The 115,343-nt window shown below is 45.2% G+C and carries 109 protein-coding genes and 1 CRISPR repeat array (1 of these 110 running past the window's edge); of the genes, 49 read left to right on the forward strand and 60 right to left on the reverse strand.

Annotated elements, in window-relative coordinates; all coding sequences use genetic code 11:
* Positions 1-44 precede the first annotated feature (44 nt).
* A CRISPR array of direct repeats spans positions 45-3,078; the repeat unit is 37 nt; unit sequence CTCGCCAAACACCAATCCCGACAACCGGGACTGAAAC.
* A gap of 24 nt (positions 3,079-3,102) precedes the next feature.
* Both DXZ20_RS10345 and DXZ20_RS10350 read left to right on the forward strand, forming a co-directional pair.
* Positions 3,103-3,441, forward strand: coding sequence for a hypothetical protein (locus tag DXZ20_RS10345; protein WP_163698001.1), 339 nt, complete (start codon positions 3,103-3,105; stop codon positions 3,439-3,441).
* Between the two features lie 57 nt (positions 3,442-3,498).
* The gene (locus DXZ20_RS10350; RefSeq protein ID WP_163698003.1) at positions 3,499-4,290 is read left to right on the forward strand and encodes a magnetosome magnetite crystal formation protein family; all 792 of its coding nucleotides are present in this window, start codon (positions 3,499-3,501) and stop codon (positions 4,288-4,290) included.
* Between the two features lie 494 nt (positions 4,291-4,784).
* Here DXZ20_RS10350 and DXZ20_RS10355 read toward each other — a convergent pair whose 3' ends face one another.
* From DXZ20_RS10355 to DXZ20_RS10380, 6 genes are all read right to left on the reverse strand, one after another.
* Positions 4,785-5,561 carry a hypothetical protein gene (locus DXZ20_RS10355; protein WP_163698005.1) on the reverse strand — a complete coding sequence of 259 codons (777 nt, stop codon included), beginning with the start codon at positions 5,559-5,561 and terminating at the stop codon, positions 4,785-4,787.
* A 589-nt stretch (positions 5,562-6,150) separates the two neighbouring features.
* Positions 6,151-6,705 carry a hypothetical protein gene (locus DXZ20_RS10360; RefSeq protein ID WP_163670092.1) on the reverse strand — a complete coding sequence of 185 codons (555 nt, stop codon included), beginning with the start codon at positions 6,703-6,705 and terminating at the stop codon, positions 6,151-6,153.
* A 7-nt stretch (positions 6,706-6,712) separates the two neighbouring features.
* Positions 6,713-7,099 (reverse strand): RidA family protein, encoded by a 387-nt coding sequence (locus DXZ20_RS10365; protein WP_163698007.1) that lies wholly within the window; start codon positions 7,097-7,099, stop codon positions 6,713-6,715.
* A gap of 77 nt (positions 7,100-7,176) precedes the next feature.
* Positions 7,177-7,785, reverse strand: coding sequence for a cupin domain-containing protein (locus DXZ20_RS10370; protein ID WP_163698009.1), 609 nt, complete (start codon positions 7,783-7,785; stop codon positions 7,177-7,179).
* A 198-nt stretch (positions 7,786-7,983) separates the two neighbouring features.
* A complete protein-coding gene (locus DXZ20_RS10375) occupies positions 7,984-8,592 on the reverse strand; it encodes a cupin domain-containing protein (RefSeq protein ID WP_163698011.1) in 609 nt (202 codons plus the stop codon).
* Between the two features lie 104 nt (positions 8,593-8,696).
* Positions 8,697-9,254: a sigma-70 family RNA polymerase sigma factor gene (locus tag DXZ20_RS10380; protein ID WP_163670084.1), complete on the reverse strand. Its 558-nt coding sequence runs from the start codon at positions 9,252-9,254 to the stop codon at positions 8,697-8,699.
* A 294-nt stretch (positions 9,255-9,548) separates the two neighbouring features.
* Between DXZ20_RS10380 and DXZ20_RS10385 the strand changes: the two genes are divergently transcribed.
* The 3 genes from DXZ20_RS10385 (at position 9,549) to DXZ20_RS10395 (ending at position 13,484) form a co-directional block, all read left to right on the forward strand.
* Positions 9,549-10,799, forward strand: a complete 1,251-nt coding sequence (locus DXZ20_RS10385; RefSeq protein ID WP_163698013.1) for a DUF4331 domain-containing protein — start codon at positions 9,549-9,551, stop codon at positions 10,797-10,799.
* Between the two features lie 118 nt (positions 10,800-10,917).
* Positions 10,918-12,270, forward strand: a complete 1,353-nt coding sequence (locus DXZ20_RS10390) for a tetratricopeptide repeat protein (RefSeq protein WP_163698015.1) — start codon at positions 10,918-10,920, stop codon at positions 12,268-12,270.
* Positions 12,271-12,395: 125 nt separating this feature from the next.
* Positions 12,396-13,484, forward strand: a complete 1,089-nt coding sequence (locus DXZ20_RS10395) for a HupE/UreJ family protein (protein WP_163698017.1) — start codon at positions 12,396-12,398, stop codon at positions 13,482-13,484.
* A 152-nt stretch (positions 13,485-13,636) separates the two neighbouring features.
* On the opposite strand, the gene DXZ20_RS10400 is transcribed toward DXZ20_RS10395, so the two are convergent.
* From DXZ20_RS10400 to phnM, 5 genes are all read right to left on the reverse strand, one after another.
* A complete protein-coding gene (locus DXZ20_RS10400; RefSeq protein ID WP_163698018.1) occupies positions 13,637-14,032 on the reverse strand; it encodes a RidA family protein in 396 nt (131 codons plus the stop codon).
* Positions 14,033-14,049: 17 nt separating this feature from the next.
* Positions 14,050-14,817: a pyridoxine 5'-phosphate synthase gene (locus DXZ20_RS10405; protein ID WP_163698020.1), complete on the reverse strand. Its 768-nt coding sequence runs from the start codon at positions 14,815-14,817 to the stop codon at positions 14,050-14,052.
* A gap of 100 nt (positions 14,818-14,917) precedes the next feature.
* On the reverse strand, positions 14,918-15,745 hold the full coding sequence (locus tag DXZ20_RS10410; protein WP_163698022.1) for a phosphodiesterase: 828 nt from the start codon (positions 15,743-15,745) through the stop codon (positions 14,918-14,920).
* Entirely contained in the window at positions 15,742-16,302 is a 561-nt protein-coding gene (locus tag DXZ20_RS10415) for a phosphonate degradation HD-domain oxygenase (RefSeq protein WP_163698024.1), read from the reverse strand. Before DXZ20_RS10415 ends, DXZ20_RS10410 begins: the two co-directional genes overlap by 4 nt.
* Before the next feature lie 222 nt (positions 16,303-16,524).
* The gene (gene phnM, locus DXZ20_RS10420; protein WP_163698026.1) at positions 16,525-17,661 is read right to left on the reverse strand and encodes a phosphonate metabolism protein PhnM; all 1,137 of its coding nucleotides are present in this window, start codon (positions 17,659-17,661) and stop codon (positions 16,525-16,527) included.
* A 136-nt stretch (positions 17,662-17,797) separates the two neighbouring features.
* On the opposite strand from phnM, the gene DXZ20_RS10425 reads away from it, so the two are divergent.
* On the forward strand, positions 17,798-18,424 hold the full coding sequence (locus tag DXZ20_RS10425) for a hypothetical protein (RefSeq protein ID WP_163698028.1): 627 nt from the start codon (positions 17,798-17,800) through the stop codon (positions 18,422-18,424).
* Here DXZ20_RS10425 and phnL read toward each other — a convergent pair.
* The 7 genes from phnL to phnG all read right to left on the reverse strand — a co-directional run bounded on the left by phnL (position 18,421) and on the right by phnG (position 23,653).
* Positions 18,421-19,146: a phosphonate C-P lyase system protein PhnL gene (gene phnL, locus DXZ20_RS10430; protein WP_163698030.1), complete on the reverse strand. Its 726-nt coding sequence runs from the start codon at positions 19,144-19,146 to the stop codon at positions 18,421-18,423. The two genes, DXZ20_RS10425 and phnL, sit on opposite strands and share 4 nt — an antisense overlap.
* A 31-nt stretch (positions 19,147-19,177) precedes the next feature.
* The gene (phnK, locus tag DXZ20_RS10435) at positions 19,178-19,948 is read right to left on the reverse strand and encodes a phosphonate C-P lyase system protein PhnK (RefSeq protein WP_163703460.1); all 771 of its coding nucleotides are present in this window, start codon (positions 19,946-19,948) and stop codon (positions 19,178-19,180) included.
* A 12-nt stretch (positions 19,949-19,960) separates the two neighbouring features.
* Positions 19,961-20,872, reverse strand: coding sequence for an alpha-D-ribose 1-methylphosphonate 5-phosphate C-P-lyase PhnJ (locus DXZ20_RS10440; RefSeq protein WP_163698032.1), 912 nt, complete (start codon positions 20,870-20,872; stop codon positions 19,961-19,963).
* Between the two features lie 88 nt (positions 20,873-20,960).
* Positions 20,961-22,136, reverse strand: a complete 1,176-nt coding sequence (locus tag DXZ20_RS10445; protein ID WP_163698033.1) for a carbon-phosphorus lyase complex subunit — start codon at positions 22,134-22,136, stop codon at positions 20,961-20,963.
* Positions 22,137-22,158: 22 nt separating this feature from the next.
* Positions 22,159-22,605: a GNAT family N-acetyltransferase gene (locus tag DXZ20_RS10450; RefSeq protein WP_163698035.1), complete on the reverse strand. Its 447-nt coding sequence runs from the start codon at positions 22,603-22,605 to the stop codon at positions 22,159-22,161.
* The gene (phnH, locus tag DXZ20_RS10455) at positions 22,602-23,201 is read right to left on the reverse strand and encodes a phosphonate C-P lyase system protein PhnH (RefSeq protein WP_348918560.1); all 600 of its coding nucleotides are present in this window, start codon (positions 23,199-23,201) and stop codon (positions 22,602-22,604) included. The genes DXZ20_RS10450 and phnH overlap by 4 nt, the downstream gene beginning before the upstream one ends.
* A complete protein-coding gene (phnG, locus tag DXZ20_RS10460; RefSeq protein WP_163698036.1) occupies positions 23,201-23,653 on the reverse strand; it encodes a phosphonate C-P lyase system protein PhnG in 453 nt (150 codons plus the stop codon). The genes phnH and phnG overlap by 1 nt, the downstream gene beginning before the upstream one ends.
* 307 nt (positions 23,654-23,960) lie before the next feature.
* On the opposite strand from phnG, the gene DXZ20_RS10465 reads away from it, so the two are divergent.
* From DXZ20_RS10465 to DXZ20_RS10475, 3 genes are all read left to right on the forward strand, one after another.
* Positions 23,961-24,473, forward strand: a complete 513-nt coding sequence (locus DXZ20_RS10465) for a fasciclin domain-containing protein (RefSeq protein ID WP_163670056.1) — start codon at positions 23,961-23,963, stop codon at positions 24,471-24,473.
* A 277-nt stretch (positions 24,474-24,750) separates the two neighbouring features.
* Positions 24,751-26,364: a mechanosensitive ion channel family protein gene (locus DXZ20_RS10470; RefSeq protein ID WP_163698038.1), complete on the forward strand. Its 1,614-nt coding sequence runs from the start codon at positions 24,751-24,753 to the stop codon at positions 26,362-26,364.
* A 380-nt stretch (positions 26,365-26,744) separates the two neighbouring features.
* Positions 26,745-27,092: a DUF805 domain-containing protein gene (locus DXZ20_RS10475; protein ID WP_163670052.1), complete on the forward strand. Its 348-nt coding sequence runs from the start codon at positions 26,745-26,747 to the stop codon at positions 27,090-27,092.
* Between the two features lie 317 nt (positions 27,093-27,409).
* Here the strand turns inward: DXZ20_RS10475 and DXZ20_RS10480 are convergent, their stop codons facing one another.
* Positions 27,410-27,658 carry a hypothetical protein gene (locus DXZ20_RS10480; RefSeq protein WP_163698040.1) on the reverse strand — a complete coding sequence of 83 codons (249 nt, stop codon included), beginning with the start codon at positions 27,656-27,658 and terminating at the stop codon, positions 27,410-27,412.
* 358 nt (positions 27,659-28,016) lie between these two features.
* Between DXZ20_RS10480 and DXZ20_RS10485 the strand changes: the two genes are divergently transcribed.
* Together DXZ20_RS10485 and DXZ20_RS10490 are read left to right on the forward strand one after the other, a co-directional pair.
* On the forward strand, positions 28,017-29,348 hold the full coding sequence (locus DXZ20_RS10485) for an oligosaccharide flippase family protein (RefSeq protein ID WP_163698042.1): 1,332 nt from the start codon (positions 28,017-28,019) through the stop codon (positions 29,346-29,348).
* Positions 29,349-29,529: 181 nt separating this feature from the next.
* Complete coding sequence (locus DXZ20_RS10490; protein WP_163698045.1) at positions 29,530-30,369, forward strand: ADP-ribosylglycohydrolase family protein; 840 nt, start codon at positions 29,530-29,532, stop codon at positions 30,367-30,369.
* 13 nt (positions 30,370-30,382) lie between these two features.
* Here the strand turns inward: DXZ20_RS10490 and DXZ20_RS10495 are convergent, their stop codons facing one another.
* From DXZ20_RS10495 to DXZ20_RS10510, 4 genes are all read right to left on the reverse strand, one after another.
* Complete coding sequence (locus DXZ20_RS10495; RefSeq protein ID WP_163670045.1) at positions 30,383-31,006, reverse strand: MarR family winged helix-turn-helix transcriptional regulator; 624 nt, start codon at positions 31,004-31,006, stop codon at positions 30,383-30,385.
* The gene (locus tag DXZ20_RS10500; RefSeq protein ID WP_163698047.1) at positions 31,006-31,647 is read right to left on the reverse strand and encodes a hypothetical protein; all 642 of its coding nucleotides are present in this window, start codon (positions 31,645-31,647) and stop codon (positions 31,006-31,008) included. Before DXZ20_RS10500 ends, DXZ20_RS10495 begins: the two co-directional genes overlap by 1 nt.
* A 73-nt stretch (positions 31,648-31,720) precedes the next feature.
* Positions 31,721-32,461: a hypothetical protein gene (locus tag DXZ20_RS10505; protein WP_163670041.1), complete on the reverse strand. Its 741-nt coding sequence runs from the start codon at positions 32,459-32,461 to the stop codon at positions 31,721-31,723.
* A 189-nt stretch (positions 32,462-32,650) separates the two neighbouring features.
* A complete protein-coding gene (locus tag DXZ20_RS10510; RefSeq protein ID WP_250565711.1) occupies positions 32,651-33,283 on the reverse strand; it encodes a tetratricopeptide repeat protein in 633 nt (210 codons plus the stop codon).
* A gap of 379 nt (positions 33,284-33,662) precedes the next feature.
* Between DXZ20_RS10510 and DXZ20_RS10515 the strand changes: the two genes are divergently transcribed.
* From DXZ20_RS10515 to DXZ20_RS10530, 4 genes are read left to right on the forward strand one after another with little or no spacing between them, the layout of a single operon-like run.
* Positions 33,663-34,010: a hypothetical protein gene (locus DXZ20_RS10515; RefSeq protein ID WP_163698051.1), complete on the forward strand. Its 348-nt coding sequence runs from the start codon at positions 33,663-33,665 to the stop codon at positions 34,008-34,010.
* A 28-nt stretch (positions 34,011-34,038) separates the two neighbouring features.
* A complete protein-coding gene (locus DXZ20_RS10520; RefSeq protein ID WP_163698053.1) occupies positions 34,039-35,334 on the forward strand; it encodes a dipeptidase in 1,296 nt (431 codons plus the stop codon).
* Positions 35,334-35,960 carry a DUF6714 family protein gene (locus DXZ20_RS10525; RefSeq protein ID WP_163698055.1) on the forward strand — a complete coding sequence of 209 codons (627 nt, stop codon included), beginning with the start codon at positions 35,334-35,336 and terminating at the stop codon, positions 35,958-35,960. The genes DXZ20_RS10520 and DXZ20_RS10525 overlap by 1 nt, the downstream gene beginning before the upstream one ends.
* A 31-nt stretch (positions 35,961-35,991) precedes the next feature.
* Positions 35,992-36,537: an RDD family protein gene (locus tag DXZ20_RS10530; RefSeq protein WP_163670030.1), complete on the forward strand. Its 546-nt coding sequence runs from the start codon at positions 35,992-35,994 to the stop codon at positions 36,535-36,537.
* 36 nt (positions 36,538-36,573) lie between these two features.
* Here the strand turns inward: DXZ20_RS10530 and DXZ20_RS10535 are convergent, their stop codons facing one another.
* The 3 genes from DXZ20_RS10535 to DXZ20_RS10545 all read right to left on the reverse strand — a co-directional run bounded on the left by DXZ20_RS10535 (position 36,574) and on the right by DXZ20_RS10545 (position 38,864).
* Positions 36,574-36,906, reverse strand: a complete 333-nt coding sequence (locus DXZ20_RS10535; protein ID WP_163698057.1) for a pentapeptide repeat-containing protein — start codon at positions 36,904-36,906, stop codon at positions 36,574-36,576.
* Positions 36,907-37,136: 230 nt separating this feature from the next.
* Positions 37,137-37,787, reverse strand: a complete 651-nt coding sequence (locus DXZ20_RS10540) for a DUF3226 domain-containing protein (RefSeq protein ID WP_163698060.1) — start codon at positions 37,785-37,787, stop codon at positions 37,137-37,139.
* Between the two features lie 3 nt (positions 37,788-37,790).
* Positions 37,791-38,864 (reverse strand): AAA family ATPase, encoded by a 1,074-nt coding sequence (locus tag DXZ20_RS10545; protein WP_163670026.1) that lies wholly within the window; start codon positions 38,862-38,864, stop codon positions 37,791-37,793.
* 258 nt (positions 38,865-39,122) lie between these two features.
* Here DXZ20_RS10545 and bchE point away from each other — a divergent pair, with 258 nt between their 5' ends.
* A complete protein-coding gene (gene bchE / locus DXZ20_RS10550; RefSeq protein WP_163698062.1) occupies positions 39,123-40,673 on the forward strand; it encodes a magnesium-protoporphyrin IX monomethyl ester anaerobic oxidative cyclase in 1,551 nt (516 codons plus the stop codon).
* A gap of 476 nt (positions 40,674-41,149) precedes the next feature.
* The gene (locus DXZ20_RS10555; RefSeq protein WP_163698064.1) at positions 41,150-42,367 is read left to right on the forward strand and encodes a winged helix-turn-helix domain-containing protein; all 1,218 of its coding nucleotides are present in this window, start codon (positions 41,150-41,152) and stop codon (positions 42,365-42,367) included.
* 1 nt (position 42,368) lies between these two features.
* Here DXZ20_RS10555 and mug read toward each other — a convergent pair whose 3' ends face one another.
* A complete protein-coding gene (mug, locus tag DXZ20_RS10560; RefSeq protein ID WP_163670017.1) occupies positions 42,369-42,923 on the reverse strand; it encodes a G/U mismatch-specific DNA glycosylase in 555 nt (184 codons plus the stop codon).
* 79 nt (positions 42,924-43,002) lie between these two features.
* Positions 43,003-43,563 carry a TetR/AcrR family transcriptional regulator gene (locus DXZ20_RS10565; protein WP_163698066.1) on the reverse strand — a complete coding sequence of 187 codons (561 nt, stop codon included), beginning with the start codon at positions 43,561-43,563 and terminating at the stop codon, positions 43,003-43,005.
* Positions 43,564-43,636: 73 nt separating this feature from the next.
* On the opposite strand from DXZ20_RS10565, the gene DXZ20_RS10570 reads away from it, so the two are divergent.
* The gene (locus DXZ20_RS10570; RefSeq protein WP_163698068.1) at positions 43,637-44,068 is read left to right on the forward strand and encodes an ester cyclase; all 432 of its coding nucleotides are present in this window, start codon (positions 43,637-43,639) and stop codon (positions 44,066-44,068) included.
* Positions 44,069-44,165: 97 nt separating this feature from the next.
* On the opposite strand, the gene DXZ20_RS10575 is transcribed toward DXZ20_RS10570, so the two are convergent.
* On the reverse strand, positions 44,166-44,381 hold the full coding sequence (locus DXZ20_RS10575; RefSeq protein WP_250565712.1) for a hypothetical protein: 216 nt from the start codon (positions 44,379-44,381) through the stop codon (positions 44,166-44,168).
* 159 nt (positions 44,382-44,540) lie between these two features.
* On the opposite strand from DXZ20_RS10575, the gene phnF reads away from it, so the two are divergent.
* From phnF to DXZ20_RS10600, 5 genes are all read left to right on the forward strand, one after another.
* On the forward strand, positions 44,541-45,263 hold the full coding sequence (gene phnF, locus DXZ20_RS10580) for a phosphonate metabolism transcriptional regulator PhnF (RefSeq protein ID WP_348918262.1): 723 nt from the start codon (positions 44,541-44,543) through the stop codon (positions 45,261-45,263).
* Between the two features lie 411 nt (positions 45,264-45,674).
* Positions 45,675-46,478: a phosphonate ABC transporter ATP-binding protein gene (gene phnC, locus DXZ20_RS10585; RefSeq protein WP_250565168.1), complete on the forward strand. Its 804-nt coding sequence runs from the start codon at positions 45,675-45,677 to the stop codon at positions 46,476-46,478.
* A gap of 71 nt (positions 46,479-46,549) precedes the next feature.
* Complete coding sequence (gene phnD, locus DXZ20_RS10590) at positions 46,550-47,617, forward strand: phosphonate ABC transporter substrate-binding protein (protein WP_163670010.1); 1,068 nt, start codon at positions 46,550-46,552, stop codon at positions 47,615-47,617.
* A 161-nt stretch (positions 47,618-47,778) separates the two neighbouring features.
* Positions 47,779-48,618, forward strand: coding sequence for a phosphonate ABC transporter, permease protein PhnE (gene phnE / locus DXZ20_RS10595; RefSeq protein ID WP_250565713.1), 840 nt, complete (start codon positions 47,779-47,781; stop codon positions 48,616-48,618).
* Between the two features lie 22 nt (positions 48,619-48,640).
* The gene (locus DXZ20_RS10600; protein ID WP_163670008.1) at positions 48,641-48,997 is read left to right on the forward strand and encodes a sulfite exporter TauE/SafE family protein; all 357 of its coding nucleotides are present in this window, start codon (positions 48,641-48,643) and stop codon (positions 48,995-48,997) included.
* Between the two features lie 341 nt (positions 48,998-49,338).
* Here DXZ20_RS10600 and DXZ20_RS10605 read toward each other — a convergent pair whose 3' ends face one another.
* The gene (locus DXZ20_RS10605; RefSeq protein ID WP_250565714.1) at positions 49,339-49,851 is read right to left on the reverse strand and encodes a PTPA-CTERM sorting domain-containing protein; all 513 of its coding nucleotides are present in this window, start codon (positions 49,849-49,851) and stop codon (positions 49,339-49,341) included.
* A 931-nt stretch (positions 49,852-50,782) separates the two neighbouring features.
* Positions 50,783-51,958, reverse strand: a complete 1,176-nt coding sequence (locus DXZ20_RS10610) for a GumC domain-containing protein (RefSeq protein WP_163698074.1) — start codon at positions 51,956-51,958, stop codon at positions 50,783-50,785.
* 509 nt (positions 51,959-52,467) lie between these two features.
* Here DXZ20_RS10610 and DXZ20_RS10615 point away from each other — a divergent pair.
* The 10 genes from DXZ20_RS10615 to DXZ20_RS10660 all read left to right on the forward strand — a co-directional run bounded on the left by DXZ20_RS10615 (position 52,468) and on the right by DXZ20_RS10660 (position 63,036).
* Entirely contained in the window at positions 52,468-53,124 is a 657-nt protein-coding gene (locus tag DXZ20_RS10615) for a sugar transferase (RefSeq protein WP_163698076.1), read from the forward strand.
* A 165-nt stretch (positions 53,125-53,289) separates the two neighbouring features.
* The gene (locus tag DXZ20_RS10620; protein WP_163670000.1) at positions 53,290-53,598 is read left to right on the forward strand and encodes a PqqD family peptide modification chaperone; all 309 of its coding nucleotides are present in this window, start codon (positions 53,290-53,292) and stop codon (positions 53,596-53,598) included.
* Positions 53,582-54,025, forward strand: a complete 444-nt coding sequence (locus tag DXZ20_RS10625) for a lasso peptide biosynthesis B2 protein (protein ID WP_163669998.1) — start codon at positions 53,582-53,584, stop codon at positions 54,023-54,025. Before DXZ20_RS10620 ends, DXZ20_RS10625 begins: the two co-directional genes overlap by 17 nt.
* On the forward strand, positions 54,022-56,040 hold the full coding sequence (locus DXZ20_RS10630) for a lasso peptide isopeptide bond-forming cyclase (RefSeq protein ID WP_163698077.1): 2,019 nt from the start codon (positions 54,022-54,024) through the stop codon (positions 56,038-56,040). Before DXZ20_RS10625 ends, DXZ20_RS10630 begins: the two co-directional genes overlap by 4 nt.
* 124 nt (positions 56,041-56,164) lie before the next feature.
* On the forward strand, positions 56,165-56,359 hold the full coding sequence (locus DXZ20_RS10635) for a hypothetical protein (RefSeq protein ID WP_163698079.1): 195 nt from the start codon (positions 56,165-56,167) through the stop codon (positions 56,357-56,359).
* A 430-nt stretch (positions 56,360-56,789) separates the two neighbouring features.
* On the forward strand, positions 56,790-57,668 hold the full coding sequence (locus tag DXZ20_RS10640; RefSeq protein ID WP_163669991.1) for a hypothetical protein: 879 nt from the start codon (positions 56,790-56,792) through the stop codon (positions 57,666-57,668).
* 20 nt (positions 57,669-57,688) lie between these two features.
* Entirely contained in the window at positions 57,689-59,506 is a 1,818-nt protein-coding gene (locus DXZ20_RS10645; protein ID WP_431732037.1) for an ABC transporter ATP-binding protein, read from the forward strand.
* A 44-nt stretch (positions 59,507-59,550) separates the two neighbouring features.
* Positions 59,551-60,759, forward strand: coding sequence for a nucleotidyltransferase family protein (locus DXZ20_RS10650; RefSeq protein WP_163669989.1), 1,209 nt, complete (start codon positions 59,551-59,553; stop codon positions 60,757-60,759).
* Positions 60,760-61,105: 346 nt separating this feature from the next.
* Positions 61,106-61,732 carry an HpsJ-like protein, cyanoexosortase C-associated gene (gene hpsJ-C, locus DXZ20_RS10655; protein ID WP_006518636.1) on the forward strand — a complete coding sequence of 209 codons (627 nt, stop codon included), beginning with the start codon at positions 61,106-61,108 and terminating at the stop codon, positions 61,730-61,732.
* Positions 61,733-62,358: 626 nt separating this feature from the next.
* Positions 62,359-63,036, forward strand: a complete 678-nt coding sequence (locus DXZ20_RS10660) for a PTPA-CTERM sorting domain-containing protein (RefSeq protein ID WP_163698081.1) — start codon at positions 62,359-62,361, stop codon at positions 63,034-63,036.
* 275 nt (positions 63,037-63,311) lie between these two features.
* On the opposite strand, the gene crtC is transcribed toward DXZ20_RS10660, so the two are convergent.
* The 24 genes from crtC to DXZ20_RS10780 form a co-directional block, all read right to left on the reverse strand.
* Positions 63,312-64,241: a cyanoexosortase C gene (gene crtC / locus DXZ20_RS10665; protein ID WP_163698083.1), complete on the reverse strand. Its 930-nt coding sequence runs from the start codon at positions 64,239-64,241 to the stop codon at positions 63,312-63,314.
* Between the two features lie 84 nt (positions 64,242-64,325).
* Positions 64,326-65,486, reverse strand: a complete 1,161-nt coding sequence (locus DXZ20_RS10670; RefSeq protein ID WP_250565715.1) for a hypothetical protein — start codon at positions 65,484-65,486, stop codon at positions 64,326-64,328.
* A 179-nt stretch (positions 65,487-65,665) separates the two neighbouring features.
* Positions 65,666-66,868, reverse strand: coding sequence for a glycosyltransferase family 4 protein (locus DXZ20_RS10675; RefSeq protein ID WP_163698087.1), 1,203 nt, complete (start codon positions 66,866-66,868; stop codon positions 65,666-65,668).
* Positions 66,869-66,964: 96 nt separating this feature from the next.
* Positions 66,965-68,203 (reverse strand): glycosyltransferase family 4 protein, encoded by a 1,239-nt coding sequence (locus DXZ20_RS10680; RefSeq protein ID WP_163698089.1) that lies wholly within the window; start codon positions 68,201-68,203, stop codon positions 66,965-66,967.
* A 41-nt stretch (positions 68,204-68,244) separates the two neighbouring features.
* Positions 68,245-68,877, reverse strand: a complete 633-nt coding sequence (locus DXZ20_RS10685; RefSeq protein WP_163698091.1) for a class I SAM-dependent methyltransferase — start codon at positions 68,875-68,877, stop codon at positions 68,245-68,247.
* Between the two features lie 53 nt (positions 68,878-68,930).
* The gene (locus tag DXZ20_RS10690; protein ID WP_163698094.1) at positions 68,931-69,812 is read right to left on the reverse strand and encodes a sulfotransferase domain-containing protein; all 882 of its coding nucleotides are present in this window, start codon (positions 69,810-69,812) and stop codon (positions 68,931-68,933) included.
* Between the two features lie 17 nt (positions 69,813-69,829).
* Complete coding sequence (locus DXZ20_RS10695) at positions 69,830-70,972, reverse strand: glycosyltransferase family 4 protein (RefSeq protein ID WP_163698096.1); 1,143 nt, start codon at positions 70,970-70,972, stop codon at positions 69,830-69,832.
* A 57-nt stretch (positions 70,973-71,029) separates the two neighbouring features.
* Positions 71,030-72,265 carry a glycosyltransferase family 4 protein gene (locus DXZ20_RS10700; protein ID WP_163698097.1) on the reverse strand — a complete coding sequence of 412 codons (1,236 nt, stop codon included), beginning with the start codon at positions 72,263-72,265 and terminating at the stop codon, positions 71,030-71,032.
* Between the two features lie 393 nt (positions 72,266-72,658).
* A complete protein-coding gene (locus tag DXZ20_RS10705; protein WP_163698100.1) occupies positions 72,659-73,696 on the reverse strand; it encodes a glycosyltransferase family 2 protein in 1,038 nt (345 codons plus the stop codon).
* 37 nt (positions 73,697-73,733) lie between these two features.
* A complete protein-coding gene (locus DXZ20_RS10710) occupies positions 73,734-74,627 on the reverse strand; it encodes a sulfotransferase family protein (RefSeq protein WP_163698101.1) in 894 nt (297 codons plus the stop codon).
* Between the two features lie 49 nt (positions 74,628-74,676).
* Entirely contained in the window at positions 74,677-75,639 is a 963-nt protein-coding gene (locus tag DXZ20_RS10715) for a glycosyltransferase family 2 protein (protein ID WP_163698103.1), read from the reverse strand.
* 78 nt (positions 75,640-75,717) lie between these two features.
* On the reverse strand, positions 75,718-76,635 hold the full coding sequence (locus tag DXZ20_RS10720) for a glycosyltransferase family 2 protein (protein ID WP_163698105.1): 918 nt from the start codon (positions 76,633-76,635) through the stop codon (positions 75,718-75,720).
* A 94-nt stretch (positions 76,636-76,729) separates the two neighbouring features.
* Complete coding sequence (locus DXZ20_RS10725) at positions 76,730-77,608, reverse strand: sulfotransferase family protein (RefSeq protein WP_163698107.1); 879 nt, start codon at positions 77,606-77,608, stop codon at positions 76,730-76,732.
* A 63-nt stretch (positions 77,609-77,671) separates the two neighbouring features.
* A complete protein-coding gene (locus DXZ20_RS10730; RefSeq protein WP_163698109.1) occupies positions 77,672-78,829 on the reverse strand; it encodes a glycosyltransferase family 4 protein in 1,158 nt (385 codons plus the stop codon).
* Between the two features lie 93 nt (positions 78,830-78,922).
* Positions 78,923-79,708 carry a sulfotransferase family 2 domain-containing protein gene (locus tag DXZ20_RS10735; RefSeq protein WP_163669965.1) on the reverse strand — a complete coding sequence of 262 codons (786 nt, stop codon included), beginning with the start codon at positions 79,706-79,708 and terminating at the stop codon, positions 78,923-78,925.
* A gap of 68 nt (positions 79,709-79,776) precedes the next feature.
* Positions 79,777-80,955 carry a glycosyltransferase family 4 protein gene (locus tag DXZ20_RS10740; protein ID WP_163698111.1) on the reverse strand — a complete coding sequence of 393 codons (1,179 nt, stop codon included), beginning with the start codon at positions 80,953-80,955 and terminating at the stop codon, positions 79,777-79,779.
* Positions 80,952-81,896 carry a sulfotransferase family protein gene (locus DXZ20_RS10745; protein ID WP_163698113.1) on the reverse strand — a complete coding sequence of 315 codons (945 nt, stop codon included), beginning with the start codon at positions 81,894-81,896 and terminating at the stop codon, positions 80,952-80,954. Before DXZ20_RS10745 ends, DXZ20_RS10740 begins: the two co-directional genes overlap by 4 nt.
* Before the next feature lie 4 nt (positions 81,897-81,900).
* Positions 81,901-82,869, reverse strand: a complete 969-nt coding sequence (locus DXZ20_RS10750) for a sulfotransferase family protein (RefSeq protein ID WP_163698115.1) — start codon at positions 82,867-82,869, stop codon at positions 81,901-81,903.
* A gap of 173 nt (positions 82,870-83,042) precedes the next feature.
* Positions 83,043-83,933 (reverse strand): sulfotransferase, encoded by an 891-nt coding sequence (locus DXZ20_RS10755; protein WP_163698117.1) that lies wholly within the window; start codon positions 83,931-83,933, stop codon positions 83,043-83,045.
* A gap of 318 nt (positions 83,934-84,251) precedes the next feature.
* A complete protein-coding gene (locus DXZ20_RS10760) occupies positions 84,252-85,190 on the reverse strand; it encodes a glycosyltransferase family 92 protein (protein ID WP_163698118.1) in 939 nt (312 codons plus the stop codon).
* Between the two features lie 174 nt (positions 85,191-85,364).
* Positions 85,365-86,324: a glycosyltransferase family A protein gene (locus tag DXZ20_RS10765; RefSeq protein WP_163669951.1), complete on the reverse strand. Its 960-nt coding sequence runs from the start codon at positions 86,322-86,324 to the stop codon at positions 85,365-85,367.
* Between the two features lie 38 nt (positions 86,325-86,362).
* Complete coding sequence (locus tag DXZ20_RS10770; RefSeq protein WP_163669949.1) at positions 86,363-87,244, reverse strand: sulfotransferase family protein; 882 nt, start codon at positions 87,242-87,244, stop codon at positions 86,363-86,365.
* Between the two features lie 42 nt (positions 87,245-87,286).
* The gene (hepA, locus tag DXZ20_RS10775) at positions 87,287-89,137 is read right to left on the reverse strand and encodes a heterocyst formation ABC transporter subunit HepA (protein WP_163669947.1); all 1,851 of its coding nucleotides are present in this window, start codon (positions 89,135-89,137) and stop codon (positions 87,287-87,289) included.
* 326 nt (positions 89,138-89,463) lie between these two features.
* Positions 89,464-90,333: a WecB/TagA/CpsF family glycosyltransferase gene (locus DXZ20_RS10780; RefSeq protein WP_163698120.1), complete on the reverse strand. Its 870-nt coding sequence runs from the start codon at positions 90,331-90,333 to the stop codon at positions 89,464-89,466.
* Between the two features lie 1,168 nt (positions 90,334-91,501).
* Between DXZ20_RS10780 and DXZ20_RS10785 the strand changes: the two genes are divergently transcribed.
* Together DXZ20_RS10785 and DXZ20_RS10790 are read left to right on the forward strand one after the other, a co-directional pair.
* The gene (locus tag DXZ20_RS10785; protein WP_250565164.1) at positions 91,502-92,929 is read left to right on the forward strand and encodes a polysaccharide biosynthesis/export family protein; all 1,428 of its coding nucleotides are present in this window, start codon (positions 91,502-91,504) and stop codon (positions 92,927-92,929) included.
* A gap of 76 nt (positions 92,930-93,005) precedes the next feature.
* A complete protein-coding gene (locus tag DXZ20_RS10790; RefSeq protein WP_163669942.1) occupies positions 93,006-95,168 on the forward strand; it encodes a GumC family protein in 2,163 nt (720 codons plus the stop codon).
* Between the two features lie 223 nt (positions 95,169-95,391).
* Here DXZ20_RS10790 and DXZ20_RS10795 read toward each other — a convergent pair whose 3' ends face one another.
* On the reverse strand, positions 95,392-96,171 hold the full coding sequence (locus tag DXZ20_RS10795) for a photosystem II electron transport protein, Sll1252 family (protein WP_163698122.1): 780 nt from the start codon (positions 96,169-96,171) through the stop codon (positions 95,392-95,394).
* Between the two features lie 829 nt (positions 96,172-97,000).
* On the opposite strand from DXZ20_RS10795, the gene DXZ20_RS10800 reads away from it, so the two are divergent.
* On the forward strand, positions 97,001-98,140 hold the full coding sequence (locus DXZ20_RS10800; RefSeq protein WP_163669939.1) for a CAP domain-containing protein: 1,140 nt from the start codon (positions 97,001-97,003) through the stop codon (positions 98,138-98,140).
* Between the two features lie 172 nt (positions 98,141-98,312).
* On the opposite strand, the gene DXZ20_RS10805 is transcribed toward DXZ20_RS10800, so the two are convergent.
* Positions 98,313-98,936 carry a helix-turn-helix transcriptional regulator gene (locus DXZ20_RS10805; RefSeq protein ID WP_163669937.1) on the reverse strand — a complete coding sequence of 208 codons (624 nt, stop codon included), beginning with the start codon at positions 98,934-98,936 and terminating at the stop codon, positions 98,313-98,315.
* Between the two features lie 307 nt (positions 98,937-99,243).
* Between DXZ20_RS10805 and DXZ20_RS10810 the strand changes: the two genes are divergently transcribed.
* From DXZ20_RS10810 to purU, 11 genes are all read left to right on the forward strand, one after another.
* Complete coding sequence (locus tag DXZ20_RS10810) at positions 99,244-99,726, forward strand: urease accessory protein UreE (protein WP_348918567.1); 483 nt, start codon at positions 99,244-99,246, stop codon at positions 99,724-99,726.
* On the forward strand, positions 99,710-100,390 hold the full coding sequence (locus tag DXZ20_RS10815; RefSeq protein ID WP_163698126.1) for an urease accessory protein UreF: 681 nt from the start codon (positions 99,710-99,712) through the stop codon (positions 100,388-100,390). The genes DXZ20_RS10810 and DXZ20_RS10815 overlap by 17 nt, the downstream gene beginning before the upstream one ends.
* A gap of 92 nt (positions 100,391-100,482) precedes the next feature.
* Positions 100,483-101,109, forward strand: coding sequence for an urease accessory protein UreG (gene ureG / locus DXZ20_RS10820; RefSeq protein WP_163698128.1), 627 nt, complete (start codon positions 100,483-100,485; stop codon positions 101,107-101,109).
* 349 nt (positions 101,110-101,458) lie between these two features.
* Complete coding sequence (gene urtA / locus DXZ20_RS10825) at positions 101,459-102,772, forward strand: urea ABC transporter substrate-binding protein (protein ID WP_163669929.1); 1,314 nt, start codon at positions 101,459-101,461, stop codon at positions 102,770-102,772.
* A 96-nt stretch (positions 102,773-102,868) separates the two neighbouring features.
* Positions 102,869-104,035 (forward strand): ABC transporter permease subunit, encoded by a 1,167-nt coding sequence (locus DXZ20_RS10830; protein WP_163698130.1) that lies wholly within the window; start codon positions 102,869-102,871, stop codon positions 104,033-104,035.
* A 2-nt stretch (positions 104,036-104,037) separates the two neighbouring features.
* Entirely contained in the window at positions 104,038-105,189 is a 1,152-nt protein-coding gene (urtC, locus tag DXZ20_RS10835) for an urea ABC transporter permease subunit UrtC (RefSeq protein WP_163698132.1), read from the forward strand.
* A gap of 135 nt (positions 105,190-105,324) precedes the next feature.
* Positions 105,325-106,455 (forward strand): urea ABC transporter ATP-binding protein UrtD, encoded by a 1,131-nt coding sequence (gene urtD, locus DXZ20_RS10840; RefSeq protein ID WP_163669923.1) that lies wholly within the window; start codon positions 105,325-105,327, stop codon positions 106,453-106,455.
* 78 nt (positions 106,456-106,533) lie between these two features.
* Positions 106,534-107,289: an urea ABC transporter ATP-binding subunit UrtE gene (urtE, locus tag DXZ20_RS10845; protein WP_006518599.1), complete on the forward strand. Its 756-nt coding sequence runs from the start codon at positions 106,534-106,536 to the stop codon at positions 107,287-107,289.
* Between the two features lie 389 nt (positions 107,290-107,678).
* Positions 107,679-108,605: a sulfotransferase family protein gene (locus DXZ20_RS10850; protein WP_163669921.1), complete on the forward strand. Its 927-nt coding sequence runs from the start codon at positions 107,679-107,681 to the stop codon at positions 108,603-108,605.
* Between the two features lie 185 nt (positions 108,606-108,790).
* Entirely contained in the window at positions 108,791-109,213 is a 423-nt protein-coding gene (gene mscL, locus DXZ20_RS10855) for a large conductance mechanosensitive channel protein MscL (RefSeq protein WP_163698134.1), read from the forward strand.
* Positions 109,214-109,405: 192 nt separating this feature from the next.
* On the forward strand, positions 109,406-110,260 hold the full coding sequence (gene purU, locus DXZ20_RS10860) for a formyltetrahydrofolate deformylase (protein WP_163698136.1): 855 nt from the start codon (positions 109,406-109,408) through the stop codon (positions 110,258-110,260).
* A gap of 45 nt (positions 110,261-110,305) precedes the next feature.
* On the opposite strand, the gene DXZ20_RS10865 is transcribed toward purU, so the two are convergent.
* Positions 110,306-111,244 (reverse strand): protein kinase domain-containing protein, encoded by a 939-nt coding sequence (locus DXZ20_RS10865; protein WP_163698138.1) that lies wholly within the window; start codon positions 111,242-111,244, stop codon positions 110,306-110,308.
* A 79-nt stretch (positions 111,245-111,323) separates the two neighbouring features.
* On the opposite strand from DXZ20_RS10865, the gene DXZ20_RS10870 reads away from it, so the two are divergent.
* Positions 111,324-112,364 (forward strand): IS5 family transposase, encoded by a 1,041-nt coding sequence (locus DXZ20_RS10870; protein ID WP_163696094.1) that lies wholly within the window; start codon positions 111,324-111,326, stop codon positions 112,362-112,364.
* Positions 112,365-112,720: 356 nt separating this feature from the next.
* Here the strand turns inward: DXZ20_RS10870 and DXZ20_RS10875 are convergent, their stop codons facing one another.
* The gene (locus DXZ20_RS10875; protein ID WP_163698140.1) at positions 112,721-113,113 is read right to left on the reverse strand and encodes a PCC domain-containing protein; all 393 of its coding nucleotides are present in this window, start codon (positions 113,111-113,113) and stop codon (positions 112,721-112,723) included.
* A gap of 67 nt (positions 113,114-113,180) precedes the next feature.
* A complete protein-coding gene (locus DXZ20_RS10880; protein ID WP_163698142.1) occupies positions 113,181-114,293 on the reverse strand; it encodes a precorrin-8X methylmutase in 1,113 nt (370 codons plus the stop codon).
* Between the two features lie 83 nt (positions 114,294-114,376).
* Here DXZ20_RS10880 and DXZ20_RS10885 point away from each other — a divergent pair, with 83 nt between their 5' ends.
* A protein-coding gene (locus tag DXZ20_RS10885; RefSeq protein ID WP_163703463.1) for a heavy metal translocating P-type ATPase crosses the window boundary here: on the forward strand, positions 114,377-115,343 show its beginning. Its footprint extends 974 nt past the window's final position; only the first 967 of its 1,941 coding nucleotides appear in the window; its start codon is at positions 114,377-114,379; its stop codon lies off the right edge, out of view.

Raw genomic sequence — 115,343 nt, forward strand, 5'->3', positions numbered from 1 at the left:
CTGAAACAGATGGTTGTCCATTCTTACGGGTGGATGTCTCAGCCCTCGCCAAACACCAATCCCGACAACCGGGACTGAAACAAGGTAATCAGGTTTCAGTGCTTGAGGTCACCACATCTCGCCAAACACCAATCCCGACAACCGGGACTGAAACGATCAAGCGGGCATTCGTCAGTGACATCGATCCGAAGCTCGCCAAACACCAATCCCGACAACCGGGACTGAAACGATGTTGAGCCCTCCAAAGACCTAACCCAGATCCTCGCTCGCCAAACACCAATCCCGACAACCGGGACTGAAACTGGAAATTTCGCCATTGAGTGTAGCCCAATGGCTCCTCGCCAAACACCAATCCCGACAACCGGGACTGAAACATAATTATCCCCTCCAAAAAGCAAATATCGTTTTAGCTCGCCAAACACCAATCCCGACAACCGGGACTGAAACGCACATTCAACCCAAATGTATCTCCAGAGTTTCAGGCCAACTCGCCAAACACCAATCCCGACAACCGGGACTGAAACATGTCTACCTCGTACCCATCGAATCGAATTGTTTTTGCTCGCCAAACACCAATCCCGACAACCGGGACTGAAACGCAAGCCTGCATCGACTTTGTTAGTGCTTCTGTTTCTCGCCAAACACCAATCCCGACAACCGGGACTGAAACTCATATTGTGCAAGAATTTCTAATGTTTCCCTCTTCGACTCGCCAAACACCAATCCCGACAACCGGGACTGAAACAACTAAGGATTCACGATGGGAATGGAAAGCCCTCTCTCGCCAAACACCAATCCCGACAACCGGGACTGAAACCTATTTGATTCTCCATAATTACTCGTCCGTTATTTCCTCGCCAAACACCAATCCCGACAACCGGGACTGAAACGTGTCAACCCTAAAAAATGAAATATGAGTGAATTAATCTCGCCAAACACCAATCCCGACAACCGGGACTGAAACGACACTAAACAGGATTCCTGCAAATAAATACCCTACTCGCCAAACACCAATCCCGACAACCGGGACTGAAACACACGTCCTAATCACAAAACACTGAAACCGAATAACTCGCCAAACACCAATCCCGACAACCGGGACTGAAACGCTTCAACCCGTGAGTCATTTGCGTCCCACACTGCTCTCGCCAAACACCAATCCCGACAACCGGGACTGAAACGTGACTCCTTGAACAAGAAAGAAGCCATAGACCTTCTCGCCAAACACCAATCCCGACAACCGGGACTGAAACATACGTTGCGCTGACTGGACGGCAGTTTTCTCAGCTCGCCAAACACCAATCCCGACAACCGGGACTGAAACCAGCCGATGGAGATAGAATTCATACCTTGGGTGACGGCTTGCTCGCCAAACACTAATCCCGACAACCGGGACTGAAACATCAATAACAATTGCCGTTTGCGTCTGCATAAGACTCGCCAAACACTAATCCCGACAACCGGGACTGAAACCGAAACGCCCACGACAGTGCCAAAATGTCGCTCGCCTCGCCAAACACTAATCCCGACAACCGGGACTGAAACATCAGAAAACTGCGTAGTGTAGTCGAAGTCATAAAGCTCGCCAAACACTAATCCCGACAACCGGGACTGAAACTCGTCGCTTTCGCTATATTGAGGACGACCGTGCTGCTGGCTCGCCAAACACTAATCCCGACAACCGGGACTGAAACTCTTCTCTTGTTTATGCTCTCTATGCTCTTTGATGCTCGCCAAACACTAATCCCGACAACCAGGACTGAAACAGATATCTATATTTAATTCATCTTCATCTGTCCAATCCTCGCCAAACACTAATCCCGACAACCGGGACTGAAACGAGAAGAGATGATATCTTTGAACACGCTCTTAAAAGCTCGCCAAACACTAATCCCGACAACCGGGACTGAAACTTAAAGGGGGGATTATTGCAGAATTAGCAATACAAACTCGCCAAACACTAATCCCGACAACCGGGACTGAAACTTGATGTTGATTTAGATTTCTGTCAAGGCTTCTTAGACTCGCCAAACACTAATCCCGACAACCGGGACTGAAACAAGCAGAAACCCTTCTAAAATTTGAATCGCTTTAGCCTCGCCAAACACTAATCCCGACAACCGGGACTGAAACTGCGAACAGGGGTTACGACAAGAAGCCCTAAATAGCTCGCCAAACACTAATCCCGACAACCGGGACTGAAACAATCAATGCCCGCTTCTTTTAGCTGAGTATTTCGATACTCGCCAAACACTAATCCCGACAACCGGGACTGAAACTTCAAAAAGTAAAACAAAGGGCTCAGAAAGTTGGGCTCGCCAAACACTAATCCCGACAACCGGGACTGAAACATCAATACGTTATCGTCAATTTTAACCATATTAAACCTCGCCAAACACTAATCCCGACAACCGGGACTGAAACACGAGGAAGGGCACACATTAAAAAATCCCTTCATCGGCTCGTCAAACACTAATCCCGACAACCGGGACTGAAACCTGCGCTCTCTCTGGGATAGGGATCATTTTGAGCGACTCGCCAAACACTAATCCCGACAACCGGGACTGAAACCAGGGTTTACTTATGTCAGTCGTGTTGACTTGGCGCTCGCCAAACACTAATCCCGACAACCGGGACTGAAACTTTTCGTTAACAGCCGCCTCTGGAAAAGTACTTCCTCGCCAAACACTAATCCCGACAACCGGGACTGAAACGACAATGTTACTACACATTGCTGAGTGAAGTTTACAACTCGCCAAACACTAATCCCGACAACCGGGACTGAAACTGCTGCTTATTCAGAGATTAAGTCAGGGTTTTTCCCCTCGCCAAACACCAATCCCGACAACCGGGACTGAAACATTTTTCTTTAGGAGGGGTTAATTGCCTTCGTGTGCTCGCCAAACACCAATCCCGACAACCAGGACTGAAACACCCCACCATTGAAGCGTGGGAGATCGATCAAGAACTCGCCAAACACCAATCCCGACAACCGGGACTGAAACTACTCAACAGAGCCAGTTCCGGTATAGTCGATCTTCCTCGCCAAACACCAATCCCGACAACCGGGACTGAAACACTAACTAATGGTCTATTCGTACGTTGGGCAGACAACTTTTGTACGTTTTCCCATTAACGTATCAAGATTTTTTTACGGCTGATGAGTTAGTCAGAAATAACAGATATCAGGAAGTTTATGAACATATAGATAAAGCCCGTTGGAAGTTTGTTATAGGATTAATATCTGAATGCCTTTCCTATGGATATATATGGGGCTTTTTGTGTGGCTTTAAGTTTAAAATTGTTTCGACTATGTCAGATGAACCAGTTTTACTAAAATTTTTAGAGAAAACGGCCTTAACCGATGCTGCCCGTGATGGCTTTATAGATATTGCCCGCCCCCTCATTTTTGGATGGATATTAAGTTTTATCCAAAATTGATGTATTTCATGCTGTAGACGTCGAAGTATAAATGAATACCATGGGCTTACCATCGTTATGAGTCAGGCAAAAACAACTCCTTCAGTAGAAATTTTTCTCCACCTTTCCCTTCTGTTGAGTTGGGTTGTTCCTATACCCTTTATCGATATCTTGGTGCCAATTATTATTTGGCAAGCCACTAAAAAACAGTCCCCTCAAATTGAGCCCCATGCGCGTAATGCCATTAATTGGCTGATTTCATCGACAGTTTATAGCGTTGTTTTACTGGTTACGTTAGTCGGGACAATTTTACTGCCGGTGTTATGGGGGTTGCGCTTTGTATTTCCGATTATTGCAGCTATTCAAGCTAGTAAGGGAAAGACGTGGAAATACCCTCTTGCTATTGATTTTCTAGGAAGTAAACCTGAAAAACAACTCCAAAGGGCAGCTATTGGTTTTTTGTCATTGGTGGTTATACCTGTAGCAGCCTTACTGGGTTCTATTGTTTGGCAAAATAATCGTGTCAGTTGGCTGGATAGCCTATCACCTACTACGGGGACTGTCTCACAGGTCAATGAGAAGACAGATGAGTATGGTGATACTCTTTACCGGCCTGTGGTTGAATTTGAGGGACCTAATGGCGATTTGTATGATGTTTCTCCACTGGGGTGGACAGGTTCCCCCACTTACAAGAAAGGAGAGTCTGTCGGAGTGCTGTATACGCCCACTGAACCACAGAGGGCCATTATTGACAGCTGGTCTGAAAAATGGTCTATGGTCACAGTAGCCTTGGTACTGAGTGCTATTGTGTTTGGGTTTTCGCTGATTCCCAGTATATTTTGTTTGATTGTGCAGCGTTTTTCCCCGTGAGGACTGTCTGCTCAAGCAACGATAGGACTCTACATTTAACCCACCAAGGAGCTGTTAAGAAACAAGTTCATGATTTGAATGCAGTAACGTTTATCCTGACCTCACCGTAACTCCCACCAAACCTGAATCTTTGCAATGAGCGACATCCTACTTTCGGGGGGTGTGTGGGAGTCGAGGCCCCCACGAACAGGAGGGTTTCAGGGAGGAAAGCCCTGAGCAATCCCTATCGCGATTACCCTATGCTCAACCGATGTATCTTGGGAGGTTGGTAACTCGCAAAACCCGCTGCGTGGGGTCCCGCCGAGTTCCCCACACCCCCATGGCTAGGGCGGACCGCCGCCCTAGAACCCTCGGAAAAATATCAATGATATCCCTAGCAGCCTATTTGGGCAGTTGGCAAAGTGGTTTAGAATTTTGCGCGCTGCGACAAAATTCTAAAAGGAGAGGTTATCCCATTTCCTGTTAGGCAAAATAGCCATGGTCAACCCATGAGCTTAATTTTTAACAAGCCCCAAGTTAAATCGCTGTAGTTTGGCATCTAGCATTTTAGGTAGGGTCTTTTGTAATGCGGATTTGCTGGTAAATTCCAGCTTATGCTGAGCGGCAATATCAAACGGAAACTGACCTGGTAAGTCTCCCCGCTCCATTTGAGCCACAATCAATTGCTCAGGTCGCTTATTGCATAGGGCATACCCCAGCTCTACGCAAACTGCTGGATTGGGCACTAGTAAGGGCAAATCGCTATCGACTTCAAAAATTGGTGTGGCATCGGCAATAAACAGCAGGCTTCGGCGAATGTGGCGCATCAGGTTGCTGTTTAGTCGTACAGGGCCATTGCTGAGCCGGTGGGATTCGACTAGCTTGATGGGTAGCCGAGAGCGACGGTTAAACTTTTCGACGTAGGGTTCAAGGGCTGCCTGTAGCAAATCGCTGGATTCTGGATATTCCTCCTGGTAGCAGAGGAAAATAGTGGGATCAAGGTTGGCGAGGGAGTCGGCCTTGGCAAAGTAGATTTCGTGGCTGATCAGGTCGATATTTGCGATCGCATAGGTCCCGCTGCCTTCAATGTAAAACTCCACCGCATCCCCTTCCAGGTAACGCTGGAACCACTCTGCGTCGCGCACATCGGCAATATCATCCAAAAAATCAGCCCGCAGCGCTGACTTCAGCAGACTATTCTTTGCCAGCCGCAGATCGTGGGGTCGCCTTTCTAAATCCCGAATTGGCTCATAATCCTGGAGATACCAAGCCTTAAGCGCAATTATCGCCATACTGCCTCAAACAGATTGATTTGCTGTGGTCTAGGGTATCCCAACTCTAAACCATCAAAACATTGCTATGGCCATCAGAATTTGAAAAACCATGTATTAAATCATTTTAGATCATTCGTACTATTTTTTCTGGCAGTCTGTCAAATCTTTGCCAAATACATAACCCATGTTTTACTCGGCCTCTGATGACTGCGCTATCGCCTGCTGCGTCAGCATCTCTAGACACTCCATCGAACTGTTCAGACAAGGAAGTGCCAGCGCTGGCGCGGACCATGGGAGTAATTTCAACTCTTGATTCATTTTTGCCCTGCGCTGAGTAAGTTGCTAATACAGACTAAGCACTTTGTACGGTGAAACTTATGACAAATTGCTAGTATTTCACGTCTAGTGTTAAAAGCGTAGCGCTTGTCCGTAAGGTGGAGTAGACATAACGGTTCAGGGAAAAAACCGCTATCGTTATAGACAAACTGAACCCTCGTGCGATTCGATTCAGATAGCATGGGGGTTGTTTTTTGGCCATCGATGTTCGGCTTCGCCATGGTAGGGGCACACCCTTCGGATGTTGGCTGATGTTCCATAGAATAGGCCATCAGTCATCAGGCTCTAGATCACGAGCAATTTGCCAAACGCGACAGTTGCGACAATGGGGATCATCTGAAAATGACAAACGAAGCTGAGCAGCGACAGCATTTGCATGGTCCAGGTTTGACAGCAGTCCAAATTGATTAACATCTGAGGGGATAAAACCAGCGTCTTGATCTGAAAATTGCCCGCAGTTGGTCAAAACGCTATTACCCTCCGCATCATCGACAATGTCAAAACCACAGAATTCAAATTTGGGGGGTATTGCGTGGATGTGGGTTGGCTGCTCAAGGATAGCTAGTAGCTGATCTTGCCCTATACGCCAGCGAATGCGTTGGCGGAGGTAAGCGAGATTGGTGAACCAGGTAATGCGACAATCTGCTTGGACATTGTAAGACCAGTCTTCATCCATAAGATCATCGATCAGATCAGGGCAGAGAATATAGTCAAGGGTGACAACTTCAGTGATGTGGGTGAAGCCAGAAAACTTAATGTAGCTATGCCAGTCTTGAGTTTGGGATGGGATAAAGCGTTGGCGGGCGGTGAACATCCATTGAGTCATCTCTCTTTCACGTAACGACGCAATCTACTTCGATTTCCACCAACCAATCTTCTTTAATAAACCGTGATACTTCTACAAAAGTACAAGCAGGACAAATCTCAGAAAAGAATTCTCCATGGGCCTTAGCGGCTTCCTCCCATCTGGAAATATCTGTGAGCATCACCCTTGTCCGAATAACATCACTTAATTTGCCACCAGCATCTTGAATTGCTTTATGGATAATACTTAAACAGCAATATGTTTGACCATATACATCCCCAAGACAAGCTGTGGAACCGTCATCCCCAATGGGTGCCGTTCCTGCGATTGAGATGAGGTTAGCAATCCGTACTGCCCTTGAAAACCCTATTGGTTTTTCCATTGGAGAACCAGAGGAAACGTTTTTTCTTGCCATAGAAATCAATTTAGAGTGTGTAGCGTTGCTCAGCACTACCCAAATAGAATTTAGGCCCTGAGAAACATGGAGAGCCTTTAAACATCTAAAATGTCATCGTCCATCGACGACACGCATAATAACAGACAACCTGTTAGCGATTTCGGCTGATGGCTAGTCTTACCAGGGGCAGAAACTTGTTCACCTGGATGGTATACCTGACCATCTACTACAAAGTCTCCATCCAGTACCAGTACGGTCTCTCCACTGGCATGATAATGATTCGGAAACAGACCAGCGCCAATCTTTCTTGCAAAAAAGGCTGCTTCACGGGAGGTTTCTTCTGTTTGCCAGGGGGCCACTTCCACACCTGACTTACCAGGTAACAGAGACCAGCTTAACTCAGCTGCCTTTTGTTTTAGCTGATTAATGGGCACATCCAACAGCTGCAGCAATTCTGAGCTCGCTCCCACAGACTGAGTAGCGATCCGTTGCCATAGGCGCTCCTTTAGAGCCGCTGCCATTGGCATCGGCTTGGCCACATAGGCCAATGTAGCCGCTGTCTCTTCAAACTCACGAACTGCCTGCTCTAACTCTGTACTGTCTAACAAATCCTGCTCAAACTGGGCACGCTCGTCTGCCTCTAGCGCATCAAGGGCATAGAGGGCGGCTGCATCGGCATTTGAGTAGGACTCAGGAGGGTTCATGGCTTCATGTTAGCTCGGTTAATTAAGAACTAGTGTGGTGACACGAATGCTAACAGCGCTCTGCTGTCGCTTCAAAGCTTAAGACTACGTACAATGAAAAACGAACTGGGCAGGGTTGAGAGCTTGCATATAGGCTGACGGGCGCATAGCCGTTCGCCCCTACGGAATTGGGTTGATCATCTTAAAAAATCTTTATTCTTAAGATTCCAAAATGTCATCGTCCATGGAAGACACACAGAATAATAGGCAACCGTTCAACGTTTTTGGCTGATGGCTTGTATTACCAGGAGACGATACACATTCCCCTGACCGATATACCTGGTGGTCAACAACAAAATCTCCGTCCAACACCAGCACCGTTTCGCCACTAGCATGGGCATGGTTAGGAAATAACCCGCCTGTGGCTTTGCGTACAAAAAAGGCAACCTCGCGATCGCAATCATCAACTCGCCACATGGCAATTTCTGCCCCCGAGTTACCAGGCATCAACGCCCAGTCTAACTCAGCCGCCTGGTGCTTCAGCTCAGCAATCGGCAAATCTAGCAGCTCCACTAAATCTGAACTCGGCCCGATAGACTGCTGAGCGATCCGTTGAAATAAGCGATCTTTTAAATCTGCTGCCATCGGCACAGGTGAGGCACCATAGGCCAAATTAGCCGCCACCTCTTCACACCCACGCACCTCCTGCTCCAGCTCTACGCTATCCAATAGCGCCTGCTCAAACTGCCTACGCTCATCTGCCTCTAGCGCATCAAGGGCATAGAGGGCAGCTGCATCGGCATTTTGATAGCGCTCAGGAGATGTCATGTTCTTATACTAACTCGGCTACTAACTCGGCATTTGAAACCTATAGGATTAGAGGATAGCTATATAGGTATACGCTAGCCATCCCGGCTTGGATCTCATATTTTTTAACCTGTTCCCAAAGCCTGTTTTAGTTTGCGCAATCCCAACCGAATCCGCGTTTTGACCGTGCCTAAGGCCAGACCAGTTTGTTTGGCAATTTCCGACTGACTATAGCCCTGGTAATAGGCCAACTCAATCACTAGGCGCTGTTCGTCTGGCAGCTCACCCAAGGCCTGCATCACAACTGTCCGCCGCTCAGCAATCATCAGAGCTTCATCAGGCCTATCAGAAGCACTCGTCTCGACCGTCTTCGTAGCCGCTTCGACAACCTTAGTCTGCCGTTGCCGCTGCCGTAATCGATCCAACGACCGACTGCGGGTCATTAAAAATAACCAAGAATCCACACGGCTGCGACTGGAATCATATCGGGCAGCCGTTCGCCAAGCCTTGGCAAAGACATCCAGGACAACTTCCTCCGCTTCTTCCACAGAGCCAAGTATTTTGAAGGCCAATGAATACATGACTCGGGCGTAGCGATCATAAAGCTGACTGAGCGCCGCCTGGTCTCCTTGCACCATGCGACTAATCAGTTCGGTTTCATCCTTAGATTGCAGTTTTGCCATTTATTTCAACTTTTTTTTGAAACCGAGAGATCCAATCCGCCAAGCCTGGCGTATACCTTTTCAGATTGCACAAAATCATTGCTTACAAATAGGGCAGAAAACCTCTGCTCCGACAATATTGACGTTTTTTATATGTTGTCATGGCCCATGCTCCCTAGCAACCGGGTCTGCTTTGAAATGCGTGCAATTTGCCCACGTCCAGAATTGTAAGTTTTCAGTAGAGAAAACACCAGCTTTGGCCGTGGTTTAACGAAAACCCCATTCTATTCATTTCCCAAGAGGAGAAATTGAACCATGCTGAAGTCTTTACACAACACTCTAGGCCAACTGTCTAAGCGCCAAACCTGGCTAAAACTCAGCGGAGTGTTCCTAGCCACCACCCTCACCTTAGGGGGAGCTGCAACATTAATTAACGCGTCGGACCACGATGATGGAGAAGTAGATGTTAAAGGTCGTAACCTCAACATTACTGACGTTTATGCATTTAGAGAGAAAGATCAAAATCCCAATGCGTCTGAAGATGACCTCATCCTCATGATGAATACCAATCCTCGCTCCCTAGCGCGACAACAATATTATTTCAGCACCAATGCTCGCTATGAATTTCATATTGACTCTGTCGCCAATAAAGATGCCAAGGTTGCTGGTCAGCCGGATCTAACGCTGCGCTTCGAGTTTGGCCCTCCCAATGAAAACCAAGAACAGGAGGTTACGGTCACGACCATCAGAGACGGTAAAACCAGAGTTCGGAAAGCTGTCACAACATCTTTGTTCGATTCCTCACCCAATATTAACAATGTTAAATTAGGTGGCGAGCGTCTGACTGTCTTTGCCGGATTACGAGAAGATCCCTTCTTCTTTGATGTAGAGCAGTTCTTCCGTGTCCGTGCTGGAGCGGCTGGCATTGGTCCTGCTGTTGGTTTCCGCAGTGCCAATGAAGCGGTTGACTTTGCTGCTGGATACAATGTCAATACTATCGCTGTGCGTATCCCGAAAAAGGTCTTAAGAGGCTCCACAAGTGCCGATGTTTTTGATGTCTGGACGACGATTTCCACCCCTGATGCCAGTGGCAACTATGTCCAAGTTGAACGCCTGGCCCGCCCTGGTATTAACGAAGGGTTAGTGATTACCAACGATTTCCTAAATGCTCTAAATAGTGTTGGCCCTGACTTCGAAGCCGCCGCATTAGCAGGGGAACAACCCGCCGCCGATATTGCTGGCCCCATTGTGGGTGAAGCTAAGAAAACCTTGCTGGCCCTAGGCAATAGTGAAGAACGTGCTAATGCGTTATTGGGAGCCTTCTTACCCGACGTTATGCGCATCGACACCAGCGGTCCCAGTGGCTATGCCAATGATCTAAATGCCGCAGGCAGCCCTGTGCGCGGGCGCATGTTAGAGGATGATGTCATTGATATCACGCTGAGTGTTCTATCTAATGGAGCAATCACGACCGACAATGTTTCCTATGAAGGCACTCCTGGAAATCCGGCCCAGGGACATCAGCCATTAGAGCATACGTTTCCTTACTTGGCATTGCCTAATTAGCCTGCACCCAACGTCCCTCTTGCTAGCAAAGATAGCAAGCAGGACATCAAAGAGGATTAATCATGTCCTAATTCAGAAGGGCGCATGGCCATGCGCCCCTACGCAACAACATAAACCCATGTTATTACCTCTCAATCTTCGTTTCACCCAGCGTCGTCGACAGCTGCTGTGGGGCATTGGCATCCTCCTGATTGCCACTACCGTCCATCAACTCAAACCTCTCCTCAACACCAGCCCCTACGATTACTCTTTCTCGCCTCCAGACCAAACCGACATCACTGGCCAACTCGAACAGGAGATTGCCTTCTATAAAAATCGCATCCGCCAAACTCCAGAAGACGGTCTTAGTCAAGCGGCCCTCGCTAGCACTTACTTAAAACTGGCCCGTGCCACTGGTGATGCCAACTGGTATCTTCTTGCTGACCAAGCGGCTCAACAATCTCTACAAAAGCTGACGTTTAACAACGAAGGGGCTCAAATTGTTCAAGCCAAAGTCGCTGAAGCTCAGCACGACTTCGACCGCGCTATTCTTATAGCGAACCAGGTGCTTGCCACCCAAGCCTATTCTGAACCAGCTCAGTCTATCTTGATCACAGCATACTTAGGCAAGGGCAATCTCACTAAAGCCAGGACCATCGCAGACAATCTGGTGCAGCAAATACCCACCCTAGGCTCCCTCACGCTGCGGGGCCTGGTGCATAGTGCCCAAGGCGAGGATGCATTGGCGATTAAAGACTTTGAAGCCGCCCTCAACGCGGAAGAACCGCAGGAATCAGGGAGTTCTGCCTGGACTCGTACTTTGATGGGGCGTTTTTACGCTAGCCGAGGAGATTATCAAACTGCTCAACAACTCTACCAAGACGCCCTAGACATTTTGCCTCGATACCCTTTAGCCCTAGTCCATATGGCTAAGCTCAAAACTCGCCAAGGGCATTACCGAGCTGCGACAAAGCTCTACTCTCAGGTGTTTACTTCCCAAGACTATCCCCATGTGTGGGACCATGTTGCACTTCAAGGCATGGCTCAAGTTGCGAGCCTCCAGGGTAATCGAGCAAAAGCTCAACAGTTGTGGCAACAAGCCGAAGAACAGTTTAGACAACATGAAGACTTAGAGACCTTTGGGCATCGTCGTGCCTTAGCACAGCTGTTATTGGACCGAGGTGATGTGGCCGATCTATCGGAAGCTTTGGCACTGATGGACGCTGATGTAAAAATACGTCAGGATGCAGACACCTTAGATACTTACGCCCGAGTGCTCATGCAGTTGGGGCGTTGGCAGGATGCTCAACGAGCGTTGCAAAGAACCCTTGAGCAGGGCACGCGCAATGCGGTGATTTCTTATCGGGCTGGGTTGGTTGAGCAACAGTTGGGCAATGGGTCTAAGGCGAATCAATATTTTGAGACTGCCCAGATGGTAGATCCCAGCTTTGGTGAACGGGATCAGCAGATTTGGGGGCTGGTTGCTGATTAGTGTTTGCGGTTAACCCACCCCGCTTTTCAGGCACCCCGCCCAAGAGGGGACTGCATTAGCCCTCCCCATAGTTTTTTATGCCTTTTTTATGCCTTTTTTATGCCTTAAATTATTAGGAGGTTCAAATGAAACGGTTTGTTCGCTTTTTACGGGTCGGTATTGTGGGTTTGTTGGCTAGTGTATGGCTGGGGAATGTTGCGATCGCACCCGCCCAAGCCCACTGGGACGACCTCACCGTAGCCGACATCATTGTCACCGACACCAACGCCCAAATCACGTTGACAATGCCTACAGCATTGCTCAGTTTTGCTGATGACGACGGCAATCAAACGCTGTCATCATCAGAAATTGAACAGCATCGTACCCAGCTAGAACAACAATTAGGCAATGGCATTACTTTAAAAAATCAAACAGATGAATCAGGACAATTCACCCTCGCCTCAACAACAGCTCAGCAGCCTGAAGACAAAATCACCTATAGCACCTTTTTATTAAGCTATGAATGGCCAACAACCCTTCAAAAACTCACCATTCAATATAATTTATTTCCCCCTGAACATGAACAGGCTCTAGCCACCATTACTCAAGGTAACCGTACCCGCAATATCGTATTCACCCCTGAAAACAACACAGTAGAACTAGCAGACACAATCCCCTGGCAACAACAGTTTCTGAGTTTTCTCCAGCTGGGCGTTAAACACATTTTTACCGGCTACGACCACATCCTATTTTTAATTGCTCTACTTTTACCAGGAGGTCGCCTATCTCAACTCCTAACAATCGTTACCGCCTTCACCATTGCCCATTCTCTTACCCTTACCTTAGCCGCTTTCGATATTGTCACTTTGCCCACAGCCTTTGTCGAGAGTGCGATCGCTCTATCCATCGTTTACATAGCGATAGAAAATCTGTGGCATAAACCTATGAACCATCGACCCTGGTTTACCTTCGGCTTTGGGCTGATCCATGGCCTCGGCTTCGCCAATATTCTGAGAGACCTCACCCAAAGTCAGGGCAACCTGATCTTATCCCTAGCCAGCTTTAACCTAGGCGTAGAGATAGGTCAGATTGCCATTGTTGTCCTGGCATTCTACGGATTGCGATTTTTACAACAACGTCGAGGAGCCATCTTCCTAAACTACGCTGCTTCAGTACTGATGATTCTCATGGGCAGCATCTGGTTTGCAGAGAGAGTCTTAGCTGCTTGGGTTTAAGCAATAAAGCACTGATGCACTCCTAGTGGTCTGTCAAGAATCAGATTTTGGGTAAGACTGTTAAAGTGTAACGAGTCTAAAGTGGTGAAGAGCCACTCCTTACCCTTCACCCTTTACTCGTTAACCAACCCGAATTTTTAGCGCAAAATAATTCAAAACACCAGAGCCTCTACCTCAATTTCAATCAGCATATCAGGATCAATCAGCGCACTAACCTCCACCATCGCCGTCGTAGGGGGATAAGCCCCCATAAACTCTTGATGGGCCTGACCATATTCTTGCCAGCGGCTAATATCTGTTACATACATGCGGGTCCGCACAATATTCGATAAATCCGCACCCATAGCCCGGAGCGTCTTTTGAATTATCTGAAAACACCGTTTTGCCTGGGCATAACCATCTCCTGGAGCAACGGTATTCCCCTGATCATCCACCGGAGCAGTCCCCGACATAAAAATTTGGTTGCCCGCTCGAATCGCTCGACAGTACCCTACCCTTGGCTCCCAAGGAGTGCCAGTAAAATGACGAACAATAGATGGGTCATCCATGACTATCTTTATATGTATTACTGATTTGCCGCTGCAATGACATCCAAATAAGCCTTGACCGCATTCTCCAGACCCATCATTAACGCATCCGCTGTGAGAGCATGGCCAATGGACACCTCTAAGATATTGGGAATCTGCAAAAACTGAGGCAAGTTTTCGAGGTTTAAATCATGACCTGCATTCACCCCTAGGCTACATTCCTGGGCCACTTTTGCCGCCACCGCATAGCTGGTATGCAGTGTTTCTAACTCCTCCTCAGTTCCTTCGCGGGATGCCGTAGCATAGGGTTCGGTGTAGAGTTCAATACGAGTCTCTGTCGGCCCCTGCATCGAACCTAATGTGGGGATCAGCCGAATTTGCTCTGGGTCAGGATCCATAAACAAGCTAACCCGCGCCCCTAGCCCTTGAATTTCCTTAATAATCGGGATCAAAGTCTCACCGTGCTTGGCAATATCCCAGCCATGGTCGGAGGTAAACTGATTAGGATCGTCAGGAACTAACGTCACCTGATGGGGTTTTACATCCCGCACAATGTCCATGAACCTAGCTTCTAAAGGATTCCCTTCAATATTAAATTCGATCGTCGGATGTGCCTTGAGCATCTCCGCCAAGTCATAAACATCGTGACGCCGGATATGACGCTCATCTGGGCGAGGATGCACCGTGAGGCCATAGGCTCCAGCTTGAATGCAGGTTTCCCCCGCCTTAACAACACTTGGTATACCCATGGTGCGGGAATTCCGGACAAGGGCAATCTTGTTGAGATTAACACTGAGGGCAGTCATAAATCTTGCTCTGATGCTAGCTACCAGGCCTATGGTGTGGGCTATAGATTGTACAACATACAGACTGACTGATTGTGAATTGCCTAGGGTTGATCCATCGTTATAAAGCTGCCACAACCACCTTTTTCCCGTCAGAAAACCGATAGGGACCATCAAACTCGCCAACATACATGGTATGGGAAACTAACGTCTCCTTTGTCCATACATGGAGCTGATAGGCGGGTGGTTCCATCACAAATTGGCTAGAGCCGTCAGGGTCAAAATCGATAGCACTTTGATGGACTAAGCTAGGCTGGCTGCTGGCCACCGTCCCGGCCCATGGGCAGTAGATAGTGCGGTGTAAATGGCCACAGCTAATGCGTTTTACTTGAGGGTGTTGGCGAATTAATTCTGCCAGCGCCCCACGGCCTTGAAACCGTTTGCGATCCATCCAGGGAATGCCAGTGGCAAATGGAGGATGGTGCATAAACATGAGGGTTGGTGTTTCAGGTGCTGCTGACAGTTGTTGCCCTAGCCATGCCAAACGCTCGGCATCGACACAGCCCCCACCTTTTCCTGGGATAATGCTGTCGAGCATGATCAGGCGCATGGGATAGTTATCGACAGCATAACTAAGGTGAGAACTCGCCTTTGGCAGATAGGTGTGGGTATTAAATACCTGTCGTAGATGATCGCGATGATCGTGATTGCCTGGCATTAAATACACGGGACACTGCAATGGTGCGAGCATGGCTTTTAGCAGCTCATATTCTTCCACAGTGCCGTCTTGAATCAGATCGCCTGATGCCACCACCACATCTGGTTGAGGATGAAGCCTGCTCAATCGGGCAATGGCCTCGGCAACTAAGGAATTAGTGTCTACGATGCCATAGGCGAGTTTGCCCGGCCTCTGTACATGGAGGTCGCTGATTTGGGCGATGAGGATCATACGACGGGTCCCCGACACGCAGTGGTTAGAATAGGTTGAAAATGATCTAAGTCAGGGGTTTTTAGGTTTTTAATCTTAGCTAAATCATCCCAACGACGCAGTTTGACAGCATTTTCTGCATTCGGCTGGTCAATAAAAGCTTGTGCCATCGACTGTGAGAAAATACCTCCCTGAAGCTTCAAACTTAGCTTAGAGGCAGGCGAGAGTGCTTCCCAATAGTTCTCATCTATCGCACAAAGATAGCGTTTGGCGGCTACGTGCAAACGAATGGGTGTGGTAACAGTTTCTGGAAATAGGGGTTCTAATACGGGAATTGCACGATATTCATGGCAATCATCAACGCCCCGCACTGCTGGGTTGTTGCCAAGATGATGGACCAGATGTCCCAGGTCATGGAGTAAGCAAGCGGCGATCAGCTCTGGTGATTCACCATTCTCTTCGGCGAGGGTGGCGCATTGGAGGGCATGTTCTAACTGACTGACGGCTTCACCACCATATTGGGCTTGGCCACGTTGGCGATAAAGATCGAGAATTGGGTCTAGAGTTGTTATGTGCATTGCAAGAAAAGGGATAACCCATTGTCGGGACATTCCATGGAACATCCCGACAATGGGTGAACGCGGTTGTTTAACAGGATAAAATCGTCATAGTTTTGTTATAATCTAACAATCTTGTTGATAGGTATAAAGACCTTCAATCAAGTGTCTCAATGACTTAACCAGGAAAAGGAGAGAGAAAAAATCAGGTTTCAGTGAGGAAACTCTCCCATCCCCTTGCCTCTAAGCAATGCGATATCCCTGACGGACAGCGGATGTTAGTCGGGGAATCACACCATCATGGTGCAAGGTAATCATGTCAGCCCGTTTGCCGACCTCTAGACTGCCGCGATCGCAATCCAACCCAATCGCCTTAGCTGGATTTACGGTAAACAGACGCATTGCTTGATGCAGCGGCACTTGAGCCTTCTCCACAATCAGGAACATCGCTTGAACTAAACTTTGGGGCACATAGTCTGACGAGATAATATCGGCTAAGTCTCGCTCGATTAAATCCATGGCGGACACATTGCCTGAATGGGAGCCGCCCAAGATTAAATTAGGGGCTCCCATCAGCACCTGTAGACCATGGGTGTGAGCTGCTTTCGCCGCATCCAATGTGGTGGGAAATTCGGCAATGGCAGCCCCGTCTTCAATGGCTTCTTGGACATGCTCCGGGGTGGCATCATCGTGACTGGCCAGACAAATGTCGCGTTGCTGGGCCAGTTCCACCAGTCTGCGACGGTTATCGACGGCATGGCACTGTTGGGCTTCGATGCGATCGCGAATAAAGCCATCCATTTCCTCAGCCGTTACCCCATGTTTGCCCTGGTAATACTCTTTGTACTTATCAAGTTTTACAAACTGTCGCTGTCCGGGGGTGTGGTCCATTAGGGACATCAGTGACAGCAGCGGGTGATCGGCATAGGTTTCCACCAGATCGTATACCTGGTTATATCCCAGCTCACAGCGTAGGTGTAGTCGATGGTCCACCGAGAAGCGCCCGTCGCTTTGTCCCTGATGAATCGTATTGATCATGGGGCCAAACTGGGTCATGCGCAGAGAGCCAGGGGTAAGATCGCCAATAGATATGGCGTCACACACGGTTGTAATACCGGCCCCCGCTAAATCTCGATCATGGTGTACGGCAGCCACATCCAGAGGCCAGCTCACCTTGGGGCGAGGTGACATGCAGCGCTCCAGGTTATCCGTGTGGAGTTCGATCAGCCCTGGCAGTAGATAGTCGCCGTTGCCATTCTGCCCTTGATCCACAGTACCTGGCTGAATGTCTGCAATTAGACCGTCCTTGACGACAAGGGTGCCCAGTAGCTCCTGGCCTGGAAGCTGCAAGCGATAATTGGTGTAGATGGTTTCAATCATGGGGCGTATGGTCTGGATTTATTTGGGTAAACGGGCTTCTCTACCAATTAGATACCACTAGAAAATGTCTAGACATCTCTAACTGATATCTAACCAAGGTTAAGTTAACGTTATCTTTAGGGTTAGGAGACAAAAAATGGCTCAGATCATTGAACTTCCAGAGTCCTGTTATTTTTCTGACTATTTCAAGCTGAATTATTATCTGGAAGATATCGTGACCCACTTTGGGTATAGCTTAGAGCTGACGTCGCTGGTTTTGCCTCAGTCAGAAAAACCAGTAGACACTATCGATCGACTTAGGCAGCGTTTGGAGGAGAGTTTGCCGTTCGTCACATTAGATAGTGAATCGGCGCGCCGAGAATTTTTGATTGCGCCTCTGGTTTTAGAGTTAGTGCATTTAATCCATGTCAAGGTTAAGGTTAGCTATTCTCTTAAGGCGACGGATCAGTTGAAGGGCCTTTTAGATTATTATCTTCAGTCTGGCCATAGTTTGCTGATTATCGAGGCCACAGATGAAAATCTGGAACGCGGATTTAAACAGCTGGCGGCTGAACTCATTGCATTGGATAAAGTCACGGACTCATCGTCGGGGAATCTCCTTTATGGTGCAGTTTCGATTGGGCGTATCTGGCAGTTTGCTGTGCTTGATCGACAGCAAAGAAAAATTTCTCAAGATTTAGAGCTATATCGAGTACCCGCTGATGTAGACCCTCTAATGAGTATCTTGGTGGCTATTTTGACTGACCAAGCAAGCGAGGGTTAGCCAAAGAGGAGGGTGCGATCGCAAACCCTTTCCCTGACTTCGTCATCATGGAAAATTCCTACCATGGCACAGCCCTGGGCTTTACGTTCTTCGATTAACCGCATCACGACGTCTCGATTGGCCGCATCTAGCGCTGATGTGGGTTCATCTAAAAGCAAAATAGGGTAGTCCATGGAGAACGCACGAGCGATATTGACCCGCTGTTTTTCACCCCCAGAAAAGGTGGTAGGTGACAGTTCCCATAGTCGCTCTGGCAAGTTTAGCCGAGAAAATAAGTCTCGTACCTTATCTTTAGCCTTATCTGTATCTAAACCTAGTTCCATCAAGGGTTCTGCAGCAACTTCTAACGCTGGTACCCGAGGAATCACCCGCAGAAACTGGCTGACATAGCCGAGGGTATATTGGCGGACTTCAATTAATTTATGGGCTTCGAGTTGGGGCAGATCAACCCACTCCCCCTGGTGTTTGACCCAGATAGAGCCGCTATCCACACGGTAGTTGGCGTATAGAGAGCGCATAAAGGTGGATTTCCCTGAACCTGAGGCTCCCTGGAGGGCAACACATTCACCGGGGTTAACGGTGAGGGAAACCCCTTCGAGCACGGGAAGATTGACACTGCCCTGGTGATGAAGCACAAAGCTTTTATGGAGCCGGTCTGCTTGCAGCAGGGCTGTTGTATTGGTTGGGGCGGTTGCTGGAGATGGGAGTTGTAAGGTGTTCATGGGGGGACAATTGTGTTGTAGTGAGTCTTCATTAAGGCACTAACGTGGCATTCACAAGCTGTTGCGTATAAGGATGGTGGGGATCATCCAACACCTGGTCGGTGAGTCCGGCTTCGACAACCTGACCGTGCTGCATCACCATCAGTCGATGGGCCAGCAGTCGCACGACGCCGATATCGTGGGTGACCAGGATGACGCTGAGGTTAAGGGTGCGTACCAGCGATCGCATCAGGTCTAACAGTCTGGCCTGGACAGAGACATCGAGACCGCCTGTGGGTTCATCCATCAGCACAATGCGGGGGCGTGTCACCAGAATGCGGGCCAACTGCAGACGCTGTTGCATGCCGCCGGAAAAAGTACGGGGAAAGTTATCAAGACGGGCAGCCGGAATTTCAACTTCACTTAACCATTGGAGGGCTTCGGTACGAATATTGCCATAGTGCCGCTGGCCAACATCGAGCAGTCGTTCGCCAATATTGGCCCCAGCGGTCACGTTCATGCGCAACCCGTCACGGGGATTCTGGCGGACAAAGCCCCACTCGGTTTTCATCAACCGACGACGACGGGGTTCAGGTAGCGTACGCAGGTCGATAAAGTTGTTGTCTCGGTCACAATAGGACATCTCTCCTGTTTCAAAGGGGATACGACCGGCAATGCTATCCAGCAGGGTACTTTTGCCGGAGCCAGACTCGCCGATGATGCCCAGAACCTGACCTGGGTAAAGGTTGAAGGAGATGCGATCGCAGGCACACAGATCGCCATAATACTTACTTAAATTATTAACCGTCAGTAGCGGCTGCATCATGTCTTTCTCCTATTGCCCTAGTTTTTGTGCACTACCCGATTGCGATCGCTGACGCTGCTCGCAATAGTCCGTATCTGAACAAATCCACATGCGTCCCCCCTGGTCATCAATGACCACCTCATCCAGATAGCTGTCGGTGGCCCCACAAAACTCACAGGGCTGCTCCCAGTTCTCCACCGAAAACGGATGATCTTCAAAATCCAGGCTTTTCACTTGGGTGTAGGGCGGTATGGCGTAAATTCGTTTCTCTCGTCCTGCCCCAAATAGTTGCAACGCCGGGTTCATATCCATTTTCGGATTATCAAACCGGGGAATTGGACTGGGGTTCATCAGATGCCGCCCATTTACCATGACCGGATAGTCATAGGCCAAAGAAATCCGCCCAAACTTGGTAATGTCCTCATAGAGTTTGACGTACATGGGGCCATATTCTTCTAACGCATGCATTTTGTTGGCTTCAGTCCGAGACGGCTCAATAAAGTACAGCGGCTCAGGCATGGGCACCTGATACACAAACACCTGCCCTTCTTTGAGAGGTGTTTCAGGAATCCGGTGACGGGTCTGAATCAGGGTCGCTTCCTCTGTGCGTTCGGTCGTCGCCACACCACACACCTTCTTAAAAAAACGTCGGATATTCACGGCATTAGTGGTGTCGTCAGCCCCTTGGTCAATCACCTTCAAGGTATCTTCTTTACCAATCACCGAGGCCGTCACCTGAATGCCACCAGTGCCCCAGCCATAGGACATTGGCATTTCCCGCGAGCTAAAGGGAATCTGATGTCCAGGAATCGCAACGGCCTTAAGAATGGCCCGACGGATAGATTGTTTAGTTTGTTCATCCAGATAAGCAAAGTTAAACCCTGGTTCAGGGTTAGAAGGAGCAGGGGAGACAGGGAGAGCAGGAGAGGGCAGGGAAGTCATGGTTTAGCAAAGAGAAAAGGGATATGTGCCGTAGGGGCTGGTCTTGTACCTGCCCTGGAAAGAAAGATGGTAGGGTTTAGCCCTTTAATCATGCTGTTGTTGCCTCCTGGGAAACAAGTGGATGACTCTCAGCCTGAGTCGACGGTGGGTTTGTTACCGCCTGGGTCCGTTCATAATCACGGCGTAGCTTACGAATCAGATTTAGTTCCGCCTGAAAATCGATGTAATGGGGCAGCTTAAGGTGCTGCACAAAGCCCTGAGCTTCAATATTGTCAGAATGAAAGAGAACAAACTCTTCATCCTGGGCTGGACCATCTAGAGATTCTCCTAAATCCTGAGCCTGAAGCGCTCGATCCACAAGGGCCATGGCCATGGTCTTGCGTTCGTTGTAGCCAAACGTAAGGCCGTACCCTTGGGTAAACTGTGGCGGAATTTCTTTACTGCCCTTAAACTGATTCACCATTTGCACTTCGGTGACTGTTATATCGGCAATGGCAATTTCAAATCCTAGTTCCTCAGGACATATGATCATTTCCACCTCACCCATGCGAATCTCACCAGCAAAGGGATGATTTTTGCCATACCCCCGCTGGGTGGAATAGGCCATAGACAACAAAAAGCCTTCATCACCACGGGCTAAGTTCTGTAAACGAGCATCGCGATGGGTGGGTGTGGTGAGTGATTGTCGCGTAATGTCAAACGGTGCAGTGTCTTGCTGTTGATCATACCCATGCCCCACCGTTCCATTGCCAGGAGGTATCACCAATCCCTCCTGCTCCAACGTATGAGCCACCCGAGGCGTCGTTTCATTGACATCAACCTGTTCACTGGTGGGTGCAGAAAATGCATTATCCTCAGCCGCCAGCTTAAAGTCCAACAGTCGATGAATGTAGTCAAATGTGGGGCCTAGCTTCTGCCCACCCGGGGCCTCCTTAAAGATGGCCGAAATGCGCCGCTGAATTGCCATGGCACTCGTATCCAGCGGTTCACTATAATACAGTCGAGGCAAGGTTGTTCGATATGCCCGCAGCAAAAAAGCCGCTTCGACCAAATCTCCCCAAGCTTGTTTTATGGCCAATGCTGCCAGGTCCGGATCATACAAACTGCCTTCGGCCATTACTCGGTTTACCGCCAGCTGCATCTGTTGCTTGATCTGCTCCACGGAAAGCTCCGGCACAGTCTCATCGCCTCGCCGCTTTGCCTTGAGTAAGGCTTCGGCATTGCGAATGGCTTGTTCTCCACCTTTGACCGCAACATAGGGCATGGATTTTCTCCTGAAGATTTCGTTAACTAAGTTCGACTCGGTAACTGTATCCGTGTTGGGTGAATCCTAAGGATTCGTAGAAGGCGTGGGCAGCTGTTCTGCGAAGGTTAGTGGAAATGGTGAGTTTGTAGCATCCGGCAGAACGACACTGTGCGATCGCAACGTTCATCATTCGCCGACCAATCCCCTGGCCTTGCAAATCAGGAGCCACCCCCACAGCTTCGACAATGCCAGATGGGCTGCCATGGTGAACCAGATTATCCATAATCAGCAAGGCAAACGTGCCAACAACTTTCTCGGAGAAACAGGCAACCCACAGCGTGTAATTTGGATACTGTTGAACCCGTGAAAACCATTTCTCGGTATCAGCTAAGGTCAAAACAGCGTCATGCTCCAGCCCCGAATGATTATAGATATCCACAACTTGAGGTAAATCTTCGCGGCTGCCAGGACGAATTGTTAGCGTCATACGCCCCCTTGAGATTCTATGATGGGTTGAGCTGTGCGAGGCAGCCCCAGCACTCGATCGTCGACAAAACACCAGCAGTCTAAACCCAAGGGATAATCTGCCGTCATCATTTGCCACTGTTGCCAAAAATCAGAATTCAGAGGCAGACTCACCGCAATTTCATCCAAAATCCCTGGCCCTTTGAGTTTCATGGGTAATCCCCCCGTTAACTCAGGCAGTTGGATCAATAACGAAGTAGACGCTTCTGGATATTCAGCATTGCCCCAGGAGAATTCAGCCAGCTTAGGGGCGGTGGCGATTTCCTTAATCAAGGCAAAATCAGCAGCCTGGGGATTGTCGGTAAAGCGACAGCCCGTATGAAACACTAGCCACTGACGCACATCTTCAGTAAATCCTGACTGTAACCACACTACAGTTTCTAAATCGAACAGGGTGAGGCAGGCAGCGGCGCAACTTAGCTCAAGACCATTAGGTGTGGTCAGGGAAACAGTTGTTTGCAGAATACCGGGTCTTGCCAAGGCATCTAACAACGCTCGGAAGGTTTTCTGGGCGTCGTAAACTGTATCTGTAAATCCGGTTAGCTGAGTAATCATCATTAGCTTTCCCCCCGCAGCATTGTGAAAAAGTTGACACGGGTGGATTCAACTTCAGCCGCTTCCCGCTCTCGTTTTTCCTGGGCTGCCGCTTGCAAAGGGATAATCACCTGGGCCTGCACCCGATCATGCCAACCAGGGTGCTGTAGCAGCCCATCACACACAGCTGCTAGCTCTGCATGGCGTTTGGAACGACCCGCTACATACCCAAAGCCAGTCAGCTCATCCAGCTGTACTACACAACGAGTCAGCGTCATTTCACCCAGGTTAAAGGGTTGCCCAGTCCCCTCGGCTCGACCTCGCACCATGGTCAAACCAACTTCGGGCGATCGCAAAAATCCATACCCAGGCACATCGTCAAGTGTCGCAACGCACTCTTCTAAAAGCATCAAGGGCGCTTTAGCTAGGACTGACATCCAGACGGCTCTAGATGGTTGTAGCGCTGTCTTTACCATAACTTAACCAATTGTTAACTGATCGTTAAATTCATGTAGACGTCTAGACAAATTATTGATCCTTTAGGCTGAAGATGCAACTGATTTATGGTGGTGTGTCGGGATGACATAGAGCTATGGCACTCAAAAAGTTCAGTGATGAAGTAAGGGGCTTAAATTTGCCTATTTCCCTTATAGCGATTTCATTGGCGTTTGAACCTGGTTTCTCATGAAATGGAGACCTAGTTTTTGATTTATAAATAAAAGTGATCCAATTTTGGTTAGGTGTCGTACCTCTAATGAACACCTGTTAGGAAGGTATTAATTCATGAAGAAGGTAATGGTACTCACCAGCCTATTGGCTGCTACATTTGCGATGTCTCCAGTGCAGGCTAAAGAGACAGCCTCTGCTCAGTCCAAAGATGGACACACTGGAAACACTATTGTTAGTATTGCATCCACCAATGATTCCTTTGATGTTTTGACTGCGTTGCTAAAACACGCCAAGCTAGTAGGTGTGCTCAATGGTGAAACAGAGTTTACAGTGTTTGCCCCTACTGATGATGCGTTTGGCCGTTTGCCTGAAGGCACAATTGAGAGTCTCTATCAACCCGAAAACAGAGAGCTATTGGCAACCATTTTGACGTACCATGTGGTGCCCGGCAGTGTGCGGTCTACCGATCTGGCATCGGGTAGCGTTGATTCTGTTGCTGGAATTCCTTTAGATATCTCTGTGGGTTCTGGAGTGACCGTAAATGACTCTAACGTGGTTTCAGCTGACATTGAAGCCAGCAATGGCATTATTCACGTTGTTGATGCGGTAATTTTGCCTCCTCAGTAACCATAGTCTTTTCTAGAATCTGTTACGTAGGGGCGCATTGCAATGCGCCCCTACGCAGGATATGGTGCATTGGCCTATAGCATTTGCCTGTATCTGAAGGGCGCACGACAGTGCGCCCCTACCAGCCATTCTGAATTCTCAATTAAATAGCAGCCCCTAATTGCCACTTAATCAGCAAGTTTTGTATGGTGCGTATAGCAATGCCCTAAGATGTCTAGAACATGGGGCAAACGCCCTATCTGTACGTTTACTTGCCTGTTTGAGAGGCCGCTAAATTATGGCTGCGTTAGTGCTATTTTCCATTGAGCTAGCCTTAATTATTATTCTTTGTGGTTTTTTATATATTTCTTTTAATTGGGGTTCTCGTTGGGTTTTACAAGCATCTCCACTACAGATGGATGATGCAGGCTTGCAAACGCTACGACAAAACGTATTTGGCATCGTTCTGATTTCAGGCTGCTTGCTCGTTCTATTAGTAGCAGGATTCAACGGGTGGATACTACTACAGGGTGAAAAGCCAGATACGTATACCCTGTCTTTGATTCAAAACACACCTCAGGAAGTTTGGCTGGGCATAGCAGCAGGTGTTGCCAAAAGTATATGTTTGCTGGTCCTGGTCGGTATTTTGCAGCGTCCCCTCAAGCACAGGTTAGCTCAGATTAGTCGCCACGTTAAGCAGATAGAGCAAATCACGGCGAATGATGAGAGTATTGAACATTTGTTTAAGGCCTTAAGTACCGTATTACGCGTGGGCATGTGGCTTTTGGCCTTGATATGGTGTGCTCGTTTTTTGCATCTACCCGAAGAGATATCTCCTTATCTCTATGCAACCTGGCGAATCTATTTGATTATTTCCATTGGCGTTATCGTTTTTAGATCCGTAAGTGTTGTTGTTGATAGCTTGGATGCTTTGAGTAAAAAGTATTCTAGCCCTAGTAATCTGTTGCGGTTTTACGATCGTTTACAACATCTTGTTCCTTTTTTAAAGCGCTGTTTGGAATATGTTGTCTGGCTCTATGTAGGTATATTAGTAGTCAGGCAAATTGACTTAATTGCTAACTTAGCAGGCTATGGCGCAATGGCTGTGAAGGTCATTGTCTTAGTTTTTTTAGGGCGATTAGCTGCCAATATCGCACAATTACTTGTCTCAGAATTATTGCTGTCCACTGAGGAAACATCGACTGCAATTTATCAGCGACGGGTGACCATCACCCCACTCATTGTAAGTTCACTTAGATATATTATTTACTTTGGCACGGCTTTATTTTTGTTAAAAGCTCTCAATATTGATCCAGGGCCAATCTTAGCAGGTGCCGGGATTGTGGGTCTAACCGTTGGTTTAGGGGCGCAAAACCTGGTGAAGGATGTGGTCAGCGGTTTCTTTATCCTGTTTGAAGACTATTACTTAGTGGGTGATTTTATTAAAACTGCCGAAGCCCAGGGGATTGTTCAATCGATTGAGCTACGAACGACACGCATTCTGCATCCCGATGGCCAGGTTCAGATTCTGAGAAATGGCGATATTGGATCGATTATTAATTACTCTAAACATCCGATTAATGCAGCGGTAGAGGTGTCTATCACCTACGAGGTAGATCCGGAAAAGGCCTTTGAAATTATTGAGCGTGTGGGAATAGAATTGTGTCAGGACGAGGACGATGTCCTAGAGCCAACTCATATTGAAGGCGTAGAAACATTCTCGGAAGAGATTTGTTTAATTTATACCCAAACTAAAGTTAAGCCTGGTAAACATTTGAAGATTCAACGTGTGCTACGTCAGCGTTGTCTGGTTGCACTCTTGAAAGAGAATATTGAGGTAGGCTCGATGGATACAAAATTGGTTCTCAAGAGTGGTTTTGAGAAGTTTGGTGTGCAGAATGAAGCAGTATAAGGGCTTGGTAGACGTTCCATGGAACGTCTGTGCATGATTCTGAATGGAAGTGGAGAAATGCCCTAGACTTTCGATAGAAAATACCGAGCTTTTTCTCTTTGAGACCAGGTAAAGAACGAATTTGTTCTAGTAGCGCGTTGAGGAAAGCTATTGTTTCTGCAGATGTGTGTTTCATGGTGGCCTATTCCTAAGCTACGGTTTTGTAGATTGAGGATAAACGTTAATCAGATGCGAAATAAATCCTAACTAGTATCGTTGAGCCATAAATCAAGAATTATGTTACTGGTTAGTGGCTGGGTACGCTCTAGGGCAAAATTAGACCAAATTAAGGGTCTAACCAAGGTCTGAGACACTGAAAGATACGTAGAGAGTAAACATTTATGGAATGGTATATCAAGGTTTTAAAGAACTATGCAGTATTTGAAGGACGTGCGCGCCGAAAAGAATACTGGATGTTTGTTCTATTCAATTTTCTCGCTGCCTTATGTTTAGGCTTCATAGAAGGCTTTCTGGGAGCATTCAGTAATACGGATCAAAGTATCCTCAGCTTTATTTATAATTTAGCTGTTCTGATTCCATCTATTGCTGTCGGTATTCGTCGTATGCACGATGTTGACCGCAGTGGGTGGTGGATTCTGTGTCCAATTGTAAATTTGGTCTTTGCTGTAACGGATGGGACCGCAGGGTCTAACAAGTTTGGGCCGGATCCTAAAGCAAATGAGCGTTAAAGGTTGAAAGAGCGCTGATGGGGCATAGGTGCCTTTAGATTAGTAACCCCATGCCCCCTTCCCTGTCCCTTAGCAGCGGGTATTTTATCAGCCACTAGATTACGTACAGAAACAATCGGTGTGGTTATACTGTTTCCTCCAACACTTTCTCTTTAGTTTCTTGGGTTGTTACCAAATGACATGCCGTTGGATGGACTCCGTCTACCCTGGTCATTACCGCAAAAGCATTTCTTGCAGTTGCCAAGCTTCTGCTACTCAAGCTTGTGAGTTGCTGATTGTCAGCAGGAATATAGGTTTTAGAGGTTCACTCTTGTTTATCAGCAATAGAAATGACTTCTATCCAATAGCACTTCACCGTGGTCAGGGACCCAAGCAGCCCAAGTGTCGTCTGATGCCTGGCAGAGTAACTTAGCCTTGTCATAAGCAAAATAGCTAGGTGGTTGCAGCAGCTTAACCCAGGTATCGCGGGTGTAATTAAGCTGACAAACAGAATACCAGCTTGGCGCAGGTTCTACTTCTGGTTCGGGTACCAATGGGCATGTGGGAGCGCTAGCTTGAAGGAGCATACTCATTCTTCACTTCGCAGTTATTTATGTATTCAATTTTACAAAATAGAGGTTATAAAGGTTACTCTATGGCAATAAGTTAATAAAACCTGACAATCAAAGATATTTTGCGATTGCTGATTTAGGAGATGAGCCGGTCTAGAGCCATTGTTATCTGACCGCCTCTCCCAGCTAAAATCATCCTGCCAGTTTGGCCTTAGTTCCAATCGCTTTTGGCAACAGGATCTTCCGTTTTCTGTTGCTCCCAGTCAGGTGCATGTCTGTTTGTTTTATAGAGGTTAGTTTGGTGTGCTCAATGACGGTAGCTTCAGTCCCATGGGCGCAGGTGACGAGACTTCTCTGACTATCATGGTGCCTAGTGACTAACCAGGGAGGCAGCTTGCAGGAACCAAATGTATTCGCCAAACTAGTGCGAGGGGCAGGGGCCGCATTGACAGTGCAGATAATCAGTGCGGGGGTTTTATATAGCTCTCAAGTGTTGCTGGCGCGTTGGATGGGCACAGCCGCCTATGGGATTTATGACTATGCTACAGCCATTGGCATTTTCTGGGCCTTTATTGCTGGATTTGGCTTGCCAACGGCGGTTCTGCGGTTTATTTCAGCCTACAATGCCCAGGAAGATTGGTCCCATTTAAAGGGAATCATCTGGGGCAGCTGGCTACAGACATTGTTGATTGGTATTCTCACCTCGCTGTGTGGCACTGGCATTTTGTTGTGGCTCAATGCTCATCGTGATTTAGGTGCTTATACCATGCCTGTTGTTATTGGGATTTGGACAATTCCGACCGTTGCCCTGGTGAGTCTCCAAAAAGAGATTATTCGTGGGTTTCAAAGAATTGTATTGTCCTATGCACCATCACTGGTTATGCAGCCGCTGTTGCTGATGATCATGGCGGCTATTTGGCAAAGGTTGTATGGGCTGACCAGCACAGTTGCGATCGCACTCTCCTTGCTTTCTGCATTATTAACCCTGGGGTTGCAATGGTTGTTATTTCAACAAAGTGTAGATACCAAAATCCGTCATGCCCAACCCGCCTATGAGATTTCCCGATGGTGGAAAGCGGCTGTACCCTTAATGTTGTTTGGTGGTTCATTCATGGTGCTCAGCCAAACAGACACATTAATGATCGGTGTGTTTTTAGATGCCAAACAGGTGGGCATTTATGGCGCAGCTCTCAAAACCGCATTATGGGTGCCGTTTATTTTGGCCTCTGTAAATGCGATCGCAGCACCATTGATTGCCTCCCTCTATGCCCAGGGCGATCACGAGAGACTGCAACAATTAGTCTCTACTGTGGCCCGATGGATGTTTTATCCAGCCTTCATCACATCGATTGGGCTCATCAGTTTTGCAGGACCTGTACTACAGTTATTTGGCCCCGAATTTGTGGCTGCCAAGGGTGCATTAACCATTTTGGTCCTAGGCCAGTTAGTCAATGTAGGAGCTGGTTCAGTGGGCTATATCCTAACAATGACCGGCTATCAAAGCCAGTCCGCCGTTGTTATGGCAATCAGTGCCCTGGTTAATGTCATTCTGAATTTAGTTGGCATTCATATTTTCGGAATTGTTGGAGCCGCCATGGCCACCGCCTTTTCCATGGCTATGTGGAATGTTTGGCTATATTGTTTAGTGGTGCGGCATGTAGGGGTGCGACCATCAATTTTAGATGCACTGCGCGCACTGCGCTGAGAGAGTTGTCCACAGGCTTCGGGGACTGCACAAAAATAAAGACCCAGGTTGGGGTTGTCGATGGGTGGATGAGTGATGGGCTAATGGGGTGATTATTTAAGCGCAAGCGCCTTACCTAGGCAGTCGCAATACACGTTTGCTATGGTTGAGTTTCATCGTTACTGAGGCTTACACATAGCCAATGTTGGTAGAACTTGCGATTGGTGATGCCTATGGTGCTGGGTTTGAATATTCCCCCAGCAGTATGATCCGTGAACAGAATGATCTCAGTGGGTATGTGCAACATCCACGACATCAGATTCAGCCAGGTTACTATACCGACGATGCCCAGATGAGTATTGCAATTGCCGAAGCCATTGTGTCGGGTGAACCCTGGACTCGTGAGAATCTAGCCCATTATTTTGTCTCAGCCTTTAAGCGTGATCCTCGTGAAGGCTATGCCCGTGGCTTTTATGGATTTTTGCAAGCAATCAACGGTGGGGATGAATTCCTTGCCAAAATTAGGCCCCATAGTGACAAAAGTGGAGCCGCCATGCGAGCCGTTCCCATTGGCATTTTCCCAACTGTTAAAACTGTGATTGAACGCTGCAAACTACAGGCAACCCTAACCCACGACACACCAGATGGCATCAACGCTGCAGTTGCGGCCAGTCTAATGTCCCATTACTTTATCTACCAGCTTGGCCCCAAGTCAGAATTGCCACAGTTTATTCATAAACGTGTACCTGGACCATGGATAACACCCTGGCAAGGCAAGGTTGGCTCCAAAGGTATGATGAGTGTTCATGCGGCCCTAACGGCTGTCATGGCCCACGATTCCCTCAGCGAAATTCTCAAAACTTGTATTGCATTTACAGGTGATGTAGACACAGTTGCCACCATTGCCCTTGGTGCAGCCTCTTGCTGCCAAGAAGTAGAACAAAATATTCCACCTGTTTTAATCGAGACCCTTGAAAATGGCGATTACGGCCTTGATTATCTTCGTCATCTTGATGGTCAGCTATTCCAAGCCGTTACATGAAATATTTCCATGGTCAAACAATAGCCGCCTCTTTCTCCTGATGCTCAGGACAATCCAAACGCAAATCGCGATCACCAAACGGCGCATCCACTAACATACAGTGATGAGGACGATCAGCATCCTCATATACATTGGCCCTAAAATATTCACAAGTCACACACATCCGTGACGGAGGAATCTTTCCCTGTGACTGCAGCTTCTGAATCATTTTAGTTAAGCCTCTAAAGAAAATCGTTTGCTCTTCTTCAGAGAGTTCTGTGACTGCACTTAATAAGAAATCTGGCCAGCTAGCAGCTTTTTCCGCTTGTTTTTGACCTTTAGGCGTCAGCCGAATGGCGATGGCTCGACGATCATCCGTTGCCTTTTCCCGAGACACCAACCCCTTTTTTACCAAGGATGAGACCGCATCACTTGCCGTCGCTGCACTGGTAGCCAATCCTTTAGCAATGGTAGAAAGGCGAATTCCCCTTTTTGGGCTAGATTGGAGCAATGCCAAAATCTGCCCTTGGGTGGGAGTTAACCCTTGAGCTTCCGCTCCTTGCCAGGACTGACTACGCAGGGCTATACCAATTTTGGAAAGCCCTGTGATAACCCGTTGGCCAATGGGTTCATTAATGGTGTCAAATGGATTATCCATTAAGTGTACGGTGGTATGATCGCGACAGGCTCTAACACATGGTTAATGATTTTACTCACCTCTGTTTCGGCTTTATGTCCAAACCATTGTGCCAGGATAGTGAAGTCTCCATCAAATAGAATCCAAGATGGAGTCCCTTGAAGCTGATTGACATGAAAGGTATATGCGGCAGGTGATAGTCTCTGTAGAACTTGCTTTATCCTAGCGCGGGCACGGGCTTGGGTTGTTTCATCCATATGGGGGAATGAGGGTGTGAGATGACATACGTGCTCGACATCGTTGTCATCAAAAAGCTCAGCCGCGTCGCCTACCTGGTCAAAGGCTACGGGAAAGGTAATGGGGACGGTGTAGGATCGCTGACCATGGTGTTGAAAGTATAGTCTAGTGGCCCCAATAACTTCACCTGTTTCCAGCAGACATTGGGTGTAGTCGGCGGTGTTTAGATCAAAGTCCTCGAATGCGGTTGAAAGTCCTAAAACATTGAGACGATTACCATAGGTATGATGTAGGTGTTCTGCCAGGGGTAGGGCATGGATAAAACAGCCAGGGCAATTGACCTGAAAGACTAACAAAAGATTTAAATCCTTGATCTGAAAATCGCCCTGTAGAACTTGGTCAATGGTCATTTTAAATTTAGCCACAAGAGTCACCTCCTTTGATTTATCGCAAAAGATCTACACTGTGGGTGCAGTGTTAATGCACCCCACAACAGTCTCAACGGGCCTGAACCACATAGGGCAAACTCAAATCCCCTGAAACCACACTATAAACCTCGTAAACTCCAAGCAGAGGGCGGTTGGCGTCGGATGTGTTGACCTCCATGTAGGCAGCAACACCGTCAAAGTTAAACTCCGTGACATGGTTTATCCGTTGTGCAGGCACCAATACTCGCAATGTGCTCTGATCGGTTATGACCGAGAACCCAGGAGAATCCATATACATGGGCATACCTGGATTAGTTGGCGGTAATACAACACTCTCATCCTCTTGGGCAAATTCCAGTACGGACAAACCGCCAGATACACGGTCATCAGGTGTTAGCACAACCCAGTGGCTATGCCAGATAACTCCGTCATTCGCGAAATTACGATCATTGTTTTCATCCCATAGAGGTGTGTCATCAAAATCAGGATGTGAGGTAACGGCCAGGGCAACAATACCGTCAGTGGCATTGAAACCCACATCGTCAGGGGCCAATGTCGTTGGAAAAACATAGCCCAAGACAGGAGCACCATCTAACTGACCAGCGGCTTGAGGCAATGTAGCTCCTACCATGCCATTCACCTGTTGCTCGAACACCAACAGGTCCAGATCGTCCAGATATTGCACCTGTGCCAATTGAATCTCCAAAGCTGGGTTTTTGTCAGTTGCCTGAACTGCTCGAACGGGCTGGGATACCCCTGTAAAGATAATCAAACTGACAGCTAAAACAAGCAACCCAATAAAACGTCGCATAAACGACCTCCTTTATTTATTTAGGATTCCTAATAATTAGAACTCCTAAATAGTATCTAGCTTAAAAGATGGCGTCAAGGGGGAAGGTTGCGATCGCCCATGCAAATCAGGTTTTGAAATCTTCTAATGCCCGTGTGGAACTGATCCTCTAGAAAGAGAAAAGTCTAGATGAAATATTGTTACTAAAAATCAGGATGCCCGTCGGATCGCTTCAGTTTTCTGGATTTGTTCTGGACTGAAGCCAGCCTGTCGTAAATGATCTAAAAACCACGACTCACGATATTGAGAGTCTAAAGCAACCGCCTGCTGATAGGTTTGTTGGGCTGCTTCAGTTGCTTGGCTGTCCCATTGAGCTAGGGCTAAAGCTACCCAAGGATGGGGGTTGCCCGGTTCTAAAACCGTTGCCTGTTCTGCATGGTCAATGGCTTGGTCATACTCCTGTAGGCGATGATAAGCCAGGCTTAAGTTGTAGTATCCAATTTCGTTGTCAGGCTTCAGTGCGATCGCTTGGGTATGGGTTTCTACGGCAGCATCTAATTGACCATCCACCAAGTACACAATGCCCAATGCATTTAAAGCAGGCACGTGGTTATCATCTTGGTCCAATGCACGTTGCAAAACATCGATGGCATTTTCCGCCTGTCCATCTAAATGCAGGGTCCACCCCAATATCACCTGGCCCGAAAGATTCTGTGGGTCTAACGTCACAGCCTCCTGCAGGGCTGCGATTGCTTCTTTGTAGCGCCCCTGACCGCGATACTCCAGCCCCATCTGACGATTCTGGGCCGCCTTAGCTTTCTCTTCAGCAGATGGTTCAGTCATGGGAGTCTCGTTTATTTCCTGAGGAGTAGAGGCTACAGAAGTAGTGTCCGCTGAGTCTGATGTGTTAGTCGACTGAGATGGAGCGGTTGAGGTAGCCGTGCGACAGCCCGCTAAACTAAATGTCAGCAACGTAGTCAAAAGGAAACTACTAACTTTTTGAAGACTAATTTGCACTACAGTTATGCCAAGACTCTGGGTCTCATTTTAGCGGTTATTCACCGCGGTTATTCGCCTAAGGCGAGCAATGCTGATTCTGTCCTCTATAGGCAAGCAATTATCAAATGCTATGGGGAATATCACTATCCGACAAGGCCCTATGCGTTGGCTCATTGTCTTGCTGCTAGGTTTCGTATGTTGGCTTTTACCCACAACCTTGCCTATGCTGCCCGGCTCAAGTGGTGTTGCCCTGGCCGTGACAATTTCATCTGAAACTGCTTTGGCCCGGTTATTTACGTCTTCAGAAATTCAGGCTAGCTGGTTTGCTAATAGCTTTTTGTCGCAGATTTCTCTGACCCAAATTGAACAGGTTGTGCAGGGTATTACCGCTACCCTGGGGCAGTATCAGAGTGTTGAGGCCAGGGGGAACCAGTATCTTCTGACGTTTTTGCAGGATGCGGATGGCCACCATTACTGTATTGCCGCCACCTGGAACAATCCTGATGGCATTGCCGAGCTCAAGTTTTCCGGTCTTTATCGCGGTGCTCTCTCATTGATAAAGTCAGACTAAAATACTGGTAGCGCTATCTACCACCGTCATGACATCTGATTTTCTCAAGCGAGTGCTCCCCTTTATCCTTGCGGTAATGGCGGCCTTGGGATGGAAGACTGTTTATGCTAGCAACCTATCCCCCATCGATGTCTCATCTAATCTGGTCAGTACTCGCTCCAAGATTATTCATCAGACGGTATTAACCATCGACAGCCATATTGATTGGCCCATTCGGCAGTCGGTGAATCCCGAATTTGACCCAGGTATGGGCCATGGGACGGGAGCCCCTGGTAGTGGACAGTGGGATTTGGTGCGGATGGCGAGGGGCGGACTTGACGGGGCGTTTATCTCCATCTTTACCCCCCAGCGAGAGCTGACAGCCCAGGGATATGCCCAGGCAGCAACCTTGGCGAATCAGATGATTGCTTGGACCTATCAACTGACGGTCGATTACCCAGATCGGGTTGCGATCGCGCTTACCCCAGACGATGCCTATCGGCTAGAACGGGAGGGAAAACGGGCAATTTTTCTAGGTATGGAAAACGGCTATCCCTTAGGCACCGATATTGAGGCAGTCAACGCTTTTTACAATCGCGGAATTCGCTACATTACGTTAACCCACTCTAAAAATAATCAGCTGGGGGATTCTTCCACAGATGATCAGCAAGATTGGCAAGGGTTAAGCCCATTTGGCGAAGCTGTGGTGCATGAGATGAATCGCTTGGGCATGATGATCGATATTTCCCATGTGCATGACGATACCTTTTGGGATGTCATGCGTCTCACCCAAGCACCCCTCATTGCTTCCCATTCCAGTGCCCGTGCCCTGCGAGATGTCCCCCGCAATATGGATGACACCATGTTGCGGGCGATTAAGGAAAATGGTGGTGTAGTACAGCTATGTTTGCTAGGAGATTATATTAAAGAGATTGACCAAGATCCAAGACGAGAATCTGCATTAGAAGCATTGTCAGATCAACAGGCCGCCTGGCTGCGAGGAGATCTGAGCGACGCAGAGGTGGCTGATTTACTGAATCAGTATCGGGCCATCAGCGCCCAATATCCTGAAATTAAACCGACCCTGGCGGATGCCATAGACCATCTTGACCACATGGTAGCTGTGATGGGTATTGACCATGTGGGCATTGGCTCTGATTTTGATGGCGGTGGTGGCTTAGTTGATATTGCAGATGTCTCTCAGATGCCTAATATTACCCAAGAGTTATTGTCTCGGGGGTATACGCCTGATGATATTCGCAAGATCTGGGGTGGTAATTTGATGCGAGTATTTGATGCTGCGATCGCAGTAGCTGAACAGATGCAAGCAGAGGCTGAAGGCTGATGGGTATTTCCTTTTCTAACCCAGATGAGAAAATAGCGTATGAAAACAAGAAGCTTGCCCTAATTAAAGAAATTAACGAGGCATTTGATGGTGTTGCCCGTGAAGATGGCGTCACGCTCCATGAGGCGATGGTGATCGATGATTACGGTAGCCCGGCAGAGCGAGCTGAGGCTAGAGCACAGGATACTGAAGACCAGTGGCAAGACGTTCCAGAAGATGATATTCGATTTTCTGATGCGGTTCTGAGTTTTCTAGACTCGAAGGGTTTTCACTATTACCTGCCGGCCTACATGGTTTGGTATCTCCGCAACATTGATAATGAAGATCCTGCATACTGGTCAAATACATTTGACTCGGTAATCTTTCATTTGACCTATCAAATAGATGTAGAAAACTATGTCGCTTCAAAATTTCAATTGTTTACCCCTGCTCAACTGAGGGTTACGGGATATTTTCTTCAATTTAACGTAGAACGAGAAGAGACAATTGAGAAGCAGAATTTGCAGGAATCTTTGTCCAAGGGTGGCTTATCACCAGAAGAGATTAACTCTATTTTGCTTGATCATACATTTCACAATCATGAAGACAGGCAGGCGTTAGAGACGTACTGGCGACAATTTATATAGATGAGTCACTAGTTAAGGGAGGCGACACACCATGACAACCCATAACCACGATACTTCCCTTGGCATGGGTGTTTATTTCGCCCCGGATGATTATGTTGGTATGATGCGTCGCATTGCCATTTTGCTTATCGACTTGGCAGTGCTGATCATCGTATATGTGTTATTTGCCATTTTTTTGATACCAATCGTTGGTAACCGCAACGGGTCAATGGGGTTGCTCTATTTTGGTATAGTGTGGGCTTACTTAACGACTCTCAAATCATCACGCATTCGCACGGTGGGTTATCGGCTGATGGGTGCCCGGATCATTAATCTGCGTGGTGGACGCCCCTCCATGTTTCGCATGACCTTTCGTTTATTATTATGGGCATTTGGCCCGTTTAATCTGTTGTTTGATTTGTTATGGTCCAGCGTTGATGACGATCGCCAATCCTTACGTGATCGAATTGCCGGCACCTGTGTTGTTAATGCTCAAGCAGAACCCATCGGTACAGCTGAAATTCAACTCAAGTATTACTATGCATTTGGTCTGGCGTTAATGTATTCGCGAGTGATGCGTCCGCAGGATCCAGAATGATAGATGATCTGGGGCTCAAAGCTTTGGTCTTTCGCATTATGGCTGACTGCAATAGCCTTTGACTGCATCCATCAAGACAGCCCCACAAAAATTTGTACCTTTAGTGGTCACATTGTAGAGACGGGCATGGCGCAAATTTGCCCCTTGTAAATTTGCGTGGTTAAGATTGACGGAATCCAGCTGTGCCCATCTGAGATCCGCATTACTCAAATCCGCACCAGTCAAATCCGCATGCTGAATGCGTACTCCTTTTAACCGACAGCCGGAACAATTTTTAGTCGCCCTTAAGGCAACGACTCTCAGGGGTGTTTCAGCCTGAAGTACTAGAAGGATAATGGCTGTAGTGAGTAAAACTCGGAACAGCTTCATAGCTTCCTCTACAAATTGGAGACAGTGTAATCCTTACATTAGACGAGCTTCAAGGGGTAGGTCCCAAAATTTAACACTTTTACGGATAATATATGTATATGTATTCTTTTTTAGCCGCTTGCACCAGTTTTTACTGTGTTCAAAGGTTAACTATACTGAATTTTTCAGTCGCGACACACACAGATATTACCTTTTATTGAAAATGCTTTAATGTTCTGCAATAAAAACCCTTAAATCAAGCCATACAAAGTTTTGAACCAGGTTACAAACCTCTGGGCATTAGGATGATTGGGATGCAAAATGCGTTCCATAATTGCTTGATGTAGCTGTCTCCCTGGAGGATCCTGCCAAGCTAACCAGGTGTAGATATTAGCTTTATCGAGATGAGGATCTGTAAATACAGCACCTTTACCTTTAGCCTCGTTGGTTACTACCTGGGCAAACTGCCAGAGTGTTTCACTGTCTGTTGGAATCATATAAGTTAAGAAGGTTTCCAACATGCCGCGCATCCTGTTATCAGGCATTATCCAAATTCCAAACTTAATTCCACTAGAAGTAGTGTGGAGTAATCCATCTTCAGGTAAGACGTCTGGAATATCAGGAATACTGGTTAAGCTTGCATTTCTAATACTTTGCCAACGTCCTATAGGATTATCATCAGCATCAATCATAATGCCGAGCGCCGAAAGCCCAGAGGCTTGTAGCTCTGTCGAGATTAAGTCTGGATCGACTAAATTTTGATAACCGTCATAATCACGAATAAAAACAACCGGTCTTGTCCGAGTTCCCCAATTCACACCATTGGCTTCGATTAGTTCTGGGATTACGAAACGATCTTGTTTTCCCTCGACAAGAAGAACGTTGGGGTAAATGTCAGCCATGCCCTATCGCACCTCAATTCCACGTTCAGCAGCGATTACAACTTGTCGTTCCGTAAATACAATACTCTTTGGCTTATCTTTCTCAATCCTCTGAATTGTAATTCCCTCTTCAATCACGTTTTCGGAATTTGCCATTGCAGCAAGACTCGTCCAACAATCACTATTGTGAGTTGTGGCAAAAACTTGCACATTAAGCCTTTTAGCTGTTTTCCATATTAATTTCCACATATCAGACATTGCACTAAAGTGGAATCCAGTATCAATTTCATCGACTAATAAAACACCATTCCTTGCATTAACAATAGCTAACGTAAGGCCAAGCATTCGCCATATTCCATCCCCCATACTACCAATCGGTATGCGTTGGTCTTCATTAGTGAGCCTGACAACAAACCCACTACGTGAATCACCAGGATATCTATACTTTTCAGAACCAACTGAAGCAATACGATTAATACTTGGCTCAATTATCTGGAGTACTTCTGTAACAAGCTCCTCCTCTGGAGTCAAAACAACCTGATCAAATAACTCAACCATTTTCTCACTGGTCAAGGAGGAAGACGTTATAAATTGGGTTCTTGATCCTAATTTCTTTAAATCTTTGCGAACACGTCTTATGTAATCTAACGGCAAACCTTCTCTAGAGGATAAGGGCAGTTTAATGCTCTCATTTTCCTGTCCCAACCACTCAATAACTAATACAAGCTCTCGTAGATCTTCAAATAGACTCATTTGGCCTGAATTTTCTACAGATACCGTGACGCCTTCTTCATTGCTATGAGTATTGCTGAGTATTGAAAACTTGCTGCCTACATCAATTTCATGATTATGGAAAAGGTGACGAACATCTAGCTCACGATTACCGCCCCGTTCATCACTAAAAATATATTCACCACGACCGATCATTACTTCTCGCAATGATTCAAGATTAGATTGAGAATAAAGAAGCTGCACAGCCTCTAAGATAGAAGTTTTACCGCTATTATTAGTGCCAACGAGCAAGTTTAATTTGCCAAGCTGCTGAAGCTCAAATCTTCGAAAACAACGAAAATTTTCAATTCTCAGTGACCTCAGCATGTTTGACAGTTTGTTGAAGTTATGGTATACACCTTCATTATAAGGGACAACGTAGCTTCACAGTAGCGAATCTGAATAATGTCATAATGCTTTTGCACATCAAGAAGGCTAACACTAGGTTGGTGCGGCGGTGCAAGGGTTACTGATTTCGAGGCTAGGGTACTGACCGCCGCATAACTCTGCCGTTAGCTGCATCTGCTGCACTTTGCCGCCCGACCAATCGCTATGCTTTCGGGGTAGCCACAGTGCAGAGAGTTTATGCGTATTCTCATCGTGAATCCACCGCACCCCGCCATTGGCAGTCGTATTCCACGGGAGCAACTGCCCCCTCTGGGACTATTGTGTGTCGGTGGAGCATTATTGGACGCTGGTCATGACGTTACGTTGCTTGACGCTGAACTTGGCCCACTTTCTAATGATGAAATTGTTCAGCAAGTTGTTACTCACAGTCCACAGGTACTGCTTATTGGTCACTCAGGCTCAACCTCAGCCCACCCAATTGTTGTTGATCTTACTCTTCGCTTTCGGCAAGAGTTGCCCTCCCTCACGATTGTTTACGGTGGAGTCTTTCCCACATATCACTTCCACGACATACTCACCCAAGAATCTCAGATTGACGTGATTGTTCGAGGTGAGGGTGAAGCCACTGTTCCTAAGCTGATGGCGGCTATTGAAGAGGCGAATGATCTTGCTAACGTAGAAGGTATTGCCTTCCGTCGTAATAATCAGATCATTGAAACACTCCCTGCTCTTATGATCCAAGATCTTGATGCCTATCGCATCGGCTGGGAATTAGTCGACCTGAAGAACTATAGCTACTATGGCGGTAAGCAAGCTGTCGTTATACAGTTTTCCCGAGGCTGCCCACACCTATGTAACTACTGTGGACAGCGAGGCTTCTGGGCTCGTTGGCGACATCGTAACCCAAAGAAATTTGCAAAGGAAATTGCCTGGCTTCATCGAACCCATGGCGTAGAACTATTTAACTTGGCCGACGAAAACCCAACAGTAAACAAAGCCATCTGGCGTGAACTGTGTGAAGCTATTATTGCTGAAAATCTACAGATCAGTATTATCGGTTCAACCCGTGCAGACGATATTGTACGAGATGCGGATATCCTGCATTTGTACCGTCAGGCAGGCGTTGAGCGATTTCTCCTGGGTATGGAAAATACCGATGAAGTCACACTCAAGGCAATTCGTAAAGGCAGTAAAACTAGCACTGATCGTGAAGCCATTCGTCTCCTTCGACAGCATGGCATTCTTTCTCTAGCTACATGGGTGACTGATTTTGAGGAGGTTACTGACTATGACTTTATTCGTTCGCTCAAACAGCTACTCTGGTACGATCCTGACCAACTTATGTCGTTATATGTTACACCCCATCGCTGGACTGGATATTATCGAATAGCTTCTGAGAGGCGAATTATCCAACCCGATCAACGTAAGTGGGACTATAAACATCAGGTATTAGAAACTCGCTACATGCCTCCCTGGCGTATCTTTCTGTGGGTGAAATTTATTGAAATAGTTCTGCAGGCTCGCCCTAAGGCGTTATGGAGATCATTTCTGCAGCCAGATCGAGCTGCACGGCATGGCATGAATTGGTTTACCCGCATGGGGCGACGGGTTATAGTCCATGAATTTTGGAACTTTCTATTTCACGACTCTCGCATAATAAATGGACCAACATTAAGAGAATTTTGGGGTGTGCCGCAAGACCATCAAGAAATTCCACTACGCATGTCCTATCAGCCAATGAAGCATACAATGCCTATTGAGCAAGCAAGCTCTAAGGTCCGTTCTTGAACACAACTCAACTAGTCTATTGATGAACCTTTTGGGCTGAGTGCAGTGCAGGTATCCCAAATTGCAACAAGTCCCCAAACGTTGTCGCTCATAGCATCCAGTTGAGTTTTAATAACGACTGGTCAAATCTCATCAGTTCCAACAAATCTCGGCGGTCGCTTGTCGCAATATCCCGATCGCCCGTAGCGTTAACGACAAGTGCACTCGGTGGGGGGCGGGGTCTGCCACCTAGCTAAGGTTATGTTTTGTCAACGGTTGGTCATTGGCCAAGGCCCCATTCAATATCGGTGGATCGCTCAGGGTGAATAGCGTTGAGGGATCGGTAGAAGTCGGAAGTTCCAGCTGAAATCATGGCAGCCCCCGCCAGAGGTTTTGCCCCCGAACATGGCGTTGATGCTGTCTGAGCGAAAATATCGGCTAAGCTTGAAAGGTGCTTCACAGCCGCACAACTCTGCCGTTATGCGGCAAGTATGGCCATGATTGAAATTAAACATCCACAAGAGCAGGCGCGTTTACGCCGCCTTGCCCTGGCTGCACAAGGTTTGCTGCAAGCTCAACCCTATGGACGTGGTTTGGCAGGGGCACGTAAAGCCATTAACCACCTCGGTTATGTACAGATCGACACCATATCGGTGGTAGAACGAGCACACCATCATGTTTTCCACTCTAGGGTGCCTGAGTTTAAGCCCTCCATGACCAATCAACTGTTGCTCAATGGAGACATTTTTGAATATTGGGCACATGCAGCAGCTTTTCTCCCCATCGCCGATTTTCGCTTCTCCTTACCCTACAAACACGCCATAAAAAGCGGCCAAACCCATTGGTATAGAAACCGTGATACAAAGCTCATGGGTGAACTGTTGGCCCGCATACGTTCAGATGGCCCGCTACGCTCCCGAGATATAGAAACTAACACCCAAAAACGTGCAGGTTGGTGGGACTGGAAGCCTGCTAAAAAAGCACTCGAACAGTTGTATATGGAAGGCGACCTCATGGTCAGCGATCGCAAAGGTTTCCAGAAAACCTATGACCTGACCGAGCGGGTGCTGCCATCTCACGTAAATTCACAAATGCCCAGCATGGAAGAATTTGCGACGCATATTGTCGATCAACAGTTGCGCTGCCATGGGTTGGTTTCACTCAAAGGACTGACCTATCAGCGCCGCAATGCTGACCTACGCAAGGCTGTAAAAGCTTTGGTAAACACAAGGTTGGCAGAGCACACGTTAGAACAAGTACAAGTGAGCAGTGGCGAAGTATTTTTATTAGAAACAGGTGCCTTCGAACGCTCTCTTCCCCGATTGAACAACCGCATGTTGATTCTCTCGCCATTTGACAATAGTGTCATTCAGCGAGAACGGCTCAAAGCACTGTTTCAATATGATTACCGGTTAGAATGTTATGTCCCCGCAGCCAAACGTCAGTATGGTTACTTTTGCCTGCCACTCCTTTACCGCGATGAATTTATTGGACGGATGGATTGTAAAGCCCATCGAAAAAACAGCCATTTAGAAATCAAATTACTCCATTTGGAACAACATAATTTTGATGAAGATTTAGTCATTGCTGCATTTGTAGACGCCATCATACAATTCTGTCATTTTCAACAATGTGACTCCGTGGCTTTGACTAAAGCCCACCCAAAACATCTCACTCAATCCATAACAACGGCGCTAGACGGGGTCATCCCCTAAATCAGCCATCGCTAAATTGTTTCATTTCAGCATATACCCGTGCCAGGTCATTAACCTGATAATGGGCGTTGAGACCACTCGGATTAGGCAACACCCACAGGATAGCGCCATGTAACCCATGGGCCTGCCGCCCAATGACAGCCTTAGGCTGATGAAACGCCGTGCGATAGGCTGTGATACCCAGAATAGCCAACACCTTGGGCTGATAGTGTCTGATCTTTTGCTCAAGGGTTTGCCGCCCTGCCAATAACTCTTCTTTGGAGAGTTCGTCAGCCCTAGCTGTAGCGCGTTCACCAATGTTCGTCATACCCAGTCCCAGGGATAGCAGCTCTCGATCCTCTGACGGATGAAACAGTCGAGGGGTGAACCCTGCAGCATGGAGTGTTTTCCAAAGGCGATTACCTGGACGGGCAAAATGATACCCCACTGCAGCACTGTAAATGCTGGGATTAATTCCACAAAAGAGCACATTTAGATTGGGAGCAATGATATCGGGAACAGTTTTACCGTAGGCCGCCTGAATTTCAGCTTTTGTGGGTTTTGGGAAAGAAGGCATGGAAGTAATAGTGAGTCGAACTGCCGCTACTAATAGCGTATGAGGGTAGGGTGCCGATGAACTAACGCACGAGTAATACTCATGCTTTTTTTGTAAGAATGGCATGCTGAAGTCGTATTTCAGCTAATCGTTCAGCGTGATCGCTGCGAGCCCCGATTGTAAATTCGCCCACTAGCGCGTAATAAACCATGCGAGCACGTACCATGGCCTCAAACGGTTCAAATCCAACTTCTAAAAATAAGTCTTTTGTATACTCCAAGCGTTGTTGATCCACTTCGACAAGAACGGTAGTAATTTTGGAATCACCCGTTGCCCAAGCCCGAATAGCATTCTCTACTCGACCATCATCCTGAACAGCTAACTCAAATAGGTAAAGCAGTTTTGTTGTTGCATCGCCCCCAATCGTTTCAACCTGTTCAATGATGCGACTGGTTTGACCATTGACCCATTCCTGCAAGATAGCTTCTAAAAACACGTCTCGATTTTTGAAGTGCCAGTAAAAGCTCCCTTTTGTTACCCCCATGCACTTGGCAAGGGGTTCAACGCGGACTGTCTCCACTCCGCTTTCTGCAAGTGTCTGGAGGCCTTGATTGATCCAATCTTGGCGAGTCAACTTGGACGATTTATTTTCCTTTTCCATACGGTAGCGTATTGACGTTTTTTAGATACGACATTAATCTATATCCATACGTTGCCGTATGGAAGTAATGAGCATGACTACTTTAATTGAAAAAAATAAAGCGATCGCACTCCGCTTTGCCCAAGATGGATGGGGTATCCAATCTGATTGGCGTGGGGTATGGGATGAGTTAATGAGTGCAGATGTTGTCTATCACTTCAATAGTGCAGCGGAGCCAATTGTCGGGTTGGACGCCAATAAGGCATTTAACGAGATCCTTTTTCAAGGGTTCCCCGACATCTATCAACGTATGGGGGATATAGTCGCTGAAAATGACAAGGTTGTATACCGCACAACCATTCAGGGAACCCATACAGGCAACTTTTTAGGCATGCCCCCAACAGGTAAGTCTGTCAAAGTGAATGATTTCACTTTGCTTCAGATTGCAGATGGCAAAATTGTAGAGTGGTGGTACGAGTGCAATTTGTTAGAAGTTATGCAGCAGCTTGGTTTGGTTTCAGCTTAAGTCTAATTGGATGATGGCAAGCTGTTGCGGACCTGAACGTAACCCATATCATTGATTTGATTATCGCCAAATGAAAAACACTTTTTGGGTGGGACAGTCAGACCACCTCATTGGCCGTAATACTGCTGATGGATACAGGCATCCCAGTCAATAACACCTCACAGAGTAACCGAGATACCGTTGGCAACTCCGCTTTCAACTTATGGAGACTGGCCTGTCTGGCTTCCAGCAAGTGAGCCAGATATCCCATGGAGGTCTGGCTCACACCAAAGCGCAAACCGTCTAGAATAACGAGAATAAAGGGCATTCCCATGTCAGGCTCAACAACAAAGCAGTCCGCTGTAGAACTTGACGTACTTTTCTTAAGGCAACCCTTAAGGTAGTGTGCAAAACATAACTCCCTGTTAACCCTAATACAGCTAAAAATTAGATAGGTTAAAAGCGGGTTAAACTGTGGGTAACGACAAAAGGAATGATGCGCCAAGACGCCTTGCCTCTTTATCTTCAAATTGCTGACGAACTACGCCGTAACATCGAAGAATCGGTGTTTAATGTCGGCGATCAACTACCCACAGAACTAGAACTTAGTAAGCGGTTCGGAGTCCATCGCCACACCCTACGCCGCGCCGTAGAAGTCCTCCGTCAAGAAGGATTAGTCGATGTAGAACGTGGTCGCGGCACATTTGTAGTAGCGCCCATTGCTCTACCCATTGGCAAGCGCGTTCGCTTTAACGAGGCCCTCAAGGCTCAAGCGTTAACACCCTCCTGGCAGGTGCTTAGAATCGTTGACATGAAAGCTGATCCAAAATTAGCGAAGCATCTTGAACTGGAGCTGGGAGCCTCAGTGATCTTATACGAGCGTCTCGGTCTGATTGACAATCTACCGATCAACATCAGCAGCAGTTATTTTCCTGGCGAACGATTTCCAGAGCTAGCTACCTACTGCGAAAACTATCGTTCTATTTCCCAGATGCTGCTTAAAGAATATAACTGTGACCACCTGCGTCGGTCCACACGCATCTCTGCGCGGGTGGCTCGCCCTCGGGATGCAAGACTTCTTAAAATGCCTGCCAATAGCCCTATTTTGTTATCAGAATCCATTAACGCTGATCAAGCTGGCGGTACCGTCATTGAGTATGGTGTGACCCGCTTCCGAGGAGATCGCATGGAACTGGTCATGGAACACGACGTGTAAAAACGCAGCGGACACATGCCAGAGATTAAGAACCTCAGCCAACATCAACCCCTTACAAAAAAAGGGATTACAGAGGATTACTAACAGCTTCTGTGCCCTTAACCCTTAACCTGACTTTATCTAAATTTTAACTTACCTTGGTTTATCTCTTAAGCTGCTAGCGATGACAATGACATTGAACATTGCTAGTTATAGATGTCTATACATGTCAATGTCTATGAATTTGGCATTGATAGGTTTGGCTTAGTGGTTTAGTGGAATGAATGCCTTTGGGTCTAAGGATTTCCAAGGCTGTGTCAAACCCTTGTTAAAAGTGGCTTAGGGCGTTTTCCTAAATGGGTATCATCTGACAAATAAATAATTTAATTCGGCGGAGAGGCAATGCAATCAGTCGCAGAAATGAACTCGAATATGATATCCCCTCAGATTGCTGTGCAGGTAATGGGGGTATCAAAAGCGTTTAAGGGGAAACCTGCTTTGCAGAATGTCAACATGCGGGTGCACACGGGTGAAATGATTGCTCTCGTAGGCGCATCGGGTTCTGGTAAGTCCACATTACTGCGTAATCTCAATGGTCTACAGCAGGCGGATGCAGGGCGAGTAGAAATTTTTGGAAATATCTTACAGATAGAGGGCGAACTCCATTCCAAAGCTCGCCAGATTCGTAGCCAAATGGGATTTATCTTTCAACAGTTCAATCTAGTCAACCGGCTGACGGCTCTAGAAAATGTTCTGGTGGGAAATTTGTCTCAAGTGTCCCTATGGCGCTCCGTAAGTCACAATTTCACTAGGGTGGAGAAAGTGCGAGCGTTGTCGGCCCTAGAGCGGGTTGGTATTTTAGACCAGGCTCATAAGCGAGCATCGACGTTATCCGGTGGCCAGCAGCAGCGTGTGGCCATTGCCCGCTGCCTAATGCAGGGGGCCAAAATTATTTTGGCAGATGAGCCGATTGCGTCTTTAGACCCAGACTCAGCCCGTAAGGTTATGGAACTACTGACCAGTCTAAATAGAGAACAAGGCATCACAATAGTGACCTCGCTGCACCAGGTGCAGGTCGTGCAGCGCTATTTCGAGCGTTCTCTCGCGCTACGCCAGGGAGAGGTTTGTTTTGACGGTTATACAGTTGATCTAGATGCGGCTCGCCTCAACAGTATCTATGGATCGGCGGTTGAAGAGTTGGTAATGAGCGGTCACAGCGAGGTGTTTGCAAGCTGACAACTGCTCATTATCTGGGGTTCGCACACACACGGTTACAAAAACGGATAAGATCAAAGGAACACGGAATCATGTCTACTATTTCCTTGCGTCGATTCGCATCGTTATTTGCAGCTTCTACCATGATGGTTAGTTCTTTGGCTGCTTGTAGCGGTGCTGGTGGAGGTGTTGATACAGCAACTGATGCTGCAGAAGATGCAGCCACTTCTGTGACTGAAGGCGGCATTTGTGCAGCTGATATTAAAGAAATTGAGTTTGGTATTATCTCCACGGAGTCTGCCGACAATCTTAAGCCTCAATGGGAACCACTCTTGACTGATATGTCTGAGGCCATCGGCCGTCCTGTAAAGGGCTTCTACGCCACTGACTATGCTGGTGTAATTGAAGGCATGGGTGCGGGTAAGGTACAGGTTGCTTGGTACGGTGGTAAGTCCTACATTGAGGCGGCTGAGCGTTCCGAAGCGGAAGCATTTGTTCAGACTGTAGCGATTGATGGTTCCAAAGGTTATTACTCTCACCTGATCACTAACGTAGAGAATCCTATTGTTGGTGAAATTGATCTAGAAGCGGGTGACGGTGACAAGTATGTGGTTGAGAATGCTGCTGACCTTACGTTTGCTTTTAACGATCCCAATTCCACCTCTGGTTTCTTAGTGCCCACTTACTATGTATTTGCTCAACAGGGTGCTAATGCCGACAAAATTTTTAGCGAGCTTGTCTTTGCTGGTAGCCACGAAGCAACTGCTTTGGCTATAGCTGAGAACCAGGTGGATGTTGCCACTAACAACAACGAAAACTTGGCTCGTTTAGAAGAGACGGCTCCCGATGCCCTTGAAAAGATTCAGATTATTTGGACGTCTCCTGTCATTCCTAGCGATCCTCTTGCTTATCGTAAGGACCTGCCCGATTGTTTAAAGGATTCCATGAAGGATTTCTTTATCAACTATGACAATGCTGAAGTTCTAGAAGGTCTACAGTGGTCTGGTCTAGATTCTGCAAAGGATGAAGATTGGAACACTATTCGTGAATTGCAGATTGCTAAGGATCTGTTGGAAGTTCAAAATGATGAGAACCTGAGCGATGCTGACAAGCAGACCAAGCTTGACGAACTTAACAAGAAGCTTGAGGCGCTTAAGTAAGTTCTTCTTACCTGAGAGCTCATTGAGCTAAAACTGATACCATAGGCAGCCCCTGGGCTGCTCGTGTTTTTTAACCACGTCTCAGTCAAAACCTGTAGTGTTTTCTACAAAGAAATTGGCATTTTAGACGTGGCAGCGGTTCATTATTGACGTTTTTAAATATGGCTAAGTCGGTGGTTACGTCCCAAACTCGTGATGACGGTAATGTGTCAACTGAAGTCATGCGGGTGTTGGCTGAGGAAAAGAAGCTGGTTACCCCCCTACGGATTGTGTGGCTGTTGATTGCGATCGCAGTCTTGATCTATGCCGCCCAAAAGAGCGACATTAGCCTTATCGAACTAGCCGAAGGCACTGGCAATATGGCGGAATATATCAGCCGCTATTTCCCCCCGGACTTTACCGACTGGAAGTTTTATCTATCAGACATCCTAGAAACCATTGGCATGGGTATTTGGGGCACCCTGATGGCCGCAATCATTGCCGTGCCCTTAGCCGTTATGGCTTCTGAAAACGTTGCGCCACTGTGGATGGTCTTTATTATTCGGCGATTTCTGGACGCCATGCGCGCCATTAATGAAGTTGTTTTTGCCCTAATCTTTGTTGTCGCTGTAGGTCTAGGTCCTTTTGCAGGGGTGTTAGCGCTGTTTGTACATACCACTGGCACCCTGGGCAAATTGTTCTCAGAAGCCATTGAAGCCATTGAGCCTGGTCCAGTAGAAGGCATTCGGGCAACCGGAGCATCCAAGCTACAGGAAATTATCTTTGGTGTGATTCCCCAAGTTATTCCCCTGTGGACCTCCTTCACCCTATATCGCTTTGAAGCTAACGTACGCTCTGCTTCCGTATTAGGAATTGTCGGTGCAGGGGGTATTGGTGTATCACTCTATCAAAGTTTTCGAGCCTTCAAATACGGAAAAGTCTCCGCTATTTTGCTGATTCTCATCGTGGCTGTCGCTTTAATTGACACCATATCTGCTAGAATTCGTCAGCGTCTCATTTAGCAAGTTCTAGCAGGAAAGCTGTATGGCCCTGTTTCTATATCTAGGATTAGGCCTTGCGGTAGGGACCCTGAGCGGTCTCATCGGTATTGGTGGCGGTGTACTCATTACCCCTGCTCTTATTTATTGGTTTGGTTTTTCGCAACACAGTGCCCAGGGTACTACCCTCGCTTTGCTGGTGCCTCCCATTGGTTTATTGGGAGCCTGGACCTACTTTCAACAGGGATATGTGGATATTAGAGCCGCGACCCTCATCTGTCTTGGGTTTGTATTAGGTGGTTTAATTGGGGCTAAGTTTGCTGTTGATTTACCGGAACAGTTTCTACGCAGGCTGTTTGGCATCTCATTAATTTTGGTTGGTCTCCGCATGACTATTCGCTAGAGATTGGGTCCTGTGATCATTTGCTATTTTTTCGCTCAATGATTCTCTTGCGAGTCAGACTGGACACCTGTTCGACCATCAGAACGGCCACAAAAATCACAATATCACCATTTAATGGTCTCGGTTTACCATAGAACTAGTTTGCAAGAAAGAACAATATCTCAGAAGAATTAGAGATATTGTTCTTTTTAATATGTTGTTAATAAGGCTTAGATCAGCCTTGAATATGCCTATTCAAGTTTCTCCCCCTTAATCTAGAGGCTAATTACAGGGGTTTGGCTACCCCTCTGCTCAAGCTGATACTCAAATACATTTATCGTATGGGTTCAACTCTAAGCTATTTAAGCTTGATTAGCCGACGTTAGATTCCGTTTACGACAGGCTGCGACCCCCATACCGATGAGACCAGGTAAGAGAGCTGGTGTAGGCACAGGAGTGGGGGGATTACCAGGGTTGCCAGGGTTGCCAGGCTTGCCAGGATTACCAGGCTTGCTGGGCTTGCCAGGTCGCTCTATTTCTTTATCTATGACAACAGTTTTATTGCCTCCACCAGTAGTATCTAATCCTTCTGCTACGAAGTACAGCATCATCATGAATGCCAGGATCTCTGCCCAAGAATTTGCATCTCCCTTGGATGCAGTCGATCCTCCTTGAGAGATATAGTTTGAAGAGCTACCACCGTATGCTGATTGACCGAAGCTGCCAGTTGAAGAACTGAAGGAGTTAGAAGCACTGGGCGTTGTAAAACTATTGGAGCTACCAGAACTGAGCCTAAACGCTTGGGCTGGCTCAACTGATGCAGTGAGGGAGGCTGCTAAAGCTCCCAGGATCACACAAGAAAATCTTTTGAACATAATCATCAAGCAACAAGAAGAACAACAAAACCATAAAATGAAAGACCCTCAGATGGCAGACAGTTTGAAACAAATACCCTAATTAGGGCTACACATCAAATATGTGCGATTTCTCAAGCTAGGTTGAGTTTTTACTAGATTAATGAAAATTAAACCTGATAGTCTTATCTCAACCTCTTTATTCGAAATCTTTTATAAATTTCAGAAGGATAAGAATTGAAATGTCTTGCCACCATCAAAACTTAACAGAAATCGAAAACCTCCAGCATTGTCTTAGCAAATAGACTTTTCATCTAGACAAAGTCAAGGATGAATGACCCAGAGCCTGACATAATTTAAAGTCATCTAAGGGTTATTTTCTTACTTGAGGTTCCTGCCGTCAATCGTTCCTAGAACTGTACAATAAGTCGACTTGTGTCTTCAAAGGCTACAATACCAGGCATTAAAGCTAGGTTTATTATGTATAGGTTTTATCTTTACCCTCTTTCACTACAATTCTTGATATTTACTTTTTGTCGACTTTAATTATTAGTTATCTTTGTTTTTTTGATGTACTGAATTGCCAACTAAAATCACATTCTTATCCCTAAAAAATCTGATTACTTTTAGGAAATACCAGATATCAAAACATGACTCAAAACATGATATAGACATTTTTTATTTTCATGGGGCATAAATTCTCAATACGAAAAGAACAGAGTGGTAGTTTAAAGGACGTTTTTCAAACAAATGGCAGTCCGGAACCAGGAGGCAGTGAGATTCTAGATCCTGACTCCTGATGTCAAATCCAAATTCATTAACACTGATTACATGGACCATCCTGTAGGGGCACTTAATACAAAAAAACGGAGCTTCCACATAAAGGGAAGCTCCGTTCTCGCCAATAAATGGGGTCTATAACCTCATTTATTGTTTCCTAACACATGTTTGTCTAAGTAAGCTCACTTGTGAGTTCTTGACGTTCAGCAACATACTGTTGAAGCACCTGATTGTGACCATCCAACTCACGTTGCATGACAGCATATTGTCTTAGCAGGGTAGCTAGTTCAGTACGTCGCTCAGTTAGTTTTTTGGCAATTTGATCCAGTGTCTGTTGCTCTATCACCAACATTTGCTGGTGGTGGGATATGTCCATTAGCTCCTGTAAAGGCGCTTCATAGGCAGCTTCCTGCCATAGTGGATCGGGAGACTGTAGACTTGCTACATAGGCATAATCTGCCAAGATAACTTGAGCAGTCTGACGTAGCTGACCTTCAAGTTGGTAGTAGGCTGCATAAAGCTCCCCAAGCTGAGTGTTGTCTAAGTCAGGATTGCTGAATTCAACAGCGATGTCGGTTTCTAATGCTTTAAGTTGTTGCAGTTGCTCTTGATATACGCGGTCTGTTACTAGCAGATGGCTGATATAGTTAACTTCATCTGAGTCTAAAGCCAAGATAGAGGTAACGTTAGAAAGCTTTTGCTGTAGCTGTTGCGATCGCACCGTTAACTCAGCCTGTCTATGGGAGAGATCGCTACTACGATACGCCAAGACTGTGCGATGTGTTTGCAGATTCTGCGTTGTATGCTTCGCTTGAAACATCTGCATTTCTGATCTCAGTGCACGAACTTGCTCTTGAATTTGAGGCACTTGTTGATCAATAAACTCAAGCCCCTTACAAGTACTGTCTTTGCAAGTAGTATCCCGCTCACCAGCACCAGAACTAAACGCCACACTCGATGACGCTTGTGGGCTGGCAATCGGCGGTGTAGACACGTCAGCTTCAGCGGCGGCAGACTCTGCGTCTGTTACAGTTGCTGTGTTGTCGTTTGAAGCAGAATCCTCTGGCGGATGCCAAAAACCTGTTTCCGTATGTTGCATCAGGGCTCCGGCAGAGCATACCACCGTTGCACCAATGGCTAAGGCTGTATGATATTGCCAAGGCGAAGATGGTGGAGCAGGAACCGATAAGTCATCTACCCAATAAACCTGATCAGATTTATCAGACGTAGATATATCAGAGTCCAGATCGCCATCTTGACGTTGGTAGAGCGTTTCATCTCCTAGACAATCAGCGATTAGCTGCTGCCAGGGCTTGGTGGGTTGTGGTGTGTTACAGAAAGAAGTCATACCAACGAAGACAGAAACAACATGGCTTGGCTTACAGACTTCTACAAGGTTTTAAGCAAATGTCCGGGGATTTACACAAAAAACCATGGCTATAGGAATAGTTAACGCCATCTATTCGGCAAAATTACAGTGTGATTTCGTCCTGAGCTATAAAACTCAAACTGTAAACGATGACATTCAAACTAATAACCTTGATAAATCAGCCAACAAAATCAGCATACTGTTGTTTACCCATAGAAATAGACTGTTCAGTGTAAAAACACTGCAAACAATGTAAGCACTCCATGAAGTTAACAAAGCTTACATGAAGCAGGTGTTTTTTTCCAGATAAGAACGCCTTATCTGGAAGGTTGAAACAGCTCAAACATGAGATATAGCACGCAAGTTATTCGCTTATTAGATGCACTAAGGGTTTCTGTTGACGCTGAACATCTTGACTCAAACAGAAGCCCTTTGGATTTTGAAAGTATACCGATCTCTCCCGTTGCACCCAAATAGCTTTTTGCGTTATGCGACTCTCGACATACTCCCCTACCCCACAGGTAGTTACACCTGCGACGCATCCTTCAGTGCGTAGTAAACGTAAGCGCCTTATAGATATAGTTGGTGCTTTGCTGGGTTTAACGATTACCTCTATCTTATTTTTGCCAATAGTAATAGCAATTCGCTTAGATTCCGCTGGTCCCATTTTTTATAATCAACAACGATGTGGATTAAAGGGTAGGCAGTTTAAGATTTGGAAATTCCGTTCGATGGTGACGAATGCAGATAGCATGAAGCACCTGGTCAAGAATGAAGCTGCTGGACACATCTTCAAAAATCGGAATGATCCTAGAATCACTCGTGTAGGACAATTTTTAAGAAAAACAAGCTTGGACGAACTGCCACAGTTCTTTAATGTATTAAAAGGCGATATGAGCCTGGTCGGCACCCGTCCGCCTACCTTTGAGGAAGTCGAACAGTATTCTAGATACCATTTCCAGCGGTTGAATGTCAAACCCGGCATTACGGGTGAGTGGCAAGTTTATGGACGCTCTAATGTAGAAAACTTTGACGAAATTGTGCGGATGGATCTCAATTATCAGAGAAAATGGTCAATAACTTATGATCTTCTACTAATCTTGCAAACGTTCGCTGTTGTTTTTAACAGACAGGGAGCATACTAACACTCACTATTTGAGACCGTTCAATCAAGGCAAAAGTGCCCATTTCTAACTGAATAAAGCTCAATAGTCATGAAAACATGAACGTTTTCTCGCGAGTTTAAGCTGCAGTCCTTATATAACGCTTTCCTATTTCAACGTTAACAACTTGTCTATATTGAGGTTTTTATGACTTCTCAAACATTAAAAATATCGCCAACATCAATGATCTCACCTGCACAGAACCAAATTGCCTCTGAATTAGGTGGTGAAGCGGTGATTCTAAACTTAGAGTCAGGCATGTATTATGGCCTGAACGAAGTAGGCGCAAGTGTTTGGGAATTTATTCAAAAGCCATGTACATTCGCCAGTATACTTGAGCACTTACTGGCAGAATATGACGTACAACCCGACATTTGCGAGCATGATCTAAATACAATTCTCTCAGAAATGCAGCATGCCCACCTGATTGAGGTGAGTGATGAAACAGTTGAATAATCTCCTAAGACTTTCAGGAGTTGAGCGACGAGTTTTACTCTACGCATGTCTGTTGCTTAATGGAATTCGATTGGCTCTGTGGTTGTTGCCTTTCAATATGGTCAGGCAAAGAATATCGCGCCTTGCTTCTGTGTGGGTATGCCATAACTTGACTTCCCCTGTTTCCGTAGGAAAGATTGTCTGGAGTGTTGATATTGCCAGTCGCTATACCCCAGGCGGGGCAATGTGTTTAGTGCGGGCATTAACAACCCAGCTACTCTTAACTCGCTACGGGTATACGCACCAATTCCACATTGGTGTTGCCAAGAGTGAAAACGGTAATTTGACTGCCCATGCTTGGATTGAATACAAAGGACGAGTCATTGTTGGTGGTCTACATAACTTGAGTCAATTTAAACCGCTTTCTGCTGTAGGAGCGAAGCAATGAGTGGCATTGTAGGGATTTACCATCTCGATCAACGTCTAGTGGAATCCAGTGATCTGCATCAGATGGTAGATATCTTGGACCATCGCGGACCTGACGGATCTGACACCTGGTATCGAGAATCCATCGGTCTTGGCCATTGCATGCTATGGACAACGCTAGAATCACTCCATGAACAGCTACCTTTAGTTAAGGGTGATTTAACTATCACTGCAGATGCTCGCATTGATAACCGAGATGAACTAGCCCAGGTTCTGACCTTACCCGATCGACCTTTAGAAAAGGTGACTGATAGTGAGTTTATCTTGGCAGCCTATGAAAAATGGGGGAGTGATTGCCCTGAACATTTACTAGGGGATTTTGCTTTTGGCATTTGGGACGGACAAAAGCAGCAGCTATTCTGTGCCCGCGACCATTTAGGTGTGAAGCCGTTTTATTATTTTCATCAAGAAAGTAACACGTTTGCATTTGCATCAGAGATTAAAGGATTGCTTTGCCTAGACTGGATTCCTCAACAAATTAATGAGGTGCGTATTGCCGACTATCTAGCCCTGATGTTCGAGGATAAGGTAGTTACTACCTTTGAGAATATTTTTCGGTTGCCCCCTGCCTCCAGACTATGGGCAGACGCTTCAGGCATTAGAGTTGAGACCTATTGGCAACTCGATTCAAACTATGAGTTAAAACTAGAATCAGATGATGCCTATGCAGAAGCTTTCCGTGAGATTTTTATTGAAGCGGTCAGGTGCCGCCTAAGAAGTGCTTTCTCAGTTGGTTCCCATCTCAGTGGTGGTTTAGACTCTTCTTCTGTTAGCTGTGTAGCCCGTAAAATCCTAAGTGAAACAACAGGAGAAACACTTCATACGTTTTCAAACATTTTTGACACGGTCAAAGAATGTGATGAACGTTCCTATATTGATGAAGTCCTAAAACAGGGTGGTTATACCCCCCACTACATTCATGCCGATGCATTTGGCCCTTTAACGGATGTGGAGCAGATTTGGAACTATGAAGATGAGCCAATCTTAGGTCCCAGTCATCATTATCCCTGGCGCTTAAATCAGGCGGCCCATGAAGAAGATGTACGCATCGTTTTTGACGGCTTTGACGGAGATTCCGTCGTATCCCATGGCCTAGATCGGTTACGAGAGTTAGCATTGCAGCAAAAATGGTCAGAATTTGCAGAAGCTATAGAAGTTGCCAGCAAAAATTATAAATTTTCTGTTAACTACATGCTGACGTATTATGGGTTGCCAGCTTTGAGGCAGCTAAGTACGCAAGGACAGTGGTTCGGCTTTCTTAAAGCGGTTAATTACATTCACCATCGCTTTCAATACTCACGGCGTAGTTTACTAATTCGACAAGGTATTAAGCCAATTTTCAACAAGGTTTTACACAAACTTGATCGAACGCCAAAGAAGTCAGTCGATAATTTAGGTAAGGCAAGAGAAATAATAAACGCTGATTTTGCAGAACAGATTCATCTAAAGGAACGAGTTCGGAGATACACTCCTAAACCGGTTTCTCCAGGAACGGTGCGGCAGGAGCACTGGCAGTCAATGACAGGAGGTGTAATGGCTGTGAACCTTGAGGCAGTGGATCGTTGTGCAGCCGCCTTTGGATTAGAGGCACGCCACCCATTTTTAGATCGTCGGTTAGTTGAATTCTGTCTAGCTGTTCCATCTGACCAAAAATTCAGGAGAGGATTTGGGCGGATGATTATGCGTCAAGGCCTGAATGATATATTACCCCCAGCAGTCCAATGGCGGGGTGATAAAGCTAATATGACTGCTAATTTTGTAAATGGGTTACTCAATATTAATCGCCCATTATTTGAGCAAGTACTTAATAAGTACAGTTACTCTGTACTTAGATACGTTAATCTTGACGATTGGGAGAATGCTTGGCATCGAATAAAGCAGTATCCTGAATCAAAGAAAAAAGTGAGTTCAACCACTCAGGACTGTTTTATGGTGTGGCGAGCAACAGTTCTAGCGCTTTGGTTTCAGCGTATGTAAAGACATTTGCTTGTCAAGACAAACGTTAATCTTGGCGGGTTAGGAAATATATCCCTGACTGTAAGTCCAAACCAGGGGGGTATCACCAACTGTTAACTCAACTAATGTAATTAGAGGTCCTACAATGACTAAGAAAGCATATACTCAGCCTAGCCTGACAGCTTACGGTAGTGTAGAAAAACTAACTAAAGCTAATGGCTCTATCAATCTTGCGGATGTCTTCATCCTATCTAACCTACCTGGCGAGCAGCCTGATCCAGTTGAAGCTGTAGGCCAGGGCTCTATAGATATCGAGATCGATGTTGAAGGTGCAATCTAATCGCGTTAGCTTACAAAAGCTAACCAACATGGAACTATCGATGTTGAAGAGGCCATAATCTTTTTCAATTTGATTGGTCTGGATGGTTAGCCATTAGCTATTGATGATTTTGAATCTATAGATTCGGAGATCTCCATCGAAGCTTAGCCTCTGAGGCTAAGCTTTCTGACTAATTGTTGGGAGGATCTAGTAGGCGATAAATTTCTTGCTGTTCATATTTGTTAAAGGCCGATGGGAGATTCTCTCCTATAACCTTAGCGATGTATTGAATAGATTCGAAATGCATTCTTATTAGATCCCCCTTCTCCATCATACTTTGGTAGATGCAAACATAGTGAATAGGTATCTCATTAATCTGTAATAGAAAATATTCTGGCACTTTGTTGCAAAACTGTATCTCACGTCTAAATAGACGTATTTTTGCTAAATCATGTACTGTTATTCTGCTTATCAGCTGTGCCTCCACTCAGAAATTCCGCTGTCGGGACTGCCTAGTGCTAACGGTGAGCCAGATGTCATTGTCCGTTTAAAGGATTCTAAAGAACATCCTGCTCCTGACTTGAGCAATCCAGCACAGGATATTCGGGGTCGACTAGCAGGGATAGGAAAATGTCGAATCTCAGATGGAAAGTTTATTACTATCACTCCGTTTGAGGGAGTTACCCATGAGATGATTGATCCCAATGTTTTAGGGGGCTGTATGTCGGTTATTCTAAGACAGCGCGGGTTCCTAGTTCTACATGCAAGCAGCGTTGCAGTACAAGGTAACGTAGTCGCTTTTTTAGGGCATTCTGGTTGGGGAAAATCCACTCTGGCTGCAGCACTGCATACCCATGGCCACAGTGTGATTACCGACGATGTCTTGGCGATTAGTTTAGAGGATATTGAGAATCCTATAGTGGTTCCATCGTTTCCTCAATGTAAGCTTACTCCGCAAGCTGCCAGCGCATTGGGTAAAGATCCGGCTAGCTTAGAATTTCTCTACGCCCACTCTTCTAAACGGGCCTATCACTTTCAAACGGGATTTCAACAAGAGCAACTTCCATTACAAAGTATTTATCTTTTATCCAAAGGCGATAGCCACAGTATCATCCCCCTGGGTTTCATGGATGCATTTGCATATTTGGTGAGCCATACCCGTGCTATGGATGTGCTGCGAGATAACCAATCCTTAAAGGTCCATTTTCAACAATGTACCCAATTGCTTAAACAAGTGTCATACTACCGGTTTACTCGGAAACCTGGTTTAGAAGAATTGCCGGATTTAGTGCGAATGGTAGAGGAACATGTGCAAGAACCATCTATTTAACCACTAGGGGTTAACCTACCGTGCAATTTGCTAAGCCATTAGCGGCATTCTTTAAGAAAACCCAGCGATTGATGCCAGCTTTGCGCCTGGTTTGGCGTAGTAGCCCTGGCTGGACCATGGCTAAACTTAGCTTATTGGTAATTCAGGGGTTACAGCCACTGCTGCAAATCTATCTAATCAAGCTATTAGTTGATGTCGTGACAACTCAATCTGAGTTGACCACATCACCACAGTTTTTCAGTCAAAATAAATTGCTATTTATCGGACTGGCTGTGGTCTTACTGGTTGGCATGATAGCAACTTCACTCTCAGAGCTAGTCACATCGTCACAATCTCAAAAGGTCTCTGACTACATGCGGGGTATTTTGCATGCTAAGTCCATTGAGATTGATCTTAGCTATTATGAGAACCCGCGTTATCACGACACATTACAGCGGGCTCAGCAAGAAGCAACTTATCGCCCTAATCAGATTCTAAAGCGGCTGGCGCTGGTTGGCCAAAACGGTATTTTATTGGTTGCCATGGTGGGTTTGTTATTAACCCTCCATTGGGGTATCACTAGCGCCTTATTAGTTGCAATTATTCCAACCGTATTGGTTCGGCTACACTATACGCGTAGATTATATGCTTGGCAGCGTACCTGGACCCCTGTCGAACGGAAATCAGCGTATCTTTCTTGGTTGTTGATAGGGGATCAGTTTGCCAAAGAAATTCGCTTGTTTGGCTTAGGTGACCTATTTAGTCAGCGGTTTAATGGGCTGCGATCGCAAATTTACCACGCCAAGCTCAAACTAATGACATGGCGTTCACTCTCGTTTTTAGCTGCCAATGTCATAGCAGGGGTGATGGTTGGTGCAATTTATGCCTTTATCCTCTATCAAACGTTTCAGGGCATATTAAAGCTTGGGGATCTTGTACTTTACCATCAGGCATTACAGCGAGGTCAAAAGGGGCTCAAATCATTTATTGCTGGACTCTCCGGACTGCATGAAGACAATCTATTTCTAGCAAATCTATATGAATTTCTAGATTTAAAATCCCAGATTGTGACACCAGCACAGCCCAAATTCTGCCCCCCTGTAAAAGCGCAGGGCATTACGTTTGAGAACGTTAATTTCCAGTATGAAGGAACGTCTCGACAAGCACTTCAAGATATATCTTTCAATATCAAACCTGGAGAAACCATTGCTCTGGTAGGAGAAAACGGTTCAGGTAAGACAACACTGATTAAATTATTATGTCGCCTGTACGATCCGACTGAAGGACGAATCACACTGAATGGCATCGATCTGCGAGATCTCGATGTTCCCCATTTGCGACAACAGATTAGTGTTATTTTTCAAGACTACGCTAAATATAATCTTTCAGCCCAAGACAACATTTGGTTAGGTAATGTTCAGCTGCCGCTGGACGATCAACTTATTATCGAAGCTGCTAAACATGCAGGAGCCCATGAGGTCATTACCCAGTTACCCCATGGGTATGACACTATGTTAGGCAAATTATTCCAGGGTGGAGAAGAACTTAGTATTGGTCAGTGGCAGAAGGTTGCCTTAGCCAGAGCTTTCTTACGTCAGTCTCAGGTGATTGTTCTAGATGAACCCACCAGTGCCATGGACCCCAAGGCTGAGTACGAACTTTTTAGTAGGTTTCGTGAGTTAATTCAAGACCAGTCAGCAATTTTAATTACCCATCGTTTGTCTACAGTCAAAATGGCTGATCGTATTTATGTCATGGACAACGGCAAACTCATAGAAAACGGTACACATCAAGAGTTAATGGAGAAACAGGGAAATTACGCCCATTTATTTGAAATTCAAGCTAAAAACTATTGGTAGAGGTAGTATCTATTATTTGATTTTCAATTAACTACTTTAGAGCTGTGAGTACTTTAAGAATAACTGAGCTAAATCCAGAAATCTCATTTCTACTAAAATGCGCCAGAGTATATCTGAATATTGATGACCCGTGCGAGATTAACCAGCTAATCCAACAAACCAGCTTAAACTGGGATGAAGTCATTAAAATGGCGCAGGTTCATAGGGTATTGCCCATACTCCATAAGACTCTTACTCTAGTATCCCCACAGGAACTGCCAGATTTTGTCCTGCCAAAGTTACATCAACTACACTTTAAAAATATTAAACGTAACTTTTTTCTATTACAAGAGCTCATTAGATTTTTAGATATCCTAAAAAAGCATCAGATTGATGCAATTACATTTAAGGGGCCAATGACCGCAATGGTTGCCTATGGCGATTTATCATTGCGCACCTTCTATGATCTAGATTTACTAGTACATTCCCATGATTTTTTTAAACTTAGAGATATTGCCAAAAATCATGGTTATACGTGTGATTTGTTGATGGCGAAAGAAGAAAGAGAGTGTTTGACTAAACTTAGCTTTCAAGACCAAGAACTATATTTCAACTCACAAAAAGAGTATAGTTTAGTGAATGCCAAAAATCGTATTTTTCTTGATATTCATCAAGGAGTTTTATCTAAGCAATTCTCCCCATTATTTAACACTCAATGGATTTGGGAGCACACTCAGCAGGTTAAAATCGGAGGACATCAAGTCTTAGGTTTGACACCAGAGGTTCAGATACTTGTGTTATGCGCACAAGGTGTTGAAGATTGCTGGAATCATCTAGGTAAGCTTTTTGATGTTGCAATCTTGATCAAGAACCACCCTGATTTAGATTGGGATCAGCTAGTGAAACTATCAAAGCAGATGGATGTGCTTCCTAGGCTTTTATTGGGACTGTGTTTGATTCGTCAACTATATGGGTTCACTTTGCCCGACCAGATTGAACAGCCGTTGCAGAATTGTACCTTTATTCAAAAACTTGCTGAGGCATTACAACGACAAATAATACTAAAGAGTAATATAAATTCTAAGTCAAAGTTAGATCTTCTCAACGCTGCATATCAACTGCGGCTTATGAGCCAGTGGAAAAATCGTATTAAATTTATCCTAACGCTTATGCAGCCGACTCTTGCAGATATCGCTACAGTATCGCTGCCTAAATCTTTATTCTTTATATATTATTTATTGCGACCCTTCCGGGTGATGCAACTTAGCAAATAATGGCCATACGGACATGCCAACGTAGAAAAATGTCAGGAACTTTACGGATAGCTCCTTATGACCAGAGAAAATAATTAATACGTTATGCCTATTTCTTGATTAGTAAGACTATCGCTTTTGTTGCGATTAAACAAAGGAGGCAATCGAGAGGTGACAGACAAACTTTATAGAGACTAGTTTACCACATTTGAAGATTTATCTTCCCATTGCTCCTGCTTAGATTCCGAGATAATGCCCACTCTCATGTATGGGGACAACGGATATATCATTCGTTAGTATCGCTTTAATATTAAGACCTAAGCGCCTAACTTATGTTCCGACACCACTTGATTTATTCTTTTTTGCCATGACAAGCCTTCCTAGACCCTTTCCTTCTAAAGCTAATCAAACAGATGTTGGCCAAAATCCACAGATGCCTGCTGCTAAGAATATTTGTTTAGTTGTTGGTTTTACCTGTTTGCTGGGATTTTTAGTTGACATGTTGGTGTTGGCTACACCGCTCAATGTCTTTGCTTTAGAATGGCGTATCAATGTGATGCAACAGGTTGGAGATCGCAGTATTGTATTGCTGCTGGCAGTTGGGATGCTGCTATTTGCCACTTTTGAACAGCGCCAGTTAAAACGTTCATTGGGGTATGCTTGTCTAGCTTTAGGAGTTGCCTTTGTCTTGTCCTGTGGTGTAGTAATCCGGGATAACTTGGTCTTTCAAAAACAGGCTTTGCAAAATATCAACAATCAGGAACAACAGATCCAGACGCAGATTGAACAGGTCCAAGCTGGTGGCAGCCTACCGGAAAACGTGACTCTTGAGCAATTACAGCAAGCGTCTCAACAATTGTCGAGTCAGGCTCAAGCCCTCAAGCAAAATGCTCGTCAGGGTATTACTAAAAATAGTGTGGCCAGCCTCGGTAATCTTATAGCAGTCGGACTAGGGCTGGTAGGATTAGGTCGCCTGGGCATTAAGCGTGGATAAGTCTGGTTGATATTGATACAGCTGATCGTTCAATAGCTATTATCATCAAATAACTGAATAGTCATTGAGTCCCTGTTAACTGCTAGGTGAGAGTTGATAGGGGCTTCTTATTTTAGGACTATTGTATAGCCAATAGTTTTTGGTCAATCCTAAGGAGAATGCTGGACGACGTTGAGTCTGATAGTAAGCGAGATTTTTTGTGTGGATATAGCACATCAGACAGCTTTCTCTTCTCCTTTCCTATTGCCCTAAATATCTCTATTATTGCTCCTTATTTTTGTACGATTTTCTGGATATCCTCGTCAAATCCTGGGGTTCTTTCTTTATTAAAGGAGACTCCGGGGATCGATGTTTAACTAATTAAAGTGTCACCAATTGAGGATATCTCAGCTTCATAGGGCAGAAAATGTATTCAAGAAAGCTTGATAAAGCTTTTTCCTTGATTCTTGCATATGCTTTAAAGTCTTATGGTGCATATGCATGAGGTGTTCCTGTTTCTTGTGCGATTCTGACAAATACTCCAGTTGAATTCAAGTGGGCAACTTAGTTCAACGAGGCTGGAGTTATAGGGTTAAATTGGGCTCTACCGATACATTTTTCAAGCAAACATTTTTCCCTACAAAATCATGCAAAAATACATTCTAACAGGTGCCCTGTTTGCAAGTACTTTAGCTGCAAGTTTTCTGGCACAAGCTGATTCCGCAAACGCTGCTTCTATTACATATAACTTCAGAAGATTTGACGTACCGCTTCTAATTGATGTTGCACCATCCAGTTTTACAGTTGATGGTCTAACTGTAGATGTAAGTGGTAATGGTGTCGTCACTCAGACTGCTGACGGTTTGGGTTTGGCCAGGGTCCTAAGCGTTGCTCCTCCTGAACAGGTGGATGGCCTTGCCTTAAACGGTCCAGACTTCCTGGATTTTGACTTTGGTAGTCGGTTTGTAAACATTGTCTCTGCTACGTTCCGACGTGTTGGTACCAATGTGCCTATTGATGAGGTAGGTGAAGTTGGTAACGATGACTTTAGTCTGGCGGTTGACGGTAACTCTGTTATCGAGATCGCTGATATCCCTGGTGGTAATGGCCTTGACTCCGGTATAGGCACCTTTGACTTTACGCCCCTACTATTGCCTAGTGGTAATGTTTGGAGATTTAGTGCTCCTGAGCTGGATGATGACTACACCATTGCCAGTTTGACGGTCACTAGTGAAGAAATTCCCACTCCAGCTGTGTTGCCTGGTTTGATTGGTATGGGTGTTGCCTTTATGCGCAAGCGACGTGGTGAAGCCGCTGATGCCTAATGGGTCTACGGTAGTCTTTAAGAGCTAATGGTTTAGTTGTGGTTGACTGAAAACCGTTGCTTAAAGATGCGTAGAAAAGGGTAAGCGTCCCCTATATGAAGCTGTTGGTATGACTTCTTCAAAGTGATAGGGAACGCTGGCCGAGATAGTTGACTAAGCGAAGTCGAAAAAAGAGATAGGCTCTAGTTCTTCTACAGTCTATCTCTTTTAAGGTTTATGAATAACGTGTTTGGGGCAAATGCTTTGGATGGCCTGGCTGAGACTGCTATGATTTTTTATCCGCTCATCTGTCGAGACTGAGACTTCATTAGTGCCTCAACAATATAGTAATAAGCCGTAAACAAAACGCCCGAGAAAATTTGACCACCCCAAAAACCATGCCAGAATTTAAACCACTCTGGTCCCCAATACACATGGGCAATGGTTACCAACATGAGTCTGGGCACATTAGCGATCATGGCAATGATTGCAGCAGCGATAATTAACAGCACCATTTGACGGCGATCTTGTTTGTACAACAACCCCATAAATAAACCTGCTGCGGCAATGGTAATTGCCATATCTAACCCATTACACCCCCAACCTACTTCCACAGCTCCTTCAGGAAATGTGATAAAGATGCCCTGCTGCGTTGCTGGGAATCCAATCCACTGCATTGATTGTGTGCCTGCCCAGGCCATAACTTTCTCTAATCCTTGATCAGGAACGAAAAAGTCCCACAGCCCCCGAGAAATAATGCCAATGCGAGGATATACGGTTAAACCAATAAAAAAGGTTGGCAGCATAAACTTGTTAAAGACTTTAAGCCCCCAGGTACTACAGGCCATACCGATAATAATAAGTAGCCACAATAACGCTTGGGGCCACATGGCAAATCGACAAAATGGGAATACAACTATGCCGACAACAATTAATAAATAGCCTAAAGCTCGATCTTCTTCCGATGCTTTTAAGGTGCTAAACACCTGGCGACGCTGCCATAGCTTCCAAGCTGCTATGAGTAGCATACTTAATACTAAAAACCAGCCAATTTTTCCCTTCAGTGCTCGAGGAAAGAGATAGCCAACCCATACGGGTAGGTATACTAACCCCACAACTGAGCCCAAGAGCATCAACCGACCATGGTTAGTCTTTATGGTCTGTTGTAACTGAGCATAAACCACCGTTATAAGCTGCTTTATATCAAAGAATTTTTGTGTTGACATAGGCTTGGTAGTGGATAGTATGAAAATTGATAATGATCAAAATTACGCCACAAAGTACTAGGTTGATCGGGCCCGTGCTCTCAATTATCCACGACCTTTAATACGCAACTCGTGCCAGCGGAGCCCAACTAACACTATACTCGTCAGTGTGAAGCCAGGCTCTTCCATAAGAGTAAAGATAAAACCATTAACGATGACATTGAGGACTAAGAAACGAGATACATCGTCTTTAGTAATTCTAGTTAAGGTAACAAACCATAAATAGATGTAGCTGCCTAGACCTAAAAGACCTAAGTCTCCCCAGATACCGGCCCAGCCCCATAGGGGAGAGAAAAAACTTGAATCTAAATAATTCCCACGCCACCTTGACCAAACTAAATCAGTGACCGGATGGGTCGTTGCACCCATGGGTCCAACAAGAGACCAATAGTCTCTGATCATCCAGCCTCCTATGCGACCAATGGTGTGCCCAGGCCCCAAACCAAAGAACCAGTTTAAGAATGAATTGTAGTGGTTGGGAATAACTCTAAAAGGGGTGGTTTTGAGAACGGTTGCATCGCCGTTAGGGCCATAGATATGGGGGCGAATCCAGCCTCTATAGGCGCTAAAAAAATCGACATTGTAAATACACCAATAGAAGGTGTACCCCAGTAGACCGGCTGCAATAATATATTGGAAGGCTACTTTGAAATCGGTGATTTTGCTAAAAATTAGACAGCCCCAGGCTAAAAATGCGACTAATATTACCTGTTTCGCATCAGCAAATAAGACCTGTGCCATCACTGCGGCAAGCACAGAAGTACGTATCCAAACGGGCATTGTCTTAGCACTGACGTAATAGTAAAGACCAAATACTAAGGATGCACTCGCCCCCACTACGTGACCACCGGAGGAGAGATAAAAAACACCTTGGATATTATCTTCTATGGTCATCCGAGTGTGGGCTAACAGACCTGTGGTTAAACCTACTTTCTGAAGCAAGGCTAGCCCCAGATGGATAGCTCCAAAACGAAGAATCCAGTTTTTGAATTGGTCTAAGGAGTCTTGTGTAAATGGAACGGAAATAAGGGCGGCCAAAAAAATAAAAGGCTCTGAGATAATCATGAGCCCTAAGAAGACATTGATCAGGCCTGCGTTATTTAGTAAGGCACTGGCGGTTGCGATCGCAAACAATGCCACCAATCCAACAAGTAGAGCCTGTACAGTAGCCAACTGCCTGCGGGATTGATGCCGACTGCTCAACATCACTAGGCTGCAAGCCGCAGGTAGCACAATAAAGTGAACAAAATTGATCGGTGCTGGAGCCCCCATTGACTCAAGGAGTCTGGGAAAAAAAACCGTCGCAAATGAAATTAGTAACAAGCGAGAGCTTGAAATGAAACCCGCAGGCGCTTTGGGACGAGGTAGAGTCTGAGTCTGCATTGTTAGCGTAAAGTAACCGGTGTGGCCGATGGAGCCGATGGAGAAACGGGCACAAGTTGGGAGTAAATGGCCATCAGCTGCGAATAGTTAGCGGTTGCTGTATAGTTGGCCTCAAACTCAGCACGAGCATTTTGACGCATCTGTCCCTGAGGTTCAGGATGGTCTAACATCCAATGCACCTGACGGGCTAGATCGTCAGGATTGCCAGGGGTGAAATGTAAACCAGTATGGCCAGATTTAACAATTTCTGTGATGGCACCAATCTTAGAGGCAATCACAGGAGTACCCGTGGCAAATGCCTCGACAGCAACTCGACCAAAGGTTTCATACCACTTAGATGGAAAGATCAAAAACTGAGCCTCCCCCATCAGCTGATGCACCTCAGCCATCGGTCTACGGCCCAGCCATTCTATGTGGGGCATCTGTTCAACTGCTGCGGTCACCAGTGTCGACAGTGGCCCATCCCCTACAACTTTGAGGGGTAACGGTGTTTTGAGCTGTTTCCAGGCGTCTAGCAAGGTATCCAGCCCTTTTTCCACAGAAAGACGCCCCACATACAGAGCGTAACCGCCTTTGCCAGTACCCACCTGCGGCTCTGGGGCAACAAAGTTGGGTTTAACGACAATTTTGTCAGCAGGTAGTCCCCCCTCAATGAACTTTTGTCGCGCAAACTCTGTTAACGCAATATAGCAATCAACTTTATTTTTCCATGTGCCCATGGCTCGATGGGTGGAGAGCATGGCCGCAACTCCGGCACTGGCTACACGATTTTCTCGGTAACAGCCATGGACCATGCCCGGATAGGGAATTGGCTTACCGATACAGTCTTCACACACCTGTCCCTGGCGGAAGAACAGGCCGTTAGGACAGACAAGGCGATAGTTATGGAGAGTTTGAACAACAGGAATATTCTCAGCTTTAGCAGCGTAATAGATGGAGGGAGAAATCAGAGGGAAAAAGTTTTGCACATGCACAATATCGTAATGTTGTTGTGCCAGGCGCTTACGCACTGCGTTATAGGTAGTCTGTGACCACACAGTTTGTGCTGCCAGGGATAACTTACTCACCTCAGCAATGCGGTCATTGGTTTCCTCATAGAGATCCACCTGGTGCCCCTGCTCTTGCAGTAGACCCATTTCAGCTTCGTAGCATTCTTCTTCGCCACCACGGATCTGGTAGCGATTGTGAACCCCTAGAATACGCATTTGTAATCTAACTCCCTACGGTCTAAATTTACGAGTCCTTACTGCCAAGTCGGAATAGTTTGAAAGAGGTCGGCAGTTTTTGTGAAAGGGCTTACGTTACATACCTGGTGACCCAGCACAGAGTTCTTGATACAGCTGACTTAGCTGTGACGCTTTTGCCTGCCAGCTATAGTGCTCACGCACTAGCTTTTTCCCCGCTTCACCCATAGTTTTCCGCAGGTCAGGATCCTGTGCCAGCTTAAGCATTGCCTGACTGAGGTCTTGGGTCGCTTGCTCTGGTGTATGGGCTGCGATTCTAAATCCAGTTTCATCGGTCACCTGGACCGCTGGACCGCCTAAATCTAAGCAGAGAATCGGACGCCCTGCCGCCATCCCCTCTAAGCAGACCCAACCACCCGAATCATGCAGGCTAGGGTGTACCAACACGTGACTTTGAGCTAGCTTTTCCAGGGTTTCCTTACGGGGTAGCCGTCCCCAAAATTTGACTTTGTCGGCTACTCCCAGGTCCTTGGCTAGTGCCTGAAAGTTCTCCAGCTCCGGTCCCTCTCCCAAAATCCAATATTCAGCATTGGGCAAATTCGCTTTCGCAAACGCCTGAATACCCAGATAAAATCCTTTCCAATGGAGTAAACGTCCCATGCTGATCAAGCGGAAGGGGCCAGTCTCTGGCAGGGGACAACTATTTAACTTTTCTATCTCTTCTGGAGCCAGACCAGACTCTGAAGCGATTTGCACATGGGATGCGCCCATTTTGCTTAGTTGTTTAGCCGTGTCATGGGTGGTTGCTCGTACAACAGCACTACGTTGCGCCGTTAGCCGGGTAAAGGGATCAATTTCACCCATTTTATGGGCTAGCTTACGCAGGGTTTCATACTGTTTTGCTTTGTCGCTAAAGTCTTTGAAGAAACTCTGAGGAGCCTGTTCGCCACCGCCCACCGGCCCCCAAACAAAGGGAACAGGCAGTAGGGATAGCCAGCTAGGTGTTGAATAACGGACAAAGGTGACATGGTGAGCCACGTCAAAATTAATGTCTTGATGTAAGCGCCGGGCAACAAAGTAGGCTTGAATCTGCCACAGATAATAGTGAATTTGCATGGCACCCGATTGTCCCAGGCGCATGCTATCTTGCCAAAAAGGCAGCGTAAAGTAAACGAATTTCAGGTTGGGAATGGGGTTGCGAGCCAGCTCAGCTTCGATGGCCTCTTTGCTCTCATCAGGGCGAGTCAGCACCCAAACCTGATGGTGTTGCGCAACTTCTCGGGCAATATTCCAGCCCACACCAGGTTCTGAGCCCTTATTAGGCTCACAAGAGTAGGCAGAGATAAGAATTTTCATAACAATCTACGTCTACATTAGTGGCTAATCGTAACAATCAGCTATTCTTTGTCCGCAATTATGAGGTAACTACCATAAATATTGTGTATAGGAAAGTAATATCCTAAATAGCGAGTAACTTTACCGCTACCAAACAAACGAATATTTCTATATCCCATCATTTGAAGCTTGCATTTTAATGCATGTGGAAAATGTTGCGAAACATGCGCCTCGCCCAAAACACTCTCTTTTCGCAGTCTCTTTTTGTAGTCTTCAGGATTAGGAGTCGTTAACATTAATCGTCCCCCTATTTTTAAGACTCGGAAAAATTCTCCCAGGGTTTTATCTACATCATTTGGATACAAATGCTCTATGAATTCACCAGCGACTACAACATCAAATGACCTATCACTCACAGGTATATCTGTAGATAGACCATAAAAAGTTTGGGCATAGATATTTTTGGATAGCCGATCTAATCGATCTTGAACGCAGTCTAAACCTGCAATCTTTAGAAGTGAATTACATTGCTTTAGAATGTGGCCTCCACGACCAGTGTTACAGCCAACATCAAGCACGGTTTCATACTTTTTTGAAAAAAACTTATAAAACTGTCTATAGCGTTCTTCAGTGAATGGATCTGTTTCACTTGCTATCTGCTTGGCATTTAGTACCTCGTATTCCTGAACTGTCATAGGGTTAGCCTCCACAAATATTTATGGTTGATATTGAAAAAATCTAAAGCTTTTTACCAAGCTAGACTCGTTTCATAACCGAGTTCAATGAGCAAATCCCCGGCAATTTTCTTAAATTCTGCCTTATGGTCTTCTTTGAAGTACTGTTGCCATCCTCCAATAGCACCTTTTCCACCTTTCTTAAATGTGTGAGATTCTTCTGGGTTCATGGCATAGGAACCAAATTTAGCCTTGATTTCTTCAGAGGAAAGGTTGACCTGAAGATGATCCATAATTTGACCAATAAGGTGTAGCCGCTTGTCTTCAGAGCCACCCCCCCTTTCTCCCACCAGATCTTCAAACTTAACCGCCAGGGTTTGTGAATCCTGAAGCCAGCCATGCCAGCGTGAGAAGTCTTGAGCAATATTAGGCTGGGAAAGGTTTGAACCAAACGGTGAGCCGACAGGGACACCGACAATGGAGTTCATTAACTGCTGGTCGAAGTTAGATTGCTGCTGATAAATATCGTGCAAAAATATGCGTTTCTCTTTGGTTACCCAGCGAGCATGGGAAACCGCTACGTCTCTGAGATCGCGATAGATAAATAAAGGCTTGCAATGGTGCTCACCTAAGATGTCTAAAATCTCTTGTGAATGCATTAGGTGCGATCGCACAATAGATTGATTAGGGGCAGACCCTAACTTCCATCGAATATGGTTAGGCGTGTTCATAATGCCGCAAAGGGCTTGAACAGAAATAATGTCATCCCATCGCTTGAGGCCAGGGGTTGAATAAAGAATCTGATACAGTAAGTGAGTGCCACTTTTAGGATAGGAATTACAGATCACGAAATTCTTAGGGCGATTACCTGAAAGAGCTTTCGCTTTAAGCGTCCTAGTCAAAAAAACAGCATCTCTAGCATGTAAGCCTAGAACATTTCTGAGTTGATAGCTCATCCTATAATTCCTTAAATTTAAGCAATATTTGTTTCAGCAGCACTAGCTAATAGCGATTCATATATCTGAGCAATTTGCTCGGCGGTGTTTTTCCAAGTAAATTTCGCTGCGCGTGTTGTCCCCTTAGTTATCAGCTCACGTTTTACATCTGGATCTTTAAAGATTGCTTCTACTGATTTAGCAATACCATTAATATCCAGAGGCTCCACAAGGATAGCGGCATCATCAACCACCTCTGGTAGTGAGGTGACATTGGACGCAATTACAGGCAGACCACAGGCCATTGCTTCTAAAACCGTGATCCCAAAACCTTCATATGTTGAAGGCGCGACTAATATGTCAGCTGCATTATAAATTTTGATCAAAGTCTCCTTGTCAGGTTTACCTAGATAAGATATACGACCATCAAGTTGATGTTCCGCAATAAATTTTTTCTGGTCATGGGTAAAGTCATCCCCTGCCTTCCAAAAGTGAATGGGGAATCCTTTAGTTTGCAACTGAGCCACAACCTTCAAAATTGTAATGATATTCTTGCGTGGGTTGTTAGAACCAACATTGAGTAAACAGCATGTTTCCGCAGGTATGTTTAAATCTTGACGAAAATGGCCCTCTGCCTGGGAAGTTATAGCCTGAAAAATATCGTCTACCCCGTTGGGAACAGTTTGGATTTTCGTTGCACCCACGTCCAAATACTTAATAATATCTTGGGCGGTATAGTCCGAAACTGAAACAATTCGATGGGCTTCACACATGCTGCGCAGTGAATATTTCCATGTGGCTAAACTTAACCAAGGCATCAGAGCTCGATCACGAAATAACTCTGGATGGACTAGATTGATCAAATCGTGACAGGTAACAACAACAGGCACCTGGGCTGTTTTAAGCCAGTTCACGAGATAGCCATCACTGTGGTCAATAATATGAAAAATGTCGGACTCACAATTTTGTAAGCCTTTAGGATATTGCCAATATCTCTGGTGATATTTTTGTATGCCTTTGAGTAGAGAGTTAGTACGCTTGCCCTGAACAGGGTTATCAGGAAAATTTTCCACAATTTCCCAATTCGGTCGAACGGCTCTAAGTCCTTCCACCACGGCGTCGGCATACACATCCATACTAAAAGAAACGCCGGGAGAACGCCTTAATATTGTTATGCGCATTTCAGGTATAGGTCCTTAGTATTTACAGACAACTTCATCTCGTTAAATCTCGAAATACTAAGACGAAACAGGATGTAAATTCAATTTTTGTCCAGTTTTTTGCCGCTGGATGCGCTCAATAACTGCTAAAAAGGCATTGACTTCGCAATTTAAGTCTTGATTAGCAAACACTTCGCGCGCACGTTGGCTATAGGTTTTGCGAGTTTGGGTACAGGTCAGCGAGAGGATAGCCTTGGCAAGGGCATCCACATCCCCACAGGGGTAGACAAGACCGTTATAGTGGTGACGAACGGTATCGCTATAGCCCCAGTTGCCACAGCGATCGCTAATAATGGCGGTACAACCACAGGCCATGGCTTCAGAAACCACCAGAGGATGGGGGTCTGACCATGAGCTAGCCACAAATACATCTAGAGCTGCATAGTATAGGGGCAGCTTACTTTGATTAATAAAGCCAACGTTGATCACCTCTCCATTTAACTCACTCAGTCGCTCATTAATGGCATCATTGAGTTCACCACCGCCTAGCATAATGCCTCGCACCCGTGGATCTTTGCGATGGGCTTGCACAACGGCATCGATGAACTCAAAGGGGTTTTTGCGCTCAATATATTTGCCAACAAAACTATACAGAATCGTATCGTCATCCCAGGCTAGCTCTGCCCGAATTTTCTTGATCTCTTCTGGGTTTTGGGCCAGTGTCTGCTCGTAGCGATCGCGATCAACCGGATAACATCCCCGTACAATCTTGTCAGCGGAAACGCCATAGTGACGGAGATATATTTCATTGTGATCACCACTGGAGATCCAATGATCTACCAGCCCATACATGGATGGATACAGTAAAGTAGTGGCCAGCTTTCTTAAGTAGCTAAAATGTGAGTCTGTAATAATTGTGGCATCATTTTGCATAATAATGGGAATGCCCTGCTGCTTACACAGCAAGATTGCCAGTCGATAGGAATAGGTGAAAAAGCTACTGACAAAGACAGCGTCAAAGTTTTTTGCCTTAAGCCTATTGATCAAGCCTGGAGTAAACAGTCCACGCTTAATCTTTGGGGCCACACTACCATTCCAATTCTTCAGATACTCATAGGTATAGCCACTGGTCAAATCCACGTCCCAAGCGGCTGTATTACCCACACCTTTAGCCCCTTGGGCCTGGTTTTCAGTACACAGATAAAAGGCTGAGACATCGACTCCTGGTTGAGCATTCAACTGACGCCAGAGAGGAGCATGGTGCTGAGTCGGATGAGTAAAAACAACGCCTAAGCGAAAGTTATTAGTTGACATGTGTCTAACCACCTAACACTAATGATTTAGTAAAAGACAAATAAAAAGCGATAAGGTCACTCAGGGAAGAATTCCTAGACCAGCGCTCTTAACTCAAGAAAAAGCTAATTGAGAGGATGACCAGAAACATTGTTTCCTTTAAAAATTTCCTAAACGATAGTTTGACCTATCTCTTCTCATTTAGCTTGCTTAGGCACTTGTTTAACGGTGAGCCCCTTGTAGGGATATCTTTTCTGAATTTTGAATTGCATTCTTGATGCAACTTGTCAATCATTCAGCATGTAATGGTGGTGTTAGCCAACCTGTAACATCACTTTCGGTAATATTAGCAATAGATCCGGACTCATCCGGGATAACGGCTCAATCTGAGAGCTGAGTGCCAAGAGTCTTTGCTCAATTCGATACCATCATCTTGAGGAGTTTAGGTCTTGCCTGAGGTGAAAATAACCAGATCACTGCTGGCCTAGCTAATGATAGCGGCATGATACCGACCCAAACAAACCATACGCTATAAATTGCCCGTCTGAGCGGTGTTAAATCTGAGTATTTCCAAAGCGAAATCAAACCAGAAAAAGTTAGATTGAGACGATTATCTGATGGAATAGGATGATTGCTAAAATTCAAACGCAATGACGCTAGGCGAGACCAGAGACGTCCAAAAAATCTTAGCTCAAAGTCCTTTGGCATCTCGTAACCAAACTGTTCTGCCTTTTCTATTAAGAGTCTATCCCTTAGTAAATCATGCTGTACGTATTTGCCCAGTTTCCCTTCATCAAATGTGGCAGAAACCCACCTATTGTTTTGATGTATTCTGTAGCCTGCTAACGCAGTTTCGATGGAAGCCACCGAACCATAAAAGGGAACGAGTGTTGTTAAATAATTATCAGCAGCTAACTTAAAATCATCTTCTGGGATGGGAAAAATTTCGGTTAGTGCTTTTCGACTAATAGCATTACCAGACGTAGGAACGGTAGCATAGGTTGTTTTTGAAAGAAGTGTCTTATAGACATCGCCAATGGCCAACTTAGCGTTCCTAGGATAGGTATAGTCTAGCGAGTTATTCTCACTGTCTACAACGCCTAGCCTGTAATGAAGCTTAGATAGATCATCTCGCCAGTGTTCCATGACCTCTGCAACAGCATTGTCAAAAAGATAGTCATCTGAATCAAGAAAAATGATGATATCGCCCTGGCTAGCAAAAAAGCCAGCATTTAAGGCTGAAGCCTGTCCACCATTTTCTTTAAAGATAGTTTTGACACGTGAATCATACTGCTGGATCAAGTCTTTTGAGTTATCTGTAGAGCCATCATCTACCACAATGACTTCAATATTGTCATAGGTTTGACTCAACGCACTGTCGATCGCTTTTTTGACAAATTTTTCATAATTATAGTTGTTAATAATAATGCTAACCAGCGATTTACTACTCATATCCGATTCCTATAATAGAATTTATGGGACACCTCATCTACTTCAACCATGTAGATAGATCCCTATCTATCAGGTCCTGTAGCTTTAGAATATCGTCGCGGTAAATAGCAGTCAGTTGTTGCCGCGTCTGAGGCAGTAATTCAGGTTTCTTCCCAATGTTCCACTGCTTGATGCGCTTGGCAGCGTTGTGTCGTAAATCTTCAGGAACAATGGTCTGAATAGTTGATCTTAAAACATTATCCCTGGAGAAGAACTTCTGTAGCAGCATGCTTTTAGGCATCCCAGATACATTCTGTTTAGTCATATCCGGATTAAAATCGGGATCAACACCTAAAAACTCAAAAATATCCCTCAAAATACCAAGAGAATCACGGCATAAATCCTCAAAAAGATAGATTTTGAATTGTTTCTCATCAAACCGTTCAAAGTACGGCTTAAGTTGTGCATGGTAATATCCAGCTGTTTGATAATGCCACAGATGAGACCAATTGTTAGCAATTCTTGATGGTTCTGCCTTGAGCCCTTCTTCAAAAGATAAGGGTTCATAGTCCTCACGTTTTAAGTGGGTGTAGCAGGAAAAGGCTCTATCGACCGGATGTCGTAAAATAACGATCATCTTGGCATCGGGAATGTAGTGTTTGATTCGATCGGCAGCCTTTTCGCTATACAAATAGATAGGAGATGCTTCGCCAATGGCAATCTCATCAGTTACGTCTTCGAACAGCTTTTGATAGTCTTCTAGATTATTTATAGAGTATAGATTAATGCCCTTGTCGGGGTTTTGAAAGTTGATTTCTTCTCCTTCCAAAGCAAAAAATTTAGGCTCCTTTGAGAAGGGCATAAAAATCTGCGGGTGCTGTCTTAAATAATAATGGAGTGAACTAGTGCCAGCTTTGGCAGAACCAATAATCAGAAAATTTGGCATATTCATAACGTTAGTCCTTATTTTCAATTCATTTAATTTAAACAAAAAATATCCTTTAAACCATCTTCACGAAGGAGAGCTTTAAAAGATAATAGGTAACCATAAAATTTAGTTTTATTTTTTCTAACAAGTTACTTTGGGAAAAATAGTCTTCGATTAACTTGCTAAAGCTCTGATCATTGACCTGACTTTTTTTCTTGAGACTAACCCCTTTGGCTAGAAGCTTATTACTCAGACTCTCAAAGTCAGGACCTTTAGCTCTAATCCAATAGCCAGTGGCAATAGATATCTCAGCTCCAATTTTCCGTTTATTGGTAAAGTCGGTTTCTGAAAAAATATTATTGTGCAGTCTAAAAATACATAGGTTTCTTTCTGTCTGATAACCTGTGCCTAGCCCAACTGCTAAGAGTTTTATATATAAATCTGAAATAGCAACACCCGATTTACCACGAACTTCAGGCATTGGAAAAATTTTTTCAGCTAAGGTTCTAGATAAACAGATATTAGATGTTGCCGGGGCAAAGTCAGGAGCTTTACCACTTTTGAGCTCATTTCTAAAGTCAATTTTTCTAGGATCTTCAGTCGTATTATTTTGATTGACCTCTTGAAAGTAATCTGTCAGTCGATTATTGACGAGTTGATCAGAGCGATAGGGGGTTGACCGATGGAAAAACCAGTCAGTCTTGTTATCTTTTCTAAATACCTTAACGACGTCTGCAACTTTATTAGTCAGATACAGGTCATCTGCATCTAGTAGACAAATAATCTCTCCACTACTTCTGGCAAATCCTGCATTTAAAGCCGAGGCTTGGCCACCATTCTCTTTAAGGACTGCTATTATTTGCTCTCCATAGCTACGAATAACATCTGGAGATTCGTCTTTAGAGCCATCGTCCACGACAATAACTTCGACATTTTCATAGGTCTGATGAAGAGCACTGTCAATCGACTGACTCACAAATGAACCATAGTTATAGTTATTGATGAGTATGCTAACTAAGGGTTTATATTCACTCATGGTCAATATCAATTGCTCTATACATCATTCAAAGGGACAGTAAAACTGGTCATAATGCGATCTCATTTTGATTAAAAATTAACCACGTTCAGATATACCACCGCCAAACTGTAGTCTCATTCTTTCTTTGATCGCTGCGCCTCTGAGACGTAACATTACTGTTGTAAATTGGATTTTTTGACGGGGAGTCCGTAGCCGTTTGTCTTGCCAGGTACGTATAAAAAATCGGACAGGAGGTTTGAGAAAGCTAATAAAATCGATTAGCAAAGCCAACTGTGTTGTTTTGCCAGTCTTAATAGCATCATAACGACCACCCATAATTCGAGTGCAACGCTTATAAAGATCATCCCAGGTATTTCGAGTGGGATGCTTTACACAGGCATCTTTAGCATAAAGCTGTCGATAGCCAGTGTTAAAAACTCGCTGTCCCCATTGCTTATCCCCGCCAGATTTAAGCGTTTTATCAAAATCACCTACAGCCTTGATGACATGGCTAAATGTAAATAGATTGGCAGTGACGCCAAACTGGCCATTCTCTAAAAATTGATCCTGCGGAAATCCTAGGGCAATTATTTCATAGAGCTCATAGGGATTAGGATTATTAGCATCTTCGGCAAATAGATCAATGTGACCAGCGACTAAACCAACATTGGGTTCACTAAGTAGAACAGCTACGCCATTTTCTAACCATGTTGGAGTTGGAATGCAGTCTGCATCTGTGAAAGCAATGACATCGCCTTTGGCCAATGACAGTCCCTTGTTACGTGCGATATACGAACCAGGCTGAGATTCATGCGTTAATGTGACTTGCTCAAAATCATTAGTGACATCACTAACCGTTTCTGTCGAATTATTGTCTACGACGATGATTTCATATCTGTCTTTTGCATAAGTTTGCTTGCTCAGAGCAGCCAAACAATTTCCGAGAAACTTATTACTGTTATAAACAGGAATAATAATTGAAACAAATGGAGTTTGAGCTAGTTTAGCAGTCATTGTATTGGCTGGTAGGTTAAAGACCTTATTCAAGGTAGGTAAGAAAAGCAGAGGATCAAAGTAAAAATTTATATTTAAGAAAAGATCTGAACTCTTAAACTCCCAAGCCCCATCTAGAAATATCTATGCCATACTCTTGAGTGAGCTTTCTCAAGTCATCTCGCAGCTCTTGTGTGATAAAGTTACGCTGACTTTCTGAGAACTCTACTTTTTCAGTGATTTCTTCAACCGTGAAAAATTTGCGAACAGCGTTTTTCGCTCTGCGCTGTTTACCAGAGGGTAAATAGCTAATGATTGGTGATGCAATATATCTATCAAATGTTGGCCAGAGAGAATTTGTTCTCATCATCCCCTTTGAACGGTTATGTAATTTAGAGACATCAGAAAAGTCAAAATCAGAATTTATGCCTGCAAAATCACAAATTTTTTTTAATACCTCTTGTGGTCGGGCTTTAAGATCGTCAAACGTGATAATTAAAATATCTTCTTTAGGAAACCTTTTGTGATATGCATCCAATTGCATCGCATATTTTGAAACTTCAATAGCTGGATATGGGATGCCATGGACGATGTTTTGCTTATATTTAAGTGACCAGCCTTCTTGTAAATCATGAGTACAATGGGAAACTATCCGGTCAATGGGGTTTCTAACGATATAGACAAACTTAAAGTTTACTTTTTGCTCAGATTTAATTTGATATATTCTATCAACTACATCAGTTTTTCTAGGTAGTTTTGTATATGCTGTAGAAGCTTCCAACGCAATCTTATGAGTTTCATGATCATAGTCCCAGAGGCTTTTATAGTAGTCAAAACCTCGTACCCAAGAATTGTTGTTTGAAAAAAAATTCGGTTCTTTTTGTCTGCAACGTGAAATCTCAGGATGCTGAGCCAAATAATGAAATAGGCTTGTGGTTCCGCATTTCATAGAACCAATCATTAGCAAAAAAATGTCAATATCCTGATTTTTCATGGTTTATCCTATTAAAACTAAACATACTTCTAAGGTTTAGCGTCAAGTTCTAGAAACTAGGCATTACCGATACGCTGCAAGCGTTTTTTCGGCAATGGTATCCCAGGTCCAATGGCTGACAATCTGGTAGTTGTGTTGCCCCATCTTGCTGAGCTGATCTGAAGCTTGCATAGATGCATGTAATGCCTGACGTAACCCATCTGGTGAATCTGGGTCATACAGAAATGCACCCAGATCATCCAAAACTTCTCCAATATGCCCTCTACGAGGTGCAATGCATGTTTTCCCGAAAGACATTGCCAAAATGACAGCTCCAGACGTCAAAAACTCTCGGTAGGGAAATACAACAACATTGGCCGCATTCATGTAAATTTGCAACTGATTATCAGGGATGAAGCCTGGTAGGTATCGAATGTGAGCATCGTTTACAGCAGCAGTAGTTAATTGGTTAGCTAGTTCTTGATCTTTAGGCTTGCCTGCAATGACCAGATATGTGTTGGTTGAATCTAGTCTTTTGAAGGCTTGGAGAAGATCTGCCACACCTTTGTAGGGGTGAATGGTTCCCAAGAATAATAGAACTAAGCCTGACTCTGGCAGGTTGAGTGTTTGTCTAGCCTCCTGAAGTGTTGCTGTATTAGGATAGCTATCAATGTAATTAGGGTGGGGTAGTACATAAATACATTGCTGATTTTTGAAGTAAAACCTTTGAGCTACTTCTGCTTTAGCTGTCTCACTATGGACAATTAGTTTATGAGCAATGTGGGCGACTAAAAATGACGCAATATTATCTAGCAGCAGATATTTATTCTGATGATTTTTTAAGTTGTGAATTGTCCAAATAATATTAACTTGAGAGAACCTGAGAATAAGTAGCTGAACAATAAATAGACAAAGCTTCAAAGCGGCTCTGAAGCCGCTCTCTTCCTCTAAAAAGAAATGATGTAACCAATGTAAATGTAGAACATCTGTCTGATTACTTTTAACTGTTTTAAGCAAGCTAGATGTGCTGCAGCTAACGCCTGTGACCTTGTGCCCTTTTTGGGTTAACTGATCAGATAATTTCTGTTGATACGGGTTGTCAGTATACCAGGGGGCAATAATCACGTTAAGACTATCCTGGTATTGATTAGATGCTTGGATATTTTGACCAAGACTATTCTCGGCAGCCCCTTCTTGGTCAGTCTGAGTCAATGACTTATTTTTTGTAAATGCTCCAAGCATATACTTTAAACCTCCTAGTTCCTCAAGCCAAGTTAAAATGAAACCTACACTACGATGAAGAAAAGTGTATAGATTGAGAATCATTTAGAAAGCTCAAAATACATCTAACACCTTTGAATTCCATTGTTTTGCAGCTAATTTGTACAATTTAATATCTGGTTGGCAGATTTCTTCAATTTTATTTCTTAGTTGACTAGAAATCTGAGATCTTTGTTGTGATTTTGAAACAGGATTTGAGTTTTTATTTTCAATTTTTAGACTAACACCAAATACATCCTTATAAGTTTGAGTAAAGCCATTTAAATCTTCCAGAAAGCCTACTAGAGAAAAATTAGACAAGTTTTCTGCTGCAATTGAGATCGCATCCTCAGAGGTAGGATCTAAACCCAGATTTTTATCCGTCAACTTCTGTACATAATCACTACCTAGCTTTTTTCCTGCTTCTGAATCTACAAAACTTTCCAAGTCAGAATCAATGCTGAAGTGGTTATCTTTTTTGCTTCTATTAAAGAAGTATTGAGATATCCATTTTTTAACAGGATGTCGCAATATTGTCATAAAATCCCAGTCTTGGCCAAATTCTTTATAGACCTTGTCACTATATCTAAAATGACCTGCAATATACTGATAGTTATGATTAGACATGCTGTAAAGTAGAATGTCTTCCCGAAAGTCCATTAGATTTTTGTTGGCAATTGTCGCCCCTTTCAAAGAAGCATGGGCACTTAATTGGAATGTTCTTTTCTTGCCGAAAAATCCAAAGCTTTTTCGAATTGCTTCATCCATGGATGTTCCACCACATTTTGGAATATGAAGGAAGAAAATCTTTGACTTCATTTGATTGGTCTGAAGTGGAGAAAAATAAAGTAAATTCTGCATAGCTATTGGAAAAACGATTGTGGAAGTAAGATCTAAGAAAAGTGTTTAAGTATTTAACTGACAAGTAGTTACAAATTTTGAAAGGACTGTTTAGAGCTATTGCATTTAGAATTGAAAGAGTTGGAACGATGAATTACTTGGGCGTAATGTTGGGTATGATCTTCAACAATAGTGCGAATCTGCAACTGGCTACGTAAATGATCGATAGCTGTATTGTTAGACTCTTTCGGTTGAGATAGAAGATTGCTCAGAAGCATGGCCAGAGATCTGGCAGTGTAAGGCTCAAAGGTATGGATTGAACCCGGTGAAATGCTGTTGTATCCTTCAATTTGAGGGAGCTTATAGGCGGCTACCTTTGGGTGTGAAATCGATATCCAGGTAGATAGTGAACCGGAGGCAGAGCACTTCATAAATGGACAGACGGCAACGTCTGTAACCATAAGATATTCTTCTAGTTCTTTTTCGGATAGATAGCCTGTGATTTTTAGCCGATCAGCAACTTTGAGAGTTTCCGCTAATTGGGTGAGTTCTTGCAAAAACTGTTCGCCACCACTACCTTCACTATTTTGTCCTGCAAAAACGACCATCACATCTGAGGGAAGCTCAGGAAGCGTTTCCACCACAAGTCGATGGCCTTTGCGGGGATGAATCCAACCTAGCAGTGTAATGATCCTCTTATTTTTAAGGTCTAAAGACTGCCGAACCTCTTCAGGATTGATTTGAATGTCCCTTGTTTCCACAAAGTGAGGGATTATTTTGATTTTTTCTTTAGCCTTAGTTTGCAAGTTAGATACAGATACCAGTCTGTCAAATTCCTGTTGGGTACAAACAAAGACTTTACCCATACGATGGATCAAAAACCGAATCGCTAGTGCTTTAGGCCCATACATGGCCTTAAAATAAAAGACTGGTTTAGACCATTGAAAGGGGACTTGTTCCCAGTAAACATCGTGTAAGGTTACAACTAAGACAGCTTTGCAGCTGAGGGCAAAAATAAAGAGGTTTAACACACTTAGTGTTTTCCCCCAGATGGTCTTGTTATATTGAAAGTGAACGATATCTGCATCGGCCAGTTTTTGAGCAGCTTGATGCAACGTTAGCAGGTTTTGCCACCAGGCTTTGTCTAAAGCCGCACTGGTTTCAATAACAGAGTCATTGGGGCGTGTTTTGGCTTCCTCAGCAATGAGCCGACCATAGCGATGTAGGCCATGTTCTTGAGGGCCTACATGTAAGTAACCGATATTCATAGTTTTACTAGCTTGTTTATATAGCGTTTGGCAAGCTTTAACTTTTGCTGAGTATGTTTTTGGGCGTTCGCTTTTAAGAGCGGCCAACTGGCAGATTGCGTCTTATATCCAAGTTGGCACATCTCGCTGCTGGCAACCGCTTCAATGGTGGCAATTTCTAGGGTGGATAGCTCGGTTTGCCAGCGGTTTAAGGATTTGTTATTGACGGGTCTAACGGCATTTCCTTTCCAAGGTTCACGGTTAACGTTGACTCGCTTGGATTGTTGGGTGTGGTAGTCTAACATACTGGCATCAAACGATAACTCTAAAAAGTTGCACAGCTTTTTAAGACAATCTTCTGACGCTGAGATTAGTTGCTCATAATGCAATGTAAAAATAGCACCATTATCGGGTGGCGACTGACGTGCTGTGGCCATATATCTCCGCCAAACCTCAGCGTCACCCCCAACACTGCCTGTACTCCATGGCACCGTCTTCCAAGAATTAATGACAGCTCTAGGATCTCGTATTATGTGAATAAAACGAGCTTTTGGAAAGAAGGTCTGTAGGGTCTGCATATAGAGCAGATGGTTAGGGGTTTTTTCTCCTACGATCTGGGTATTGCGACCTTGTCGAAACTGCTCCAGCAACAACGTGAACAGTGCAGCATAGCTTCTATCGAGTGTTTGTGCAGCATCCTGAAAAGTTGACAGGTCTAGTTCCATCTCCGCAAATTCGGGGATGTCGGCAATGGCGTGAAGCAAGACTTGGTAATTTGCATCTTCTGCTAGGTCACCATAGTGCTCCCGCTTTAGCCAAAAATTTCGGATGAAATGGGTTTCAGGTGCGATCGCAACGTCTGGATGAGCATCCAACATCTGCTGTAGCAGCGTGGTACCAGAGCGCGGACACCCCACCAAAAAAATAGGATTTAGGGTCTGCATAGGTTTGCTATCTTTCATGGCGCTAGTGAGCATATCCCAACTGCCGGAGTAGAGAGCCTGCCTCTTGATTCACCTGTTGGTGTTGTTCTTCAGCAAACTCCCTTTCCCAACCGCCAACGGATGTTGCTTTAGCTTGTGAGAATGCCTCGTAGAGCGTTTGGCTAGAGACCGAACTCTCAATTCCTAAGTAGTTAAGTAGCTTTTGTGCCGCCTGCTGAGGCTGACTAACCAGGTCTTCATAGCGTAGTTCGTAGTATTGATCGGCTGGCAATGCTTGGGCCTGCTCAAGAATACTGCTGACATGACGTCGCCAGGCCCAAATACAACGATGAATATCGCTAGTGCTTTCAAACTCCTTCACACGTTCAGGTTCTACCCAAAAGCGAGCATAGGGACCATGGCGATAGCCACTAGACTCTCGTTTGTCAGAGTTGGCCGAAGCGGCTTGTAGCCATGGCTTTTTGCTATGGGAGAGCGCGGCATCTCTGCCATCACGAATAATGTGAATAAATTGGGCGTCGGGAAAGGCTTGATAGAGAAAGTCAATTAAAAAGCAATTACGGGGGGTTTTCTCGGCAAAGCGTAAATCTCCATCTCCATGCAGTCGCATTAGCCATGCGTAAACAAGCTGATAGAAAAATTTAGCCTTGTCAAAGCTCCACGCCTGGGTATGAATATAGCGAGCGGCTGATTTAGTGGCGACTGGCTCAAAGTGATAGGAAAGCTCCGGCAGTTGGCCAATACATGATCCTAGAAATGTGGTGCCAGAGCGAGGAGAACCCACAATAAAAATTGGACGGCTCAGATTGGGAAATAGCCAATGCCATAGTCTAGTAGTAGATACGGGTCGCTTTTTTTTGTGATAATTTTTACGATCGACGGATACGGTTTGTCGAGCCCAAACTAGCAGGTTAAACCAGCGGATTGGCTCAACCATATCATGGGGGATAGAGGTCATCTTACTGGTAGTAACTTCACTAAAGTTTTTCATACTCAATAGCTTTAGTTCAGGATTGAGTCTTGATTATTTGAACCAGTCCTAAAATGTATAGTCAAAGCGATCTAAATCTCTCTGAAATACATACTCAACAAGTTTTTGTGATTTTTTTGAGTAATAATCACGATAATTTTTCTTTTTAGGAGTTGTATTAAAATGAGGAATTCTCAAAGTTCTTTTGAATAAAAAGGAAGCTTGAAAAGACTAGTTTTTTTCTGTATTATCTCAATCTGTTCAGGGGTTAATTGCTTTAACCACTTACTAGGTTCATTAGCAGATACACGCATTGGTGAATAAGAACTGCCACTATCGGCAACAGTAGATGTCGCAAGAATTTGATCTGTTTTAGAAGTCCATTCAAGGTTTAATTTATTGAAGAGTTCTTTGTACTCTTTTATGGGATCTCTACACAGCTCCTCATGGGTAATAAATATCCAATTTGGATGGGTTTGATATTGTTTATGTAAAATGTAATAGATTGCCCCCCAATAAAGAGCTATATTGTCAAAGAAAGTATCGCTATTGCGTAAGTCATCCTCAAAAGGATGCAAGTAGTCTTCGAGTAATTTCGGCTGTGCTAACAATCTATTCAGAGCTCTACCACGTCCATTATTTTGGGAGGATTTAAAGGTTCTTAACCAACTAGAAGCCAAACCACAGGGGTGGCGAGTGATGATAACAATCTGAGGCGCGATATTGTGATCGATCCAATCTAATGCTGCGCAAGCATGAACATCTTTCACGATGACTCGACCAGGCAACCAACTGAGTCTTTTTTTAAGACGACTATAATGTCCAGTCAGCTTGCACTTAATATAAGGATGATTGCTTTTGCCAGAGAACACCTTTTGACAAAAATGCTTAAATGCAAGATCATTGTCGTCTGCACGGAGGTATTTGAGCCAATGAGGGGAGGCTTCAGAGACATGATCCATATTAAATGGTTCATGAAAAAGTTTTATATTCTTGCTCGTATTCAATACAGAAGCCAACCACGTTGTTCCACTTCTGGGTAAGCCAACTATCAGGATTGGGGGCTTGTCTTTGGAAAGGAGCATAATGATTCGTTGGTTTTATGGATAACCGTATTTTTTCTTGTAAGGAATCAAACAATCAGATAATTGTTTTATGAATAAAGAAAATTTATTTCTCCTAGGTTAGCTCCATACTATTAAGTATATTTAAAATAGCCCTTATTCCTATATTGAAATTAGAAGGCTTACTACGCTCTTGAGCAAAAAAACATTTATGTTAATGATCAAGAGATTAAGTCATAAAATTGTATTTAGAAAGAGTAAATTGACTTCAAAATAACTCTATCCCTCAAATTTTAACGTAATGGAACAGTCTGATTAAACAGGTTAATTTTGGCATTTTTATATAAATGGAGTTTCAAAAAGTTTTTGATTAATAGAAATTTTCTCTGCCATTTTCAAAAGGGATAGAATAAAAATCTTGTTTTGTGAAATCATATAGCTTTCTTTATAAAGAGAGTGCAAATGTTGAATCCCCTTGGATTGAGCATCCATAAACTCTTGAATTAATAATTTTCTATGGGCTCCTCTTTTCACATTTGGTTTTTTAGAAAAGTTCTCAGGCTTATTGGAAAATTTTTGATACCAATCATGAAAGCCAATAGAATCAAAATGTAATAACTTTATTTCTTTAGTATCTATAAATCTTGTATTTTTCTTGTCATACTCAAGTGGTTGATGAATCGCAATTTTTTGAATCTTTGAAGTTATTTTTATAGCTACTTTTGATCTTGTATGACCTTTGAAATAATTATCTCCATAGAAAACAGATTTGCAGCCGAATACCTTAGCTACTTTTACTTTTCGAGGTGATGGGTTAGGAACTTTAAATATCCTAGGTTCAAAGATATTTTTGTAATTTTCAATTTCAGGAATAGCTTCACGTATTGATAATCTTATGACATCTGATTCACTATTATCTAAAACAGACTTGAAATTTTTGGATGAATAAATTAATTCATCTCTATCAATATGTATAATCCATTTGCAGCCGAGTTCTTTTGCAATAGTTATACCTTCATTAGCATTGATAACTTGCCTCTCCGTATGCAACTCAGGTCTATGGGAAGACCTTTTTAACCAATATTCATCCGTGCATGTTACTGCATGAACATTTTTATATGTTGAATGTATGTGATCGATGCAATTATCATTAGGATCATCGAAGAATAAAATAATTTTATCAATCCCTATATTCAAATGATAGTTGATGAATAAAATTAATTCCTCTAGAGTCCCTTTAACGGTAGAAATAATGGCTACTTTAGGGTCGTTTTTCATAATGAATTCCTATACTGTATAAATGTCTCTCATCAATGCCTTAGAAGCTTAGCTAGTTGAAATTATTTTGACTAGAATACAATTTAGCTAGAGCTTCCTAGCGATAAAAAGTATATAGAGATAAGAGAGTATTTCAAGCATCAATTCTATTAAAACTAATGCTTGAAATAAATGTTAGTTAAGCTTCGACTGTAAGTGAAATATTGTACTCATATAGAAATTTAAAACCATTCTGAAGGCTTCTGGTACATCTTTGATGCCAAAAGTGGATTCTAAAATGCTTTTAGGTAGTTTTCCAATCATCTTATCTTGATGAATTTTTCCCTCACGGGGACCATCGTGGTTCCCATGTCCACAGGCCTTAGCCGCCCCTAAGAATGGGAAGTTTTCAAAATTAAGGTATTCCGACTGATTAATATGTCTCCCCAAAATATTTACAGGATGCCATTCTTCTGCATAGTGGTCCTTTGAAATCTGATCTAGCCAGTCCGTCATTTCTGTTGGTATTGCAACAGTTCTTTCTTGGTGTGCTGCCAACCAATGGCTTGATTTACTAAATATATCTGAGTGAATTTCTAGAAGCTTAGCACGTAAAGTTGCTTGCTTAAATATGCGACATGTCCCACAAGATGAGTTGAATCTTCTGATGAAATATGTATTTCCATATTCAATCTCATTGTTTGAGTTAACCTTCACTTCTATCTGAAGACCCTTGTTAATTATATAGCCATCTACTGTAGAACTTTGCAGCGTTTTATCTAATGAATTGATGGCATATTTAGCAAGATTACTATTCACATAGTCATCACCATCAACGCGCATAAATAAGTCTACTTTGAATTTCTCGATAGCATAAAGTATGCCTACTATAAACTTTAAACCCATATCTACCCTTGCAATATTTCGATCTGGTTTAAAGGTTTTAGAGTCGGCTACATCTAGAAAATAAATATTGTCACCAATGTCTTTTGCCCAGTCTGGAATTTTACAGCAGACAACTATGATTTTTATATCAGTAAACGTTTGTCGCCGTAATGACTCTAATGTCCTTTTAAGGACTATTTCAACATGCTCATAGTTGCTTACTTTAACGCTATCAGGATGAATTACAGGAAGAATAAATGCGAAACTCATAGGGTTAAACTCCTAACGTACTAATTTTCAATAAAATCTTAGCGACTTACAGTTTCTGGACATTTCAACCAATGGTCTAAATTTCTTTCAGTTAATAACTCAAGACTTTTTATTTCAGGTTCGAAAAGAATTTTGAGCCTTTGGAGCTGTTTATCTTTTAGCGGTATTTTATATTCCCTTTTATGAATTGTTTTTGGCTCAATTTTAACCGTGTCATCAACTTCTAAAAAAGAAAATATCTGCGACAGTGTCTCATTATGTTTTTCCTGTAGATCTTCTGATAAAAGAATCAAAATCTGATCCCTTGGGAAGAATCTAAGGAGGCGGCGTATTTGGGATGAGTAAAAGCTTCGATCAAGATAGGAAAAAGTTCTATTTTGGTCTGAGATAAATCTCTTCATTTTTGACGTTCCTGTCTTGACCCGTGAATAATCAAGTTCGGTAAAAATTGCTTCAGAGAAATCTCTATGCTCGTTACCTCTGGAAGCTGCCATGTTCCAATGGGAATAAGCTCTAGTGATAGGGTTTCTTAGCAACAGAATGATTTTTGCATCTGGATTATAGGTATGAATCCTTGCTGGTGCTTTTTCATTCCACATATAGCAAGGGCATGCTTCGCCAACAACTTTAGTAGATGGCGAAGGTTGGAAAAATGCATGATATTTTCGATAAGCTGGAAAAATAGAATGCAAATTTATAAAAAATCTATCATTGTCGAAAAAATGCACTTCCTTTAAGGAATAGGGCATACAAATCTCTGGATGTTTAGTAAGAAAATCATGCAGAGCTGTTGTTCCTCCTTTTTGTGTTCCTGCTATAAAAAAGGTCACTAATGGTTTGCCAACAGTAGCGGATCTACAACGCTTGACTAACTTTGAAACAATTTTTTCTGTATAAGTTACTTCACTAACGGTATGCATGCTGATTTCCCAATATTGATAACTTTCAGATTAATTAGCGCTTTAATTAGCGCTACCTATTTCAAATTGCATTTGGTGATATTTCCAAAGCTTGCCGCGCTCTTTGAGTAAACTCTGATAATTTCCTTGCTCTACAATTCGCCCTTTCTCTAAGACGACAACTTTATCCGCATTAGAAATTGTTGATAGTCGATGGGCAATAGCAATTACAGTGCGCCCTTTTGATAACCTCTCGATTGATTCCTGAATCAGTTTTTCAGTTAATGAGTCAAGAGCACTTGTTGCCTCATCCAGAATTAAAATTTCGGGATCTCGCAACAGAGCACGCGCGATCGCAATCCTCTGACGCTGTCCTCCTGATAATCGGACACCCCGATTACCCAAGATCGTTTCAAATCCCTTCGGTAATTCTTGAATGAATTCCAGGGCATTAGATGCTTTCGCCGCTTCGATAATATCCGTGTCGCTAACATTTTCAACACCGTACACTAAGTTTTCGGCCACTGTTGTATTGAAGATAAACGTATCCTGGCTGACGATAGCCATTCGCTTTCTAAACGAATTTATTTTTAATTCGTTTAGATCTACGCCATCAATCAAAATTCGACCGCGCGAAGGGTCATAAAAACGTGGAATCAAATCTGCCAACGTAGTCTTCCCAGCCCCGGAAGCACCTACCAGCGCCGTCGTTTCTCCTCGCTTAATGGAGAGCGTAATGTCGTGGAGTATCGGCTCACCAGGATTATAGGAGAAGTCAACCGAAACAAAATCGATTGAGCGCTCTAACCGATGAAATTCTTGATGGCCGTCTTGGAAATAGGGCTTATCATCGCGTCGGAGCAGGTCATTGACTGAATGTAAGGCACCTTGCGATGAGAGAAAACCAACACGGATGCCGTTTAAGGATGAAACCAGTGGTGTGGTACGAATCAGTACAAATAAGAATGTCAGTAGCTCTGCTGCTTTGAGTTGTCCCCTAGCAATGAGTAAGCTAAAGGATATGACAACCATGCCCACCAGGAGGGTAACGCCCAGACCTTCAATTAAGGGTCTTACTAATGCGGAAAAATTAATGACTGCCAGCTGAGAATCATGAATTTGCTGGGCAGCTGCATAAAAGCGCTTTCGTTCAAAGTCCTGTGTGCCTGAGGCGTGAACGGTGCGGATGCCGTTAATAAATGCAAGCGCTCGGTTAGTAAAGGCTTTGTTAGCAGCCGGGACTGCAAAGCTAGCCTCTCTCACCTTGGCCGTTAGAGAGGTTAATCCAACGGAGATTAGAGAAAAGACAAGGGTGGAGATTAAAAATAGCTGCCAGGATAACAGCAACATGGACGTTAGATAGGCCAAAACCTTAGAGCCTTGGACAACAGACGTTGCAAGAACATTAAATGCCTGCTGAACCTGATTCACTTCCCCCCGGATAGTGCTCATCAAAGCTCCAGGACTCACGGTGGTGTAGTAGCTGAGTCGCAAGCTTTCTAGCTGATCAAAAATTCGACCACGTAAGCGATTGACAAGAGTCAAAGAGGACTTCTTAGCATAGATAGTGCTTAAATAATCAAAGCAACCCCGTAACCAAACTCCCACCAGCAATAGACCAGACAGTCTGTAGATCCGTTCTGTTGCAGAAGCCTGGGTTGCCAAAAAAATGGTATCAAACCACTGAATTCCTGTTTGAATAGGAGGCTCTTCAGGGTTAGTGAGTCCTTGTAGAAAGGAGGCAATAAATCCAACCGTTACCCCTTCAAAGGCAGCTGCAATCAGAGCAAAGAGGATTGCTAGAAAGACGATTCTTCGAAAATATTTAAATTCCCTAAGAATTAAATGATGTTCCTTCCAGATCTGAGTTGTTTTGATCAGTGTACGAAGGGCACCAGGTAGCTTTATTTTCATGAAGTCAAAATATAGAAAATACTTCTGGGAAGCAGTTTATAACCCACAAACGTTAATCTGAGCCTATACGCATCACACTATAGTTTTCCTAATGTAAAGCGATTTTCGGGAAAGGTCAGAAACACCGAAAAGCAACCCATAGCTTTACCTAAACCACATCATTTAGCTATCACTAAAACAGTTGCTTCATCAAGCAACTATCTGATTTTTAGCATTGCTTCAGACAGCTCAAATAGCCCATCGAGCTGTTCCATGTCCTCAATGGGCTACAAGCGATAGAAAGCTTTCTACTGAAAGCGTTCTATCAAATCACCTAATGTTTTGGGCTATCGTCTACCATGCATCCCAAACGCAACGTTTACTTGAGGGCAACCAAATCTAGGCTCTAATCCTAACTTCACCTTAACCAGTTGCTTAAAGGCCAACAACAAAAATAAGGGGATTGTTTTGGCATAGCGCTTCCAAAGTCTGCCTGGCTCTTGTACTAAGCGATATAGCCATTCCAGGCCGTTCTTTTGCACCCAAACAGGGGCCCACTTCTTCTCACCAGCAAAAATCGGAAATACACCACCTATACCCACCATAACTGACTGGATCCGGCCTTTGTGATGATGCATCCACCACTCCTGCTTAGGACAGCCCAACGATATCAGTACCAAGCCAGCTCCACTATCGTTGATCTCCTTAACTAAGGCCGCATCTTCATCACGGGTGAGTGGTCTAAAGGGTGGCGATACCATACCTGCAATCTTTAAGTTAGGATACTCTCGCTTGAGCCGTTGTTCCATACTCCACAGCACATCAGGAGTAGAGCCTAAGAAAAAGATGCTGATATTTTCTTTAGATGCTTTTTCGCACAGGCTAAGAAAAATATCCATTCCTGCGACTCGATCTTGCTTGCGCTTTCTCAGGCGACTGGTTAGCCATACTAGGGGCATACCATCCGGCGTGAGCATATCGGCTCTATGTAAGACCCAGGCAAAGCCTTCATTGTATTTGGCCTCAACTAACATGTGGACATTTGCCACACACACGACTTTACTGAGTCGCTGATGTGCCCAACCTAACATCGTATTAATTTGGGCCTCAAAGGGTTCTGCTGTAACTGGAAAACCAATCACACTCTGCTTTTCCAGTTTTTTTGTGCTTCTCTTCCAAAGACCAGTAAGGTTAGACTTAGTAGTCGAATACAGCATAATGATTCTCGATTTTTGTTGAGGGCGGATTACAAAAACTTCTGTTTCTAATGCGATCGCACAAAATCGAATAAACCTATGAATCTTTATTGATAAATCTGCTTTCTTAAAATCAAATTTATCAAACTTGCACTACTGTAAGTACATTAAGAGAACTAAATGATTTAAGAAGGTTTATTCGCAGTGATGCACTAGAGCATCTACATGTAATAAAAGTCACTGCTGCGTTACTGCTGCCTTGAACGTAAGACTGACGAAGTTTGGAAGATTATCTTCAGAACACCCTTAATCCAAGCATTTTATCCATTTACTTAGATAAATCTGTTTAGTCTAAAAGACTGATTTAGACTAAAAGACCTATGGAAAAACTTCCTTGGTAGCGTAAACCCTGAGCCCCGTGTAAATCTTTACCAAAGATTTAGGTAGATAATACACAGAACAACACTCTATTCAATGGCTGGTAGCAACCTCAGGAGAATTATCTGTTAGTCATGTTTAATTAACGCGATAAAACTCAGAGACCCTGAAACGAATATGGTAGACCTTCTAGCCGTTGTAGATTTGGGGTTGGGTACACGAAGATAAACCTGCCGATTCATCCTACGTTACATATTGACAAATTCCTTGCTAATAGGTGTCGTCATATGATAAAAACACATTTTCTCAGTGGGAAAGCAATCTATACTTCATAATTGCTTTATAAACACACGTTTTTATTTCATAAACACCCTTGCTTTGCAGCCAGTATAGACAAAAAAAAATGATTTGTCATTAGCGGCAGTGGTCATCTATTTAAGTTGCACAATGGATCTCTACAAATCGATTGTTCAGTTTTACGGGCATTTTTATAACTACGGCTATTGTCTTGATGAGACCTATTTACTTATATAGATAACAACAGGCAATAATGTACGGCAGATCAAGGGTTACGACGATTCTGCTGCCAGTAAATATGTGAAATTAATGGCAGCGATTTCAAAATTAAACGGATTGGTGTAGATTCACACAGAAAACTGATACACCCCTAAAGGCTTATAGCTTATGGCCTGAATACAGTGTGTTCGAAGCTTGTGTTCTAACTTCTCACATTGCAATCTGTTTGATACCTATGTTTAATCGTCGCCTGTCCCAGCAAAACCTAGCCCTACTCTGTTTTGCACTCTGTGCAATGGGTATCTCTACCTCTCCAGCAAATGCTCAGCTTCAACCATTGCCAGGGTTGGATCGTAATAGAGAAGTCCCCACAAGCCGCAGTGCTGCACCCACATCAGAGGCCATTGCACCACCATCTGAAACATCTTATACATTAGGTGCTGGTGATGTAGTTCGTGTCGATATCTTTAGAGTGCCGCAATACAGTGGCGAGAGTGAAGTCCTTGTGGATGGCACTCTTAACTTACCCCTCGTGGGGCCTATAAACGTAGCGGGTCTGACGTTAGGCGAAACCACAGAGTTGTTGTCTAGTCAGTACGGTCAGTATCTCAAGCGTCCCTTAATTACCCTCAGTCTATTAAATAGACGACCTCTACAAGTTGGTATTTCAGGTGAAATCAACAGCCCTGGCTCCTACACCCTGACTCAAACCGGGACCCAGGCCCCCAGATTAAGCCAGTTACTAGAACGGGCTGGGGGGGTGACGCAAGTTGCGGCTATTCGGGACATTCAGATCCAGCGCCCTGGACGTAATGGAGAACAACAGACATTCACCGTTGATCTATGGGAGCTGCTAGAAACTGGTAACTCCCAGTACGATATATCATTAAGAGATGGAGATTCTATTTTTATCCCCACAGGTACCCTCTCTCTACAAGAAGCCTCTTTTTTAGCAGATGCTAGTTTTGCCGCCAGCGTTAGTCAGCCCATTAATGTGGCTGTGATTGGTGAGGTTTATCGTCCAGGTCCATATACACTGCAAGGAGGTCGGGCTAGCACTGGAGATGCTGGTGTTCCGGGTGCCTCTTCTAGCTCGTCAACCCCCACTACGGTGACGCGAGCGCTACAATTGGCTGGCGGCATCAAACCCAGAGCCGATATTCGCAAGGTGCAAGTTGTGCGCCCGACCCGTTCTGGTGAGACCCAGGTTATTGATGTTGATTTGTGGAAATTGCTGGAAGTAGGGGATATCTATCAAGATGTCGTGCTGCAGCCTAACGATACTATCTTTGTTCCAGTCGCAACAGCTTTGAACCCTGCTGAAGTACCGACAGTTGCAGGTTCCAGCCTATCACCTAACTCAATTCGCGTTAACGTTGTCGGGGAAGTAAGCCGATCAGGAGTCATTGAGTTACCCCCTGACACCTCTCTCAGCCAAGCGATTCTTGCAGCTGGTGGGTTTAACCGTCGTGCCAGAAAAGGTGAAGCGGAATTGATCAGACTCAACGCGGATGGCACCGTTGCCCGTGAAACGATTCCGGTGGACTTTGCTCAAGCAATTAATGACGAGAATAATCCTATCTTGCAAAATAACGATGTCGTTATCGTTAATCCCAATGCTCTAGCTCGTGTAACCGATGATATTGGAGCTGTACTAGAGCCAGTTGGACAAGTGATTAGGAATGTCTTCTCTCCCCTAAGATTCCTGGATATACTCGATTAGGCAGAGATAGTCAAGAACTCTGAATTTTCACTTTTAATCTTGCACAATTCACCTCTATTATAATTATCTTCTACCTATGAGAGCCGATACCCTCCCCTCTTCACCCCCATGGACCCCTCAAGATCGTCTACCAACGACAGAAGATGAAGGTGGTCTAAATGTTGGCGGTCTCCTTAAAACACTACAGCGTAAGTGGTGGATCATCGCTGGCATGACAGTTGTGACCATGGGCTTGGCTGCGGTTAAAGTGATAACTACCAAACCCGTCTATAATGGCAGTTTTGAAATTTTAGTACAGGCTCAAAGTACTGAGACCGAGGTCATCTCGAACGTTCCTGAAACAATCACAAGCCAAGAACAAGTGGCCGTTGATGGAGACCTACTCAAGATTTTAAGAGGGCCTAAGGTCTTACAACCTGTTATTGAAGGCATTAGAGATCGATATCCTAATTTCTGTCCTCCAGCAGCCACGCAGTCAGAACCATTGGAGCTCAGTTATGATCCTTGCTACCAGCTGGTTACTAGTCGTTTAAAGGTAAAGCAGCTCGGCAAGAATTCAGACATCATTCAGGTAACATTGCAAGATCCTGATCCACAGACTGTTCGGGTTATCTTAGACCTAGTGTCTCAAGCCTATCTTGCCTATAGCTTAGAGTCAAAACAGGCTGATATTCGCCGAGCAATTGAGTTTGTTGAGAAAAAGCTACCTGATCTGGTCAATAAGGTAGAGTCTTTGCAAGATCAGCTGCAATCACTGCGTTTAGAGCACAATATTATTGATCCCGATTCCCGTGGAGCTCAACTATCAGGGCAGGTAAATGCCTTCTCTAAACAACAGCTTGACCTGCAAATACAGCTGGAGCAAAATCGGGCGACCTACGATAGTCTCCGCGGCCAGCTGAGTGGGCCTCAAGAACAGGCGTCTTCCTCTGCATTAGCTCAAAACCCCAGATATCAGACGCTACTTAATCAGTTGTTGGATCTAGATACCAAAATTGCTGAGGCCTCCACACTTTATCTAGACAGTAGCCCTGATATGGAAGTGCTCAAAGAGCAACGTCAGAATTTATTAGCGCTACTGCAACAACAGGGGGAACAATCCCAGAGAGATCTGATCAGTCAGCTGCAAGAGCTAGAATCACAGGAACGGGCATTGAATCAAACATTGCAGGGGTTGAGCTCAGGTGTTGATGACCTTTCAGGAATTTCGAGAGACTATTTAGAAATTCAACGGGAGCTAGGCATTGCCACAGAAAACCTGAATCAGTTTTTAGCAAAGCAAGCGGCTTTAGAAATTGATGAGGCTCAGCGAGAAATTCCCTGGGAAATTGTCACCCCGCCAACACAACCCAGCTCCCAGGCTGTGAGCATGGTGCAGAATTTGTTACTGGGCGGCACCCTGGGATTATTAGTGGGTTCGATCATGGCCCTCTTGATGGATAAATCATCCGGGGTTCTGTATTCAGATAAAGAAATTCAACGGGTCATACAATTGCCTATCTTAGGCAAGATCCCCACGCCTCAACTGGTTGAAAAAGATATTCTAGAACCTGTCAAAGCGTTACAGTTATCTGTCAATAAGTCTTCTGTAGGCGATGCCCAAGCGAAAACGTCTTTAAGCAACGGGTCGGCATCTTACACTGAGGATCCATTTATGGAGGCGTTTCGCTCCCTTTACACTAACCTGAGACTCAGCAGTGTAGAGCAACCATTAACGTCGGTCGTGGTTAGCTCTGTGATGGATAATGAGGGTAAATCAATTGCTGCCATTCACTTGGCTGAAGCAGCTGCCTTGATGGGGCAACGGGTACTGCTGGTGGATACTAATCTACGTAATCCTAAGATTCACAGCTATCTTAAATTACCCCATGATGCAGGTCTCACTGATCTGGCTTCGATTGATCCTAGTTCCATTACCAAAAATACGTTTCTCCATGAACCTATTGATGGGCTTAAGGTTCTCTGTGCCGGAACAAAAGGTCACGATGCGGGCCATATCTTAACAACTAAGCGTGTTCAAGGCCTACTTCAACAGTTGAAAACCAAATTTGACTTAGTTGTATTCGATGCACCATCCTTGCTGGGTCAATCCGATGCATATCTGGTTGCTGAGCAAGCAGATGGCATGTTAATTGTTACGAACCCTGGTCAGATTAAGCAAAATCTAATCAACCAGGCTCTGGATCAACTGCGGATTGCCAATATTAATGTGTTTGGTATGGCTGTCCGAGAAAACTAAATCTTAGGAAACTAAACGATAGGCATTTTAGGTTTAGGCTTGCCTATTCTCACTTTTGTAATCAAGTCTGGTTTAATTACGAGGGGTCAAGAAAGAACCCATGGGTTCTTTCTTGACCCCTCGCAGTTTTGTGATTCAATGTAGCGTTTCTCACCCACCTTGATTGTGAGTCAGCATTGGGTGCACAGTCATTGATTTATTTTGCCATCCAGATAGCGACTGCCTAAACATACCGAGTCAAGCCTATGCGGTAGCGCTGTTTTTTGGTGATCATCACATCGCCAATTTCCAGTCTACCTTTACCGCGAATAGCGACTAGATCACCGGATTTTAGCGCATGACTGGATTGGGGAATCGTTTTCCAATTGACTCGAACATCGCCCGCAGTAATCATGTCTGCCATTTTGCTGCGGGACATGCCAAATCCTGCTGACGCTACAGCATCTAAGCGCATAGAAGCTTCGACAGTTGTGATTTCTTTTTTCTTGGGTTCACGTACTCTTAACTCACTCCAGTCAATGGGTTTTGTTTTAACGGGTACTGAGCGTACCTGGGTCAGGCTTATTTCTAAAAATTCCACCAGCTCCGGAACAACAATTAGTTGGGCACCGCGTTCACCCAAGACAATGATGTCCCCCACTTTTTCCCGCACAATGCCGGTGCCCAATAATGCGCCCAAAAAGTCCCGGTGAGTTGCTGTATCAAACAAAAAGTTACCCGCTACGCTAAGTAATGCTAAGGGAAGCGCTTGTCCTGCTAACGGAATTTCAGTTCGTGCTATGGTCAGGCGCTGCCGTTCGGCCTGGGGGTACCCTCCGTGGGCCTGGGTATGAATATCGGTAAGACGACCAAATATGGCTTGGGCTTCGTAAAGCTCTGGTGGTGACAGAAAATCAGTTGTGACCGGCTCCCATGTACGAATAGACTGATCGGCTTGATCAATTACACGGGTTAGGGTTTCGGTGTTTTCAACACCCTTGAGTAGGTCGTCTTTGGGCAGCATAGGCGTGAGCTAGCTATACAATGGCTATTTTCTTACTATATTAAGCGGTGTTTGGTTATGCTGCTTTAGTCTGGCTCTGGGAAGCCCATGACATTTTATGGGGACAATATGCTTGAAGACTGCTCTCCATGGCTATTGAAGGTGTTTGTTTCTGCTTCGGGTTAACACTTAAATGATGGATTAAAGGTCAATCTGGCAATAGGATTAACAATCCGGAGGAGTTTGTATGACTTCTCCAACTGGCACGTGGGTCACAAGGTTTTCTTTAAAGTATGCGTCTCAATATCATGGGACATTTGCAGCTTTTAAAAACTCTCATCAGCTATACTTATAAATGGGAAAAACCTTTTATTCACAGGGCTTTTCAGGCTTGAAAAGATTTAAATCACTGTCAAATAGTCTTGAACTGTTGACATTTATGAGAATCAGTTTCTATGATGAATCACAGGTGCAGATCGCCACAACAACAAAGGGGAGATCCTAGCCGACTAGTTTATCCTCAACCTAATGCCGTTATAGAGTGATAGGTATTAGGGCCATACAAAAGTTCCCAATTGCCTCCAGAGTTGGATATTTCATATTGTGATGACCTGAGGCAGTGGCAAGGTTGCAATTGTTGCGATCGCATAGGTGACTCATTCTACTAAGTGTGTTCAACGCTAGAGAACCCCTTGATGGTTTTGCTATGAACAACGGTGCCGTATCTACGGCAGTTAAGTTAAATCGAGTTAGTTATACTAGCTGAGATTTAAGGGCTAGGGGAAGTAGTGAATTCTCAACGGGGTACAGGTACCACTTTTCAACCTAATCCTTTAAAAAAGCAAAGAACATGCAAATCAACGCATTTGAACGGGAAGTTCTTGAACTTACCAATGAGTTTCGTGCGCAAAATGGTTTAAAGCCTCTTGTTTTTGATCAAAGCTTGAACAAAGCTGCAGATCAGCATAGCAAGGACATGGCCCAAAAAGACTTTTTTAGCCATCAGGGTCAAAATGGATCAAGCCCTGCAGATCGAGCTAAAAATGCAGGCTATGAATCTGGATTTGTTGGAGAGAATATTGCAGCGGGATATCGTTCTGCCCAAGATGTAGTTGATGGATGGATTAACAGCCCTGGCCACCGCGCCAACCTGCTAAATTCTAACTATAACGAAATTGGCATCGGGTATTATTTCTTAGAAAATGATACGGGTAGTGTTAACTACAACAGTTATTGGACCCAGGTGTTTGGTAAGGGAACAATTGAAACATCTTCACCTAATCCACCTTCAAACCCAACTACACCCAAGCCACCCTCAAATCCCACCAACCCCAAACCACCTTCCAACTCAAATAACAACTCTGTTATTAGAGGAACTAACAAGGCTGACAAGTTGTTTGGTAGCTCGAAAAGCCAACGAATTTTTGGCAGGAGCGGCAATGACGTCATCGACGGAAAAGGGGGCAATGATACGATTTACGGTAATGCCGGAAGAGATATCCTGAAAGGCGGAGATGGCGATGACACGCTCCATGGTGGCTCTTTAAATGACAAGCTCTATGGTGGTGCTGGCAATGATCGGCTGCTAGGCGGAACACAGTCGGATGTTCTAGTCGGTGGTGACGGTAATGACCGTTTACAAGGGACCTCCTTTAGAAAGCGTGCAACCGAGAAAGACATTATGACGGGTGGTAACGGTCGCGATACCTTTGTTTTAGGTAACAAAGCTGGCGCTTTCTACGATGATGGCAAAGCCAAAACCAGTGGGCTAAACAACTACGCCCTAATCAAGGATTTCAAAGCTGGTCAAGGAGACATCATTCAGCTGAGCAACGATCATGACTATCGTTTAGGATCTTCTCCAAAGGGTGTACCCAATGGTCAAGCTCTATTTATTGATAATGGGGCTGGCCAAAAGGATGAGCTGATTGCTGTCATTCAAGGCGCAGGCAACCTGAATCTATCGAGCTCTAGCTTCCAGTACGTTTAAGCTGCTGGCGAAAGCCTGATACCGTTTAACATCAGGCTTTCTAAAATCACTTGAAACAGCTGACGAAACAGGGTGTTGAGTGCCTTTGAGGTGAAGCAAGAAAAAACAGCATGGAACCTTTTATAGGTGCATGCTGTTTTCTTCCTGTTTAAATCTACTGAGTTGACTGTGCCTACCAAGTAGACTGTTCTTTCTTTGAATAAATGTTCTTCAAGTGTTTCTTGACAGTATTTTCAGAAATAAATAGTGCGCTGGCAATTTCCTTGTAACTTTTACCCATCCGTTTTAGACACCATACATCGGTCTCACGAGTGGTGAGACCATAGCGCTGGGCCTCTTGATTGGCAATCACAGTGAGAGAATGTTGGCGGTCTTCTAATGTGATTAGGAAACAATTACTAGGCTGATAGCCAGTATTCTCCCAATCAAACCATTGGGCTCGCAAATGGATACTGCCATGCTCAGTGACAAGCTCATCCTCTAAAACAATGGTGTAATGTGTGGGAAAGAGATCTGAGACTTCATTTTGGTTTTCCATAAGACTTTGGCATGATTGCCAGAGAATATCAGGAATATTGCTGGACGATGGGCACGACATCTTCTTAAGTAGTGATTGAGCACGTTTGTTCTTGAGAAGAATAGTTCCATTTTGAGAAACAATCACAAGGCCAAATGTGGAATTTTCAATGGCAGCTATTAATAGAGCTGCTCGCATGTTAAAAGAGTCATTAGAATCATCGATTACTGCAACTGGAGAAGGAGCCATTGAGGGAACGAGTTGAGTCTGAGAAGCCATAACTAACGAGAAGTAATTGGCGGATGAAAATCTGAACTTCGTTGACTGTGCTAGTGGCGTCTGTGAGATTCGTATCAAATGCTGAATTAAACTAGTAGAAAATACGGATGCCGCTGTTGGTATTTACCTCATTTCCGAATTTGGAAAATCCGCATGAATTTGTGACAGTTTGGCGGGCGGCATAAATCAGTGCGCGTGTTTTGATTAGGGGATAGGGTGAGCATGTGGCATGCTGTAAAAGCAATGCGTAGATAGAATCTCGGTGTACGTTTTTACTCAAAAAGTATCTTCAGCACTGGAGCCAACATTGGCACTAGCACTAACGGCGGACGAGCGTACTCGCTCACGATATCGCTACAGTCTCTCCGGTGGTATTACGGACACTAAAGGGGAGACTGTAGACTTTAGTACAACCCAGCTAGAGACTACCCAGGCTGATGAAATCTATCTAGAACTACCCCGTGGAACGACGCTACGACACGGTGATTGCCTGGGAGGCAGCAACCATAGTCAGGTATTAAAAATTGTGGCAAAGCCTGAGCCAGTAATGACCGTGAGGGCTTCGACTAACGCTCAGCCCCCATCGACTAACGCCCAGGCGTCCTTGCGACTTTTGCAGGCGGCGTATCATTTGGGTAATCGTCATGTGGCCCTGGAATTGGGGGCTGATTACTTACGCTTAGCGCCAGATCCGGTTTTGGCAGCGATGTTGCATCAGCTGGGTGTAACGGTCACGGAAGAAACTGTTCCCTTTCAACCAGAGTCGGGGGCCTATGGCCATCACCATTGATGAGCAAGCGCTGCTAAAGCTGCTGCAGTTGAGCAGTCCAGCTTTACCTGTCGGTGCCTTCAGCTACTCAGAAGGCTTAGAAACGTTAGTTATGCAGGGGCATCTTGCCGATGGTGAGGCGTTACACAGCTGGCTGTTGCAGGAGCTACGCTATGGGGCGGTGCGTTTAGACGTTGCGATCGCAACCCGCATCCACCAGAACCTTAACAGCCCTGATCAGCTTGCCTACTGGAATCAATGGCTCACCGCCAGCCGCGACACCGCTGAACTACGCCAGCAAAGCTGGCACATGGGTCGCGCCCTGGTGCGTCTGGTTTGCACACTTCACCCAGAGCTTCAGGCCACATTTAACGCCTGTGGCACCCCCTGCAATTTTGCCGTTGCCTTTGGCATCATCGCCGCCCACTGGCAAATGGATGTTCACACCATGGCCCTCGGCTATCTGCAAAGCTGGGCTGCTAACCTGATCGGTGCAGCCGTTAAGCTGGTGCCCCTGGGCCAAACCGACGGCCAACGCTGTCTGCTACAGCTAATTCCTGAACTGAGGACGGCAGCAGCCACCATGGTGGCACTGCAAGATGATCAGCTGTATGTGAGTGGGTGGGGCGGTGCGATCGCAAGCATGCAACACGAAACGCTATACACCCGCCTCTTCCGTAGCTAACGTAAAATCTAAAATTTTGAAGGTAAATTCTAGGCTCATTAAATAGGGGTTTTATCCTGGGATTTATTCCATTACCTATCCGGCATGCTCCCATGACTTCCTCCCCCTACCGTGTCGGTGTTGCCGGCCCCGTCGGTTCTGGTAAAACGGCCCTCGTCGATGCCCTGTGCAAATCCATGCGCAATGACTATTCCATTGCCGTGGTTACCAACGATATCTATACCCAAGAAGACGCCCAATTTTTAGTGCGCAGTCAGGCCCTACTGGACCATAACCGCATTGTTGGTGTAGAAACCGGTGGATGTCCCCATACCGCCATCCGCGAGGATGCCTCCCTTAACCTGGTGGCAATTGAGGAGCTAGAAACCCGGTTTGATGACCTAGACCTAATCTTTGTAGAGAGCGGTGGCGATAATTTAGCCGCTACCTTTAGCCCAGAGCTGGTAGATCTGACACTCTATGTCATTGATGTGTCCGCTGGCGACAAAATCCCCCGCAAAGGCGGTCCAGGGATTACTAAATCTGACCTGCTGGTGATTAACAAAATTGACCTGGCTCCCATGGTGGGCGCTGACTTATCGGTGATGGATCGCGACACTAAAACCATGCGTGGCGATAAACCCTTTGTCTTTACAAACCTTAAAATCAGCCAGGGGCTAGACACCATTCAGCAATTTATTCAGTTTCACGGGCGGTTGCCAGTTACAAATCTCACATAGGGGTGCGTAATGTTCTTGCCAAAACTTCTCTTGTTTCTAAACTCTTGTTTCTAAACTCTTGTTTAGAAAGTTAAATAATTCATTTTGCAAGAGATAAGGTTATTGAGACATAACATTCGAGTCTTTATTGGAGCCATAATCGCTTTATTTAATACCGGGGATCAAACGCAAACAAAAACAAATAAATCTACAGAGACCCGAAAAGTATCAAAGGCTACAATCGTCGTTTTCCTCAAGACTTACCATCACGAAGCGAATAAGTGTATCTACGGTAACTGCAACACTTGATTTGTGGCAGTGGCCGGTTCTTGATGCCATAGGTGTGTGAGTCTTTAGAAAGGAACGCCCAATGACGAGGATTAATAGACGTAAATTTTTGGTGTACGGCTCCACTGCCGTGGGTACCAGCATTTTGCTAAAGGCCTGTGGTGGAACTTCTGAGCCCACTGCAGATACTGCACCAGCCGAAGGCGAAACTACGATAGCGGCCGCTGGTGATGGCGACACAATTAAAGTCGGTATTCTGCACTCTCTAAGTGGCACGATGGCCATTAGTGAGACCACCGTGGTGGACGCTGAAGAATTAGCAATTAAAGAAATTAACGCAGCTGGTGGTGTCCTCGGCAAACAGATTGTTGCCGTTAAGGAAGACGGTGCCTCTGATTGGGATACCTTTGCTGAGAAAGCTGAAAAGCTCATCGACCAAGACCAGGTATCCGTGGTATTTGGCTGCTGGACCTCTGCTAGCCGTAAGAAGGTACTCCCCGTATTTGAAGCGAAGGACCACATGCTGTGGTACCCCGTACAGTACGAAGGTCAAGAATGCTCCAAGAACATTTTCTACACGGGTGCGGCACCTAACCAACAAATTGAGCCCGCTGTAGACTGGCTGCTTGAGAACAAGGGCACAGACTTCTTCCTGGTGGGTTCTGACTATGTATTCCCCCGCACTGCTAACACCATTATTAAAGAGCAGCTCAAGGCCAAGGGTGGCAACACTGTCGGTGAAGACTATCTACCTTTGGGTAACACAGAGGTCACTCCCATCATCACTAAGATTAAGGCGGCTTTACCCGATGGCGGTGTGATCTTTAACAGCCTTAACGGTGACAGTAACGTCGCCTTCTTTAAGCAGCTTAAGGGTGCAGGCATGGGACCTGATAATTATCCTGTCATGTCTGTAAGTATTGCAGAAGAAGAAGTTCGCACCATTGGCCCCGACTTCCTGACAGGCCACTATGCAGCTTGGAACTACTTCCAAACTGTCGAAAGCCCTGCTAACGAGAAGTGGGTGTCCGATTTTAAAGCTGAGTATGGCGATGAGCGCGTAACCAACGATCCCATGGAAGCCGCTTACATCATGGTTTACCTATGGAAACAAGCGGTTGAGAAAGCGGGTTCTACTGATATTGCCGCAGTACGTGAAGCAGCCTATGGCCAGACCTTCGACGCACCAGGTGGTACGGTTACCATGAACCCCAACCATCACATTTCTAAGACTGTTCGCATTGGTGAAATCCGCGAAGACGGTCTATTTGAAATTGTTTCCGAGACTGATGGTCCGGTTGATCCAATTCCTTGGAATCAGTTTGTTCCTGATACTAAGGGCTATGCGTGCGACTGGTCTGACCCTGCTAAGGGTGGCAAGTTTAAAGCAGCCTAAAGCTTTTGTAGGTTAGCTGACAGGGGAGAGTCACTGTGGCTCTTCCCTTTTTTCATTCAAGGGAAGAAGAGTTTACTTTTTTGACAGGTAATTGTCGTGCTCGACGGTTTAATCAACGGCATATTTAACGGCATCAGCATTGGGGCAGTGCTACTGATTGTTGCCCTGGGTCTGGCCATTGTGTTTGGTCTCATGGGTGTAATTAATCTGGCCCATGGAGAGCTAATGATGCTAGGGGCTTACACCACCTATGTGGTCCAGAACAGCTTTAAGTCCTTAGGGGACGGGGCTCAAGACTTCTACATTTGGTTAGCTTTACCCCTCTCTTTTATCGTGGCAGCCCTGGTGGGGCTCTTGTTAGAACGCAGCGTCATTCGATTGCTCTATGGGCGACCATTGGAAACGCTCTTGGCCACCTGGGGTGTCAGCCTCATTTTGCAGCAGTTTGTGCGCAGTGTTAGTTGGGCTATGGCCTTTGGCATTCTGGCTATTTGTGTACTGCTTTTTGGTGGGCGGGCTGTTTTGAACAAGTTTGCTCACTTGGGGCCGCGTCAAAAGCTGGCTAACTTTGTTGTTTTAGTACTTTCTGCCGCCATTGGCATCACGTTTGGGCGTTCTCTCAATGGTAATCCCACCATGTCCAAACCTTGGTTTAGTGCTCGTAACGTAGATGTAACGGCTCCCAAGTGGCTCCAGGATAGTATTAGTGTTACGGATACGCTTTCATTTCCAGCTGCACGTATTTTTATCATTGCACTGACAATTATTTGCCTGCTGGGTACATTCTGGTTTCTCAATAAATCTGCCTGGGGTTTGCGGATTCGAGCGGTGACCCAAAACCGTGACATGAGCGCCTGTTTGGGAATTCCTACAAAGCGAGTGGATGCCCTTACCTTTGCGTTAGGGTCCGGGCTGGCTGGTATTGCCGGTTGTGCTGTTACACTGCTGGGCTCTGTAGGTCCGAACCTAGGCAGCAACTATATTGTTGACGCCTTTATGGTGGTGGTCGTTGGCGGGGTTGGTAAGCTTATCGGTAGCATTGTCGCTGCTCTGTTAATTGGCATCATTACCTACATCGTTGGTTCCGGCACTTTGGTACTGATGCTGCCCTCTAGCGAGTCTTTACAGCCTCTGATTGATACGGTGACATTTTTTGCCACAACGAGTATGGCCAAGGTCTTAGTATTTGCTCTGATTATTGCCTTTCTGCAGATTAAGCCAGCGGGCTTATTCCCACAAAAAGGCCGTTCGGTGGAGGTGTAACGATGGTAACGACAAAACCCGTCGGCAAAAAGCGCAGACGTGCCCTCGAAGCAAGTATTGTTATTGGTCTGGCCTTTGCCCTTATCTTTGTTGCGCCGTTAGTACTGTCTGGTTTCCGTTTAGGGTTACTAGGGCGGTTTTTAGCATTAGCGATTGTGGCCCTGGGGGTTGACCTGATTTGGGGCTACACCGGGTTACTGAGTCTTGGCCAGGGGATTTTCTTTGCCCTGGGAGGCTATGCATTTGCGATGCATTTGCAGCTCAATCTGGCTGGCGATGGTCTGCCAGAATTTTTTGGCTTGTATGGTGTGTCAGAGCTACCCTGGTTCTGGCAGCCGTTCTATTCACTGCCAGTCACCCTCATTGCCATTGTGGCCTTACCTGGTTTAGTGGCTGGTTTATTGGGGTATCTGGTCTTTCGTAACCGGATTCGAGGCGTCTATTTCTCGATTTTGACCCAGGCCATGTTGGTGGTATTTTTTAACTTCTTTAATGGTCAACAAAAGCTAATCAATGGTACAAACGGTCTCACTACCGATACCACGGTTCTGTTTGGTCAGCAGGTGGGTAGCGATCGCATGCAGTTTGCCTTCTATGTTGCCACCGTTATTGTCCTTGCCCTTACCTATGGTCTTTGCCGATGGTTGACCCGTGGTCGCTTTGGTCGTCTACTCATTGCCATTCGCGATGATGAGAACCGCCTCAGATTTTCAGGGTATAACCCTGCCATGTTTAAGGTCCTGGTATTCGCCGTGGCAGGTGGTATTGCTGGAGCAGCGGGTGCTTTGTATACCGTTCAATCTAGCGGTATCACGCCACAGTACATGAGCGTTGCCTTCTCAATTGAAATGGTGATTTGGGTTGCCGTGGGTGGTCGCGCCACCCTTGGCGGTGCGATTTTGGGTGCCTTGGTGGTTAACTGGGCCCAAGCTCTCCTGAGTGAACAATTTCCAGAGGTGTGGCTATTCTTTCAAGGAGCCCTGTTCTTGCTAGTGGTGACGGTGCTACCTAAGGGGATCGTTGGTTGGGTCCGTGATGATGCCGTCCGCCAGATTCGTGATTTGTTTGGTCTACAACCCCAGCTCAGCACCTATCCAGATCTGGAGCTAGATCCCGATGTCAAACGTGAACAGCGCGAATTAGCCGGTAAATAACCACCAAAAGCCTTGGTTGGGTTGAGCCTAAGCGCTAGCTCTTTTATTGATTGCTACACCAACACCGCTCAATCCAACATCCCTCCATCCCACTTTCTCCAATCTCTGCAAGCGACCATCATTGCACACCCGATCATGGCCAACCCAATCCTCGAAATCGATAACCTCACCGTCAGCTTCGACGGCTTCAAAGCTCTCAATAAGCTCACCTTCTCCATGAACGAAGGTGAGCTGCGAGTCATCATTGGCCCCAACGGCGCAGGTAAAACCACATTCCTAGATGTCATCACTGGAAAAGTCCAACCCACCCACGGCAAGGTCCGGTTCAAAGGCAAAAAGCTCAGCGGTCGTTCAGAACATAACATTGCCCGTCTAGGCATAGGTCGCAAGTTCCAAACCCCACGCATCTACCTTAATCTGACCCCGCGCGAAAATCTGGAGCTATGCTGCAACCAGGATAAGAACGTATTATCTACTCTGTTTAAGCCCACACCCACAGCAGAACGCCGTACCGTGGGTGGGTTGCTGGAAACCATCGGCCTTGACCATAAGGCCGACAAGCCTGCTGCGCTCCTCTCCCATGGCGAAAAACAGTGGCTGGAGATTGGCATGCTAGTGGCCCAGTCCCCAGATTTACTCCTGGTGGATGAACCGGTTGCCGGACTTACTGATGAAGAAACTGAACGCACAGGTGAACTGTTGATTGCCTTAGCCGAAAGCCATTCTGTAATCGTGATTGAGCACGACATGGAATTTGTGCGTCAGATTGCCCGTCAGGTAACGGTGCTGCACGAAGGTTCTGTGCTCTGTGAAGGCACGATGGATGAGGTACAAAATGATCCTCGGGTGATTGAAGTATATTTAGGTACCGAGACGTCCATTACACCAGACCAGATGTTGTTGTTACGTATCGCTGCAACTATGGCCTGGGCCGATGGCAACTTTGAACCCATAGAACAAGAGATTATTCTTGATCGCCTGAGTCGTCAGTTTGCCTATGAACCAGAGGAACAAGTTGCACTGAAAACAGAGTTAAAAGATTTGTTAGCGAAGAGAATTCCTTTACAAGAGTTGGTTCCTCAGCTGAAAACACCCGACCAGCGCGAACAGGCACTGATGCTGAGCTATGACGTCATTAAGGCTAACCAAATTAACCAGGCAGAAGCATCGGCATATCAGCAACTGTTACACCTGTTAGCGCTGCCTGAAGAAACCGTAAATCGTTTGGAAAACGCTGCTCTAGAACAATTTGAAAACGCTAATTAGGTACCCAACTGCACTTTATTCGAAACTTCGATCTAGACAGTCTTTATTCCTCTTACTTCCCTTAAACAATCCTCATCCATGACAGAGACAGCCTACCCGCCTACCCATAAAGTCACCTCCACGGCTCCAATGCTGAAGATTTCCAGCCTTAACTTCTATTACGGTGAGAGCCATATTTTACGGGATGTCGATCTCACGGTACCCAGGGGCCAAATGGTGTGTTTGATTGGACGTAATGGAGTAGGTAAGACGACCTTATTGAAAAATATTATTGGGCTGTTGTCGCCTCGTGGTGGTGCGATCGCATATGACGGACAAAATATTCATACTTTGACTGCCGATAACCGAGCCCGCATCGGCATTGGCTACGTCCCCCAAGGACGAGAGATCATTCCCCGCTTAACGGTCAAAGAGAATCTTCTTATTGGTTTAGAAGCGCTAGGAAAGCGTGCCCCCAAGGCTAAAAAAGAAATTCCCGACCTCATCTTTGAACTTTTCCCCGTCTTAAAAACAATGTTGTCACGGATGGGCGGAGATCTAAGTGGTGGACAACAACAACAACTATCCATCGCCCGTGCACTTATGGGGCAACCTCAGTTATTACTCTTAGACGAGCCAACCGAAGGTATCCAACCCTCAATTATTCTAGACATTGAAAATGCGGTACGACGGATTATTGAAACTACGGGTATTTCCGTTCTGTTAGTAGAACAGCACTTACATTTCGTCCGTCAAGCCGACTATTACTATGCCATGCAGAAAGGTGGTATTGTTGCATCGGGGTCAACGGATCAACTCAGTAATGATGTGATTCAAGAGTTCTTAGCGGTTTAATTCTCAGCGGTTTAACATAGTCTCTGTGGGCATACTGCTAGTACGCTCATTCATAGTCATTAGTCTCGGCTTTTCTAATGAAGAGGCGATGTTTTGCGATGTTTACATTATTTTACCTATGCATAGACAGGTAATTAAAGATATGTTGCGTAATGCCATTGTCCGTTAATTTTAGAAACTAGGGTTGAAACAACACGTCCGATTGTCTGGCATATCCACTTAGCCGTGTATAGCCGTATAACCTCTTTTAGACGTGTATTAAAAGGTATCTGAGCATTGGCAGATACACGGCACAGAAGAATCAACAACAATCAGTGAAATGCGTTTGTTGTCACGTACAAGATGCTTTTACTGCTTCTGGCTGTGGATTTTTACAGGAAACACTCACCATGTTAAAACGCTACATAAGAAAGTTCGTTCCAGTCAGCATTAGAACGTTTATTTCAAAAATCGAAAGCTTTTTACTATTTGATATTTATGCCTACCGCATTTTGGGTCCATTCCTCAGCAAAACGTTAAACCAGCGGCAACAGCCATCAAAATATCTTTTTGTTATGGCCCCCGCACGATCTGGTTCTACATTACTAGGCCACATACTCTACAGTCATCCGGAAGTGGCAGGTTATGGTGAAAGCCATGTGGGGTATTCATCAGAGACGGATCTGCGCCAGTTAACTTGGAGAACAGCTGCAGTTCTGGACAACTTTGATCCAATGGAACATACCTACATTGTGGATAAGATTGTTCGAAACTATCCGATTGCGGACAACATTCTGCAAAATAAACAGATTAAGTTTATATTTCTTCTGCGAGATCCCGCAGCCACTTACACAAGTACAGTGAAATCCTTTTCAGGACAAGAGTCCCCAGAAGGTGTCGATAAATGGCTTAATTATTACCGGAGGCGGCTAGAGTGCTTTGAAAGGCTAGTGATGCAAATTAATGACCCCAGTCGCTGCCTAACACTGAAATACAAGGATTTACTAGCTGATACCGACGCTACGTTGGCTGCCTTTCAGAAATTTCTTGGGACGAGTTCTCCATTTTCCGATAGCTATACGGTGGCGAAACACACGTCTCGTCTAAAGTATGGAGATAACTCCAAAGCAATTCAAGCCGGCAAGATTCTGCGTAAAAAGTTTCATAAACTGACGTTAAATGATGCTGTCTTTGCTCCAGAAAAGCAACAAGCTGCTTACGATTTTTACGCAAATTGTCTATCAACGTTAAGACAATACACCCAAGTTTGTGGTTCGATTTCCCCCCAGCCAGTTCAAGAAGTGAGTGTGCCACCCACAAAGGTTAACGTAACCTAGAATACCTACCCGTTTGTTGAAAACACTGATATACTTCCAAACAATTCACTTTGATGGTCGCAAAAGCCTAGGCGGGCTGTACGTTACAGCCGTAGTGCTTTAGTTGGCTCTATCGAGGAGCTAAGCTGCACCTCAATGTGGTTTAGCCTACACACTGAATTGTTGCATTTAAGGAAAACACAGTTATGGTTAGTAATCAGGCTCGCTCCCGTGCAGTGAATTCTGCCGGTAGTTTTATGAACGATTTTCGTGAGTTTTTGCTGCGTGGTAACGTTGTCGATTTAGCCGTGGCAGTTGTTATTGGTGGTGCTTTTGGTGCTGTCATCACCTCTTTTATTGAGGACATCATCACTCCTCTGTTATTGAGCCCTGCACTCAATAAGGCTGGCGTTGCCGATATTGCAGAGCTATCTGCCAATGGCGTCAAGTATGGTCTGTTCCTGTCGACCGTGATTAACTTTGTTGTAATTGCCTTTATTTTGTTCGTACTAATTCGTACATTTGAGCGTATGAAGCGTACTGAAGAAGTGGATGCTGGTCCTTCCACTGATGAAAAGCTAAACGATACGTTGGGTCGCCTCACTGGTTTCTTAGAGCAGCGGATGTAAACGTTGAGGCCTATTGACTGGATGGGTTTCATTTTGAATCAATGATTTCAGCAGTGAGTCGAGCACATTATTGCCTCGACTCGCTGTTTTTATGTATCACTTACACCACCAGGCGATATTATATTCATCTCAATTGGTAACTGCTGTAGAAATATCAATATCGTTTAATTTCATGTATAGGAACTGCTAACTGTGGCTTCACCGACTGCAACACTTCTGATTTCTTGCCCCGATCAGCAAGGGCTTGTGGCTAAAATTGCAAACTTCATCTACGCCAATGGGGGCAATGTTGTCCATGCTGATCAACATCGCGATGAGCCATCAGAACTTTTTTTGTCACGCATTGAATGGCAACTGGATGGATTTAATCTAAAACGTGATCTGATTGGAGCAGCCTTTGATTCCATTGCTAAACCTTTAGAGGCAAAATGGCAGCTCCACTTCTCTGATGAAGTCCCTCGCGTTGCCCTCTGGGTGAGTAAGCAGAATCACTGTTTGTTAGACTTGCTTTGGCGATATCAAGCGGGAGAGATAGCAGCAGAGATTCCGCTGATTATCAGCAATCATGAAACATTACGGTCCATTGCTGAGCAGTTTAATATCGCTTTTTACCATATTCCAATTACTAAGGCGACTAAAGCTGAGCAAGAAGCAAAGCAGCTGGCATTGCTAAAAGAGCATTCCATTGATTTGGTCGTTCTGGCCAAGTACATGCAAATTCTGAGCCCTGATTTTATCGAGCAGTTTCCCAGGGTGATTAATATTCATCATTCGTTTTTACCCGCCTTTGTGGGGGCCAATCCCTATCATCGCGCCTATGATCGAGGCGTCAAAATCATTGGCGCGACGGGTCACTATGTCACCTCAGATTTAGATGCAGGGCCGATTATTGAGCAGGATGTGGTGCATGTTAGCCATCGCGACCAGGTCAGTGATTTAATTCGTAAAGGTAAGGATTTAGAACGGGTGGTCCTAGCCCGTGCTGTGCGCCTGCATTTGCAAAACCGCGTACTGGTGTATGGCAATCGCACAGTGGTGTTTGCCTAACCGTTATCGCCTACAAATTAATCACATTTGTTCAATCACATCTGTTCAAGTGGAGATTAGGCTAACGCCTAAATTATTGCTCAGTTCTTGAGCCAACCACTGGGATTCTCTTGTGGTTAAGCCTAAGGTCTTGCATTTAAGGTTATAAGAACGATGATTCGTGTGAATTTCAAGGATGTTTTTAGTTGTCTCTAGCCTTAAATGCAAGATATCTTCTCGCTGAGTCTGAAACAGAACTTTGCGCGATCGCATTAACAGTATAGTTTCTCGATAAATGATGAGATTGTCATCACTGAGACATATATGTAACTGACTCAGCAAACGATTCCTGGAGGGGGTAGGTAGTAGGACTATGCCTGTAAACCCTGCAATAGAGCTAACAACGACGGTGTTAAAAAACCAGAGAAAGCCTCCAAAAAGCCCCCCAAAAAAACCTATAGATGAAAGAACAATCCATACAGCCACTGTTCCGACATAAGAGGAGATACTAAAGATGACTCCAAGAATCAGTAGATTTAACCATGAACCCACTTGTTTCCTTCGAAAACCATAGGGACGAATAACAGTATCTACGGTGCCGTCCCGCTGATTCACTAAAATGCGATTTTGATCAAAAGGGCGTTCAGATAAAGCGCTTAAAGTACCCTTTTCTAAAACCGTCTGTAAGCCAGTTAGGGCCTCTGTGGCTGAGGCAGGTCGCTGGCTGACATCAGGGTGTATCAACCAGCGCAACCACTGGCGTATGGGAGAACTGATATGTTTGGCTTTGCTCTCAAACTGGATGCGCATATTGTTTTGGGGTAAATCCGCAGGATGGCATCCTGTCATCAGAAAAATTAGTGTAGCTCCCAAACTGTATAAATCTGAAGCCGGTGTGGCCCGTCCACCAAACTGCTCGGGTGGCATATAGCCATAGGTGCCCACAATGGTTAACGTGCCAGATGGATTTAGAAACGGGACCTGGACAGAGCCAAAATCTACCAAAGGGCACCTCGATTAATTCAAAAATAGAGTCTCAATATGAGATCATGGTTACGGATTAGGGTTGACAGGGAGACTTCTGATGGGACAACAAGGATTTTGGGATTTTGAGATCCGTCATCAAAAGCTGGAATCAAAAAAAGACCTGTTGACCTGCCTGGACGAGCTGATTCCGTGGGATGAGTTTCGACCGCTGTTAGAAAGCGTGTATGTCAAATCCCGTAAGCGTAAAGCAGGTCGTCGCCCGATAGATGTCATCCTCATGTTTAAGTTGTTAATCCTGCAACAGCTCTACAACATTGGTGACGATGAGCTGGAATACCAAGTGAATGACCGGTTGTCATTTATGCGATTTCTACATCTGGGCCTGGAAGATGCGGTGCCAGACGCGAAAACGGTGTGGTCATTTCGGGAGCGCTTACGCCAGGCCGAGTTAGTGGAAGGACTATTTGAGCAGTTTGGGGCCTATCTGAAGGCAACGGGCTACCAAGCCCAATGTGGTCAAATCGTCGATGCCACCTTAGTGCCAGTGCCTAAACAACGGAATAGTCGAGACGATAATGCCGAGGTCAAAGCAGGCAAGGTGCCTGAGGATTGGCAGGACAAGCCTCATAAGCTATCCCAAAAGGATGTGGAGGCTCGTTGGACCAAAAAGAATGGCACGTCTCATTACGGGTATAAAAACCATATCAATCGGGATGCGGGGCATGGGTTTATTCGTCGGTATACGGTCACCGATGCCTCGGTTCATGATTCTCAGGTATTGGGTCAACTGCTAGATGCGGACAATTCTGATGATGAGATTTGGGCCGATAGCGCCTATCTCTCGATAGCGATTGTCACCGTGTTAGAGATGATGGGTTTTGAGAGCCATATTAACGAACGAGCCTATCGCAATCGCCCCCTAACAGAGGTGCAGATAGCGGACAATCGTGAGCGTTCAAAAACCCGGGCCAAGGTTGAACATGTATTTGGGTCGATGGTCAATGAGATGGGGGGCAAAGTTGTTCGCACCATTGGGTTAGCCAGGGCCAAAACCATGCTCGGCCTCAAAAACTTGACCTACAATCTCAAGCGGTATGTCTTCTGGCAAAAACAAGACATGGCTGAAGTATTTGCCTAAAGGATGGGATATTCAGCTCTAAAACGGACACAATGCATGGGGGGTGTTTATTTCATATTCTGATTTCCAGAAACAAGGCTGGATAACAGTCTTATTTGAGACTCGATTCCTCAAAAAATCAATAAATAGAGGTGCCCAAAAGCTAGTAGACCAAGTCAGAGCTCAGATTCACTTAAAGCATAACTCCAATCGCGCTGATTTACTGTCGATGCCAGCGAACTTTTCTATCTGGTTGATCAACCACCGTAATCCCCATTGCAGTCAGCCGGTCGCGAATATCATCTGCCATTCAAAATCGCGTTGCTAACGGACCGGTGGTAGATATGGCGAGCAGCGAACTCACTCCTTCCCGATTTCTAGCTAGTAATTATTAGCTCTCTGTATCCAGTGAGTGGATCAATCTCCCGCTTAAAAATAGCGTTAGGCACAATCCCCAAGATTATCTCTGCTGTCGTATAAATGTTCGAGCCATCCATCAAATGACCACCGATGACCTGGCCTTCACTATCTGATACGGCAATGTGTAAGTGAACACCATATTGCGAGAGTGTACCTTCTAGCGACACTATCTCTAATGGTTGTTCAAAAACTGTTCCTTCTGGTTGATTGGCAAATCGGATCGCTGCCTTGCGTAAACTACCCACACAACTCAGCATATAAGCGGCATCTATTTTTTGGTCAATACAGTATCTCAACAAAGATTGTTTGAGATCTTCTCCAGGCTTAAGACGAATAGCAATCACGTCCACATCTTTTTTCCACGGGTATAGCGCTTACAAAGTCTAACAACTTAATGGATTGCTGCAACCTGCTGATCTAAGGACGGGTGAGGTAACAGTGGCAATCAGGTTTTTCTATCAGGGTTTCCACTAGTGCATTCAGGGTAACTGCCGCCAAAAGACCACCTCCCAAACTGCCTTGAATGGTGATGTAAGGCACTGGTAGCGACATCAACTGGCGCTTGGCTGCAGGAGCATGACCAAAGCCGATGGGCATCCCAATCACAAGAGCGGGTTGAAGTTTTCCCTGGTCAATCCACTGGCAGGCAGCTAGCAAGACCGAAGGGGCATACCCCACAACTAGCACACAGCCTGCCGGAACCTCCTGCAACCGTTGCTGCCAGAGATTATCTCGCCAAAATGCTTGCTCGGCATCAGCGGCTCCGGCGATGTGGGGGTCATCAATCAGCGTTGTCACGGGATTTCCTAGATGGGCTAGCCGTGTCTGATCCAGGGTAGCAGCAACAGCGGGGACATCCACGACAACTGAACAGCCTGCTTTGAGGGCAGTACGGGCAGCAGCGACAGCCTTGTGACCGAGGCGCACAAAACTGACCAGACTGACATCGCCGCAGGCCAACACCAATTGATGCAACAGGTGAACCGTAATTTCAGAGTAGTGAGATAAATCGGGCAGTAACAGCTTCAACGACTCCTGAAATTGCTCCGGGTGTGTGGTGACTTCGGTATCAAAATGACTCCAGATCTGATCCAGTTGCCCCAATCCGGCTTGGACATCGACATCCAATTGCTTCAGCTGCGATAGCGCTTCTGCCTGGGCGATCTGACAGTTGCGATCGCGCCCCAACAGACCTTCTAGTGCAGCTGCTGTTTGGCGGAGCTGGGTCATCTGTTGTATGACCGTATGGTATTGCTGCTGTAGCTGGATGATCAATGTAGTATCCAGGGTGGCTTCAGGGTGGCTGTCTAAAAGCTGGCGAATGTGAGACAACTGAAACCCCTGCTGCTTCAGTGCCATTACCCGCCGCAACCGTTGCACATCCTGCTGGGTATACAGCCGGTAGTTACCTTCAGACCGCTGGGGCTGAGGCAGTAAGCCAAGGGTATGGTAGTGCCGTACCATGCGCGGGGTGACGCCACTCCCCACGGCATCCGTCAGTTCTTTAATAGTCAGATGGTCTGTCTTCATTCACTGAGTTTACAGTAACCTTGACATTGACACTAATGTCAAGGTTTATGCTGGCGGATAGTTTTTATTGGACAGATCAGATTATGGCTGCCAGAGCCCTTGCATCACCCCGTCTCTCGACTTTATTTAAGGATGTATTCAAGCACCATCCCGAGGCCGTCGCTGCGATCACCTGCGCCATCCTGGTATTGCTGGGCTGGCAGTCCCTCAATTTTGGCTGGGTGGGAGGAGGCCTTTTGATCCTGACGGTAGCTTACGTTATTGGCGGTTTGGACAGCGCCCGTGACGGTATTACAACTCTGTTACAAGAGAAAGAGCTGGATGTTGATTTGCTGATGATCGTGGCGGCGCTGGGCGCTGCCAGTTTGGGGCTATGGCAGCAGGAATACTACCTGATCGTCGATGGAGGCGTCCTGATCTTGATCTTTGCCATTAGTGGGGCTTTAGAAGGCTACGCCATGCAGCACACCGAGCGCAGTATCCAGGGGCTGATGAGCTTAACAACAGATACCGCCCGACTTCTGAACCACGGGCAGGAGCGCACTGTCCCCATTGCCCGTCTTAAGGTAGGCGATCTCATTTTGGTCAAGCCGGGAGAGCTGGTGCCCACCGATGGTGTAGTGGTAGACGGCGCGAGTATCCTCAACCAGGCTTCGATTACGGGAGAGTCTGTGCCCGTAGAGAAAACCATTGGGGATGAAGTCTTTGCGGGTACGCTGAATGGCCATGGGGCACTGCGGATCAAGCTGCATCAACCGCCGGAAAGCAGCTTAATTCAGCGGGTAATCCGGCTGGTGCAGCAGGCCCAGACAGAAGCACCTCCCTCTCAGCAATTTATCGAGCGGTTTGAGCGGGGCTACGCCAAAGTGATTGTTATTACCGGAATACTACTAGGCATACTACCCCCTTTCCTGCTGGGATGGACCTGGGAAGAAACGATTTATCGAGCGCTGATTTTTCTGGTGGTGGCCTCCCCCTGTGCCCTGATGGCCTCGATTATGCCCACATTGCTATCGGGCATTGCCAACGGAGCCCGTCGAGGCATTTTGT

Source organism: Adonisia turfae CCMR0081, from assembly GCF_011009555.1.
Taxonomy (GTDB): domain Bacteria; phylum Cyanobacteriota; class Cyanobacteriia; order Phormidesmidales; family Phormidesmidaceae; genus Leptothoe; species Leptothoe turfae.

Excerpts from the sequence above, each read along its gene's own strand:
- DXZ20_RS10350 (WP_163698003.1), top strand. The coding sequence starts at position 3,499 with ATGAGTCAGGCAAAAACAACTCCTTCAGTAGAAATTTTTCTCCACCTT.
- DXZ20_RS10355 (WP_163698005.1), bottom strand. The coding sequence starts at position 5,561 with ATGGCGATAATTGCGCTTAAGGCTTGGTATCTCCAGGATTATGAGCCA.
- DXZ20_RS10360 (WP_163670092.1), bottom strand. The coding sequence starts at position 6,705 with ATGACTCAATGGATGTTCACCGCCCGCCAACGCTTTATCCCATCCCAA.
- DXZ20_RS10365 (WP_163698007.1), bottom strand. The coding sequence starts at position 7,099 with ATGGCAAGAAAAAACGTTTCCTCTGGTTCTCCAATGGAAAAACCAATA.
- DXZ20_RS10370 (WP_163698009.1), bottom strand. The coding sequence starts at position 7,785 with ATGAACCCTCCTGAGTCCTACTCAAATGCCGATGCAGCCGCCCTCTAT.
- DXZ20_RS10375 (WP_163698011.1), bottom strand. The coding sequence starts at position 8,592 with ATGACATCTCCTGAGCGCTATCAAAATGCCGATGCAGCTGCCCTCTAT.
- DXZ20_RS10380 (WP_163670084.1), bottom strand. The coding sequence starts at position 9,254 with ATGGCAAAACTGCAATCTAAGGATGAAACCGAACTGATTAGTCGCATG.
- DXZ20_RS10385 (WP_163698013.1), top strand. The coding sequence starts at position 9,549 with ATGCTGAAGTCTTTACACAACACTCTAGGCCAACTGTCTAAGCGCCAA.
- DXZ20_RS10390 (WP_163698015.1), top strand. The coding sequence starts at position 10,918 with ATGTTATTACCTCTCAATCTTCGTTTCACCCAGCGTCGTCGACAGCTG.
- DXZ20_RS10395 (WP_163698017.1), top strand. The coding sequence starts at position 12,396 with ATGAAACGGTTTGTTCGCTTTTTACGGGTCGGTATTGTGGGTTTGTTG.
- DXZ20_RS10400 (WP_163698018.1), bottom strand. The coding sequence starts at position 14,032 with ATGGATGACCCATCTATTGTTCGTCATTTTACTGGCACTCCTTGGGAG.
- DXZ20_RS10405 (WP_163698020.1), bottom strand. The coding sequence starts at position 14,817 with ATGACTGCCCTCAGTGTTAATCTCAACAAGATTGCCCTTGTCCGGAAT.
- DXZ20_RS10410 (WP_163698022.1), bottom strand. The coding sequence starts at position 15,745 with ATGATCCTCATCGCCCAAATCAGCGACCTCCATGTACAGAGGCCGGGC.
- DXZ20_RS10415 (WP_163698024.1), bottom strand. The coding sequence starts at position 16,302 with ATGCACATAACAACTCTAGACCCAATTCTCGATCTTTATCGCCAACGT.
- phnM (WP_163698026.1), bottom strand. The coding sequence starts at position 17,661 with ATGATTGAAACCATCTACACCAATTATCGCTTGCAGCTTCCAGGCCAG.
- DXZ20_RS10425 (WP_163698028.1), top strand. The coding sequence starts at position 17,798 with ATGGCTCAGATCATTGAACTTCCAGAGTCCTGTTATTTTTCTGACTAT.
- phnL (WP_163698030.1), bottom strand. The coding sequence starts at position 19,146 with ATGAACACCTTACAACTCCCATCTCCAGCAACCGCCCCAACCAATACA.
- phnK (WP_163703460.1), bottom strand. The coding sequence starts at position 19,948 with ATGCAGCCGCTACTGACGGTTAATAATTTAAGTAAGTATTATGGCGAT.
- DXZ20_RS10440 (WP_163698032.1), bottom strand. The coding sequence starts at position 20,872 with ATGACTTCCCTGCCCTCTCCTGCTCTCCCTGTCTCCCCTGCTCCTTCT.
- DXZ20_RS10445 (WP_163698033.1), bottom strand. The coding sequence starts at position 22,136 with ATGCCCTATGTTGCGGTCAAAGGTGGAGAACAAGCCATTCGCAATGCC.
- DXZ20_RS10450 (WP_163698035.1), bottom strand. The coding sequence starts at position 22,605 with ATGACGCTAACAATTCGTCCTGGCAGCCGCGAAGATTTACCTCAAGTT.
- phnH (WP_348918560.1), bottom strand. The coding sequence starts at position 23,201 with ATGATGATTACTCAGCTAACCGGATTTACAGATACAGTTTACGACGCC.
- phnG (WP_163698036.1), bottom strand. The coding sequence starts at position 23,653 with ATGGTAAAGACAGCGCTACAACCATCTAGAGCCGTCTGGATGTCAGTC.
- DXZ20_RS10465 (WP_163670056.1), top strand. The coding sequence starts at position 23,961 with ATGAAGAAGGTAATGGTACTCACCAGCCTATTGGCTGCTACATTTGCG.
- DXZ20_RS10470 (WP_163698038.1), top strand. The coding sequence starts at position 24,751 with ATGGCTGCGTTAGTGCTATTTTCCATTGAGCTAGCCTTAATTATTATT.
- DXZ20_RS10475 (WP_163670052.1), top strand. The coding sequence starts at position 26,745 with ATGGAATGGTATATCAAGGTTTTAAAGAACTATGCAGTATTTGAAGGA.
- DXZ20_RS10480 (WP_163698040.1), bottom strand. The coding sequence starts at position 27,658 with ATGCTCCTTCAAGCTAGCGCTCCCACATGCCCATTGGTACCCGAACCA.
- DXZ20_RS10490 (WP_163698045.1), top strand. The coding sequence starts at position 29,530 with ATGTTGGTAGAACTTGCGATTGGTGATGCCTATGGTGCTGGGTTTGAA.
- DXZ20_RS10495 (WP_163670045.1), bottom strand. The coding sequence starts at position 31,006 with ATGGATAATCCATTTGACACCATTAATGAACCCATTGGCCAACGGGTT.
- DXZ20_RS10505 (WP_163670041.1), bottom strand. The coding sequence starts at position 32,461 with ATGCGACGTTTTATTGGGTTGCTTGTTTTAGCTGTCAGTTTGATTATC.
- DXZ20_RS10510 (WP_250565711.1), bottom strand. The coding sequence starts at position 33,283 with ATGACTGAACCATCTGCTGAAGAGAAAGCTAAGGCGGCCCAGAATCGT.
- DXZ20_RS10515 (WP_163698051.1), top strand. The coding sequence starts at position 33,663 with ATGCTGCCCGGCTCAAGTGGTGTTGCCCTGGCCGTGACAATTTCATCT.
- DXZ20_RS10520 (WP_163698053.1), top strand. The coding sequence starts at position 34,039 with ATGACATCTGATTTTCTCAAGCGAGTGCTCCCCTTTATCCTTGCGGTA.
- DXZ20_RS10525 (WP_163698055.1), top strand. The coding sequence starts at position 35,334 with ATGGGTATTTCCTTTTCTAACCCAGATGAGAAAATAGCGTATGAAAAC.
- DXZ20_RS10530 (WP_163670030.1), top strand. The coding sequence starts at position 35,992 with ATGACAACCCATAACCACGATACTTCCCTTGGCATGGGTGTTTATTTC.
- DXZ20_RS10535 (WP_163698057.1), bottom strand. The coding sequence starts at position 36,906 with ATGAAGCTGTTCCGAGTTTTACTCACTACAGCCATTATCCTTCTAGTA.
- DXZ20_RS10540 (WP_163698060.1), bottom strand. The coding sequence starts at position 37,787 with ATGGCTGACATTTACCCCAACGTTCTTCTTGTCGAGGGAAAACAAGAT.
- DXZ20_RS10545 (WP_163670026.1), bottom strand. The coding sequence starts at position 38,864 with ATGCTGAGGTCACTGAGAATTGAAAATTTTCGTTGTTTTCGAAGATTT.
- bchE (WP_163698062.1), top strand. The coding sequence starts at position 39,123 with ATGCGTATTCTCATCGTGAATCCACCGCACCCCGCCATTGGCAGTCGT.
- DXZ20_RS10555 (WP_163698064.1), top strand. The coding sequence starts at position 41,150 with ATGATTGAAATTAAACATCCACAAGAGCAGGCGCGTTTACGCCGCCTT.
- mug (WP_163670017.1), bottom strand. The coding sequence starts at position 42,923 with ATGCCTTCTTTCCCAAAACCCACAAAAGCTGAAATTCAGGCGGCCTAC.
- DXZ20_RS10565 (WP_163698066.1), bottom strand. The coding sequence starts at position 43,563 with ATGGAAAAGGAAAATAAATCGTCCAAGTTGACTCGCCAAGATTGGATC.
- DXZ20_RS10570 (WP_163698068.1), top strand. The coding sequence starts at position 43,637 with ATGACTACTTTAATTGAAAAAAATAAAGCGATCGCACTCCGCTTTGCC.
- DXZ20_RS10575 (WP_250565712.1), bottom strand. The coding sequence starts at position 44,381 with ATGGGAATGCCCTTTATTCTCGTTATTCTAGACGGTTTGCGCTTTGGT.
- phnF (WP_348918262.1), top strand. The coding sequence starts at position 44,541 with ATGATGCGCCAAGACGCCTTGCCTCTTTATCTTCAAATTGCTGACGAA.
- phnC (WP_250565168.1), top strand. The coding sequence starts at position 45,675 with ATGATATCCCCTCAGATTGCTGTGCAGGTAATGGGGGTATCAAAAGCG.
- phnD (WP_163670010.1), top strand. The coding sequence starts at position 46,550 with ATGTCTACTATTTCCTTGCGTCGATTCGCATCGTTATTTGCAGCTTCT.
- phnE (WP_250565713.1), top strand. The coding sequence starts at position 47,779 with ATGGCTAAGTCGGTGGTTACGTCCCAAACTCGTGATGACGGTAATGTG.
- DXZ20_RS10600 (WP_163670008.1), top strand. The coding sequence starts at position 48,641 with ATGGCCCTGTTTCTATATCTAGGATTAGGCCTTGCGGTAGGGACCCTG.
- DXZ20_RS10605 (WP_250565714.1), bottom strand. The coding sequence starts at position 49,851 with ATGTTCAAAAGATTTTCTTGTGTGATCCTGGGAGCTTTAGCAGCCTCC.
- DXZ20_RS10610 (WP_163698074.1), bottom strand. The coding sequence starts at position 51,958 with ATGACTTCTTTCTGTAACACACCACAACCCACCAAGCCCTGGCAGCAG.
- DXZ20_RS10615 (WP_163698076.1), top strand. The coding sequence starts at position 52,468 with ATGCGACTCTCGACATACTCCCCTACCCCACAGGTAGTTACACCTGCG.
- DXZ20_RS10620 (WP_163670000.1), top strand. The coding sequence starts at position 53,290 with ATGACTTCTCAAACATTAAAAATATCGCCAACATCAATGATCTCACCT.
- DXZ20_RS10625 (WP_163669998.1), top strand. The coding sequence starts at position 53,582 with ATGAAACAGTTGAATAATCTCCTAAGACTTTCAGGAGTTGAGCGACGA.
- DXZ20_RS10630 (WP_163698077.1), top strand. The coding sequence starts at position 54,022 with ATGAGTGGCATTGTAGGGATTTACCATCTCGATCAACGTCTAGTGGAA.
- DXZ20_RS10635 (WP_163698079.1), top strand. The coding sequence starts at position 56,165 with ATGACTAAGAAAGCATATACTCAGCCTAGCCTGACAGCTTACGGTAGT.
- DXZ20_RS10640 (WP_163669991.1), top strand. The coding sequence starts at position 56,790 with ATGTACTGTTATTCTGCTTATCAGCTGTGCCTCCACTCAGAAATTCCG.
- hpsJ-C (WP_006518636.1), top strand. The coding sequence starts at position 61,106 with ATGACAAGCCTTCCTAGACCCTTTCCTTCTAAAGCTAATCAAACAGAT.
- DXZ20_RS10660 (WP_163698081.1), top strand. The coding sequence starts at position 62,359 with ATGCAAAAATACATTCTAACAGGTGCCCTGTTTGCAAGTACTTTAGCT.
- crtC (WP_163698083.1), bottom strand. The coding sequence starts at position 64,241 with ATGTCAACACAAAAATTCTTTGATATAAAGCAGCTTATAACGGTGGTT.
- DXZ20_RS10670 (WP_250565715.1), bottom strand. The coding sequence starts at position 65,486 with ATGTTGAGCAGTCGGCATCAATCCCGCAGGCAGTTGGCTACTGTACAG.
- DXZ20_RS10675 (WP_163698087.1), bottom strand. The coding sequence starts at position 66,868 with ATGCGTATTCTAGGGGTTCACAATCGCTACCAGATCCGTGGTGGCGAA.
- DXZ20_RS10680 (WP_163698089.1), bottom strand. The coding sequence starts at position 68,203 with ATGAAAATTCTTATCTCTGCCTACTCTTGTGAGCCTAATAAGGGCTCA.
- DXZ20_RS10685 (WP_163698091.1), bottom strand. The coding sequence starts at position 68,877 with ATGACAGTTCAGGAATACGAGGTACTAAATGCCAAGCAGATAGCAAGT.
- DXZ20_RS10690 (WP_163698094.1), bottom strand. The coding sequence starts at position 69,812 with ATGAGCTATCAACTCAGAAATGTTCTAGGCTTACATGCTAGAGATGCT.
- DXZ20_RS10695 (WP_163698096.1), bottom strand. The coding sequence starts at position 70,972 with ATGCGCATAACAATATTAAGGCGTTCTCCCGGCGTTTCTTTTAGTATG.
- DXZ20_RS10700 (WP_163698097.1), bottom strand. The coding sequence starts at position 72,265 with ATGTCAACTAATAACTTTCGCTTAGGCGTTGTTTTTACTCATCCGACT.
- DXZ20_RS10705 (WP_163698100.1), bottom strand. The coding sequence starts at position 73,696 with ATGAGTAGTAAATCGCTGGTTAGCATTATTATTAACAACTATAATTAT.
- DXZ20_RS10710 (WP_163698101.1), bottom strand. The coding sequence starts at position 74,627 with ATGAATATGCCAAATTTTCTGATTATTGGTTCTGCCAAAGCTGGCACT.
- DXZ20_RS10715 (WP_163698103.1), bottom strand. The coding sequence starts at position 75,639 with ATGAGTGAATATAAACCCTTAGTTAGCATACTCATCAATAACTATAAC.
- DXZ20_RS10720 (WP_163698105.1), bottom strand. The coding sequence starts at position 76,635 with ATGACTGCTAAACTAGCTCAAACTCCATTTGTTTCAATTATTATTCCT.
- DXZ20_RS10725 (WP_163698107.1), bottom strand. The coding sequence starts at position 77,608 with ATGAAAAATCAGGATATTGACATTTTTTTGCTAATGATTGGTTCTATG.
- DXZ20_RS10730 (WP_163698109.1), bottom strand. The coding sequence starts at position 78,829 with ATGCTTGGAGCATTTACAAAAAATAAGTCATTGACTCAGACTGACCAA.
- DXZ20_RS10735 (WP_163669965.1), bottom strand. The coding sequence starts at position 79,708 with ATGCAGAATTTACTTTATTTTTCTCCACTTCAGACCAATCAAATGAAG.
- DXZ20_RS10740 (WP_163698111.1), bottom strand. The coding sequence starts at position 80,955 with ATGAATATCGGTTACTTACATGTAGGCCCTCAAGAACATGGCCTACAT.
- DXZ20_RS10745 (WP_163698113.1), bottom strand. The coding sequence starts at position 81,896 with ATGAAAGATAGCAAACCTATGCAGACCCTAAATCCTATTTTTTTGGTG.
- DXZ20_RS10750 (WP_163698115.1), bottom strand. The coding sequence starts at position 82,869 with ATGAAAAACTTTAGTGAAGTTACTACCAGTAAGATGACCTCTATCCCC.
- DXZ20_RS10755 (WP_163698117.1), bottom strand. The coding sequence starts at position 83,933 with ATGCTCCTTTCCAAAGACAAGCCCCCAATCCTGATAGTTGGCTTACCC.
- DXZ20_RS10760 (WP_163698118.1), bottom strand. The coding sequence starts at position 85,190 with ATGAAAAACGACCCTAAAGTAGCCATTATTTCTACCGTTAAAGGGACT.
- DXZ20_RS10765 (WP_163669951.1), bottom strand. The coding sequence starts at position 86,324 with ATGAGTTTCGCATTTATTCTTCCTGTAATTCATCCTGATAGCGTTAAA.
- DXZ20_RS10770 (WP_163669949.1), bottom strand. The coding sequence starts at position 87,244 with ATGCATACCGTTAGTGAAGTAACTTATACAGAAAAAATTGTTTCAAAG.
- hepA (WP_163669947.1), bottom strand. The coding sequence starts at position 89,137 with ATGAAAATAAAGCTACCTGGTGCCCTTCGTACACTGATCAAAACAACT.
- DXZ20_RS10780 (WP_163698120.1), bottom strand. The coding sequence starts at position 90,333 with ATGCTGTATTCGACTACTAAGTCTAACCTTACTGGTCTTTGGAAGAGA.
- DXZ20_RS10785 (WP_250565164.1), top strand. The coding sequence starts at position 91,502 with ATGGGTATCTCTACCTCTCCAGCAAATGCTCAGCTTCAACCATTGCCA.
- DXZ20_RS10790 (WP_163669942.1), top strand. The coding sequence starts at position 93,006 with ATGAGAGCCGATACCCTCCCCTCTTCACCCCCATGGACCCCTCAAGAT.
- DXZ20_RS10795 (WP_163698122.1), bottom strand. The coding sequence starts at position 96,171 with ATGCTGCCCAAAGACGACCTACTCAAGGGTGTTGAAAACACCGAAACC.
- DXZ20_RS10800 (WP_163669939.1), top strand. The coding sequence starts at position 97,001 with ATGCAAATCAACGCATTTGAACGGGAAGTTCTTGAACTTACCAATGAG.
- DXZ20_RS10805 (WP_163669937.1), bottom strand. The coding sequence starts at position 98,936 with ATGGCTTCTCAGACTCAACTCGTTCCCTCAATGGCTCCTTCTCCAGTT.
- DXZ20_RS10815 (WP_163698126.1), top strand. The coding sequence starts at position 99,710 with ATGGCCATCACCATTGATGAGCAAGCGCTGCTAAAGCTGCTGCAGTTG.
- ureG (WP_163698128.1), top strand. The coding sequence starts at position 100,483 with ATGACTTCCTCCCCCTACCGTGTCGGTGTTGCCGGCCCCGTCGGTTCT.
- urtA (WP_163669929.1), top strand. The coding sequence starts at position 101,459 with ATGACGAGGATTAATAGACGTAAATTTTTGGTGTACGGCTCCACTGCC.
- urtC (WP_163698132.1), top strand. The coding sequence starts at position 104,038 with ATGGTAACGACAAAACCCGTCGGCAAAAAGCGCAGACGTGCCCTCGAA.
- urtD (WP_163669923.1), top strand. The coding sequence starts at position 105,325 with ATGGCCAACCCAATCCTCGAAATCGATAACCTCACCGTCAGCTTCGAC.
- urtE (WP_006518599.1), top strand. The coding sequence starts at position 106,534 with ATGACAGAGACAGCCTACCCGCCTACCCATAAAGTCACCTCCACGGCT.
- DXZ20_RS10850 (WP_163669921.1), top strand. The coding sequence starts at position 107,679 with ATGTTAAAACGCTACATAAGAAAGTTCGTTCCAGTCAGCATTAGAACG.
- mscL (WP_163698134.1), top strand. The coding sequence starts at position 108,791 with ATGGTTAGTAATCAGGCTCGCTCCCGTGCAGTGAATTCTGCCGGTAGT.
- DXZ20_RS10870 (WP_163696094.1), top strand. The coding sequence starts at position 111,324 with ATGGGACAACAAGGATTTTGGGATTTTGAGATCCGTCATCAAAAGCTG.
- DXZ20_RS10880 (WP_163698142.1), bottom strand. The coding sequence starts at position 114,293 with ATGAAGACAGACCATCTGACTATTAAAGAACTGACGGATGCCGTGGGG.